General features: G+C 48.3%; 105 protein-coding genes, 2 tRNA genes and 2 pseudogenes. 40 read left to right on the top strand and 69 right to left on the bottom strand.

What is annotated here, in order from left to right; genetic code table 11:
• The first annotated feature begins 282 nt into the window (after window positions 1–282).
• The 6 genes from ACTHTY_RS06405 (at window position 283) to ACTHTY_RS06380 (ending at window position 8,406) form a co-directional block, all read left to right on the top strand.
• A complete protein-coding gene (locus ACTHTY_RS06405) occupies window positions 283–1,182 on the top strand; it encodes a helix-turn-helix transcriptional regulator (RefSeq protein WP_440366850.1) in 900 nt (299 codons plus the stop codon).
• A 276-nt stretch (window positions 1,183–1,458) separates the two neighbouring features.
• Window positions 1,459–3,138 (top strand): dynamin family protein, encoded by a 1,680-nt coding sequence (locus ACTHTY_RS06400; RefSeq protein WP_440366849.1) that lies wholly within the window; start codon window positions 1,459–1,461, stop codon window positions 3,136–3,138.
• A 77-nt stretch (window positions 3,139–3,215) separates the two neighbouring features.
• Complete coding sequence (locus ACTHTY_RS06395) at window positions 3,216–3,656, top strand: dynamin family protein (RefSeq protein ID WP_440366848.1); 441 nt, start codon at window positions 3,216–3,218, stop codon at window positions 3,654–3,656.
• Entirely contained in the window at window positions 3,622–5,493 is a 1,872-nt protein-coding gene (locus ACTHTY_RS06390; RefSeq protein WP_440366846.1) for a dynamin family protein, read from the top strand. Before ACTHTY_RS06395 ends, ACTHTY_RS06390 begins: the two co-directional genes overlap by 35 nt.
• Before the next feature lie 52 nt (window positions 5,494–5,545).
• On the top strand, window positions 5,546–7,579 hold the full coding sequence (locus ACTHTY_RS06385) for a dynamin family protein (protein ID WP_440366844.1): 2,034 nt from the start codon (window positions 5,546–5,548) through the stop codon (window positions 7,577–7,579).
• A 164-nt stretch (window positions 7,580–7,743) separates the two neighbouring features.
• Window positions 7,744–8,406: a HEPN domain-containing protein gene (locus ACTHTY_RS06380; protein WP_314459956.1), complete on the top strand. Its 663-nt coding sequence runs from the start codon at window positions 7,744–7,746 to the stop codon at window positions 8,404–8,406.
• A gap of 251 nt (window positions 8,407–8,657) precedes the next feature.
• Here ACTHTY_RS06380 and ACTHTY_RS06375 read toward each other — a convergent pair whose 3' ends face one another.
• The 4 genes from ACTHTY_RS06375 to ACTHTY_RS06360 form a co-directional block, all read right to left on the bottom strand.
• Window positions 8,658–10,448, bottom strand: coding sequence for an assimilatory sulfite reductase (NADPH) flavoprotein subunit (locus ACTHTY_RS06375; RefSeq protein ID WP_440366842.1), 1,791 nt, complete (start codon window positions 10,446–10,448; stop codon window positions 8,658–8,660).
• Window positions 10,449–10,638: 190 nt separating this feature from the next.
• Window positions 10,639–10,962 carry a DMT family transporter gene (locus tag ACTHTY_RS06370; RefSeq protein WP_107723417.1) on the bottom strand — a complete coding sequence of 108 codons (324 nt, stop codon included), beginning with the start codon at window positions 10,960–10,962 and terminating at the stop codon, window positions 10,639–10,641.
• 27 nt (window positions 10,963–10,989) lie between these two features.
• On the bottom strand, window positions 10,990–11,859 hold the full coding sequence (locus ACTHTY_RS06365) for an ABC transporter six-transmembrane domain-containing protein (RefSeq protein ID WP_440366840.1): 870 nt from the start codon (window positions 11,857–11,859) through the stop codon (window positions 10,990–10,992).
• A gap of 11 nt (window positions 11,860–11,870) precedes the next feature.
• Complete coding sequence (locus ACTHTY_RS06360) at window positions 11,871–12,296, bottom strand: MarR family winged helix-turn-helix transcriptional regulator (RefSeq protein WP_107810328.1); 426 nt, start codon at window positions 12,294–12,296, stop codon at window positions 11,871–11,873.
• 182 nt (window positions 12,297–12,478) lie between these two features.
• On the opposite strand from ACTHTY_RS06360, the gene yddG reads away from it, so the two are divergent.
• Together yddG and ACTHTY_RS06350 are read left to right on the top strand one after the other, a co-directional pair.
• Window positions 12,479–13,393: an aromatic amino acid DMT transporter YddG gene (gene yddG, locus ACTHTY_RS06355; RefSeq protein WP_440366838.1), complete on the top strand. Its 915-nt coding sequence runs from the start codon at window positions 12,479–12,481 to the stop codon at window positions 13,391–13,393.
• A gap of 129 nt (window positions 13,394–13,522) precedes the next feature.
• Window positions 13,523–14,833, top strand: a complete 1,311-nt coding sequence (locus ACTHTY_RS06350) for a sulfate adenylyltransferase subunit 1 (RefSeq protein WP_440366837.1) — start codon at window positions 13,523–13,525, stop codon at window positions 14,831–14,833.
• 72 nt (window positions 14,834–14,905) lie between these two features.
• Here ACTHTY_RS06350 and glyA read toward each other — a convergent pair whose 3' ends face one another.
• Both glyA and ACTHTY_RS06340 read right to left on the bottom strand, forming a co-directional pair.
• Window positions 14,906–16,156: a serine hydroxymethyltransferase gene (gene glyA / locus ACTHTY_RS06345; RefSeq protein WP_440366835.1), complete on the bottom strand. Its 1,251-nt coding sequence runs from the start codon at window positions 16,154–16,156 to the stop codon at window positions 14,906–14,908.
• Between the two features lie 138 nt (window positions 16,157–16,294).
• On the bottom strand, window positions 16,295–16,669 hold the full coding sequence (locus ACTHTY_RS06340) for a hypothetical protein (RefSeq protein WP_440366834.1): 375 nt from the start codon (window positions 16,667–16,669) through the stop codon (window positions 16,295–16,297).
• Between the two features lie 221 nt (window positions 16,670–16,890).
• Between ACTHTY_RS06340 and ACTHTY_RS06335 the strand changes: the two genes are divergently transcribed.
• Both ACTHTY_RS06335 and ACTHTY_RS06330 read left to right on the top strand, forming a co-directional pair.
• Window positions 16,891–17,109 (top strand): YdcH family protein, encoded by a 219-nt coding sequence (locus ACTHTY_RS06335; protein ID WP_003746288.1) that lies wholly within the window; start codon window positions 16,891–16,893, stop codon window positions 17,107–17,109.
• Window positions 17,110–17,340: 231 nt separating this feature from the next.
• Entirely contained in the window at window positions 17,341–19,572 is a 2,232-nt protein-coding gene (locus ACTHTY_RS06330; RefSeq protein WP_440366833.1) for a FepA family TonB-dependent siderophore receptor, read from the top strand.
• A gap of 179 nt (window positions 19,573–19,751) precedes the next feature.
• Here ACTHTY_RS06330 and ACTHTY_RS06325 read toward each other — a convergent pair whose 3' ends face one another.
• The 4 genes from ACTHTY_RS06325 to ACTHTY_RS06310 form a co-directional block, all read right to left on the bottom strand.
• Window positions 19,752–20,414, bottom strand: coding sequence for an NAD(P)H-dependent oxidoreductase (locus ACTHTY_RS06325; protein ID WP_440366832.1), 663 nt, complete (start codon window positions 20,412–20,414; stop codon window positions 19,752–19,754).
• A 245-nt stretch (window positions 20,415–20,659) separates the two neighbouring features.
• Complete coding sequence (gene aspA / locus ACTHTY_RS06320) at window positions 20,660–22,057, bottom strand: aspartate ammonia-lyase (protein WP_440366831.1); 1,398 nt, start codon at window positions 22,055–22,057, stop codon at window positions 20,660–20,662.
• Window positions 22,058–22,146: 89 nt separating this feature from the next.
• Window positions 22,147–22,347 carry a hypothetical protein gene (locus ACTHTY_RS06315; RefSeq protein WP_003746297.1) on the bottom strand — a complete coding sequence of 67 codons (201 nt, stop codon included), beginning with the start codon at window positions 22,345–22,347 and terminating at the stop codon, window positions 22,147–22,149.
• 192 nt (window positions 22,348–22,539) lie between these two features.
• Complete coding sequence (locus ACTHTY_RS06310) at window positions 22,540–22,686, bottom strand: hypothetical protein (protein ID WP_049336812.1); 147 nt, start codon at window positions 22,684–22,686, stop codon at window positions 22,540–22,542.
• 299 nt (window positions 22,687–22,985) lie between these two features.
• On the opposite strand from ACTHTY_RS06310, the gene ACTHTY_RS06305 reads away from it, so the two are divergent.
• From ACTHTY_RS06305 to ACTHTY_RS06295, 3 genes are all read left to right on the top strand, one after another.
• Window positions 22,986–23,678: a VIT1/CCC1 transporter family protein gene (locus tag ACTHTY_RS06305; protein WP_440366830.1), complete on the top strand. Its 693-nt coding sequence runs from the start codon at window positions 22,986–22,988 to the stop codon at window positions 23,676–23,678.
• 130 nt (window positions 23,679–23,808) lie between these two features.
• The gene (gene mfd, locus ACTHTY_RS06300; RefSeq protein ID WP_440366829.1) at window positions 23,809–27,213 is read left to right on the top strand and encodes a transcription-repair coupling factor; all 3,405 of its coding nucleotides are present in this window, start codon (window positions 23,809–23,811) and stop codon (window positions 27,211–27,213) included.
• 89 nt (window positions 27,214–27,302) lie between these two features.
• Window positions 27,303–27,641, top strand: coding sequence for a hypothetical protein (locus ACTHTY_RS06295; RefSeq protein ID WP_440366828.1), 339 nt, complete (start codon window positions 27,303–27,305; stop codon window positions 27,639–27,641).
• A gap of 91 nt (window positions 27,642–27,732) precedes the next feature.
• Here ACTHTY_RS06295 and ACTHTY_RS06290 read toward each other — a convergent pair whose 3' ends face one another.
• From ACTHTY_RS06290 to ACTHTY_RS06225, 14 genes and pseudogenes are all read right to left on the bottom strand, one after another.
• Window positions 27,733–28,035 (bottom strand): ArsR/SmtB family transcription factor, encoded by a 303-nt coding sequence (locus tag ACTHTY_RS06290; protein WP_049322138.1) that lies wholly within the window; start codon window positions 28,033–28,035, stop codon window positions 27,733–27,735.
• 79 nt (window positions 28,036–28,114) lie between these two features.
• Window positions 28,115–28,636: a rhodanese-like domain-containing protein gene (locus ACTHTY_RS06285; protein WP_440366826.1), complete on the bottom strand. Its 522-nt coding sequence runs from the start codon at window positions 28,634–28,636 to the stop codon at window positions 28,115–28,117.
• A 12-nt stretch (window positions 28,637–28,648) separates the two neighbouring features.
• Window positions 28,649–28,843: a YgaP family membrane protein gene (locus ACTHTY_RS06280; RefSeq protein WP_003685761.1), complete on the bottom strand. Its 195-nt coding sequence runs from the start codon at window positions 28,841–28,843 to the stop codon at window positions 28,649–28,651.
• Window positions 28,844–29,297: 454 nt separating this feature from the next.
• Window positions 29,298–31,394 carry a TonB-dependent receptor plug domain-containing protein gene (locus ACTHTY_RS06275; RefSeq protein ID WP_440366825.1) on the bottom strand — a complete coding sequence of 699 codons (2,097 nt, stop codon included), beginning with the start codon at window positions 31,392–31,394 and terminating at the stop codon, window positions 29,298–29,300.
• A gap of 310 nt (window positions 31,395–31,704) precedes the next feature.
• Window positions 31,705–33,198, bottom strand: a complete 1,494-nt coding sequence (gene cls / locus ACTHTY_RS06270) for a cardiolipin synthase (protein WP_440366823.1) — start codon at window positions 33,196–33,198, stop codon at window positions 31,705–31,707.
• Between the two features lie 155 nt (window positions 33,199–33,353).
• Window positions 33,354–33,944, bottom strand: coding sequence for a phosphatase PAP2 family protein (locus ACTHTY_RS06265; protein WP_070589190.1), 591 nt, complete (start codon window positions 33,942–33,944; stop codon window positions 33,354–33,356).
• A gap of 217 nt (window positions 33,945–34,161) precedes the next feature.
• A complete protein-coding gene (gene hemE, locus ACTHTY_RS06260) occupies window positions 34,162–35,223 on the bottom strand; it encodes a uroporphyrinogen decarboxylase (RefSeq protein ID WP_440366821.1) in 1,062 nt (353 codons plus the stop codon).
• A gap of 135 nt (window positions 35,224–35,358) precedes the next feature.
• On the bottom strand, window positions 35,359–36,582 hold the full coding sequence (locus ACTHTY_RS06255; protein WP_440366820.1) for a heme biosynthesis protein HemY: 1,224 nt from the start codon (window positions 36,580–36,582) through the stop codon (window positions 35,359–35,361).
• Window positions 36,579–37,850, bottom strand: a complete 1,272-nt coding sequence (locus ACTHTY_RS06250) for a uroporphyrinogen-III C-methyltransferase (RefSeq protein ID WP_440367034.1) — start codon at window positions 37,848–37,850, stop codon at window positions 36,579–36,581. Before ACTHTY_RS06250 ends, ACTHTY_RS06255 begins: the two co-directional genes overlap by 4 nt.
• A gap of 216 nt (window positions 37,851–38,066) precedes the next feature.
• Window positions 38,067–38,702 (bottom strand): annotated as a pseudogene (locus ACTHTY_RS06245) (uroporphyrinogen-III synthase); the annotation flags it as partial.
• Window positions 38,703–38,774: 72 nt separating this feature from the next.
• Entirely contained in the window at window positions 38,775–39,551 is a 777-nt protein-coding gene (locus ACTHTY_RS06240) for a ferredoxin--NADP reductase (RefSeq protein WP_440366819.1), read from the bottom strand.
• 85 nt (window positions 39,552–39,636) lie between these two features.
• Window positions 39,637–41,403 (bottom strand): lipid A export permease/ATP-binding protein MsbA, encoded by a 1,767-nt coding sequence (gene msbA / locus ACTHTY_RS06235; protein WP_440366818.1) that lies wholly within the window; start codon window positions 41,401–41,403, stop codon window positions 39,637–39,639.
• Between the two features lie 228 nt (window positions 41,404–41,631).
• Window positions 41,632–43,041, bottom strand: a complete 1,410-nt coding sequence (gene thrC, locus ACTHTY_RS06230) for a threonine synthase (protein WP_440366816.1) — start codon at window positions 43,039–43,041, stop codon at window positions 41,632–41,634.
• Window positions 43,042–43,127: 86 nt separating this feature from the next.
• The gene (locus ACTHTY_RS06225) at window positions 43,128–43,502 is read right to left on the bottom strand and encodes a hypothetical protein (RefSeq protein ID WP_295862015.1); all 375 of its coding nucleotides are present in this window, start codon (window positions 43,500–43,502) and stop codon (window positions 43,128–43,130) included.
• 151 nt (window positions 43,503–43,653) lie between these two features.
• Between ACTHTY_RS06225 and ACTHTY_RS06220 the strand changes: the two genes are divergently transcribed.
• The 5 genes from ACTHTY_RS06220 (at window position 43,654) to ACTHTY_RS06200 (ending at window position 47,650) form a co-directional block, all read left to right on the top strand.
• Complete coding sequence (locus tag ACTHTY_RS06220) at window positions 43,654–44,961, top strand: replication-associated recombination protein A (RefSeq protein ID WP_440366815.1); 1,308 nt, start codon at window positions 43,654–43,656, stop codon at window positions 44,959–44,961.
• Window positions 44,962–45,147: 186 nt separating this feature from the next.
• A complete protein-coding gene (locus tag ACTHTY_RS06215; protein ID WP_003679777.1) occupies window positions 45,148–45,363 on the top strand; it encodes a hypothetical protein in 216 nt (71 codons plus the stop codon).
• Window positions 45,335–45,760: a low molecular weight protein tyrosine phosphatase family protein gene (locus ACTHTY_RS06210; protein WP_234394521.1), complete on the top strand. Its 426-nt coding sequence runs from the start codon at window positions 45,335–45,337 to the stop codon at window positions 45,758–45,760. Before ACTHTY_RS06215 ends, ACTHTY_RS06210 begins: the two co-directional genes overlap by 29 nt.
• Window positions 45,761–45,942: 182 nt before the next feature.
• On the top strand, window positions 45,943–47,244 hold the full coding sequence (locus tag ACTHTY_RS06205; protein WP_440366813.1) for a hemolysin family protein: 1,302 nt from the start codon (window positions 45,943–45,945) through the stop codon (window positions 47,242–47,244).
• Between the two features lie 58 nt (window positions 47,245–47,302).
• Window positions 47,303–47,650, top strand: a complete 348-nt coding sequence (locus ACTHTY_RS06200) for an RNA ligase family protein (RefSeq protein WP_314577344.1) — start codon at window positions 47,303–47,305, stop codon at window positions 47,648–47,650.
• A 376-nt stretch (window positions 47,651–48,026) separates the two neighbouring features.
• Here the strand turns inward: ACTHTY_RS06200 and ACTHTY_RS06195 are convergent, their stop codons facing one another.
• Both ACTHTY_RS06195 and ACTHTY_RS06190 read right to left on the bottom strand, forming a co-directional pair.
• Entirely contained in the window at window positions 48,027–48,446 is a 420-nt protein-coding gene (locus ACTHTY_RS06195; protein WP_440366811.1) for a DUF6911 family protein, read from the bottom strand.
• Entirely contained in the window at window positions 48,443–48,892 is a 450-nt protein-coding gene (locus ACTHTY_RS06190) for a cytidine deaminase-like fold-containing protein (protein ID WP_440367033.1), read from the bottom strand. Before ACTHTY_RS06190 ends, ACTHTY_RS06195 begins: the two co-directional genes overlap by 4 nt.
• A gap of 204 nt (window positions 48,893–49,096) precedes the next feature.
• On the opposite strand from ACTHTY_RS06190, the pseudogene ACTHTY_RS06185 reads away from it, so the two are divergent.
• Window positions 49,097–49,363 (top strand): annotated as a pseudogene (locus tag ACTHTY_RS06185) (IS30 family transposase); the annotation flags it as partial.
• Window positions 49,364–49,464: 101 nt separating this feature from the next.
• Here ACTHTY_RS06185 and ACTHTY_RS06180 read toward each other — a convergent pair.
• The 12 genes from ACTHTY_RS06180 to ACTHTY_RS06125 form a co-directional block, all read right to left on the bottom strand.
• Complete coding sequence (locus tag ACTHTY_RS06180) at window positions 49,465–49,770, bottom strand: hypothetical protein (protein WP_049332487.1); 306 nt, start codon at window positions 49,768–49,770, stop codon at window positions 49,465–49,467.
• Window positions 49,771–49,796: 26 nt separating this feature from the next.
• A complete protein-coding gene (locus ACTHTY_RS06175) occupies window positions 49,797–50,687 on the bottom strand; it encodes an NAD(+) kinase (RefSeq protein ID WP_039863638.1) in 891 nt (296 codons plus the stop codon).
• 26 nt (window positions 50,688–50,713) lie between these two features.
• On the bottom strand, window positions 50,714–51,286 hold the full coding sequence (locus ACTHTY_RS06170) for a ubiquinone biosynthesis accessory factor UbiJ (RefSeq protein WP_004519967.1): 573 nt from the start codon (window positions 51,284–51,286) through the stop codon (window positions 50,714–50,716).
• Window positions 51,287–51,336: 50 nt separating this feature from the next.
• Window positions 51,337–52,110, bottom strand: a complete 774-nt coding sequence (locus tag ACTHTY_RS06165) for an SDR family oxidoreductase (protein WP_440366810.1) — start codon at window positions 52,108–52,110, stop codon at window positions 51,337–51,339.
• Window positions 52,111–52,199: 89 nt separating this feature from the next.
• Window positions 52,200–52,841 (bottom strand): TetR/AcrR family transcriptional regulator, encoded by a 642-nt coding sequence (locus ACTHTY_RS06160; RefSeq protein WP_440366808.1) that lies wholly within the window; start codon window positions 52,839–52,841, stop codon window positions 52,200–52,202.
• A gap of 18 nt (window positions 52,842–52,859) precedes the next feature.
• Entirely contained in the window at window positions 52,860–53,900 is a 1,041-nt protein-coding gene (gene murB / locus ACTHTY_RS06155; protein ID WP_440366807.1) for a UDP-N-acetylmuramate dehydrogenase, read from the bottom strand.
• Between the two features lie 46 nt (window positions 53,901–53,946).
• Window positions 53,947–54,720: an LEM-3-like GIY-YIG domain-containing protein gene (locus tag ACTHTY_RS06150; RefSeq protein ID WP_070714017.1), complete on the bottom strand. Its 774-nt coding sequence runs from the start codon at window positions 54,718–54,720 to the stop codon at window positions 53,947–53,949.
• Window positions 54,721–54,783: 63 nt separating this feature from the next.
• Window positions 54,784–56,163: an MATE family efflux transporter gene (locus tag ACTHTY_RS06145; protein ID WP_440366806.1), complete on the bottom strand. Its 1,380-nt coding sequence runs from the start codon at window positions 56,161–56,163 to the stop codon at window positions 54,784–54,786.
• A gap of 103 nt (window positions 56,164–56,266) precedes the next feature.
• The gene (locus ACTHTY_RS06140; RefSeq protein WP_128582542.1) at window positions 56,267–56,704 is read right to left on the bottom strand and encodes an acyl-CoA thioesterase; all 438 of its coding nucleotides are present in this window, start codon (window positions 56,702–56,704) and stop codon (window positions 56,267–56,269) included.
• A gap of 26 nt (window positions 56,705–56,730) precedes the next feature.
• Window positions 56,731–57,660, bottom strand: a complete 930-nt coding sequence (locus ACTHTY_RS06135; protein ID WP_128582543.1) for an LpxL/LpxP family acyltransferase — start codon at window positions 57,658–57,660, stop codon at window positions 56,731–56,733.
• Between the two features lie 4 nt (window positions 57,661–57,664).
• Window positions 57,665–58,390, bottom strand: a complete 726-nt coding sequence (locus tag ACTHTY_RS06130; RefSeq protein WP_128582544.1) for a glycosyltransferase family 2 protein — start codon at window positions 58,388–58,390, stop codon at window positions 57,665–57,667.
• A 146-nt stretch (window positions 58,391–58,536) separates the two neighbouring features.
• Window positions 58,537–60,303, bottom strand: coding sequence for an ABC transporter ATP-binding protein/permease (locus tag ACTHTY_RS06125; protein WP_440366803.1), 1,767 nt, complete (start codon window positions 60,301–60,303; stop codon window positions 58,537–58,539).
• 238 nt (window positions 60,304–60,541) lie between these two features.
• On the opposite strand from ACTHTY_RS06125, the gene ACTHTY_RS06120 reads away from it, so the two are divergent.
• The 3 genes from ACTHTY_RS06120 (at window position 60,542) to ygfZ (ending at window position 64,507) form a co-directional block, all read left to right on the top strand.
• Window positions 60,542–62,764, top strand: a complete 2,223-nt coding sequence (locus ACTHTY_RS06120; protein ID WP_440366801.1) for a TonB-dependent receptor — start codon at window positions 60,542–60,544, stop codon at window positions 62,762–62,764.
• A 199-nt stretch (window positions 62,765–62,963) separates the two neighbouring features.
• Window positions 62,964–63,527 carry a peptidylprolyl isomerase gene (locus ACTHTY_RS06115; RefSeq protein ID WP_440366799.1) on the top strand — a complete coding sequence of 188 codons (564 nt, stop codon included), beginning with the start codon at window positions 62,964–62,966 and terminating at the stop codon, window positions 63,525–63,527.
• A 122-nt stretch (window positions 63,528–63,649) separates the two neighbouring features.
• Window positions 63,650–64,507, top strand: a complete 858-nt coding sequence (gene ygfZ / locus ACTHTY_RS06110) for a CAF17-like 4Fe-4S cluster assembly/insertion protein YgfZ (RefSeq protein ID WP_440366797.1) — start codon at window positions 63,650–63,652, stop codon at window positions 64,505–64,507.
• Between the two features lie 30 nt (window positions 64,508–64,537).
• On the opposite strand, the gene ACTHTY_RS06105 is transcribed toward ygfZ, so the two are convergent.
• The 4 genes from ACTHTY_RS06105 to alaS all read right to left on the bottom strand — a co-directional run bounded on the left by ACTHTY_RS06105 (window position 64,538) and on the right by alaS (window position 68,918).
• A complete protein-coding gene (locus ACTHTY_RS06105) occupies window positions 64,538–64,684 on the bottom strand; it encodes a hypothetical protein (RefSeq protein WP_440366795.1) in 147 nt (48 codons plus the stop codon).
• 176 nt (window positions 64,685–64,860) lie between these two features.
• A complete protein-coding gene (locus tag ACTHTY_RS06100) occupies window positions 64,861–65,316 on the bottom strand; it encodes a hypothetical protein (RefSeq protein ID WP_108700149.1) in 456 nt (151 codons plus the stop codon).
• 2 nt (window positions 65,317–65,318) lie between these two features.
• Window positions 65,319–66,218 carry a hypothetical protein gene (locus tag ACTHTY_RS06095; RefSeq protein WP_440366794.1) on the bottom strand — a complete coding sequence of 300 codons (900 nt, stop codon included), beginning with the start codon at window positions 66,216–66,218 and terminating at the stop codon, window positions 65,319–65,321.
• A 75-nt stretch (window positions 66,219–66,293) separates the two neighbouring features.
• Complete coding sequence (gene alaS / locus ACTHTY_RS06090; protein ID WP_440366792.1) at window positions 66,294–68,918, bottom strand: alanine--tRNA ligase; 2,625 nt, start codon at window positions 68,916–68,918, stop codon at window positions 66,294–66,296.
• 250 nt (window positions 68,919–69,168) lie between these two features.
• Here alaS and ACTHTY_RS06085 point away from each other — a divergent pair, with 250 nt between their 5' ends.
• Entirely contained in the window at window positions 69,169–70,299 is a 1,131-nt protein-coding gene (locus ACTHTY_RS06085) for a polyamine ABC transporter substrate-binding protein (RefSeq protein ID WP_107723381.1), read from the top strand.
• 166 nt (window positions 70,300–70,465) lie between these two features.
• On the opposite strand, the gene ubiE is transcribed toward ACTHTY_RS06085, so the two are convergent.
• The 7 genes from ubiE to ilvD form a co-directional block, all read right to left on the bottom strand.
• Window positions 70,466–71,203 (bottom strand): bifunctional demethylmenaquinone methyltransferase/2-methoxy-6-polyprenyl-1,4-benzoquinol methylase UbiE, encoded by a 738-nt coding sequence (gene ubiE, locus ACTHTY_RS06080; protein ID WP_004519946.1) that lies wholly within the window; start codon window positions 71,201–71,203, stop codon window positions 70,466–70,468.
• 29 nt (window positions 71,204–71,232) lie between these two features.
• A complete protein-coding gene (locus ACTHTY_RS06075) occupies window positions 71,233–71,598 on the bottom strand; it encodes an MBL fold metallo-hydrolase (RefSeq protein ID WP_440366790.1) in 366 nt (121 codons plus the stop codon).
• 18 nt (window positions 71,599–71,616) lie between these two features.
• A complete protein-coding gene (locus ACTHTY_RS06070) occupies window positions 71,617–72,048 on the bottom strand; it encodes a gamma-butyrobetaine hydroxylase-like domain-containing protein (RefSeq protein ID WP_049344227.1) in 432 nt (143 codons plus the stop codon).
• Between the two features lies 1 nt (window position 72,049).
• Window positions 72,050–72,283, bottom strand: coding sequence for a hypothetical protein (locus ACTHTY_RS06065; protein WP_039862213.1), 234 nt, complete (start codon window positions 72,281–72,283; stop codon window positions 72,050–72,052).
• A 76-nt stretch (window positions 72,284–72,359) separates the two neighbouring features.
• Window positions 72,360–73,649, bottom strand: a complete 1,290-nt coding sequence (locus tag ACTHTY_RS06060) for a CAP domain-containing protein (protein ID WP_440366788.1) — start codon at window positions 73,647–73,649, stop codon at window positions 72,360–72,362.
• Between the two features lie 68 nt (window positions 73,650–73,717).
• Window positions 73,718–73,849 (bottom strand): hypothetical protein, encoded by a 132-nt coding sequence (locus ACTHTY_RS06055; RefSeq protein WP_256388404.1) that lies wholly within the window; start codon window positions 73,847–73,849, stop codon window positions 73,718–73,720.
• 68 nt (window positions 73,850–73,917) lie between these two features.
• A complete protein-coding gene (gene ilvD / locus ACTHTY_RS06050) occupies window positions 73,918–75,777 on the bottom strand; it encodes a dihydroxy-acid dehydratase (RefSeq protein ID WP_003746398.1) in 1,860 nt (619 codons plus the stop codon).
• A 279-nt stretch (window positions 75,778–76,056) separates the two neighbouring features.
• On the opposite strand from ilvD, the gene ACTHTY_RS06045 reads away from it, so the two are divergent.
• Window positions 76,057–76,620 carry a YceI family protein gene (locus tag ACTHTY_RS06045; protein WP_070585678.1) on the top strand — a complete coding sequence of 188 codons (564 nt, stop codon included), beginning with the start codon at window positions 76,057–76,059 and terminating at the stop codon, window positions 76,618–76,620.
• A 97-nt stretch (window positions 76,621–76,717) separates the two neighbouring features.
• On the opposite strand, the gene ACTHTY_RS06040 is transcribed toward ACTHTY_RS06045, so the two are convergent.
• Entirely contained in the window at window positions 76,718–77,665 is a 948-nt protein-coding gene (locus tag ACTHTY_RS06040; protein ID WP_440366787.1) for a bile acid:sodium symporter family protein, read from the bottom strand.
• Between the two features lie 150 nt (window positions 77,666–77,815).
• Window positions 77,816–78,697, bottom strand: a complete 882-nt coding sequence (locus ACTHTY_RS06035; RefSeq protein ID WP_440366785.1) for an NAD(P)H-hydrate dehydratase — start codon at window positions 78,695–78,697, stop codon at window positions 77,816–77,818.
• A gap of 53 nt (window positions 78,698–78,750) precedes the next feature.
• Between ACTHTY_RS06035 and ACTHTY_RS06030 the strand changes: the two genes are divergently transcribed.
• Window positions 78,751–79,407, top strand: coding sequence for a cytochrome b/b6 domain-containing protein (locus ACTHTY_RS06030; RefSeq protein ID WP_440366783.1), 657 nt, complete (start codon window positions 78,751–78,753; stop codon window positions 79,405–79,407).
• Window positions 79,408–79,498: 91 nt separating this feature from the next.
• Here the strand turns inward: ACTHTY_RS06030 and ACTHTY_RS06025 are convergent, their stop codons facing one another.
• The 8 genes from ACTHTY_RS06025 to ACTHTY_RS05990 all read right to left on the bottom strand — a co-directional run bounded on the left by ACTHTY_RS06025 (window position 79,499) and on the right by ACTHTY_RS05990 (window position 86,930).
• Entirely contained in the window at window positions 79,499–80,587 is a 1,089-nt protein-coding gene (locus ACTHTY_RS06025) for a methyltransferase (RefSeq protein WP_440366782.1), read from the bottom strand.
• 36 nt (window positions 80,588–80,623) lie between these two features.
• The gene (locus ACTHTY_RS06020; RefSeq protein WP_440366780.1) at window positions 80,624–82,327 is read right to left on the bottom strand and encodes an AMP-binding protein; all 1,704 of its coding nucleotides are present in this window, start codon (window positions 82,325–82,327) and stop codon (window positions 80,624–80,626) included.
• 2 nt (window positions 82,328–82,329) lie between these two features.
• On the bottom strand, window positions 82,330–84,045 hold the full coding sequence (locus ACTHTY_RS06015) for a DUF262 domain-containing protein (protein WP_440366778.1): 1,716 nt from the start codon (window positions 84,043–84,045) through the stop codon (window positions 82,330–82,332).
• 238 nt (window positions 84,046–84,283) lie between these two features.
• Entirely contained in the window at window positions 84,284–84,823 is a 540-nt protein-coding gene (locus ACTHTY_RS06010; protein ID WP_440366776.1) for a hypothetical protein, read from the bottom strand.
• Window positions 84,824–84,895: 72 nt separating this feature from the next.
• The gene (locus ACTHTY_RS06005) at window positions 84,896–85,144 is read right to left on the bottom strand and encodes an acyl carrier protein (RefSeq protein ID WP_003680823.1); all 249 of its coding nucleotides are present in this window, start codon (window positions 85,142–85,144) and stop codon (window positions 84,896–84,898) included.
• Between the two features lie 12 nt (window positions 85,145–85,156).
• The gene (locus ACTHTY_RS06000) at window positions 85,157–85,417 is read right to left on the bottom strand and encodes a phosphopantetheine-binding protein (RefSeq protein ID WP_440366774.1); all 261 of its coding nucleotides are present in this window, start codon (window positions 85,415–85,417) and stop codon (window positions 85,157–85,159) included.
• A complete protein-coding gene (locus ACTHTY_RS05995) occupies window positions 85,414–86,172 on the bottom strand; it encodes a lysophospholipid acyltransferase family protein (RefSeq protein ID WP_049344240.1) in 759 nt (252 codons plus the stop codon). Before ACTHTY_RS05995 ends, ACTHTY_RS06000 begins: the two co-directional genes overlap by 4 nt.
• The gene (locus tag ACTHTY_RS05990; protein WP_440366772.1) at window positions 86,169–86,930 is read right to left on the bottom strand and encodes a beta-ketoacyl synthase chain length factor; all 762 of its coding nucleotides are present in this window, start codon (window positions 86,928–86,930) and stop codon (window positions 86,169–86,171) included. The genes ACTHTY_RS05995 and ACTHTY_RS05990 overlap by 4 nt, the downstream gene beginning before the upstream one ends.
• Window positions 86,931–87,040: 110 nt before the next feature.
• Here ACTHTY_RS05990 and ACTHTY_RS05985 point away from each other — a divergent pair, with 110 nt between their 5' ends.
• The 3 genes from ACTHTY_RS05985 to ACTHTY_RS05975 all read left to right on the top strand — a co-directional run bounded on the left by ACTHTY_RS05985 (window position 87,041) and on the right by ACTHTY_RS05975 (window position 89,552).
• Window positions 87,041–87,529: an ApeP family dehydratase gene (locus ACTHTY_RS05985; RefSeq protein WP_440366770.1), complete on the top strand. Its 489-nt coding sequence runs from the start codon at window positions 87,041–87,043 to the stop codon at window positions 87,527–87,529.
• A 65-nt stretch (window positions 87,530–87,594) separates the two neighbouring features.
• On the top strand, window positions 87,595–88,323 hold the full coding sequence (gene fabG, locus ACTHTY_RS05980; protein ID WP_003746422.1) for a 3-oxoacyl-ACP reductase FabG: 729 nt from the start codon (window positions 87,595–87,597) through the stop codon (window positions 88,321–88,323).
• On the top strand, window positions 88,317–89,552 hold the full coding sequence (locus ACTHTY_RS05975; protein WP_440366768.1) for a beta-ketoacyl-ACP synthase: 1,236 nt from the start codon (window positions 88,317–88,319) through the stop codon (window positions 89,550–89,552). The genes fabG and ACTHTY_RS05975 overlap by 7 nt, the downstream gene beginning before the upstream one ends.
• Before the next feature lie 94 nt (window positions 89,553–89,646).
• Here the strand turns inward: ACTHTY_RS05975 and ACTHTY_RS05970 are convergent, their stop codons facing one another.
• The 6 genes from ACTHTY_RS05970 to rluD form a co-directional block, all read right to left on the bottom strand.
• Window positions 89,647–90,171 carry an RDD family protein gene (locus ACTHTY_RS05970; protein ID WP_440366766.1) on the bottom strand — a complete coding sequence of 175 codons (525 nt, stop codon included), beginning with the start codon at window positions 90,169–90,171 and terminating at the stop codon, window positions 89,647–89,649.
• Window positions 90,172–90,262: 91 nt separating this feature from the next.
• On the bottom strand, window positions 90,263–90,682 hold the full coding sequence (locus tag ACTHTY_RS05965; protein ID WP_003746427.1) for a hypothetical protein: 420 nt from the start codon (window positions 90,680–90,682) through the stop codon (window positions 90,263–90,265).
• A 146-nt stretch (window positions 90,683–90,828) separates the two neighbouring features.
• Complete coding sequence (holA, locus tag ACTHTY_RS05960) at window positions 90,829–91,830, bottom strand: DNA polymerase III subunit delta (protein WP_440366764.1); 1,002 nt, start codon at window positions 91,828–91,830, stop codon at window positions 90,829–90,831.
• A complete protein-coding gene (locus ACTHTY_RS05955) occupies window positions 91,830–92,309 on the bottom strand; it encodes an LPS-assembly lipoprotein LptE (protein WP_250580195.1) in 480 nt (159 codons plus the stop codon). Before ACTHTY_RS05955 ends, holA begins: the two co-directional genes overlap by 1 nt.
• Window positions 92,310–92,429: 120 nt before the next feature.
• The gene (pgeF, locus tag ACTHTY_RS05950; RefSeq protein WP_440366761.1) at window positions 92,430–93,200 is read right to left on the bottom strand and encodes a peptidoglycan editing factor PgeF; all 771 of its coding nucleotides are present in this window, start codon (window positions 93,198–93,200) and stop codon (window positions 92,430–92,432) included.
• A gap of 80 nt (window positions 93,201–93,280) precedes the next feature.
• Window positions 93,281–94,405, bottom strand: a complete 1,125-nt coding sequence (gene rluD / locus ACTHTY_RS05945; protein WP_440366760.1) for a 23S rRNA pseudouridine(1911/1915/1917) synthase RluD — start codon at window positions 94,403–94,405, stop codon at window positions 93,281–93,283.
• Here rluD and ACTHTY_RS05940 point away from each other — a divergent pair.
• The 5 genes from ACTHTY_RS05940 to pflA all read left to right on the top strand — a co-directional run bounded on the left by ACTHTY_RS05940 (window position 94,404) and on the right by pflA (window position 101,563).
• Window positions 94,404–95,207: an outer membrane protein assembly factor BamD gene (locus ACTHTY_RS05940; protein ID WP_003680807.1), complete on the top strand. Its 804-nt coding sequence runs from the start codon at window positions 94,404–94,406 to the stop codon at window positions 95,205–95,207. The two genes, rluD and ACTHTY_RS05940, sit on opposite strands and share 2 nt — an antisense overlap.
• A 323-nt stretch (window positions 95,208–95,530) precedes the next feature.
• Window positions 95,531–96,688: an ATP phosphoribosyltransferase regulatory subunit gene (locus tag ACTHTY_RS05935; RefSeq protein WP_440366759.1), complete on the top strand. Its 1,158-nt coding sequence runs from the start codon at window positions 95,531–95,533 to the stop codon at window positions 96,686–96,688.
• A 43-nt stretch (window positions 96,689–96,731) separates the two neighbouring features.
• Window positions 96,732–98,030: an adenylosuccinate synthase gene (locus tag ACTHTY_RS05930; RefSeq protein ID WP_293194231.1), complete on the top strand. Its 1,299-nt coding sequence runs from the start codon at window positions 96,732–96,734 to the stop codon at window positions 98,028–98,030.
• 302 nt (window positions 98,031–98,332) lie between these two features.
• Window positions 98,333–100,618, top strand: coding sequence for a formate C-acetyltransferase (gene pflB / locus ACTHTY_RS05925; protein WP_440366757.1), 2,286 nt, complete (start codon window positions 98,333–98,335; stop codon window positions 100,616–100,618).
• A gap of 138 nt (window positions 100,619–100,756) precedes the next feature.
• Window positions 100,757–101,563: a pyruvate formate lyase 1-activating protein gene (gene pflA / locus ACTHTY_RS05920; protein ID WP_039864035.1), complete on the top strand. Its 807-nt coding sequence runs from the start codon at window positions 100,757–100,759 to the stop codon at window positions 101,561–101,563.
• 66 nt (window positions 101,564–101,629) lie between these two features.
• Here the strand turns inward: pflA and ACTHTY_RS05915 are convergent, their stop codons facing one another.
• Complete coding sequence (locus tag ACTHTY_RS05915) at window positions 101,630–103,342, bottom strand: proline--tRNA ligase (protein WP_101755245.1); 1,713 nt, start codon at window positions 103,340–103,342, stop codon at window positions 101,630–101,632.
• A 496-nt stretch (window positions 103,343–103,838) separates the two neighbouring features.
• On the opposite strand from ACTHTY_RS05915, the gene fghA reads away from it, so the two are divergent.
• Complete coding sequence (gene fghA / locus ACTHTY_RS05910; RefSeq protein ID WP_101755207.1) at window positions 103,839–104,687, top strand: S-formylglutathione hydrolase; 849 nt, start codon at window positions 103,839–103,841, stop codon at window positions 104,685–104,687.
• Window positions 104,688–104,781: 94 nt separating this feature from the next.
• On the opposite strand, the gene recA is transcribed toward fghA, so the two are convergent.
• Window positions 104,782–105,828 (bottom strand): recombinase RecA, encoded by a 1,047-nt coding sequence (gene recA / locus ACTHTY_RS05905; RefSeq protein WP_101755208.1) that lies wholly within the window; start codon window positions 105,826–105,828, stop codon window positions 104,782–104,784.
• A gap of 147 nt (window positions 105,829–105,975) precedes the next feature.
• Window positions 105,976–107,268: a 3-phosphoshikimate 1-carboxyvinyltransferase gene (gene aroA, locus ACTHTY_RS05900; RefSeq protein ID WP_440366754.1), complete on the bottom strand. Its 1,293-nt coding sequence runs from the start codon at window positions 107,266–107,268 to the stop codon at window positions 105,976–105,978.
• A 299-nt stretch (window positions 107,269–107,567) separates the two neighbouring features.
• On the opposite strand from aroA, the gene cysG reads away from it, so the two are divergent.
• Entirely contained in the window at window positions 107,568–108,965 is a 1,398-nt protein-coding gene (cysG, locus tag ACTHTY_RS05895; RefSeq protein WP_440366753.1) for a siroheme synthase CysG, read from the top strand.
• 53 nt (window positions 108,966–109,018) lie between these two features.
• Here cysG and ACTHTY_RS05890 read toward each other — a convergent pair whose 3' ends face one another.
• On the bottom strand, window positions 109,019–109,624 hold the full coding sequence (locus tag ACTHTY_RS05890) for a CoA pyrophosphatase (RefSeq protein ID WP_440366752.1): 606 nt from the start codon (window positions 109,622–109,624) through the stop codon (window positions 109,019–109,021).
• Between the two features lie 176 nt (window positions 109,625–109,800).
• Between ACTHTY_RS05890 and ACTHTY_RS05885 the strand changes: the two genes are divergently transcribed.
• The 5 genes from ACTHTY_RS05885 to ACTHTY_RS05865 all read left to right on the top strand — a co-directional run bounded on the left by ACTHTY_RS05885 (window position 109,801) and on the right by ACTHTY_RS05865 (window position 113,329).
• A complete protein-coding gene (locus ACTHTY_RS05885; protein ID WP_440366751.1) occupies window positions 109,801–111,663 on the top strand; it encodes a tetratricopeptide repeat protein in 1,863 nt (620 codons plus the stop codon).
• A 56-nt stretch (window positions 111,664–111,719) separates the two neighbouring features.
• Entirely contained in the window at window positions 111,720–112,304 is a 585-nt protein-coding gene (gene lolB / locus ACTHTY_RS05880; RefSeq protein WP_440366750.1) for a lipoprotein insertase outer membrane protein LolB, read from the top strand.
• Between the two features lie 8 nt (window positions 112,305–112,312).
• Window positions 112,313–113,161: a 4-(cytidine 5'-diphospho)-2-C-methyl-D-erythritol kinase gene (ispE, locus tag ACTHTY_RS05875; RefSeq protein ID WP_440367031.1), complete on the top strand. Its 849-nt coding sequence runs from the start codon at window positions 112,313–112,315 to the stop codon at window positions 113,159–113,161.
• 5 nt (window positions 113,162–113,166) lie between these two features.
• Window positions 113,167–113,242: transfer RNA gene (locus ACTHTY_RS05870), tRNA-Gln, on the top strand.
• A gap of 11 nt (window positions 113,243–113,253) precedes the next feature.
• Window positions 113,254–113,329, top strand: a tRNA-Gln gene (locus ACTHTY_RS05865).
• The last annotated feature ends 50 nt before the right edge of the window (window positions 113,330–113,379 follow it).

Below are 113,379 nucleotides of genomic sequence, written 5' to 3'. Positions count from 1 at the left end.
ATCTTTTAAAAAGGCCGTCTGAAAACTGAATTTCAGACGGCCTTGGGTTATCGCATTCGGTCAGTGAAACAGCAAATTAAAAAAAGGATATAAATACATCATTAAAACAGAAAGTGTAAATATAATGTAAATTAAACAATTGCTATGTCAAATAATAAGGTAGAATTGCCAAAGTTTATTAATGAATTATAAAAATACGCAAAGTAAAAAAGAGCGACAGTACCTGTCGTTACTGCAACATAAAATTCCGCCATTACATACGAAAACGAAAATTTATCTACTATGAGCCAGCGTACTAAAGCACAGGAAGCACTAGGCATCCGTTTAGCAGATATTCTGACACGTCTAAATCAAGGGGAAACGATTGATATTCAAAGTTTGCCAGAACGCTATGGCATTTCATTGCGTACAGCCCAACGTGATCTCAATCGTCTTGCCCCTTTATTGCAAACTACAGGCACACGTTATTACCGTCTGGATCAAAACCAGTATGGCCGTCTGAATAAAGACGAAATCCGCCGTATTTGTCATATTGCAGGCTTACAAGACCTTTTTCCTGAAGCGGACCGCCGCTTTTTTCAAGAAAGCCTGCGTCAAAGCATTATCATCAAAAACCATCAATACGAAAATATTCGTCATCGCCAATCAGATTTTGATTTGGTAACACATTCTATAGAAGCAAAGCAAACCATTAGCTTTAATTACACCAAAGCCGATGGCAGTAAAAGCCATCGTACTTTAGATCCTTACCGGCTCATTAATAAAAGCGGTATTTGGTATCTTATCGGACTCGAAAATGGTCGAGAAAAGACCTATTGCTTTACTCAAACATCCCAGCTGCAAACGACATCAAAGACATATGTTCCAGATGTAGGATTTGTAGAGAAAATTCAAAATACCGACAGCATCTCATACGGTAATCAAGTCAGTGAAATCATTATTCAAATCAGCCCACAGGCTACGCATTACTTTTTGCGGCGCAAGCTGTTACCCAATCAGGAGGTTATTCGCCGCCTCGATAACGGTGGCTTGTTGATTGCCTGCAAAAATGTTAACGAAATTGAAGTTATCCCCATCGTCCAATATTGGATACCGCATTCAAGAATTGTCAGTCCGCAAGAGTTGCAGGAAAAGATAATCGGCAAATTAAAAAACTATATCAATAACCATGCAGAGGGTTAATAGCATGTGGCAAATCATACTTGGATTCATCATGTTGCCTGCTGCGTTTATGCAAAGAGGCGGAATTAGGGCAATTATAGGGCTAATCTATATGTATAGTACATCTTGGCTTGATTGGAACGTAACGTACAGGGGGAACTTGGAACTTATTTCTTGTTTTATTTTTAGTCTAATGGGTTTTTGTCTGCTAATGAGTTCGTTCAGTAAGGCCTAATCGGCACAAATAGCAGAAAATAGTCATTTCCATTTAATTTTTATTCAGGAGAAATTTATTTTATGAACAGCAAAAAGCAATTTTTGGATTATATCGGCGAAGTTAAGAACATCATTTCCCCTTTGGAAATTTCAGATAACAAATTATCGGAAATTCAAGGAAATATTACGGGTGCAGAGCTGATTGTGCCGGTGGTTGGCGGATTTAGTGCAGGAAAAAGTACATTGCTCAATTCTTTTTTAGGCAATGAGATTTTGCCGACAGCTGTAACTCCGGAAACTGCATTAGCAACAGAATTGCGTTATAGCGATAGCAACTATATTGAAGCAGTAACGGCTTCGGGTGCGGTTGAACGTCATCAATTGGCTGATTTTGCACGTTTAAAAGACAATGCACAAAACTTCAAAAATCTGCGTGTTTATTTAGATAATGAAAATTTAAAAGCCATTCAACCTTTGGTATTGGTTGATATGCCAGGATTTGATGCGCCGATTGAAAACCATAACCAAGCTATTTTGAATTACCTGGAGCGTGGCGTTTTCTTTGTATTCCTAACCAGCATCGAAGACGGAAACATTACATTGAGCATGAAGCGTGAAATTGACAATCTCCAACAAATTGGAAAAGGCTTTGCATTCTGTATCAGCAAAACCAATTTGCGCGCGCCTGATGATGTTAAAGCAGTACAACAAAAAATTGCCGAGCAACTGGAAGACGATTTTGACTATACGGGACAAATTGCCCTTTTAGATATGGATGGTGGCAACAACCTTAAAAATATTTTGACTGCAGTCAATCCTGATGAATTGTTTAAACTTTTGTTTATTGATGAATTGCGTGAAAACTATACAGGATTAATACAAAGCATCAACGTCAAAATTTCTACATTTAAATCAAATAGAAAAGAAATCGAAGAAACTTTATCTGCCCTGCAAAACAGCCTGCAAGGTATTGAGGCCAAAAAACAATCTGCAATCAATGATGTCGAGCAGCGTTATTCACGAGATAGCGTATCTGTCATCAATCAGGCTGTCACATCTGCAATTTTGCAGCAAAAAATGCGACTAGTTGATTTGGCAATCAATAACCAAGGTGCATTTGAGCGCGAGCTGAATGACATTACAAAAAATGCACTGCTTTCCGCCGTTCAGACCCGCTTCCGAGCCATTAGCCAAGATTTGATAGAAGAAATGGGCAATGGCATCAATGCACAATTAGCTACTTTGCCGGATGGCGGTTTGGGTGGCATTGCAATGGATGTATTGGCCAATAGCGGGGCAGACGCTTTCGGAAAAGTAGCTAATACAGCATTAAAATCAATATCTAAAGCAATTATGGTTAATGTGACTTCGACAACATTGAAAGCATTGCTTGGTGGTGTATTTGGTATTGTAGGTGCCGTGTTGCTCTTCCTGCCTGAAATTATTTCTTTATTTACAAAAGGAGAGAAGGAGCGCAGACAGCGTGAACAAGTAGAGCAGGCAATTATCAATAATGTCATTCCACAAATTCAACAGCAGCTTAATACCGTATTGCCTGACTTAATGAATCAGAATATTACAGCCCTGATTAATCAAGTCAGTGAACAGTTTGAGGAGCAGCTGCAACAAAAACGCAATGAGATTGAAGCTGCAGAGGCAGAAAAAGCAGCAAAAGCCGCCGAGTTGGAAAGCACAATTAGTGAGTTGGAAAGCGGCAAGCAACAGCTGACTACAGCGGCAAACCGTTATTTGTTTGCCTAATCATTTTCAGACGGCCTCAATTATATCGAAGGCCGTCTGAAAAAATAGATATTCCCAAAAATATTAAGGATCTATTCATGGATATCATCCAGTTAAACAACCAAATTGAAGAATTCGTAAATAAATATGATTTAAGTCATGATGCCTTGGCATTGAAGCAGGAGCATGCAATTCAGAAAAGCGAAGAGTGGCAGAGGGTTTTAGATAGCTTTGCAGAACAAGGCCGTGTGTTGCGTATCGGCATTATCGGACGTGTGAAGGCAGGGAAAAGCTCCATGCTCAATGCCTTGCTTTTCAATGGTAACGACATTTTGCCCAAAGCAGCCACACCAATGACAGCTGCGCTGACCATTATGGAATACAGTGAAAATGTCAGCGCAGAAGTGGACTTTTTTACCCAACAAGACATTGATGAAATTAAAGTCAAATATGATTTATTCCAAAAAGCGTTAGATAGCAAAGTTAAAGAAAAAGAGCTGGAAAATGCTGAGAGAATTAAGAAAAAAAAAGGGTGTTAATTCTTTATCGGCGGAAGAGCAGCAAGAATGCCGCAATAAAGCCAAATCTCAAGCCGAACGGGAGATGAAGGATGATCCGTCTTTTGCTTCATATGATCAATATTGCCGTATTAAAGAATCAGGCAAATCATTAAGTGATTTGGAGCAATACCGTACGATTTCAGCGGGTAGTGTGGAAGAGCTGATGAATGGCGAATTGAACCAATTTGTTGGGTCAAGCGGAGCGTTCATGCCGTTTACCAAGTCCGTTACATTGCATATTCCGGAAAAAGGTTTGCAGGGCCTGCAAATCATTGATACCCCGGGAATTAATGACCCTGTGACATCTCGTGGCGAACGCACCGAGCAATTACTGCAAGACTGCGACGTCGTATTGATTGTGTCTCCTTCGGGACAATTCCTCAGCAGCGAGGATACCGATTTGATGCATCGGGTAACGACCAAAGAGGGGACGCAGCAAGCTTATCTTATCGCCAGCCAGGTGGATAACCAATTGTTTGGCAGTGAAAGTCAAGGCTTGAGCGATCCTATTCATGTTTTGGAACGTATTTCTGACAATTTGACCAAGCATGCGCGTAATGTTTTGGCCAAACAAGTCCAAGAATATCCGTCTATGAAAGTGGCTGCGGACAAGTTGAGCAAAAACAACGTAATTTGCTCTTCAAGCGTGGCGTTTTCAATGCAGCAACGTTTTGATGAACAACATACTTGGGATGCCAATTTGCAACATGTATGGCGCAATTTGAATCAAAAATTCCCTGATGTTTTCAGTCATGAAGAATTGGCTAAAAATGCATTAAACCAATTGGCCAATATTCATCAGATACATCAAATAGTGAGTGAAGTAACCGCCAATAAAGAACAAATTTTGGCGCAACGGCGCATTGATTTTGAGAATGGCAAACGTACCGCATTACAAGGCTATTTAAAAGCGTGGGCCGACCGCATCAATGATCAGATTTATCAGATTCAGCATGCCGATGTGGGCGAATTGCGCAAGCAAGAAGCCGAACTCAAAAAGCAGCAAGCCACAATCGATGCAAATGTGGGCGGCGTATATGATGATTTGATTTCGGATATCAAACTGAATTTGAGCAAACAGCTAAAAGACAAGTTGAAAAGTGAAATGCGCCGTTTTGACAGTGTTTCCGATAATGCTCAGGGTTCGGAAACCGAATACTATGAAGAAGAGTATGAGGTTGAAATACGTGGAACGACTTTTATAGGACGCCTGAGAGACAAGATACGTGGTGGGCCAAAGCGTGAAACCAGGACTAGAACAGAATCATATTCCTACACCACAGTAAAAGCCAAACCGATTCGTCGCGCGATTGAAGAAATCCGTTCTAATTTGGAAGACGAATTGAGCCATTTGTCCGAAAGCTATTCACAGGCTTGGAAAAAGAAAATCTACAGCCAAGTCGTCAGCGCGTTGAGGGAGGCAATGGGTGACGGAGAGTTGGATGTCAATATTATTGCCCGTGCGGTCAAAAATGTTTTGGCGCGTATTCCTGAGGCTTCATTTAAATTAGAAGACGATATACCTAAAAGCCTGAAAAAGACAGGTAAGTTAACAGGTTATGAGGCAGAATCATTTATTGATGATGCAGAAGATTATATTTCCAATCTTAAAGACGTGGTTAATAAAGATATTTCTGCCTATATGACAACTTTGGTAAGCAACCTTAAAAAAATTGACTTGGCGAAAGAGTTGACCGCAGATCTGGAAAATAACCTGAAACAACTACTGAGTGAAATTGAAAATAAAGAAGCAAGCTTATTTCATTATCAAGGTATTCAGAAAGAATTGGCAGACTTGATGCAGTCTGCCGCTTAATCAAAATCAATCAGGCCGTCTGAAAATTTCAGACGGCCTGCAAGGAATAAATATGCCTCATCATTCAGTAGATCAATTGAAAAAATGGATCAGTCCGAGCATTCCTTTGGGCTTGATGTTTGGTAAGAAACAACAAGCCTTGGAAATTCTTGAACAAATCAAACAGCAACTTAAGAGCATAGACATCATGCAAGAACAATTGAATCAGGCAGAGCAAGAGCTGCCTGAATTGAAAAAACAGCTTGAGCAAGCACAACAAAAATTAGAGCAATTACAAAGAAACTTGTCGGAAAGCGAATTGCGTCAGACTTTGATTGCAGACCTTTTATCGGCCAATAATCTGAATCCCGGTGTACGACAGTATTTTCAGCTTTTGGGAGGAGATTTTTTAGAGTTTGCCAATCAGGAAGACTCCTTGAAAGATGAAGCGGCGGCATTTTTAGAATTGCAGGCAATTGGTGATGAATTAAAAGTCATTGGCGCTTACCCGGAATTTTACAAAAAACGCTCGATTGCCATTGCCGGAGGTTTTAGCGCCGGTAAATCCGAATTTATCAGCAGTTTGTTTGAGGATCCCAATATCCGACTGCCTATCGGCATCGAACCGACTACTGCCATTCCGACTTATGCCTTAAACGGTCAGGAAAACGGCGTGATCGGTTGCAGTCAGAACGGTGGTGTGATTGATTTGCTGAAGATTGATCCTGATTTTCAACAAAAATTGTCTCATAATTTTATCCGGTCATTTGGTTTCAACCTTAAAACCATCATGCCTTTTGTGTTTATGACTACGCCGATGAAGTTTGAGCATTTGTGCTTTATCGATACGCCGGGATACAACCCGTCTGATGTGGCAGACGGACATACGGCGGAAGATGTAAAAACGGCGCAAGAGTTTGTCCAAAATTCCGAGGCTTTGTTGTGGCTGATTGGTTTGGATTCCAACGGTACGATTTCAAAAAGCGATTTGGACTTTTTAGATCATGCAGGACAATACAGCCAAAAACCGCTCTATATCGTTCTAAATAAAGCAGATTTGCGCCCATATGACCAGCTTGAAGAAATTATGGCAGAAATTACTGATACTTTGGACGATTACGATATCGAAATTGCCGGTATTTCTGCATACAGTTCTATTACGAAAGAAGAGTATTCGTATCACAAACAGTCGCTGCATGCTTTCCTTGCCAGCCTGGATCAGCCGTCTGAAAAGCAAACCTTGCTTATGCAAAGATTGTTTGCCGTAGATGAAAAATATCAACGTGCTATTTTGCGTACTATCAAAGAAAACAAGCAAATCAATGAGACTTTAAGCGGCTTCAAATTGGATTTGTTAGAAAACGGCTTTGATGACCTGAGTTCGGATTTGTATGAAAAACTCAGCAAAATGAATTCTATCTTTACCATCAAGCAAAAAGAAGAACATCTGAAACAATTGGAAACAGTCACAATGAAAATTGTGGCGGCAATTGAGCAGGTGTTTGGTCAGCCAAGCAAGGTTAAACGTAAAAATTGGACGCAGGATGAAATCGAGCTGGATGAAAAATTCGTTCGGTTAACCCAAGAAGAGCAAATGCCCGATGAATTGATGGATAAGCAGCCTTCAAGCAAAAAAAAAATGGATTTAAAAACTAAGTTTTGGAATCATTGGTCGAAAACGACGATCTGTAATAGTAACCTGAAGAGTGCAGTAGATGCTTTGTTGTCACAAAATAAAGAAACATTTACATCCGAGGAGTGGAAAGGAGTTTATGACGATGATAGTTGTGATAGGGCTCTGCAACGCTTAATGAAGTCTGGACTGATTTGTTGTGTGGATGAGGGAAGTAGCCAAAATAAAACAGGTTTCGGTTTAATGTCTGTTCTCTTTCATGGCTCTAAGGAGAGTAATTGCCCGAAGGTCTTTCAATTTGTAGTATCTAAGAAGGGTAAAAAACCTGAGCAGTATATATTTTTTAGTGTTGATGAGCTTTTAGAATGTTGCCCTAATTACCAGCTTTCTGATACTGTGATTGAACAATTAAAACGGCAGGCAGATACTCAAGATAATGGAGTTCTTCGTATAGGTAAAAAAGTCTTTATGTAATTAAGATAATATTGTGGCCGTCTGAACATTCAGACGGCCTCAGTAAGTGCAATATATCATTTTTAAGAAAATATTATGAAGGGTGTATTATGATTTACTTCATTCCATGTAGGATATTCCGTGCATATGAAGTGAATTTATCGGTACGCTAAAAGGGAATGGCAATGAATTTATCTGGAATCAAGACATATTATCAAGACCATAAAAATACTTACTCGGAACACTTCCGCTTGCGTATCCACCGCTCTTTGAGCTGGCTGGAAAAGGCGGAAGAAAGATGGTCGGTACAGGATTGGGATTTTGCCTTCCAGTCTATGTGGATTGCGTTTAATGCGGCTTATGCTTATGAGCTGGACGGACGAACCATGCCTGCGGATAGAAACAAATTTCAGACTTTTTTAAATAAGGTTTGTGCGCTGGATACGGATAAGCAGATTTATGCTTTGGTGTGGAAGGAATTTTCGGGTGCGATTCGATCTTTATTGGGCAATCGCTATGTGTTTCAGGAATTTTGGGATTTCCATAACGGCTATATTTCTGAAGCCGCTTATTTGGAATGCTTTGAAAAAGAGCGGCGTAAAGTAAATGCGGCTTTGGCCGCGCAGGATACGTCAACGGTCTTGTTTGTGTTGTTTGACAGGCTTTACACTTTGCGTAATCAGATGGTGCATGGCGGTGCGACTTATAATAGTAGCGCCAATCGCGAACAATTAAAGGACGCTTGTAAGATTTTGGGCAGTGTCCTGCCGGTAATGCTGTCGATTATTCAGAAAAATGCCGATAAGGATTGGGGCAAGCCGTTTTATCCGTTTGTGAAGGAGGATTGATATGGCAGTTAAACCCCGTCAAGATGTTTATTGGACTTGTGTATCTTGCGGTTGGCAGCGTGAGGCATCTAAGGGATCGGATATGTTGTTGCCCAAGCCTAGACAATGTGGCAAATGCGGAAGTCAAAATTTGGAACTAAAACAAGGTAATATGTTGTCAGGTTTGTTGAAGATGTTTTCGGGAAAACGATAAAGATCAAAAGGCCGTCTGAAATTCAGCTTTCAGACGGCCTTTATTTTGGCTTATCCAATCAATAAACGTCGCGTTGGTAGCGTTTGTCTTCGCGCAGGTCGTTGAGGTAGTCTTCGGCTTCGTCACGGCTGAGTTTGCCTTGGGTTTCGATGACTTCGATCAGGGCGTTTTCGACATCGCGTGCCATGCGTGCGGCGTCGCCGCAGACGTAGATGTGTGCGCCTTGTTGCAGCCAGTTCCAAACTTCGGCGGCGCGTTCGGTGATTTTGTGTTGGACATAGACTTTGTGTTCGCCTTGGCGGCTCCATGCGAGGTCGGCGCGGGTGAGGAGGCCGTCTTTGCGCCATTCGTTCCATTCGAGTTGGTAGAGGAAGTCGTCGGCCAGGCGTTGGTTGCCGAAGAAGAGCCAATTTTTGCCACTGTCGCCATTGGCTGCGCGTTGTTGCATAAAGGAGCGGAAAGGGGCGACGCCTGTGCCTGCTCCAATCATGATGATGGGTGTATCGCCGTTTTGCGGCAGGCGGAAGTTGGGGTTGGGTTCGACAAAGACGCGGACTTCGCTGCCTTCTTCGAGGCGTTCGCCCAAGTAGCCGGATGCTGCGCCGGTGTAGGTGTGGTCGTGGTGGTTGAAACGGACGACGCCTACGGTAAGGTGGACTTCTTCGCCGACTTCGTCTTGTGCGGAGGCGATGGAGTAAAGGCGCGGGGTTTGTGGGCGGAAGAGGCTGTATAGGGTTTGTGCGTCCAGTGGGTGCGGATAGGCGGCAAATACGCCGACGGGCGGTGTGGCGGCGAGGTAGGCATCCAGTTGGGCTTTATCTGCGGCTATGGTTTTGAGTTCTTCATTGTTTGTTAATTCGGCGTATTGTTGGACGAAGGCGGGTGTATTTTGGGTAATGTCTGCGGATTCAGTCAGGGCTGTGCGGATGTCGGTTTCGCGGCCGTCTGAAAGTTGGACGGTTTCGTTGCCGTTCAGTTGGTTGAGGTCGAGGATTTCTTGAACGAGGTTGGCGGCATTTAGCGGCCATACGCCGAGCGCGTCGCCTGCCTGATAATGCAAACCTGAGCCGCTGAGGTCGATTTCGATGTGTTCGACATCTTTTTCCGCATCGCGCGAGGTAATTTTTTGGCGCACGGATAGGGTGGCTGTGTAGGGGTTTTCTTTGGTGTATACGGTGCCGCTGCTTGGTGTGGCTGAGCTGTTTGGTGCGGCGGTTGTACTTGGGCTTGCTGCTTGGGCGGCTAATGCGGCCACTTTGGGTACGACGGCGGCAATCCATGCGTCGGCATCGGCTTGGAATTCTAAGTCGCAAATGCCCAAGTCGTTCAGACGGCCTGCGCCCAGTTCGGCAAATTTGGCATCAAAGTCTTTGCCTGCTTGGCAGAAGTTGGGATAGGAGGAATCGCCAAGGCCTAAGACGGCAAAGGTGAGTTTGTTGAGATCAGGTTTCTTTTTGCCGTAGATGAATTTGTACAGAGGCAGAGCTTCTTCGGGCGGTTCGCCTTCGCCTTGGGTGGAGGTAACCAAAAGGACGATGTCTTCGTCGGGCAGGGTTTTGCTTTTGAAATCGCCTGCGCTGCTGAGGCGGGCTTCTACGCCTGCGGCTTGAAGTTTGGCGTGTAAGGATTCGGCAACGCTGCGTGCATTGCCGGTTTGGGAGGCGGAGAGGACTAATACGCGGCGGCTGACTGTCGGGGCAGCTGTTTGCAGGGCAGATGGTTCGGCTGCTGCTCCGGATATGCTTTGGCTTTGCGCCCAGCAATAGCCGGAGAGCCAGGCAAGTTGGGTGGGGGATAGGGCAGAGAGTTGGACGGAGAGTTCGGGTGGAAGCGGATTGGCTTGGCTCATTTGGATTCCTTTGTTGGACGGCTATAACCGATTGTTTGAATAATGGACAGTCGCCACTTTAAACAGGCCGTCTGAAAAAAGGAAAGAATGCTTGGTTTTAATTTAAGATGATTTCGTTATATTCGGGAAGGTATTGGGCCGTCTGAACAGGCATATTCAGACGGCCTTGGATTGGATAGAAACGAGATTTTCAGTTGCCGCTGGAGAGTTTCATCACTACGACGCCGGAGATGATGAGGAATGCGCCGAGCCAGCGGCCGAAGTTGGCGGCATCGTTAAAAAATACAACGCCCACTAAAAACGCCCCTGCCGCGCCTATGCCTGTCCAGACGGCGTAGGCTGTACCCATCGGAATACTTTTTTGGGCAAGGTAAAGAAAGTATCCGCTGCCGATGATGCAGGCAAGCGCGGCGGCAAAGCCATGCCAGCGGTAGCCTTCCTGTTGTGCCAGCTTCAAGCCCAATGGCCAGCCGATTTCCAGCATACCGGCTAAGATTAAATAAAACCAACTCATAATATGTCCTGATAGTGTGTTAAGGTTTCAGACGGCTTTGGAAAGATTGTTTTCTTCCGAGAGTTCAACGCGTTGTCCAATATCTTTTAGATTGGAGTATTGTTCGACCAAGCGCGGTACATCGTCCAAGCTCATTGCAAACATCCATAAATAAGTGCTGACGGAATAGATATGGCCGGCGCTTCCGTAGCCTTTAAACGTCATGTGTATAAAGGCGAAGCCGAACAATACGCTCATCGCTATGCCGATACTGAGATAGCCTAAGGCTTCGCGGTTGGAAATCAGCACGCGTAGTTTGGCAACCCAGCCATAGTGGCGGTAGAGCTGATGCTCGTTGCCGTCGCGGATAAGGTGGTTGTCGCGTTCAAGCCGGTTGTTTAAACGGAAATATAGGTTTTCGCTGATGGCAGCAAAACGCGGCAGCAACCATAAAAACAGGGCAAGTATCGCGACAGCCAATACGCCCACCCAAAATTCCAATATCAGCAACATCATACATGCACCGAAGATGGAGACCAGCGAAGTAGCAGCGATGGGCAGGTGTTCTTCAAAAAAACTGACAAACTCACGCGATAGGGCAACGCGTGCGGTAATGGCGGAATGCGGTACTTCTCGCTTGCGCTGTTCCAAAACGACCGGGACGGCGATTTCGGTATAGATTTGGGTAAATGTGCGCGTATCGGCTGCTCGGCGGGCGGCTCCGATTATCCACATTAATAAAACCACCACACCATACAACATTGCCTGCCAGACGTTGCCTTCCATAACGGCATTAATCGCCCAGCCGCCAAACACGGGATATACCAGCAAGAGTAGATTATCCAAGCCGACGAGAGAGAAGGTTGTGATGAGTTTGCGGCGGTGTGTTTGACCGATGTGTTTCAACATTTTCCACATGGTTGCCCTCCTTATTTAGTATTGAGGGTTTGCGCCATTAATTCGGCCAATGCGTCCAAATCGGCAAACAGTCGGACTGCACGTTTTTCACCGAAGGCGGTAAAAATTCGTTTGCTGAATTCCTGCATGTTTTGCACCAGTGGTGCGGCGTATTCCTTGCCTTGCTCGGTCAGCGACAATAAACGTTCGCGTTTGTCTTGTTCGCTTTCGTGAAATGTCAGCAAGCCTTGTTCCGCCAGCGTTTTGCATGTGCCGGAAACGGTTTGCTTGGGTAGGCTCCATTCTTCGCCTATGTATTTTTGAGTGCGGCTGCCTTCGGTGGCCAAGGTGTAGAGAACGGCGAAGGTATTGTAGTTGGTGTTTTGCTGTTTAATCCATTGGTCAAATGCGCTGTCTATATGGCTGATGCGCATACCGAGTTGATCGAGCTGATTTATAAATTGGTCCTGATATTGACTAATTGAATGTGGATTATAGTCATATTTAGGACTAATTGCAAATAGAAGGCCGTCTGAAACAATCATTTTCAGACGGCCTTGAAACCGTTAAAATAATTAATGTAGAAACGATATATTCAAACTACGATAAACCTAATAAAACCATCTTCAGCACATACGCCATGATTCATTTCTTATCTCAAAATATTTCATCTAAACAAGCCACTGCCATCGGGCTGCTTGCCGTTGCCTTGTGGAGCTTTGTCATTTCTCTGATACGCTCTTTGAGCCTGCATATGGGGGCAGTGGGTGGCGCGGCAATGATGTACACCTTGTCCACCGTATTGATTTGGCTGATTTTCGGCCGGCCGCATTTGCGTAATTACAACCGCAGCTATTTGTTTTGGGCGAGCGTGTTTTTTGTCGGCTGCGAACTGTGTTTGTCGCTCTCGGTCGGTTTTGCGCAAAACGCGAGACAAGCGGTGGAAATCGGCATGGTCAATTATTTATGGCCGACGTTTACCATTGTCGGAGCGGTATATTTCAACAAACAGCCGTCAAAATGGTGGATAGTCATCGGCTTTGTGCTGTCGTTTTTAGGGATTGCCACTGTATTGGGCGGCGATGTCGGCTTGTCGGTTTCCGGTATTTACCACAATGTCCGCACCAATCCCGGCGGCTACATCATGGCATTTGCGGACGCAGTGTTTTGGGCGGCATATTGTACGCTGACGGCGCGTGTGAAAGCGGAAGGCAGCAGTGTCGGTTTCTTCTTTGCGCTGGTGTCGATATTGCTGTGGATCGAATACTTTCTCAGCGGCGCGAATACGTTGAATTTTGATTCCGTATCGCTCGGCTATGCCGTTGCCGCCGCGTCTTGTATGGGCTTGGGCTATGCAGTGTGGAATATCGGTATTTCGCGTGGCAACCTGACCGTATTGGCGGGCGCATCTTATTTCATTCCGGTGTTGTCTGCGGTAGTGTCCTCGTTTTTGATTAGCGCGCCGTTGTCCATGACGTTTTGGCAGGGTACGGGAATGGTGTGCTTAGGGTCGATTGTGTGTTGGTTGGCGACCCGGAGAAAACAGATGGCGTGAGGCAATATCCCATAGCTTCGCGATATAACGAAAACAGCTTTTTTAACAACCAAACATTCTTTCCCATTTTCAGACGGCCTGTTTAAAGTAGCAGTCAGTTTGAGAAATCACGAGAAAAGGGAAAGAATCATGACAGCAGCTTCCGCTCCGCTTTTACGCTTCATTACCGCCGGCAGTGTCGATGACGGCAAATCCACCCTCATCGGCCGTCTGCTCTACGACAGCAAAACCTTGCTGACCGACCAGATTGACAAGCTCAACCGCGCTGCTGAAAACGGCGAAACGCCCGACTTCGCCAGCCTGACAGACGGCCTTGCCGCCGAGCGTGAACAAGGCATTACCATTGACGTGGCCTACCGTTATTTCGCCACGCCCAAACGCAAATTCATCATTGCCGATACGCCGGGACATGAACAATACACGCGTAATATGGTTACCGGCGCATCGACTGCCGATGCCGCTATTATTTTGGTCGATGCCACACGCGTCGATTTTTCAGGCAGCGAACCTGTCCTCCTGCCCCAAACCAAACGCCACAGTGCGATTCTGAAACTCTTGGGCTGCCCCAACATCATCGTTGCCGTCAACAAACTCGACCTGCTCGACTTTGATGAAGCCAAATATCAAGCCATTACCGAAGCCTATCGCAAACTGGCGGAACAAATCGGCCTCCAAGCACAAATCCACTTCCTGCCCATCAGCGCCTTGAAAGGCGACAATATCGTCAATGCCAGCAGCCAAACCCCATGGTATCAAGGGTTGCCGCTTTTGCCTTTGCTTGAAAGCCTGCCCGTCAACCGTCAAAATGCCGCCGACCAAGCCGCGCACTTTCCCGTACAACGCGTGGCGCGCCAAGACGGCAGCAGCAGTGACGACTTCCGCGGCTATCAAGGCAGATTGGAAGCGGGCCGTCTGAAAGTGGGCGATGAAGTCAAAGTTTTACCCAGCGGCCATGTTGCCAAAGTTGCCGAAATCTATAATGCCAACGGTAAAACCGAATCTGCCGAAGCAGGGGAAGTGTTGACTGTTGTTTTGAATACGGACATCGATATTTCACGCGGCAACAGCATTGTTTCAGCCGACAGCGCCATTGTTCCCGAACAACAATTTCAAGCCGCGCTTTGCTGGTTTGACGATATTCCGCTCAATCTGCGCCGCAAATATTTGCTGAAGCACACTACCCAAACCACGCCGGTAAAAATCAGCGAAATTGCCTATGTTTGGGACGTGAACACCCTCAGCCGCGTCGAATCCGCCGAAACGCTCAAGCTCAACGACATCGGCAGCGTCAGCTTCAAAACCCAGCAGCTGCTTGCTGCTGCCGCATACGAAGACAACCATGCACAAGGCGCGTTTATTTTGATTGACGAAGCCACCAACCATACTGTCGCGGCAGGCATGATACGCAAAGTCAGCAAAGCAAACAGTTTTGAAATTTAAAAGAAAAGTTGAAATAAAAAAAGGCCGTCTGAAGTTTCAGACGGCCTGTTATTTTATCCAAGTCGGAAATACTTATGCGCCGTAAACCGGATATTTATTGCACAAAGCAGTCACTTGTTCGCGGACTTTGGCGAGGTTGGCTTCGTCTTCAGGATTGGCCAATACGTCGGCAACCAAATTCGCCAATACGCGCGCGTCGGCTTCGTTAAAGCCGCGTGTAGTCATGGCGGCGGAGCCGATGCGGATGCCGGAAGTAACGAATGGTTTTTCCGGATCATTCGGGATGGCATTTTTGTTGACGGTAATGTGAGCTTTGCCCAAAGCGGCTTCGGCGGCTTTGCCGGTGATTTTCATCGGTTGCAGGTCAACGAGGAAAACGTGGCTTTCAGTACGGCCGGAAACGATGCGCAAACCGCGTTTAACCAACTCTTCCGCCATAGCGGCAGCATTGAATTTTACTTGTTTTGCGTATTGTTTGAACTCAGGTTGCAACGCTTCTTTAAACGCTACGGCTTTGGCCGCGATAACGTGCATCAACGGACCGCCTTGCAGGCTTGGGAAGATGGAAGAGTTCAGCGCTTTTTCGTGGGTATTGTCACGGCACAAAATCACACCGCCGCGAGGGCCGCGCAGGGTTTTGTGGGTGGTGGTGGTTACGAAGTCGCAGAATGGCACGGGGTTAGGATATTCGCCGCCGGCAATCAGACCGGCATAGTGCGCCATATCGACAAAGAGGTATGCACCGACTTTATCGGCGATTTCACGGAATTTTGCCCAGTCGATTTGCAACGCGTAGGCAGATGCACCGGCCACAATCATTTTAGGTTTGTGTTCGAGAGCCAAGCGTTCCACTTCGGCATAATCGAGAACTTCGTTTTCATCCAAACCATAAGTAATGGCGTTGTAGAGTTTGCCGGAGATGTTAACGCTTGCGCCGTGGGTCAAGTGGCCGCCGTGTGCCAGAGACATGCCCAAAATGGTGTCGCCCGGTTTCAAAACAGAAGCGTACACAGCTTGGTTGGCTTGGGAGCCGGAGTGCGGTTGGACATTGACATATTCTGCGCCAAACAACTCTTTAGCGCGGTCAATCGCCAATTGTTCGACAATATCAACGTATTCGCAGCCACCATAGTAGCGTTTGCCAGGATAGCCTTCAGCATATTTGTTGGTCAATTGCGAACCTTGGGCTTCCATAACGGCACAGCTGACGTAGTTTTCAGAGGCGATCAGCTCGACGTGGTCTTGCTGGCGCTTGTCTTCTTGGGCGATGGCTGCTGCCAAATCGGGGTCATATTGTGCGAGGGTAACGCTTTTTGAAAACATGTTCTCGATTCCTTTGTGATGGGCTGAAAAGAAAATATGGGATGGAGTGCTGCGAATTGGTTCAAGATGAACTATTTTTCTTGCATTGTCAACAATTGTGTCGGGCGTTTGGTTTCAGATGGCCTGAGATTGAAGGGTTTATTTGAAAATATCATCTTGTTTTAAATGAAAATCCATTTTTTCCAGAAGCGCGACCAAATCGGCTTCGGCTTGGGCGGCTTTAAGATTTTTTGCCAGTTCTACTAAGGCTACCGCATTTAATCGTTCTTTCTCCAGCCGTAGAGCTTCTTCGCTGAAGATTTTGATATTGTCTGCCGATTCGGCGGTATCTATTTTTTCAAATGGATAAAATGATTCTTCGTGCACGGCCAAACCGTCGGGCAAGGGGGCAACATGGTTGAAATCGGCATCATTGACCGGCATCCATGAAGGATGGTTTTCAAGCAGGATAAATTGTCCGTCCATGCCGTTGATATGGCGGAATAGGGTGGTTCGGCCATTGTGTAAACGCATAAGCCCGATTGTATGCCCAAGTCGGTAAACCGTCTAGAAACCTGTTTCTTTCCATTGGGACGATGGCTAATGGTGATATTATTAATTTTGACATAAAACAGTTTCGGCTTAAAAAAGACTGGATAAAACGCCCGTGTTTGTTATAATGAAGCTAAAGATTAATTCGTCCTAGTTTTTGGCAGCAGTACTTTTTTATTTAATTAACAAGAGAGGAAAACAAAATGTTTCCAGAATATCGCGATCTGATTTCTAAACTGAAACAAGAGGATGCACACTTTGCCCGTTTGTTTGAGGAGCACAACGAGCTGGACGATAAAATTACCGGTTTGGTGAATAACGTGGTAACCAGCGGCGCCGAAGAAATCGAGGAGCTGAAAAAAGCCAAACTCAAACTCAAAGACGAATTGTATGCTCTTCTGCAAAAAGCAGCAGGCAAATAATTAAAAATTGAATAAGGCCGTCTGAACGGTATGATAGGAATCTCGGATTTCGTTTCATACTGTTTCAGACGGCCTTTTTACTTGTTTGGTATTTTGTTATTTCTATTAGCACAATTTAACTTTTAATTGTAAATCACTCTTAATTGCATTGAAAACTCTGTTAAGTTTATTTAAAATCTCGAATAATTTTTATTTTGATTTTAAACAAACAAAACCAAGAGAAACAATGCAATGAAAACATTCACACTCGCCATTTTGCCTTTGGCGTTAATCAGCGCATTCTCACACGCAGCTGAAGAGAAAGCAGTTGAACAGGCTGAAGTCGATACCGTTTACGTTACTGCCGAGAAACAGTTGCAGCAATCGCTCGGCGTATCGCGTATTTCTAAAGACGACATCGACAAACGCCCTGCAGCCAATGATATTTCCGAATTTGTCCGCACCATGCCGGGCGTCAACCTGACCGGCAATACGGCGACGGGTCAGCGTGGCAACAAACGTCAAATCGACTTGCGCGGTATGGGCCCTGAAAATACATTGATTCTGATTGACGGCAAGCCTGTAAACTCGCGCCAATCCGAGCGTATCAGTATGCGCGGTGAACGCAATACGCGCGGCGACAGCAACTGGGTACCGGTTGAAGAAATCGAATCCATTACCGTTTTGCGCGGTCCGGCGGCGACCCGTTACGGCTCCGGCGCGATGGGCGGCGTGGTCAATATCGTCACCAAAAAAGTATCTAAAGAATTTAAAGGCCAAGTCAATCTTTACGCCAATCAGCCGCAAAACAGCAAAGAGGGCGCAACCCGCCGTATCGGCTTCAATTTGAGCGGCCCGATTATCCAAGATACTTTGGGCTTCCGCATTTACGGCAATTTGAATAAAACGGATGCAGATGCTGCTGATATTAATGCCGGACACGGTAATGACAGCGCGGCCGGTGTCGAAGGCGTACGCAATAAAGACATCGCAGGCCGTCTGCAATGGAAAATCAGCCCTGCGCAAACATTGATTTTAGACAGCAGCTACAGCCGTCAGGGCAATATCTACAACGGCGATACGCAAAACAGCAATCCGCGTTCCGCTTTGGTTAATTCTTTGGCCGACAGCAAAGCCGAAACCGCACGCTTATATCGTTCTGCTTTCTCGCTTACTCATGATGGCGCATGGGAATGGGGTGATACCAAAAACGTGATCAGTTATGAGCGCACAGTCAACAGCCACTTGCCTGAAGGTTTGGCCGGCGGTCCGGAAGGCAGCTATACAGGCTTGGATTTTGTTCAAAGTCGTCTGAAAAACCTGCGTTTCAGCAGCGAAGCGAATATTCCGTTCAAACTTGGTGTTGATAATGTATTGACGGTCGGTGCGGAATTTACTGACAGCAAATTGGATGATCCTACATCTAACTCGCAAAGTCTGACAGATACTATTCCCGGTGGCCCTGGACGGCCATCACGCAAGGTTGTGAACATCTTCTCGGGCGTGTCGGAACATCGTAGCGGTAAAACTTCACAACGCAACTGGGCGGCCTACGTTGAAGACAATATTTCGTTGACCGACAAAACCCATCTGATTCCGGCCATCCGTTTCGACCACAACAGTGCCAGCGGCAGTAACTGGAGTCCGGCTTTGAACTTCTCGCATCAAATCGGTGAAAACTGGTTAGTTAAAGGCGGTGTTGCCCGTGCGTACAAAGCGCCAAATCTGTATCAAGCTAGTTCTGACTTTATCCTGTACACACGCGGTCAGGGCTGTCCGCTCAATGCGCCGGGTAATGTCAGCTGTTTCTACATGGGCAACAGCAATTTGAAACCTGAAACCAGTATCAATAAAGAGATTGGCCTTGAGTTCAACAAAAACGGCTGGCAGGCTTCCGCGACTTATTTTCATAATGCGTACCGCAATAAAATTGTGATCGGCGACCAGCTTATTGCCACCAGCAATATCCGCAACTGGCTCCTGCAATGGGAAAATACGCCGAAAGCGACGATTTCGGGTATCGAAGGCAACTTGGTGATTCCGTTGCATGACACACTCAAGTGGAGCAACAATTTCACTTATATGCACAAATCTGAAGATTATCAAGGCAATCCATTGTCTTTGGTGCCGAAACACACCCTTAACAGCACACTGTCTTGGACGCCGAACGAACGCTTCGATGCCAACCTGACCTTTACTCACTACGGCCGCACTAAACCGCGTGGCGTAGCGATCAATAGACTGGAGCAAAACGGTAATCCAGGTGCAGGGATTACTCCTTTAACTTCCGAATATAACCAAACCCAAGTCGGCTCTTACGGCATTTGGGGCATCAATGCAGGCTACAACTGGAACAAACGCGTGGCCGTCCGTGGCGGTATCAGCAATCTGTTTGACAAAAAACTGTACCGCACAACTGCCGGCGCACAAACTTACAACGAGCATGGCCGTGCCTTCTACGGCAGTTTGAAAGTATCGTTTTAAGTAGAAGCGTATTAAATCAGGCCGTCTGAAACGGTGTGAAATGAAATCTAGGATTTCTGACACATGGTTTCAGACGGCCTTTTTGATTTTAAATTTAGAAGTATTTGTTGTTACGGAATTTGCTTCACTTTTTAAGAAAGTAAAAGGGCAGCATGTGCCGCCCTGAGAATACAAATTGCTTATTCGACCCAAGTCACCATTTCTTCAATTGGTTTGCGTGATTTTTTGGTGATTTCTTTGGCACGATAGCCGAATGTTGCTGCTACGGATACGCCCCATTCGTTGGCATCAAACAGGCCTTCTGCCGCCAATACTTCGTTCATTTTATCGTAGTTGAAGCCTTCGATTGGGCAGGAGTCGATGCCGATGGCCGCTGCGCCTGTGAGCATATTCGCCAAAGCAATATAGGTCTGCTTGCCGCTCCAGTCAAAGAGTGCGCGTTGGTCGTCAGCAATTTTAATGTCGGTTTCTTGGAAGCTTTTGTATCTTGCCAATGCTTTTTCCAGTTGTTCTCCTTGCAAGCCCCTGCGTTCGGCGACACTGAGGAAGAACGGGGTATCGTAACGGGCATTTTTCTTGGCAAGGATAATCACCAGATGGCTGCAGTCGTCCAGTTGGAATTGCATCCCCCAGCTGAAAGGCTTGATTTTCTCACGCAGGGCTTTGTTTTGAATCACCAAGAATTTCCATGGCTCGGAGCCGACAGAGCTGGGCGAGAGGCGGGCAAATTCTAAAATCGCTGCAAAATCTTCTTGGCTGATTTTTTTGTTGGGATCGTAATAACGGGTGGAGCAGCGATTTTCGAATACTTGCAGCATTTGTTCGCGTGTAATTTGATTCATCTGGTTTTCCTAATAAATGAAGATGTTATTTCAATATCCGGTTTCTTTTGAGGCATCATTACCGGCATAACCTTAAGGAGGAAACAGGCTGGGGCAACACCATGTTAAATCAAACCTGACGGTCAGGCTATCTTTTAATTCTGAATTTCGCAAAAAAATTCGATAAATATCAATATCAATACGAAAAGGCCGTCTGAAACTTTAAACGTTTAAAGTTTCAGACGGCCTTTGATTTCAAATCCTCATTACAGATGAGGATTCATCAGGTTTTCTGGGGAGAGGATGCGGTTGAGTTCTTCTTCGCTCAACAGGCCGCGCTCCAGTACGACTTCGCGTACGCCTTTGCCGGTTTGGGCGCAGATTTTGCCGACCAAATCGCCGTTGCGGTGGCCGATGTATGGGTTCAGATAAGTGACCAAACCGATGGAGTTGAAGACATAGTGTTCGCAGATTTCGCGGTTGACCGTAATGCCTTTGACGCATTTGTCGGCCAGGTTGACCGCGGCATTGCCCAAGAGGGAAATGGTTTCAAACATACATTGGGCGATGACCGGCTCCATAACGTTCAGCTGCAACTGACCTGCTTCGGCTGCGAAAGTGATGGTGGTGTCGTTGCCGATGACTTTGAAGCAGACTTGGTTGACGACTTCGGGAATCACGGGATTGACTTTGGCAGGCATAATGGAAGAACCGGCCTGTAATTCAGGCAGGTTGATTTCTTTCAAACCAGCGCGCGGACCGGAAGAGAGCAGGCGCAAGTCGTTACAGATTTTAGACAGTTTGACGGCTGTGCGTTTCAATGCGCCGTGCACCATCACATATGCGCCGCAGTCGGAGGTCGCTTCGATCAGGTTTTCAGTCAGTTTGCAAGGCAGGCCGCTGACTTCGGAAAGTTTCTCAACAACCAAAGCCGCATAGCCTTTAGGCGTATTCACGCCGGTACCGATGGCGGTGGCGCCGAGGTTGACTTCAAGCAGCAGGGAGCGGGTGCGGTCGAGGTTGAGGATTTCTTCTTCCAACAACACTTGGAAAGATTGAAACTCTTGTCCGGCAGTCATCGGTACGGCATCTTGAAGCTGGGTGCGGCCCATTTTCAAAACGTCTTTAAATTCTTCGGCTTTGGCGACAAAGGCGTTTTTCAGGACGGCCAGTTTGTCGAGCAATTCGCCGATGCTGTAATACACGGCAAGGCGGAAGCCGGTAGGGTAGGCGTCGTTGGTGGATTGGCTGGCGTTGACATGGTCCATTGGATTGACGATGTCGTAGTGGCCTTTTTCGTGGCCCAAGACTTCCAATGCGAGGTTGGCAATGACTTCGTTGGTATTCATGTTGACCGAAGTACCTGCGCCGCCTTGATAAACGTCGGATGGGAATTGGTCGAGGCAGCGGCCTTTGACCAATACTTCATCGCAGGCTTTTTCGATGGCAGCCGCGATTTCCGGCTTGATGGCACCCAATGCGCCGTTGGCTTGCGCAGTGGCTTTTTTAACCATGACCATGCTGCGGACAAATTGCGGTACGTCGGAAATTTTTTGTGTGGAAATTTTAAAGTTTTCAATGGCGCGCAAAGTATGGATGCCCCAATATACTTCAGCAGGGATCTCGCGGTCGCCCAATAAATCGTGTTCGATTCGTACAGTCATTTCTCTTACCTTCTCGTATAGTTGTGTTGGTGTGCATTATGCGTTTGGAACATTAGCCCAGTTTGGCAAGATTGTCCAGTCGGTAAGGCTTAATCGTCAGGATGAAAGCGCGCCGCTTCACGCTCTTTTGCGGCTGTCTCTTTATCTTTCAATTTCGCACCCAAGCCCAACATTTTTTCATATTCGGATTGCGGCGTGCCATCCTCTTCCATGCCGAATGCGCTGGCATTGACCCAAAGGGAAAGCAGGGAAACGATGAAGGCGAAAAAACCAACGATATACCAAAACATTTTTTTCTTCCTTGTGTGTCTGCGTGTGCAGATTGTTGTGGTTTGTAAAGATGTGAATGTAGCACAAACGCGGTTGGGTTTAAATTCTTCTCCCGCATCCTTTCATTGATTTACCTGTAATTGTTTAGAAAGGAAAAGGCCGTCTGAAAAGTAAGACTTTTCAGACGGCCTCGGAGGCTTTGTCGGGAAGATTTAGCCGCCGCATGCGCCGCAGCAACCGCCTTCGCCATGACCGCCACGTTTTTCTTCGTTGTTGATAACGGGCAGCTCGGTTTCTTCGGTTTGCTCTTTTTTATCTTCAGGCAAATCGTTTACTTTGATTTTGTTTTCTTCGGCCATGATACATCCTTTCAATGGATTGAGGAGTGGAAAGATTCATAAAGATAGCATCTTTAAACGGATAAACCAAGCAGCACAAAACTGCCTTGTGATAATGCCATGACTTGGAACAATAAATTTACTTGTAAAAGCGTTCAGGCCGTCTGAAAAAATCTAAAGAGGAGTGTTGGCTTTTATGGTTTGAAATGGCCGCAGAAAGATTTAAGGATGCTTGATTTGAAGGGATAAACTGACATTGATTTCAAAAAAACAATACAATGTTATCATCATCTGGAAACAGCCAATTTATCGGAGCATATATGTATTCACACCACAGCGAACGCCATTTCAGCGACCGCAACAACTGGCTTCGGGCAAGCGTATTGGGTGCCAATGACGGCCTGATTTCTACTGCCTCGCTGTTGACGGGCGTAGCCGCTGCCGCGCCAGATTTCCAAACCCTGCTGTTGACCGGTGTTTCGGCGCTGATCGGAGGCGCAGTGTCGATGGCGGCGGGGGAGTACGTTTCCGTGTCCAGCCAATCGGATACGGAAAAAGCCGATTTGCACAAAGAATGCTACGAATTGGCAAATAATCCTGATGCGGAGTTGAAAGAGCTGACGGAAATTTACCGCCGCCGCGGTTTGTCCGGCGCGCTTGCCGCCGAAGTCGCGCAAGCCTTGATGGAACACGATGCACTCGCCGCCCACGCGCGCGACGAAATCGGCATTACCGAAACCTCGGCAGCCCGTCCCATGCAGGCCGCGCTGGCTTCTGCCGCTTCATTTTGTGCCGGCGCGATTTTGCCGTTACTGGTCGCATTGACGGCTTCTACCGCCATTGTTCCGGTCTTGGCAGTCTCCACTTTGTGCGGACTGGCAGGACTGGGCTATGTTTCCGCCAAACTCGGCGGCGCGCCTGTCGTTCCTGCCGTTTTGCGCGTGTGCCTATGGGGCGTTGCGGCATTGGTGATAACCGGATTTATTGGAAAACTGGCAGGCGTGGCCGTCTGATTGTAAGGCCTTATATTCTTTTAAACCCGTATCCAGTAAAATTGAAAATTGATTTGATCGCTAAAGGCCGTCTGAAAAATTTTCAGACGGCCTATGGTGCTTGTATTTACTTATTACAAACTGTTTTGTCATGACTTATCCGATTCCCAAACCCCGTGAAAAATCCCGTTGGCTCAATCTGTCTCAAGGCTCACTGCCCTTGGCTTTGGCGCGTTATCTGCCGCATAAGCAGCTCAAGGTTGTCTTGACCCAAGATGCGGAACAGGCGTTGCGCCTTCAGACGGCATGGCTGTTTTTCCGTCCGCACGATACGGCGGTGTTCCTGCCGGACTGGGAAACGCTGCCTTACGAGCGTTTTTCGCCGCATCAGGATTTGGTGTCGGAGCGCTTGTCGGCGTTGTGGCAGATTAAAAGCGGCGCGGCGGATGTGTTGTTCGTACCGGTTGCCACGGCGATGCAGAAGCTGCCGCCCGTGCCGTTTCTGGCAGGCCGCACGTTTTGGCTGAAAACAGGGCAGACTTTGGATATAGGCCGTCTGAAAAGCGATTTGGTGGATGCAGGTTATAACCATGTTTCCCACGTTGTTGCGGCAGGCGAATTTGCCGTGCGTGGCGGCATTGTCGATTTGTTTCCGATGGGCAGCGAAATGCCGTACCGCATTGATTTGTTCGACGATGAAATCGACAGCATCAAAACTTTCGATACCGAAACGCAACGCACCATTTCCCCGGTTTCCGAAATCCGCCTGCTGCCTGCACACGAGTTCCCCACCGACAGCGAGGCGCAAAAGATTTTCCGCAGCCGTTTCCGCGAGGAAGTCGATGGCAATCCGAACGATGCGGCTGTGTACAAAGCCGTCAGCAACGGCCATTTTGGTGCAGGCGTGGAATATTACCTGCCGCTGTTTTTTGAAAACGAGCTGGAAACGCTGTTTGACTATATCGGCGAAGATGCGCTGTTTGTCTCTTTGGGCGACGTTTATGCCGAGGCAAACCGTTTTTGGAGCGACGTCAAATCGCGTTATGCCATGGCGCAGGGCGACGAAACCTATCCGCCTTTGCTTCCACAGTATTTGTATCTCTCTGCCGATATTTTTGCAGGCCGTCTGAAAAATTATGGTCAGGTATTGCCGGATATTTTTGGTGATGAACATACGTTGCCAAACTTGGCCGTCAACCGCCAAGCAGATGAGCCGTTGCAGGCATTGAAGGATTTTCAGACGGCCTTTGACGGACGGATTTTGCTGTGCGCCGAAAGTTTGGGACGGCGCGAAACCATGCTCGGCTTCTTGCAGCAAAACGGTTTGAAAGCTAAAAGCGTGTCCGACTGGCAGGGCTTTTTGTCGGCGCATGAGCCGCTGATGATTACAGTGGCACCGTTGGCTTACGGGTTTAAATTAGAAGATCAAAACATCGCGGTCATTACCGAATCCGATCTTTATCAATACGTCGCCCGCTCGCGCAAACATCATCGTAAGAAACACGCCGCCGTTTCAGACGGCCTGTTGCGCGACCTTGCAGAAATCAACATCGGCGACCCTGTCGTTCACGAAGAACACGGTATCGGCCGATATATGGGCTTGGTCACAATGGACTTGGGCGATGAAACCAACGAAATGATGTTGCTCGAATACGCGGGCGAAGCGCAGCTTTATGTGCCTGTTTCGCAACTGCATTTAATCAGCCGTTACTCCGGTCAGGCGCATGAAAACGTTACCTTGCACAAGCTCGGCAGCGGCGCGTGGAACAAGGCGAAGCGCAAAGCCGCCGAAAAAGCGCGCGACACCGCCGCCGAATTGCTCAACCTCTACGCCCAACGCGCCGCCCAGTCGGGACACAAGTTTGAAATCAACGAGATGGACTATCAGGCGTTTGCCGACGGTTTCGGCTATGAAGAAACCGAAGACCAAGCCGCCGCCATCGCCGCTGTGATTAAAGATTTGACGCAGGCGAAGCCTATGGACCGCCTCGTGTGCGGCGATGTTGGTTTCGGCAAAACCGAAGTCGCCCTGCGCGCCGCGTTTGTGGCGGTGATGGGTGGTAAACAAGTCGCCGTACTTGCTCCGACCACGCTTTTGGTCGAGCAGCACGCGCAAAACTTCGCCGACCGCTTTGCCGATTTCCCCGTGAAAGTCGCCAGCCTTTCGCGTTTCAACAACAGCAAAGCCACCAAAGCCGCGCTGGAAGGCATGGCGGACGGTACGGTCGATATCGTTATCGGCACCCACAAACTGGTTCAGGACGACATCAAATTCAAAAACTTAGGTTTAGTGATTATCGACGAAGAACACCGCTTCGGCGTGCGTCAAAAAGAGCAGCTCAAACGCATGCGTGCCAATGTTGATATCCTCACCATGACCGCTACACCGATTCCGCGCACCCTCAGCATGGCGCTCGAAGGCCTGCGCGACTTCTCGCTGATTACCACCGCGCCCAGCCGCCGCCTCGCCGTGAAAACCTTTGTCAAACCCTTCAGCGAAGGCAGCGTGCGCGAAGCCGTATTGCGCGAACTCAAACGCGGCGGACAAGTGTTTTTCCTGCACAATGAAGTAGATACCATCGAAAATATGCGCGAGCGGCTGGAAACCCTGCTGCCCGAAGCCCGCATCGGCGTGGCGCACGGACAACTGCGCGAGCGCGAGCTGGAGCAAGTCATGCGCGACTTTTTACAGCAACGATTCAACGTGTTGCTCTGTTCCACCATCATCGAAACCGGCATCGACATCCCCAACGCCAACACCATCATCATCAACCGCGCCGACAAATTCGGGCTGGCGCAACTGCACCAGCTTCGCGGGCGCGTCGGCCGCAGCCACCACCAAGCCTACGCCTACCTGCTCACGCCCGAATACATCACCAAAGACGCAGAAAAACGCCTCGATGCCATTGCGGCGGCAGACGAACTCGGCGCAGGCTTCACCCTCGCCATGCAGGATTTGGAAATCCGCGGCGCAGGCGAAATCCTTGGCGAAGGGCAGTCCGGCGAAATGATACAGGTCGGCTTCACGCTCTACACCGAAATGCTCAAACAAGCCGTGCGCGACCTCAAAAAAGGCCGCCAGCCCGACCTCGACGCACCATTGGGCATTACCACAGAAATCAAACTGCACAGCCCGGCATTATTGCCTGAAGACTACTGCCCCGACATCCACGAGCGCCTCGTCCTCTACAAACGCCTCGCCGTCTGCGAAACCGTGCAGCAAATCAACGCCATACACGAAGAACTCGTTGATCGCTTCGGTCTGCCCGAACAACCCGTCAAAACCCTGATTGAAAGCCACCACTTGCGGCTTGCGGCAAAAGAACTGGGTATAGACGCCATTGATGCGACCAGCGAAGCGGTAACGGTAACCTTTGGCAAAAACAACAATGTCGATCCAACTGAAATCATCCTGCTGATTCAGAACGACAAAAAATATCGCCTTGCCGGCGCGGATAAGCTGCGATTTACCGCGGAGATGGAAAATATCGAAGTGCGGATTAATACGGTGAAGAACGTATTGAAGACTTTGAAAGAAAGGGTGATGGCTAAGTAAGGATGAAGGAAAAAAGGCCATCTGAAAATACTGGAACTGTCAGTTTTGAAAATCGAACCTAAGATTACTAAATCGATCAGGGAATTATTATGAAAATGAGGGCAATGATACTGGGTGTTACAGGTTTGATATTGTCCGGCTGCTTTTCCACTGATGAAATTAAGTTGGAAGATATTCAGAATTTTAAAATTACTGTCAATGAAGCTAAGGATAATAGACAGGTTCATTTGACAGGCTTATTAGGCAATAGTGCAATGGGTATTTCAGATATCAAAACAACTAGCTACAACGATGAGCTGAATATTACTTTATTTCAAAAATTAGCAGGTTCGGAATACTCAGGAACATTAGATAAAGAAATTGCTCTTGAAAGCAATATTAAGAAGATTACTTATGGTTCTAAACACGAGATGATATGGCAAGACTAAAAATACAATAAAGGCCGTCTGAAAAAAGATTCAGACAACCTTTAAAATTATAAATGGATAGATTTTTTGGCTATCCTATTTCGATAACATTTCAAGATTTTTCTGCGCAGAAAAAGGAATACAGCAACTGTATCATCTCGGTTACCCTCGGGTCGGCAATGTAATATTGCCGTTCCCGATGGTTCACCTCAAACGATACCAAACCGGCTTCACGTAGTAGGGCTAATTGGCTGGACATTGCCGCTTGCGGCAGTCCGGATGATTCAGCCAACTCGGTTACATTGTGCGGCCTTTCATGTAGTTTGCACAATACGGCGAGGCGGTTGGGATTGGCCAGAAGTTTAAGAAAAGCGGTGGCTTCTTCGTAGGGCGGTTGATTGTCGGCAATGGTCATTTTTCACGCTTTTCGGCAAATGAGGAGGTCGAATTATCAGTCATAATGGCCTCAGCAGCAACTTTCAGACGGCCTTTGCTTAATGGTTCCATGGCATTTTGGCCAGCAGGCGAGCCATGCCGCAGAATCCGGTTAGTCCGGCCGTTAACAGGCCTGCGCCGACCATTACGTCTATCAGATAAAACCAAGGCGATACCAGCCAACCTGCCAGCACACCCAACAGAATCAAACTGCCCGCAATGGTTTGCACCTGCCGCATGATATCCGGTGTGGCACGGTCGGCAACAATAGGAAGTCCTACTGATTTCCATGTTTGTAAGCCGCCTTCTAGAATATAGCATTCTCGACCTTGGCCAAGCGCTGACAATATTGTTTCTGCCCGTGTTGTACGTTTACCACTCAGGCAATAAAAAATCAGGCATGGGGCTGTATCATCGGGTAGTTTGTCTCGCTGCTGTTCAGGTGGAAGGGATAATGCACCGCCAATATGTCCGCCCCGATATTCGGCTTGGCTTCGGATGTCTACTGCCAACGCGCCCTCACGGATTTTTGCCATTGCTTCGGAAGGCGTGATTCGCGGAAGTTGTCCGAGCGTACTCATGTTTTGCCTTCGTTATTTTTTGTTGATGCGGCAGGTGTTGATGCCCAATAAGCTGTACAGTGCGCAGTTGCCAATCAGTGCTGTGCCCAGAGGGATAATGCCCAGCCAACCCCACCAGCCAATTTGTCCGGTAGCGGCTGCAGCAATCAGTGCAACACCGATAACAATACGGATTACGCGATCCAAAGTACCCAAGTTTCGTTTCATTTTATTACTCCTTGTTTCAGAATGAATTGTCTATAAATAAATATATATAACAAAAATCATATATGAGAAATATTATATCCTTAAAAATGACTTTGTCAAATGGTTTACAGAAAAAGAGTAATTAATATTTGCATTGTATTTTTTAAACGCACAAATAGAATCAATCTCCAACGGCATGGTTAAATGTAAAAATACAGCCTTTATTTTTTCAGACGACACTGGAGATGATCTTATTTATATTGGAAGAATGAGTAGTCAGTTTTCAGAAGGAATCAAATCATGACCGATTCGGAAAAGAAGCCCAATGGAGACGATTTGAAGACTGGATAATCCGTTGTGTAACTAGCAAGGGAGAGGAAATACTTTAAAATCAAATTGTCTACGAATTATAAAAGGCCATCTGAAAATTGAATCTCAGACGGCCTTTGGTTTCTTTATAACGTCGTTCGTATTATCAGAAACGATAGTTCACTCCCAAGGCAAACTCGCGGCCGCGTTCGTAGAAGGGCACGCGTCCGTTGCCGTTAGGGAAGCGTTGGCTGTGCGAACGGTATTGCTTGTTGCCGATGTTGTTGACGGCGAAGTTGACGTTCAGGTTGTCTTTTTTCAGCGGCTGCCAGTTAGCGTAGATGTCGTGTACGCCGTAGCCTGATTTCTTGCCGTGTATCGTGCCTTGTCCGCGGGCAACGTCGGTGTATTTCACGCTTTGGGCGTAGCGGCCGCGCCAGCCGATTTCGAGTTTGGGGTTTTCAAACTGGTAAGACAGGCCTGTCAGCCATTGGCGGCCGGTGTTCCAGAAGGTGAACGAGCTTTCGTGGTCTTCCGCTTGAATCGGGCTTTCGCCGTAGTACATGTCGCCGTTCAGGCGGGGTTTGACGTAGGATACGCCAGCGCGCGCGGTCAGACCGCCCCAGCGGTAGGATGCGTCAAGTTCGTAGCCGTAGGTTTTAAGCGTGCCGCCGTTGTAAATCTTGCCGCGTTCAGTGATGGAGGCGGTGTTGTTGTTGATTTTTGCCCAACGGTAGACGATGAGGTCTTTGATGCGTTGGTGGAACACGCTGCCGCTGACGTTGAAGTTGTCGTTGCGCCATTTGAAGCCGAGTTCAGCGCGGCGGGCGGTTTCGGCTTTGAGGTTGCTGTCCAAATCGGCGGCGGCGCCTGCGCGTTCGTTAGCCAACAGGGCTTCGTTCAGGCGGGGCGCGCGGCTTGCCTGATTGAGGTTTGCCAAGAGGGAGAAGTTGTCGTTGATGTCCCAAATCGCGCCGATGCTGGGGTTGAGCTGGCCGTGCGACGCGCTTTGTTTGCTGGCGGCGTTGTATTTGAAATGGTCGTAACGCAGACCGGTGGTCAGGGTAATGGGGTGCAGGTTCCAGATGCCTTCCGCGTACACGCCGTATTCGGCTTTTTTCTCTTTGTCGCGGTCATACAGACCGAGAATCTTCAGCCACGCGCCTTTGTCGGACGGCTCGGAGGTTTCGTGGCGGTAGTTGACACCGTATTTCACCATGTGTCCGTCGCCGAAGGAGCTGGCGAGGTTCAGATTCGCGCCAGTCGCTTTGATTTTGCTTAGCTCAAGCTGACCGATGGGAACGCCGCCTTGAGCCGTGCCGGAAGCTTGGGATTTCGGGGAAGGCGCGCCTTTAGGCGGTTTGGTGTCGTCGGTATTGATTTGGAAGACGTTGGCGTCGATTTTGTCGAGGAAGCCGACGTTACGGCCGCGGTATTCCAGATTGTAGGTCTGCTCTTTTTGATAAGTGCCGTCCACGCCGATGTAGCTGTCAACGTTTTGGAACTCGGCTTTGTCGGTGCGGTTGCCTTTTTGGTATTCCTGACGGTAGGTCAGGCGGATGCCATGGTCGTCGTTGAAATCGTAGCCGAGTTTGGCGAGGTAGCTGTGCTGTTTCAGACGACTGCCGAGGTTGACATTGCCGTTGCCGTCTTTGTAGTCACGGTTGTTGAGGAAGTTGCCTGCAAACAGGGCATCGAAGCCGTTTTGATAGCCGTAAACCGCTGCGCTGCCGGTTGAGCCTTTATTGCTGCTCAAGCCCGCGCCGAGTTTGAAACCGAAAGGTTTGCCGTCTGTCAGCAGGTCTTTTGCGTCAACCGTTGTTACGCGGATGGTACCGCCGACCGCACCCAAACCCGCGCTCGCCGCGCCCGTACCTTTTTCGACGTTGATGCTTTTCACCAAAGCGGGGTCAAGCTGGAAGCGGCTTTGGTGGTGGAAGATTTTTGTGGATTGGCTGGTGTTGTCGACTTCTAGGTTAATTTTGTCTTCACCAACGCCGCGGATGCTGTAAAACTGCGCCACGCCGTTGCCGCCGCCGACATCCATACCGATTTGGTCTTTCATGACTTGTTTCAAATCGGTCGAAGTTTCGCGGTCAAGCTGATTGCGGGTAACGCGGGTCGGTACGGCGGTGGCGGTCACCTTAATTTCATTCAGTTCGGCAGTTTCTGCAGGTTGCATATTTTCGGCATGGGCGAAGCCTGTTGATAGTGCGAGTGTAATGAGACTAAGACGGAATACAGGAAAAGAGGTTTTATTCATGATTTTTACCAAGGAATAAAAAATTGACCGTTTATTCTAATTATTTTAATAATGATTATCAAACTACGTATAAATGTAAAAGAACATATTGGTCTCATTTTGATTTGTAGTTTGGATATTTTTATAATTATCAATTGGTTTGTTAATGGTTAAATTTTGTAAATTATTTTTGGTGAGAATATGTTGAGGCTTATTTTTCTGAAACGAAAGAGAAGGGATGAGTTGAATATTTATTGATAATAATATTGTATATAAGTGTTTTAAAAGGCCGTCTGAAAAGTATTTTTCAGACGGCCTAAATATTTATGTTTTACAGCAAAGGGCTCATCAGGCGGACGGCATTTTCTACGAGGCCGCGGAGTTTGGAGCGTTGTTGCCATGATTTGATGGCAATGTAGCTGCTGTTTTTAAGGTAGCTGCGCTGTAGGTAGCAGATTTGTTTAGTGGTATCGCGATCGTAGATGGCGAGGCTGATTTCGAGGTTGAGGAAGAAGCTGCGCATATCCATGTTGACCGTACCGAAGAGAGAGTAGTCTTCATCAATGGTCATGGTTTTGGCATGTAGAAGACCACCTTCAAACATGGCGATTTTGACACCGGCTTCCAGTAACATAGGGTAGTAGGCGCGTGAGGCGTAGCGCACCATCAGTGAATCGACTTTGGCAGGCAGTATCAGGGTCACTTTGACGCCGCGTTTGGCGGCAACGGTTAATGCCATGAGAAGCGGCTCGTCGGGGACAAAGTAGGGGGTGGTAATCGTGATTTGTTTAGTGGCGGCATAGATGGCGCTGATGATGGTTTCGTAAATAACGAAGCTGCCTTGCTCGGGGGCGGATGGAATGATTTGGGCAACAATATCGCCTTGCTGCATTTTTTCAGGAAGGATTTGGGGCAGCAGGCTTTGGGCTTGATTGAGGTATGTTTGTACGTTTTGGAGGTTTTCATCGGTTTCGACGGCGAGGTCGGCGAAGAAGACGGCAGACAGTTCCAAAACCATAGGCCCTGTACAGCGCATCATGGCATCTATCCATTCGCCGACGCCTGAATTTTGTTTGAAGTAGCGCGGATCGACGAGGTTGAAGCTGCCGGTGTAACCGATTTTGCTGTCGATGACGAGGATTTTACGGTGGTTGCGCAGGTCGGTGCGCGTGAATAATGTACGCCAGATGCCGACAGGTAAGGAGGTATGTACTTCAACGCCTGCTTGGCGCAGTTTCTCTACCCAATCGCTTTCAAGAAAGCTCCTGCTGCCGACGGCATCAGCCAGTATGGAGCAGTCTACGCCTCTGGCTTTGGCGGCAAGAATTTCATTTAGAATTTCTTCAATGCGGCCTTTGGGTTCGATAATGTAAAAGGCCAACAGGCAGGAATGGGCTGCGGCGCGTATGTCGGCAAGCATACTGTCGATGATGGTATCGGTGGTCGAGAGCAGGCTCATGGCGTTGCCTTTGGTGGCACCCAGCCCCGTTCCTTTTTCGGCAACTTTACTGATGCCGTGGTAACGTGATTTGACTTGGTCGGCAATGTCGAGATAGATATCGGCTAGATGGGTGGCGGCAAAGTTGCGGTAGAAGCGGTTCATTTCGCCGGTACGTTTGGCGCGGGCCGTGCCGAGACGAGGCTCGCCGATAAGGATGTAGGCGATGGTTCCGAATACGGGGAAAAGGAAGAGGATAATCAACCAGGCGAAGGTTGAGCCGATGTTTTTTTGTTTGTACAACACGCGCAGCATGCAGGCGAGTGCGGCGCAGGTGTGGGCGAAGATAAAAATCTCGGTCCAGGTGATGTCTTTTAAAAAATTCATATTCGGTAGCGGGAGTGGATGTGTTTTTAAGTTTGAAGGTGTCAGCTGATAAGCTTCAGATATTAAGTATATAGAAAAACCGTCTAAAAACAAATTTACACGATAATCGTGTTTTTGCTTTCAGACGGCCTTTTTGATTAGATAGTCTTTTTACGTTAAACCACTAAAAGATAGAGCCAATAGGCAAATCCACCCAGTGCCGCACCGGCAGGCAAGTCAATCAGGTAATGCTGTTTGGTAAACACGCAGGATAGTGCGATAAGGATAGGGAAAAGGAATGCGACAATGCCTAAAGATGGCAATGCGTGCAATGCGGTCAGCATGGCAACGGAAACATGCATGCTGGGGAAACAGTTGCTGGCTTGGTCGAACTTTTGCACAAATTTTAAAAACCATTCGGATGGTGTTTTACCGGGATTGATGCTGCGCCAATGGGGTGGGGTAGAAACAGGGAACAGCCAGAAGAATAACATTTGCATAAACAGCAACATCAGAAAGCTGAATGCCATCATGTTGAAATGGCGGTGGTTGGTGGCGATAAGGTTGAGATAGAGAATAGCTGGGTAGTAAAGAAAACTATATACCCACGACCAACGCGGGCGGAATGGGATTTTTTCGTCTATTGGAGAATTCCAAACAATCTCTTTGCGTAAAGGATGGCGTTGGGTATAAAAGTAAAACTGATAAGCGCCGATAATCATCACGCCGCTTAATATCAGATTGACCAAATAGTCTTGGAAGGTCATGGTGTATGTTCCTAAAAATAGGTTTTATTTGAAATGAATGTATGAATTTAAAAGAACGACATCATACCCATCTTTTGAAATATGTAAAATAATTTTCTCGATTTCTAAAAAATATAGTGTCAATTAAAGAAGATTAGTTGTTTTGCGGTTAATTCTAGCTAAAAGGCCGTCTGAAACCTGTTTTGGGAATTTTCAGACGGCCTTTGAGTTGCTTTAATTAACGGTGATACTGACGGGACAATTCGTGTACGGTATCGACCAAGATTTTGGCGTGTTCCGGATTGGCGTGTTGGTTGATGCCGTGTCCGAGGTTGAATACATGGCCGCTGCCGTTGCCGTAGTCGGCAAGGATGCGTGCGACTTCGGTGCGGATAGATTCCGGTGTGCCAAAGAGGGCGAACGGATCAAAATTGCCTTGCAGGGCAACTTGTTCGCCGACGCGACGGCGGGCTTCACCGATGTTACAGGTCCAGTCCAAGCCTAATGCGTCTGCGCCGATTTCTGCCATGCTTTCCAGCCATAAGCCGCCGCCTTTCGCAAATACGATAACAGGCACGCAGCGGCCTTCGCTTTCGCGTTTGAGTCCGGCAACGATTTGTCGGATGTACTTCAGGCTGAACTCTTTAAACGCTGCATCGCTCAACACGCCGCCCCAAGTGTCGAAAATTTGTACGGCTTGTGCGCCGGCATCGATTTGGGCGTTGAGATAAGCGGTAACGGCTTGAGCATTGGTGTCGAGGATTTTATGCAGCAAATCAGGGCGCGAATACATCATGGTTTTGATGGTGCGGAATTCTTTGCTGCTGCCGCCTTCGACCATGTAGCAGGCGAGTGTGAACGGGCTGCCGGAGAAGCCGATGAGCGGAACGCGGCCGTCCAGTGCTTTGCGGATGGAAGTTACCGCGTCAAAGACGTATTGCAGTTTTTCCATGTCGGGAACTTGCAGTTTGGCGATGTCGGCTTCGTGTTGCAAAGCGCGTTCAAATTTCGGGCCTTCGCCTTCGGCAAAATACAGACCCAAACCCATGGCGTCGGGGACGGTCAGAATGTCGGAAAACAGAATTGCCGCGTCTAGATCGAAGCGGTCTAAAGGCTGGATGGTAACTTCGGTTGCCAGCTCGGTGTTTTTGCACAAATCGAGAAAGCTGCCTGCGCGCGCGCGCGTGGCTTTGTATTCAGGCAGATAGCGTCCGGCTTGGCGCATCATCCAGATGGGCGTGTATTCGACAGGCTGTTTGAGCAGGGCGCGGAGGAAAGTGTCGTTTTTCAGAGCAGTCATGGTAGAGAGGCTTTCTGATTTGGTGTGTTGGACAAAGTTCAGACGGCCTTAGATATGTATTGAGGCCGTCTGAAATGATTAAATGGTTGGTTCTGTTGTAGATTTCATATTGTCGCTTAATGCGAAATCAGCACATCAATTTGGCTGAGGAAGGGCTGCCGGATGTTCTTCTTCGGCCACGCTTTCCAAAACCAGATTGCGTTGTTCTTGCGCTTTTTGCGGTTGATCGGTTTCATCAAACACGCGAGCCAAGACCAAATGTGCGGATACGCTGGGTTGCAGGGCGATACTGGCTTCGAGGTAGCCCTGGGCTTTGCCCCAAAGTTTTCGGCCGTAGGCCAGTTGGCCAAGATACATCAACAGCGGTGCATTGTCTGGTTGTTCCTGTAACCAAGAGTCTGCTAAGTCGATGGCTTTTTGTTGCTCGCGCTCGCTTAGGAAACGCACGGATTCGACAAATGCCTCCAAAAGCTCGGGCTGGTGGGTTTGCGGATAATGGGTTTTAACCCATTTGACTGCATCGGCATACAAACCCAAACGCTCGTATTTTTCGGCAATCGCGACGCACAATTCGCCAGACTTCACACTTTCGGGAATCTGTTTCAAACAGGCTTTCAGACGGCCTGCATCAGTTACTTCGCTTAAGAGGCGGCGATATGCCCAATTTTGATACTGTTCGGCTTCGTAATCGTTGATGGCGTCGGCTTTGACCAGTTTTTCCGCTTTTGCCAAGACATCTGAAGCATCGCCATGATCAAAGGCATAACGTAATTGCAGACGGACCAAGCGGCTTAAGTTGCTATTGATTTTTGCTGCTGCTTCAAGGTTTTGTGCGGCAGTCGGATAATCGCGGCGGCTCAGTGCAGATTCGGCCAGTAAAAGATGGCGGGAAAGCTGCTGTTTTTGTGGCAGCTGTTCGATTTCGTGCAGATAGCGGTCGCGTAATTCAAAGTTTTCCATTTGGTCGGCCGCGTGCGCGCCCAACATCAAAGCCAGGGTACGGTTGTCGCCTGCTTCTTTGTTTTGCAAGACTTTGGCGGCTTCTTGTTCGGCTTTTTCAAAACGGCCTTCAAAATATGCCAAACCTGCGCTGTTCAACGAGGCAGAAGCCTGACGGCCTTTGCGGGCGATGCCGAAGCGTTGCATACGCGCCGGAATGTTCAAGAGGCCGAACACGAATTTAATCAGGAAATACAAGACGAATACGCTCAACAGTAGGCCTAAAACAAAGGCATGCAGATTGATACGCAGCATGGTTTGTTCAACCACGACATACACGTTGCCGGTATAAATGCCGGAAGCCAACGCTAAACCGACGGCGGCGGCAAACAGAATGACAATCCAAACGACGGTTTTCATGCTTGCTCTCCTTTAATTTTGGCAGCAGGCTTGGTTTGGTTTTGTGGTTTGGAAGCTTCGGCGGCCGGTTCTTTTTTGTTTTCAGACGGCAAAGCAGGTGCTTCCAGAGATTGAGGGGCAGAAGCGGCAGCCGGTGCGGCAGTGGTGGCTTGCTCGGTAGTTGCAGCCGGAGCGGAAGCGGTTTTCTCGGCAGCTTGGGTTTGCGTAGCTTCTTCGGTCGTCATTTGTGTACGCGAACCTTCTTGATAAGCACGAACGGCGCTCAAGCTGGCTTTCAGGCTGTCGTCTGAGATCATGCGGACATCAAGGGCTTTGAGTTCGGCCAACTCTTTCAACCATGACTGGGTAGCAGGGGATTTGCTGTCGAAGTATTGTTTTACAGTTGCTTCAACGTTGTTCAAATCGCTTTGATACACTTCGCCGTTGTGTTGCAACAGGGCAATGCGCGCATCCAAAAGGCGCAGGCGCAGGTTTTCACGGATGAAGTAGGTTTGATCGGGCGAAATCAACATAGCGTCGTTGCTGTCCAGATGACGGACTTCAACCAAGCCTTTGAGGGCATTGAGGGATTTTTCCCATGTGTTTTCCCACCAAGTGCCTGAATTAGTGGCTTCGACAGGTGCGGCACCCGGTTTTAATACGCCGTCCAAGACTAAAGGCAGTCCGGAAATACCGGTTTCCAAACGGTCGATACGCAAGGCAGTAGCGGAAATATCGACATAAGGACGGTTTTTCAGCGCGGCCAAATCATTGCTGATGGCTTGTTTAACAGGGATAAGCTCAGGTTGTTCAAAACGGCTTAAGCGGCTGTCGATGTGTTCCAATACGCTGACCGCGCCTTGAAGGTTGCCTGACAGCATCAATTGTTGCGAAGCAGTGTTCAGCATGGATTCGGCTTCGTCAACCAGCCAGTTGATACGGCCTTTGAGTAACTCTTGATAAGCTTTCTGCGTTTGCAGGATTTGATCGCTATTGTTTTTTTGACCGTTGTTCAGGCGGTCTAACTCAGCCTGAATAGCGGTTTGGCGGTTGAGGTTGTCTTTTAAAAGGCTGGCGTTTTCAGATTCACCTAACGCGGCTTTGTCGATTTTTTGGTTGAATTCGAGCTCTTGGTTTTTTAAAACATTTTGACCCTGTACAAACAGGAATCCGCTCGCGCCTAGGCCAAGCAGTGCCAAGACGGTTGCACCTGCGGCCAAGGCTTTGCCGCCAGATTGTTTGATGATAACAGGGGAGTTGTTTTGTGGGAGATTGTTGGACTCGGGCATGCTCGCCTCCACTCGCTGAGGTTGGGTAGGTTTGATTTGTTCAGACGGCCTAGTGTTTTCAGAACGTTCAGGCGCCGGAGCTGCTGTATTGGCAACTTGTTGGGTATCTTTATTGTCTTCGACTGGGCTCACTGCTTGGCTCCTTTGTGGCATGGATGAAAGTGCAGCGGATAGAGAAGTGACGGTTTCTACATGTTTGGCACCGACGATGCGAAGCGCATCGGCAATGCGCGGATGGTGGGTAAAGTATAGCAAGGATTCGAAGAATCGGGAAAATTGCGGCGGAATCTGATGGAAAAATTCGCGCGCGATCTCGCCGGATGTAACGTAGGCGGCGGCGATGTCTTCGGTTTTAAAGTTCTGCCAATCGATGGCGTGTGGCCGTCTGAAATAGATTTCGGCGATGTCGATTTGGAAACCCAGTTCGGTCAGTTTGTCTGCTAGAAAATCACGGCCGCCATGACCTCGAATGATTAAAACTCGGGCATTGGGTGGCAGGTTTTTCCAAATAGGCATTCTCAAAACGGCTTCGCTGTCGTTGCCATCTTCGGGAGAGAATACGGGATAGGGGGAGAATTGTGCCAAAGTATGTTGGCTGGTTTGGCCGACGGTAATGTGTGCTCTGGGGCCGTCTGAAAAGTTCAGGTGCGGCGCTGCGGTTTCAATAGCGGTGGGGCTGACCCAAAACACGACATCAGCTTGCTTGAATTGTTCGGGGAGTTTTTTTAGCGCCGAACGATCCGCCTCTATTTCAATCGGACTCAATACCTGAGCCTGCCAACCGGCTGAATGGCAGGTTTGGATATCTTGTTGCGGACGATTGGACGGACGGATGATGAGTAGAGTAGGCATAATGTGGGATAAATTATTAAGGTTTAGGCCGTCTGAAAGAAGGGTTTCAGACGGCCTGTTGCCGGGGATACGTTATTGATCGACGAATGCGCGCTCAATCAAGTAGTCGCCGCGAACGCCGGTTTTCGGAGAAACGGTCAGGCCGAATTCGTCCAAGACGTTGCAGGTGTCTTTCAACATGGCAGGGCTGCCGCACAACATGGCGCGGTCGTCTTGTGGATTGATTTTAGGCAGGCCGATGTCTTCGAAGAGTTTGCCGCTGCGCATTAAATCGGTCAGACGGCCATGGTGTACATAGTCTTCGCGTGAAACAATCGGATAGTAAATCAATTTTTCTTTAACTAAGTCGCCCAGGTATTCGTGTTCGGGCAATTCTTTGGTAAAGCGGTCGTAGTATGCCAAGTCTTTTTTGTAGCGTACACCGTGAACCAAGATGATTTTTTCGAATTGCTCGTAAATTTCAGGGTCTTTGGTAATGCTCAAGAAAGGGGCGATGCCGGTACCGGTGCTCAAGAGGTAGAGGTGTTTGCCCGGATTCAGATCGCTGGCAACCAATGTACCGGTCGGTTTTTTACTGATGAGGACATCGTCGCCGACTTTAAGGTGTTGCAGGCGGCTGGTCAATGGGCCGTCTTGTACTTTGATACTGAAAAATTCCAGATGCTCTTCCCAGTTGGCGGAAGCCACGCTGTATGCGCGCATCAGCGGTTTGCCGTCTACCATTAGGCCAACCATGACGAATTGGCCGTTTTCAAAGCGCAAAGATTCGTCACGGGTGCAGGTAAAAGTGAAGTAAGCGTCGGTCCAGTGGTGTACGGACAAGACTTTCTGGGTGTTGAATGCTGCCATTGATATTTCCTGTCGGATAAGGCCGTCTGAAAAGGATAAGTTGGGGCGGCCGAGGTTAATAAAAAGAATGGAATATAGTGTTCAGCTACTTGCTTGCCGGTTTGGCTGATTTTTCGCTGAGGCTGTGCAGGTCGGAATAGCGTCCGCCTGCGCTAATCAATTCATGATGAGTGCCTTGTTCGACGACATTGCCTTCGTGCATGACAACGATGTTGTCGGCTTTTTCGATGGTTGAAAGTCGGTGGGCAATCACCAATGTGGTACGGTTTTGCATCAGGTTTTCCAATGCGGTTTGCACCAAACGTTCGGATTCATTATCCAATGCGCTGGTGGCTTCGTCCAAAATCAAAATCGGCGCATTTTTCAAAAGCGCACGCGCAATGGCGAGGCGTTGACGTTGGCCGCCGGACAGTTTTAAACCGTTTTCGCCGACTTCAGTGTGCAGGCCTTGCGGCATTTTTTGGATAAATTCCCAAGCATTGGCTGCTTTTGCAGCATTGATAATTTCTTCTTCACTGAATTTGTCAGCTTGAGCATAGGCAATGTTTTCAGCAATCGTACCATTAAACAGGACAACGTTTTGGCCGACAAATGCCATACGCCCTCGGAGACTTTCGAGCGTATATTCATGGATGTTGATACCGCCAATCAAAATATCACCTTCAGTTGGAGTAAGAAAGCGTGGCAGCATATTGGCCAAGGTGGTTTTGCCGCAGCCTGAGGCACCGACTAATGCGGTCACTTTGCCTTGAGGTACAAGCAGGTTGATGTGGTTCAAGCTGTTGCGTTCGGCTTCAGGATAGCGATGCACAACATCGCAAAATTCGATATCGCCAGGGTTTTGGCTGAGGATTTGTTTGCCTTCATTGCTTTCTTCGGGTTGATCCAAAAAGGTGAAGACACTTTCAGCCGCCGCCAAACCGCGTTGCAGAGACTGCATCACGCCGGTCATGCGTTTGATGGGATCAAACATCATGATCATGCTGGACAAAAACGACATAAAATCGCCTGCGCTGAAGCCTGAAAGTCCGGCTTGGCGGGCGGCTGCGTAAATAATTGCGGCCAGTGCAACCGAAGCCATTAATTGCGTAATGCCGGTACCGGCAGAGCTGGCGGAAACCTGTTTGAGTAGGTTGCGGCGAACATCGTCGGCAATACGGTTGAAGCGGCGATTTTCATAATCTTGACCACCGTAGATTTTCACAACACGTTCACCGTTGATGCTTTCGCCCAAAACCTGCATCAGCTGTCCAAGATAAATTTGGTTGTTGGCAGACAATTTGCGCAAGCGTTTGCTGACCGTTTGGATACATACGGCGACGATCGGCAAAATAATAAAAGTAATCAGAGTCAAACGCCAGTTCAGATAAGTCAGCAAGCCCAACAGGCCGACTACGCTCACGCCGTCTTTGGCAATCACGGTAATGACGTTAAATCCTGCATCGGTAATTTGGTTGACGTCGCTTAAAATGCGCGACATCAGACGGCCGCCAGTATTGCTGCTGAAATACGAAGTCGGCAGGTGCATCATTTTGTTGAACATTTCACTACGCAAGCGCTGCACCAAGTGGCTGGACAGATACGTCGTGCAATATTCGTTGATGAAGTTAAACAGGCCGCGAACGAAAAACAGCGCCACAATTGCCAACGGCAACCATGACATGCTTTTCATGTTTTTATCGACAAAACCTTCATTAATCAAAGGTTTGAGCAAGTAACCGAAAGCCGGCATCGTACCGGCGACAATCAGCATGGCCACTACGGAGACGATAAACATCTTCCAATAGCTTTTTAAATATCCAAGCAAACGCTTGTACAGCTCCCAGTTGGATGTGGCTTGTGTTGTCTGCATATCAATCCAGATTTAGAGCAAACATGCAATTCTAAACGAAAATATCTGTCATTACAATGTTTGCAATTGAAAGTCAAAAGGAGTTGGTATTGTTTTAACGTATTGATTTTATAATGAGAACGACTGTGATGCAGTTGGATTGGTAATAATATTGCCCACTTCTTAAACACCAGTCGCGGCCGTCTGAAAAAGTTTCAGACGGCCTCTTCAGTCGTCAAAGACAGCCAGTTAAGCCAAAGCTTCCTTAATGATGTCTTTTACTGTCGTTGCGTTATTGGGGACAACACGGACACGTTGCGGCAGGTTTTCCAAGCCTTCCAATGCGGCCGGACGGGGGATCGCAACTTTGCCGACCGCTTCATGGATGGTGGCTTCAAATTTGGCAGCCAATGCGGTTTCAAGGCAGACAATGGTTTCGCCGGCTTCGCGTACTTCACGCGCTACTTTGATGCCATCGGCTGTATGCGGATCAATCAATTCACGGTCTTGTTCGTAAACCTGTTTGATGGTGGCAAGGCGATTGGCATGGGTCGATTTGCCGGAAACAAAGCCATATTGTTGATGTACTTTGTTTAACATAAATTCCAAATTAAAACCTTTACCGGAACCTACTTCAGCCCATAAGGTTTTGATTTCGTCTGCATCGCGGTCCATCAGGTCAAACACAAAACGCTCGAAGTTGGAGGCTTTGGAAATATCCATAGACGGGCTGGAAGTGACGAGGGTGTGTTCGCTGTTGCGCGGGCGGTATGCACCGGTTTTGAAAAATTCGTCTAATACGTCGTTTTCATTGGTGGCAACAATCAAGCGGTGGATAGGCAGACCCATTTGGCGGGCGATATGACCGGCGCAGACATTGCCGAAGTTGCCGCTTGGCACGCAGAAGCTGACTTTTTCGTCATTGCTCGAAGTAGCATTGAAATAACCGGCAAAGTAGTACACGACTTGGGCGACAATGCGACCCCAGTTGATGGAGTTGACTGTGCCGATGTGGTATTTGGCTTTGAATTCGGCATCGTTTTGTACAGCTTTGACGATGTCTTGGCAGTCGTCAAACATGCCTTCAACAGCGATGTTGTGGATGTTGGCATCTTGCAAGCTGAACATTTGTGCGCGTTGGAATGCGCTCATTTTGCCTTCCGGAGACAGCATGAAGACATTGACGCCTTTTTTACCGCGCAGGGCATATTCGGCGGCAGAGCCGGTGTCGCCACTGGTGGCGCCTAAGATATTGAGTTCCTTGCCTTCTTTGTTCAATACATATTCAAACGCATTGCCCAAGAATTGCATGGCCATGTCTTTGAATGCCAAAGTCGGGCCGTTGGAGAGGGCTTGGATTTTGATGCCGTCTGAAAGTGTGCGCACCGGCGTGATGGCTTTTGTGCCGAATACTTCTTCGGTGTAGGTGCGGTTGATGATGTCGCGTAAATCATCAGCAGGGATGTCGGTGGCAAACAGGCTCATGACTTCAAACGCCAACTCAGGGTAGCTGAGTGTGCGCCATTGGTCTAAGGTAGCACGGTCGATCTGAGGGTATTGCTCAGGCAGCATCAAACCGCCGTCAGGAGCCAAGCCCATCAATAAAACTTCGCTGAATTGCTTGCGTGCGGTTGCACCGCGGGTGCTGATGTATTTCATGGTTTCTTCTCTATATATTTAAAATTCAAATAGAAAGTCAAAACGAATTCAGACGGCCTCGATATTAAAAAAGGCCGTCTGAACGATTATTTGTAGAGTCGTTTGAAGCAGGCGGTAACCGTTTTCGCGGTAACGGAAGCAATGGCCTGTTCGCGGGTTGCCGGGCTCAATACCTGCATCATTTCGGTTGCAGTCAATTGATTTGGCGCTTCTTCGCTGGCGCAGCCGCAGATTTTATTTTCCCATTCGGCTTGTTTTTCCGCGCTCATGGCCAAAGCGATGACGCGCCATTCGTTACGTTTGTTTAATTCGGTACGGCATTGGCTGTCTACCGCCATTTTCACTACGCTGCTGCCGATACCTGTACCGCTGCCCAAGCCGCCGAAAGATTCGCCGCCGGTAGCGCATGCACCCAATAAGAAAGCTGATGTAACAGTTGCTAAAAGAGTTTTTGAAGTCATGATGTTTCCTGTAAGCAAGGCCGTCTGAAACGCCCGAAGAGTTCTCAAAATAGCATGTATTATACCGTAATGCGGCCCGATATGTGAGTTTGCGAAACTGCCGTATAATGCTAGCAAGTTTTCTTTTCAATCAGCCAGCACGAAAGCCGCTATGTCCGACCTTTTCGCACGCCAACCCGAAGCCCCTTTAGCCGAACGCCTGCGCCCTCATTCTTTAGATGATGTCATCGGGCAACAGCATTTAATCGGCGAAGGCAAGCCGCTGCGCGTGGCAGTTGAGGGTGGAAAGCCGCATTCTATGTTGCTGTGGGGGCCGCCGGGTGTAGGAAAGACCACGCTGGCACGGATTTTGGCTCAGAGTTTCAATGCCCAATTTCTGCCGGTTTCTGCCGTATTTTCCGGCGTGAAAGATATACGCGAGGCAATCGAGAAAGCTGAAATTGCCTTGCAGCAAGGGCGCGCGACGATTTTGTTTGTTGACGAGGTACACCGCTTCAACAAAGCGCAACAGGACGCATTTTTGCCTTATGTCGAAAGTGGTTTATTAACCTTTATCGGCGCTACCACGGAAAACCCGTCATTTGAAGTCAATCCGGCATTGCTCAGCAGGGCGCAGGTGTATGTTTTGCAATCCTTGTCTTCAGACGACCTGAAAAAGCTGATTGCCAAAGTATTGGCTTTACCCGAATACCAAGATTTCATGATTGAAGCGGATGCGCAAGAATTGCTCGTGAATACTGCCGATGGTGATGCACGCAGATTGTTGAACTTGATCGAGCAACTTTTACGCGCTGCCGATACACGCCGTCTGAAAACCTTAACCGCCGAATTTCTCGCCGACAGCTTGGGGGCGCAAATCCGTCGTTTTGATAAGGGTGGCGAGAGTTTCTACAACCAAATCTCCGCCCTGCACAAATCCGTGCGCGGTTCACATCCTAACGCGGCATTGTATTGGTTCTGCCGTATGCTCAACGGCGGTACAGATCCGCGCTATCTCGCCCGCCGCATTGTCCGCATGGCATGGGAAGACATCGGCTTGGCCGATCCGCGTGCCTTAACGATTGCCAATGATGCCGCCGCTACTTACGAGCGATTGGGTTCTCCAGAAGGGGAACTCGCTTTAGCGCAAGCCGTGCTGTATCTTGCCGCAGCCGCTAAATCCAATGCAGGTTATAAGGCATACAACCAAATGCGCCGTTTCGTCAAAGAAAATGCCAGCGACGAAGTGCCTGTCCACCTGCGCAATGCGCCGACCAAACTGATGAAAGAATTGGGTTATGGACGCGAATACCGCTATGCCCATGACGAACCTAATGCCTACGCCGCTGGCGAAAGCTATATGCCCGACTGCTTGGACGAACCGGACTTCTACCAACCCGTTCCACGCGGATTGGAAATCAAAATCGGCGAAAAGCTGAAATGGTTGAAATCCTTGGATGAAGATGCGCTGGATGATTAAAACAATAAATGTGTCTCAAGTTTCAGACGGCCTTTGGCCATTTTGAGCGTAATAAATTGTTTAATATTGGCATTATATCTTTAATTTCGCTATAATTTTGTCATCCTATTTTCTTGCCGAATAATCGAATACATAAAAATCGCGGCTGCTGAACCCGATTTCCGAAACAAAATTAGAAAGCAGATAATGGACAATTTAGATCAAAGTCGTAGCCGTGCATGGCGACGACATCAAGAGCAACGCCCCAGTCATCGTGTACATGGCAAAAATCCTTTGAAATATAAACCTGAAAAAAAGTGGGATTTGATATATCTCCGCAGCAATAAAATCAAACGTGCACAAAAATTGGGTTTTATTTATCCGTTCAGACAGCATGAATTTGATGCTGAATGGTTTGACTAACTCAAAAGATACATTTTCGATTCAATCGAGATGGTTTTCACAAGGCGGATATTTTCCGCCTTTTTTAATTTTTATGAATGCACTTTTTATTTGTAGTCGTAACCAATGGCGCAGTCCTACCGCTGAAACCGTATTTCGACGTTATCCAAATGTACAGGCACGTTCTGCAGGGACCAGCCCCAATGCGCGGCATACTGTTTCCATAGACGACATCGCATGGGCGGATAAGATTTTCGTGATGGAACAAAAACATAAGAGCCGTCTGCTGGCACAGTTCCCCCGTGCTTTGCAATATAAGGAAATGATTGTTTTAGATATTCCTGATGATTACAGATACATGGATGAAGAGTTGATAGAAATATTGAAGGAAAGTGTCGTGCCTTATCTGTCTAGATAATGAGGTTTTCCTCAAGATTATCTGAAAAAATATGACTTACTTTTAAGTAAAATTTATTTCAATACCATCATTTGCTTCACGCATCACTGACAAATAAAACGCAAATCTAAGATCAAATTGAATTTTTCAGACGGCCTTTGCTGTTTGAATATTTTTAACCTATACCATACACACACATTTTCATGAATATTTTTGAAGCCTTACTATTATTGTGCCTGCTGATTGTTATTAGCGCATTTGTGTCCTGTTCCGAACTCGCGCTTGCTTCGGCACGCAAAATCAAATTGCAGGTCATGGCGAAAGACGGCGGCGATACGCGTGCGCTTGATGTAATCAATATGCAGCAGCAGCCGGGCAGTTTTATTACCGTCGTCCAAATCGGTTTGAACGCCGTCGCCATTCTTGCCGGTATTGTCGGCGAGGCGGCAATACGTCCTTATTTTGGCAAGCTGTTGGAGAACGCAGGCAGTTGGGGCAGCACAGTTGCCTCTTTGCTGACTTTCTCGCTGGTTACAGGCAGCTTTATTTTAATTGCCGACCTGATGCCTAAGCGTATGGCAATGACCCATCCCGAAGCGGTGGCGGTACGTATTGTGCGTCCGATGATGTTTCTGATTTTTATCTTAAAGCCCCTTGTCTGGGTTTTTGACGGGTTGGCAAACGCAATATTCAAACTCTTCAAAATCTCAACCGTCCGTCAGGAGCAGCTGACCTCGGAAGATATTTATGCCGTCGTTGATGCTGGTGCACAGGCTGGTGTATTGAAAGAACAAGAGCACTATCTGATTGAAAACATTTTCGATATGCAGGAGCGTACGGTCACTTCTACCATGAGCACGCGCGAATACATCGCCTATTTCGATAAACACGATGACAGCGATACCGTGTTGGAAATAATGTCGGACAAACCGCACAACAAATTCCTTGTGTGCGACGGCGATTTGGAACGCGTTATCGGCTATATCGAATCGCATACGTTGCTGACCTTATTTTTAAGAGAAAAAGATGTCCGGCTGACCGACAAGCGCGTGTTGCGTAAAGCCTTGTTTATCCCCGATACGCTGTCGCTTTACGATGTCTTGGAAACCTTCAAGACTTCTGGCGAAGACTTTGCCGTCGTAGTGAACGAATACGCGCTGGTGGTCGGCGTGGTAACGCTGAAAGATGTGATGAGCATTGTGATGGGCGAGCTGGTCAATACCGAAGAAGAGCCGCAAATCATCCGCCGTACCGAAGACACATGGTTGGTGGACGGCGCGACCCCGCTCGCCGATGTCATGCGTGCGTTGGATATCGAAGAGTTTCCCGATTCGGAAAACTACGAAACCATCGCCGGCTTTATGATGTATTCCCTGCGCAAAATCCCGAAGCGTACGGATTTTCTGGTTTATGCCGGTTATAAGTTTGAAATCATCGATACCGAAAATTTGAAAATCGACCAACTTTTGGTTTCTAAACAAGGAAATATGGTGGGGAAAATATAACAAGTCGCTGGGAATACTTGAAAAGAAAATTAAAAAATGAATAAAAAGGAAAAATATTATGACGACAACTGAACCTCAAAAATACGCCCGCAGCCTGCACGCGCCCATCAGCCTCGGTACCACCTCTGACGACCGTTTTATGCCGCGCGGCTTTCTTTCATATTTTGCCGAGCTGCCGAAATTGGTTTTAACCGAAAAATTAGATGGGCAAAACAACTGTTTTGCCGCGCACGGCCTCTATGCCCGTAGTCATACTGCACCTACCCAACATCCGTGGGATAAACCTTTGCTGCAACGATGGCAGCAAATCAAAGATGATTTAGGCGACCTCGAACTTTTTGGCGAGAAGACGAAGTCATCCACCGCGACAATATGGCGTCGCATGGGTAGGGAAGGGGAAAAGTAAATATATAAGGTCGTCTGAAACTCAAAAATGCGGTTTCAGACGACCTTTGATTTAGGCCTATGCAGGCTGTAGCGTGGGCAACGGTAGTTTGGGCAATCCCGCTTTCTATAGGCAAATTATGAACCAATATCCGAACATTGCCTCATGAGGGACACGATATTCAACGGGCAGTAAAATAATCTACGCCGACGACTGAGGAGAGTTCGAGCCGCCAAAATACTGCCTGTACTTCATAGACAGAAGGGATAAATCGAAAATCCTCAACCAGCTTTTGAAAGCCAATGTCCGCTACGGCGGACTGCAAACAGGTAAAAATAGCTTTCCAGTTGCGAATAGGCAATCGAATGAATGCCATACATAATATAGATGTTTTAAATTATATATCCATTAACTCATAAGAAACATTTCCGGTTTCTAGTAACTCAATAAATACTCTTTTAATAAAATCAAAGTCTTCTATCACCGAACAAGCTGGATAGGGTTCTCCCTCAAAGTAAACCAATCCAGGAGTACCATTAAAGTCAGATTTTGTTCTAATTAGGAACTCCCTATCTTTTCCATACTCAATTAAAGTAAATAAATATCTTTCACCGTCACATTGAACTGATAATCCTGAGATTCCAACTTCTGGCTCTGGGATAAACTCTAACCCCGCAGCCCCCTCATTTAGTTCAATATTATTAAGTATAGATATCATTTTATCTTTATCAATAGAAGATACTCTCTCCCTATTAGATGCTATAATCCAGTCCTTTCCTCTTTGAAATCCACAGGTAAAAAATAAATTATTTGTCATTTTTTTGGTTCCTTTATTGATCGTTGACCTTTAGACCAAACGTACACTTTGGGTAACTTAGTTCTATTATCTATTGCATAAACAGTAACAGATTTTAACCCAGCTTTTTCAGCAGCTGTAGCTATATCATTTTTACAATAATCACAAACATCCTTACCTTGAACATTAATGACCATACTTTTACCTTTAGTTACACCTCGGTCATAAGCCTGTTGAATAGCTCCTATTTCTGCATGAGCATTTTCCATATTACTATTTGGATAAGGCGAGCCGTTTTTTAAAGGCGGTTTCGCTGCCACATTTTCTGCAATTAGTGTCAGTTTATTTGGATCTGAAAATTTATCCGCCCTAGCCATCTGATTGGTATCAACATAAACCCTGCCATTAACATCCACTCTCGCAATGACATCAATCTTCTCAAGTTTTGTGCCTTGTGCTTTAAGCATTTCGTTTGATAGCTGCTCTTTTAATGGGATAGATTTAGCATTATTCTCCGCACCAGAAGAAATTTTAATCTTATGGTTTTCATATCCTTTTGTTTTCCCAACAATTGGCAATTTTTCGTTTGCATTGGCTCCTTTTGGCAACTTAGTTAAGGCTAGTCCCCCTAACCCCGCAGCTTCAGCAGCACCTTTTCCTACATTAGCTGCGAGTTCTACCAACACACCAAAATAACCAAAGCATTGAAAGCGGAGACTTATTTTTGCCGCCCTTACCATTCTTGGGAGAAAGGGCTGAATGAGAACACCAACGGACTCATCCGGCAATACTTCCCCAAACAAACCGATTTCCGCAACATCAGTAATCGGGAGATACGCAGGGTTCAAGATGAGTTGAACCACCGACCAAGAAAAACACTTGGCTACGAAACGCCAAGTGTTTTATTCTTGAATCTGTTCCAACCACTGATACACTAGTGTTGCACTTGAAATCCGAATCCAAGGCCGTCTGAAACAATCTAATGTTTCAGACGGCCTTTTTATGGAATCAGAAATTGCTAGAGCTAAGACTGAGACCTTTATTCGCAGCTCAAGTTTTTTGTTTTTTCGGCGAATGTATCCATGGCAATTTGGCACATGCGTTCACGTTGGCCTACGTCGGCGGCGGGCAGGATTTGGCGCAGGTATTTTGTGTTGTCACGTTGGAACGATGCTTTATCGCCTGCTTTTTGGTAACACGCATCTGCTCGGGTAAAGTATTGCTGGCAGATTTTCGGCAATTCTTCAAAGGACAAGGGTTTGCTTTTGTGCATGCCGTGCGCGGAGACGGATAGGGAGGAAAGGGCGCACAGCGCGATGATTAAGGTTTGGGAAATGGTTTTCATGGTAAGCCTATTTATTGAAGTGGTCTTTAAATCAATTGTTCGCCCCAATGCAGCTTTTGGCGCAGGGTTTTGAAGTATTGGTAATCGGTGGGATGGAGGACGCGCAAGGGATTGTGATAGCGGCGGATGATGATGCGGTCGAAGTTTTGCACGTCGATATGGGATTGTCCGTCAAAATGTGCGCGTGCGTCGCCGCTTTTGGTAATGAGGATTTCGATTACGCTGGTGTCGGAGATGGCAATCGGGCGGTTGGTCATGGATTGCGGACAGATAGGCACAAGCGTGAAGGCGTGCAGTCCGGCCTGCATGATGGGGCCGCCGGCGGCAAGTGCATAAGCGGTCGAACCTGTCGGCGTGGAAATAATCAGGCCGTCCGAACGTTGGGTATAGACAAATTCTTGATTGATAAATACTTCAAATTCAATCATTTGGCCTGCGCCGCCACGAGACAGTACGGTATCGTTGAGGGCGAGGGCGCGTTCGATGGTTTCGCCGTCACGAATGATGCTGGCTTCAATGAGGATGCGCTCTTCAGGCAGATATTTGCCTTCCAGTACGGGGCGGATGCCCTCAACCATGGTGTCGCGTGAGATTTGGGTAAGAAAGCCCAAGTGGCCTTGATTGATGCCGATGATGGGGACGGCGCGCGGGGCGACTTCGCGGGCGGCGGAGAGGAAGGTGCCGTCGCCGCCGAGCACAACGACGAGGTCGCAATATTTGCCCAGCTGGGCTTTGTTTACGGTTTCGCAGTATGCGGAATCTTGGATATAGACGCAGTGTTCTTCTACGCTCAATTCATCCAGATAGATGGTGAAGCCGTTTTCGCGCAGAAAAGAAACCAATGTGTGGACGGTATCTTGAATCTCGGGCGTATTGGGACGCGTAACGATACCGATGTTTTTGAATGGGCTTTTCATGATAGTGGCCGTCTGAAATTAAGTGTCTAATCTATCCAGATATCGCGCTCGAGGCGGTCGAGGCGTTCGTTTAGGCGGGCAACGTCGTCACGCAGTTTGTCCACTTCTTCCAACCATGCGGCAAGCGTGGCTTGGTCGATAACAGGGGATTCGGGTTCGCGTGAAAAGTCGCTGATTTGTTCGGCAATGCTTTTGCCGATTTTTTTCATGGTGCGGCCGATATCGCCGGCGCGCGAACTGATGCTTTCTGCGGCCACATGACCGAATACACGCGCCAAATCTTCGCTCGGATAATAGCGCAGTCCACCCAAAATAGGAAGGACGGACATGCCCAATACTAAGTCGCCTTCGAGGCTGATGTCGCCCACGCCGGGCTGGCCGCCTTGGAGGATTTTTTGGATGGCGCTGTTGTGGAATGTGATGTTGGTGTCGGCGGTTTCGTTTGCGGTTTCAAGAAAACCTTGTTCGCTGATGCGTCCGGTCAGTCTGAAACCGGTCAGGCTGATGCAGATGATGCTGCCTGCAAATTCAGACAGCTCGCGCTGTTGCTCTGGATTTTGCTGTATCAGGTGGTTGATAAGGGGAAATAGGGCGGACATGGTTTACTCTAAATGCCGTCTGAAACGGATTAATGGATTGAGTCGCAATTTTACAGGCTTAGCCCGTCTGCGCAAACGGTATTTACAATTTTGCCGTTGCTTTTGTCATCAACAATGAAATCAGGAGCTGGCAGGCCGAGTTTGGCCGCTTCGGCAGTATAAAATTCGGCCCGGCTTGGGTGGCGGGGTTCGACAATATTGCGGATACGCTTGCCGTCAGCTTGGCAGGCCGTCTGAAAAAGGACTTGGACGGCCAAGTCTTTATGAAGAATATTGACGGGTTGATTGCCACCTTGGATGCGTGTTTTTTGAACCAGCTTGGTAACGGGATGACGGTCGGCGGAATAAAGTCCGCCCAGTCGCAGTATGTCGATATGGGGGACGGCGCTTTCAAGCAAGGCTTGCTCGACCGTAAGGATTTGACGGGCGGATTCGGTTTGCGGATTGGGCGGCGTGGTTTCATCGCATACGCGTGCTTGGTCGCCATACACGCTGGTGCTGCTGGTAAAGATGATGTGTTGTACCTTAGATTGCTCGGCAAGTTGAATCCATTTTTTCAGGGTATCGGCGTAATGGTTTAATGACGAAGGCGGAAGCAGGCAAAACCATGTCGGCTTGTTGATGTGGTTTTGCCACAAGGCCGAACTGTGAAAAATATCGTTTTGATTCAAATCGATAATGTCGAGTTCAATCGGCAGATTGATGTCGTCGGAGGTCAGATTGCGTTTGATGGCGGCTACCTGACTGCCTTGCTCATAAAATTTCTGTGCCAGCGGCAGGCCGAGATAGCCTAAGCCGAGAATCGAAATATCGGGAAGGTGCATAAATAAAGCATCCGAAAATTAACAGGCCGTCTGAAAATAGCTTTAACTTGGTTAAAGCCACGTTTTCAGACGGCCTTTGTATGGAAAAATCAATGGTTGCTGCCGATTTTTTGGTCGAATTCGGCACGGTGTTCCGGCAGGAGGTAAGGGCGCAACAGGCTGAGTGTGCGGCTGATGCCCCGTACTTTGGAGTCTTCGGTCAACTTGGCGCGGCCGCGCAGGGAGCTGTCGAAGTCGAACCAGTATTTTGTCACCATCCACATATTGACGGCAAGGTCGTTCATGGCGGTTTGGTCTGCGCTGATGATGTTCAGGCCGTTGAGCTGGATCAGCAGGTTGACCAACAGCGGGGAAACTTTGGCTTGGGTAAAGGTATTGTGTTCGCCCAATAATTCGGCACTGCGGGCAAGCAGGGTGTTCACATCGCTGAAAAGGAAACGATATTCCCACATCACATCATAAATACCGGCCATGTAGTTGATGGAGTCTTCAACATTAGACGGCAACACGGCTTCGTTGAGGTAGGCAAGCAGGGCCTCGCTGTAACGTTTGAACAATTGGACGATGATTTCGTCTTTGTTGCGGAAATGGTAGTAGAGATTGCCCGGGCTGATGCCCAAGTGGGCGGCAATATGGTTGGTGCTGATATTGCGCTCGCCTTCTTCGTTGAACAAGGCGAGGCTGGCATTGATGATTCGTGTGTAAGTGTTGACTTTAGCAATGCGCGGCATGGGATACACTCCTTTGTTTTATAGGCTGTATGAAGTCGGCAGCCAGTTGGGTTCTGCGTGTAATTCTACCTGAAATTGAGTAAATACTGTATTACAAACATATTGTGCCAGCTGGTGGACATCTTGAGCGGACGCATTGTTTTTATTCACCAAAACCAAAGCCTGTCTGTCATGCACAGCCGCACCACCGATCTGATGGCCTTTCAGACGACATTGGTCAATCAGCCAGCCGGCCGCGAGTTTGATCGAACCGTCAGGCTGCGGATAGCGTGGCATATTGGGGTATTGCTGCAACAAATCGGCAGCTTTTTCGACGCTGACAACAGGGTTTTTAAAGAAACTTCCGACATTACCAAGTACGTTAGGATTAGGCAGTTTACTGTTGCGGATTGCACACACTGCGTCGGAAACATCTTTGGCTGTTGCTTCTCGGCCTTGGCTCAGTTCGGCAACCGCGGCCGCCAAATCGCCATAGCCCAAGTTCGGCACAAAATGCTCTTTTAATGCAAATACAACCGAAACAATCACATAACGGCCTTTGCCTTCCTGTTTGAACAGGCTTTCACGATAGGCAAAGTCACAGTCGGCATTGGAAAGCTCGACAAAGGTGTCCGTATCTAAATCAAAGCAGCGTACGCTATGGATAACATCTTTCGCTTCAACACCATATGCACCGATATTTTGTACCGGAGACGCGCCGACCGTGCCCGGAATCAGACTGAGGTTTTCCAGCCCGCTTAAACCCAGCCCAACCGTGTGCAAAACAAAATCATGCCAAATTTCCCCAGCCTGAGCCTCGATATAAACCAGGCCGTCTGAACGCTCAATTTCGCGTATTCCCTTGTTTTCCATATGCACGACCAGACCGGCATAGTCTTCCATCAAAAGGATATTGCTGCCGCCGCCGAGCCATAAAACAGTATCTCGGTTGAACTCGGGCAGTCTGACAATGTCGCGCAACTCGTCGGCATGTTTGAGTGCAACAAATGCTTGGGCTTGGGCTTTCAGGCCGAAAGTGTTGTAAGGGGTAAGGTCGGTTTGATATTGGATGGGTTGCATGATGATTTGTGATTTTGTGGATTCAGGTCGTCTGAAAACTTACTATTTAACAATTACGATAGGTAATGGGGTTTTGGGGGGCTTTATAGTTTTCTTGGGAAGAATAGGTCAGCTTATTCACGATTTCTTCATAAATGTCGGAGCCTTCTGGTAACGGCTTGCCTTCAAACATCCAACGGCCTTGAATAATATCGTCGGCAGAAATCCATCTTTCGATTTCATACACTGCCAATGTCCAGCCGCGATAGACTGCAACTGCATATTTTGCTTTTTCACGTCGGCTTCCGATTTTCCAATATTTCCGTGTGCGTTCGTAAATTTCCTTATCCCTATTGGCTTCAGGAATATTCCCTGATCTGATGTCTTTTTTCAGTTTCTCGTATTCATTATTAATCGTAATTAAAACAATAGGTTTATCAGTTTTCAATTCTTGCGCATCATATTTTCGTTTTAATTCGGACAAGCTCATCAATCCTACTTCAGAAGAATGCGTGCCGCCTTGAATATTAGTCAGCGGCTGCTGGCTCGGTTTGACTAAGGAGAGTAGGTCTATTGCCATCGCTTCATATTCAAAAGCCTGTTTGTCTGTTTGGATGTTGTGCCGCAGAATGTAATACACGGGTTGGTTTCCACTTTGATGTATTTCCCTAATCAAGGCAATTTTATCACTTGGCGTTTCTGTTTCTTGTAATGAACCTAGGGCATGATGGAAAACGCGATTGCCCACACCTTTACCTACATAGAAAATGTTGCCGTCTCTAGGGTCAATCAAGCAATAAACATAGTAAGCAAGTTTTTCTATAATAGAGGTTGAAAACATTTTTTTCCTTAAAAGTGAATAAGCCGTAAATGAAATATCAATGGAGGTCGTCTGAAAGAAATTTCAGACGGCCTTATGCGATCTGACCATCTCCCTGCTGCACAATTCCAAGCACCACACCAAGGCGATGGCGGCAATCGTCAGTGAAACGGTTAGCGCAGTCCAGAAGCCGTAAATGCCCATATCGACATGATAGGCAAGTAAGTAGCCGGGCAACAGGCCGCAACCCCAGAAAGCCACGGCATGGATGAACATCGGCATTTTGGTCACTTTATAGCCGCGTAGCGCATATGAAGCGATACATTGGGTGGCATCTGCCAGTTGGAATAGGGAAGCGAAAAATAAAACGGTCGCGGCAATGCCTAATACTGCCGCATCGTTGGTGTACATACCGGCTAACTGAAATCGAAAGATGACCAAGAGCAGTGCGGTACAGGTGGCAAGTACCCAGCCCAACACCAGCGACACGCCTGAAATATAACGCGCCCGCAAAAAATCGCGCCGTCCGAGCGAAAAGCCAACGCGTACCGTACTTGCAGAGCCGACGCTTTGCGGAACCATATACAAAATGCCCGACAGGCTGATGACGACTTGTTGGGCAGCAACATAATCCTCGCCGAATGGTGCCACCAAAAAGACGATAAACGAAAACGCGCTGGCTTCTAAAAAATAAGACAAGCCGATGGGTGCGCCGATTTTCCAAATCTGTTTGAAAGCCGCCAAATCAGGTTTGCCGATTTTTGCCGTCAAACCAAACGGACGGAAGAATTTTTCTTTGGCGATATAAAGCCACAAAGCCAATGCGCTGAACCAAAATACCGCCGCCGTTGCCACGCCGCAACCTGCGCCGCCCAAAGCAGGCATACCGAATTTGCCGTAAACAAACACATAGTTCAGCGGCACATTCAATACAAATGCCGCGAAGCTGACCAACATAATCACGCGCGGACGGTTCAAGCTGGAGGCATAGGCGTGCAGGGCGCGGTGTATCATGGCAGCCGGCATTGCCAAGCTGGTAAAGAACATATATTGCGCCATCGTGTCTTCGACATAATCGTTCAATGTCAGCCAATGACGGAAAGGCGTAATCATCGCCCACATCAACAACATGCCGAATACGCCCAAACACAAGCCAAACCAAATGCCCTGCATTCCTGTTTTGCCGACTTCTTCGGTTTTACCTGCGCCGTACAGCTGGGCAATCATCGGGTTCAACGCCGCCATTACGCCCATAAAGGTAATGTAAATCGTGGAAAACGCGCTGCTGCCCAAAGCCACTGCGGCCAAATCTTCCTTACCTGCGCCACCGGCCATTACTGTATCGACAAAACCAATACCCACTTGCGCCACTTGCGCCAACAGCATAGGCAGGGCGAGGGCAGTAAGCAGACGGATTTCTTTTAAGAAAACAGGAAAGGCAAAGCGGTTGAGGTTCAGTAGCATAATGTGTGCGGTTTGAGGAAAAAGGCCGTCTGAAAACGGAAATTTAAAATTATAAAGGGTAATGCTGATAAGCAGGTAATATGTTGTTTAATCAATAAATTTTTCAGATGGCCTTAAATGTCGGATGTCTTTTTACTGCTTCCAACCAGCTGTCCGGCGTTTGAAACTGCATCAGACCGTCTGAAAGCGAAACTGCGGCTTGGGTAGTCGAAGCGCGGGTCAGTTTTTCATTGGTTTCGGCATCGTAAATGGTGTAATCGATACGCAGGCAGCTTTCGATCTCGACGATGTCCATATCAACGCGGATTTTTTGGCCGAAACGGGCAGGGCGGATGTATTTGAGGTTCATCTGCACAATCGGCCAGCTGTACCCCTGCCGTCCCATTTCGTTGTAGTCGTAACCGATGGAAGACAAAAAAGCACAACGTGCGGTTTCAAGGTATTTGACATAGTTGCCGTGCCACACGATGTGCATGGCATCTACGTCAAAAAAAGGAACTTCGGTTTCAAAGCTGTGTTGGCAGTAGATGTGTTTTTTCATGGTTTAAAAGAGTGAGTGTGATGGTTTCAGACGGCGTCTTCGCCCCAAAAATCATAAAAATTGAACCATTGTAGCGGATTTTGCGCACATTCTTGCGCCAGAATGTCGGCAAAACCCTGCATCGCGTCTTTGACGGCAGCCTCACGGTTGCCGCGTTTCCAGCTGGAAGTATCGGTAAAGCGGCGCAGTTTCAAATGATAGCGGCCGTTTTGTTTGACGCAAAACAGCGTGTTTACCTGCGTTTTTAAAAGCGAAGCCAATAGCCATGCGCCTTGCGGCATAGGGGCCGTGTGGCCTAAGAAATTAATGTCGGCGGTTTTCTCGCCGCGTACAGGCACACGGTCGGCCGCGATGGCAATCCATTCGCCGTCTTCGATACGGTGGTTCAATTCCATCATCAGGGTGGTATCCAAATCTGTTACCTGAATCAGACGGATATGATCTGCGCCGGCTTTTTGCAATGCCTCGTTAAATGCCTGAGCGTGTTTGCTGTGCACCAATACATTGAGTCTGAAATTTTTATGGTGCGACACCAGCGCACGGCAAACTTCGGTATTGCCCAAGTGTGAGCAGGCAAAAATCTGGCCGCGTTCGTTGCGCTTGACTTGCGAATAGATGTCGTCCGGATCTTCAATTACCAAATCTTCATAACGGATTTTGCGTTGCCACACGGCAAAACGGTCGCAAACCGCTTCGCCAAATGCGACGAATTGTTTGAATACGCTGTGTTTCGGCAGGACGGTATGGGGAAAGGCCGTCTGAAGACGGGTTTGATAGCGTAAGACATGACGGCGCGGTTTGGGCGCGGTTGCATAAAAATACAGCACCACAAACCAAATGCACGGCCTCATGAAAAAAGCCGGCAGATAGCGCACCATCAATGTGGTCAGAGCGAGAAACAGGCGGCTGCCGCGTTCTGGCTGCGCCGCCCAATGGGTTTGTTTATTGTCGGTCATAGTTTCAGACGGCCTTTCCGAAAACTTTACCCAATCGGTGTTTCAACATACCGAAAAACAGCCGTGTGTGCATTTTGCTGATGCGGATATTGTCGGCAAAGGCATCGAAGTGGGACACGCCGTCGGCGGCGTATTGGACGGGCGTTTTAATCCAAACCGGTTTGACATCGCGCCAGTAGAGGCGGATAAGGATTTCCGTGTCGAAGTCCATGCGGTCGCCTACGGTTTCTTCACGGACGACGGACAGCGCGGGTGCAAGCGGATAGAGGCGGAAGCCGCACATGCCGTCTTTGATGTCGCATGACCAAGTGTGCAGCATGTTCCAGAAATCGGTAATTTTGCGTCCATACAGCCGCGCTTTGGGCGCGTCGTCGCCGTATTGCGGCCAGCCGCAAACAACGGCTTCGGGGTTTTGTTCTGCTGCTGCGAGGAGTTTGGGCGTGTCGCTCAAGCAATGCTGGCCGTCTGCATCAACCTGCAAAACGTGGGTATAGCCATGTTCTTCAGCATATTCCAAGCCGGTTTTGACCGCTGCGCCTTTGCCGCCGTTGATGGGGCGGTAAAGGACATCAATGCCGTCTGAAACCAAAGCCTGTAATACAGGTTTGCATTCTTCGCGTGAACCGTCGTCCACAATTAAAACGTTTAAACCGAAGCCGCGCATGGTTTGGGCAACGTGGCTGATGGTGGTCGGATGGTTGTAATGTGGAATAAGGGCCAGGGTTTTCATAAATATTTTTTAGACGACGTTAACACAATGCAGAGTATAGCAAATAAACATGCCATAGCGTTTGAAAAGGCCGTCTGAAACGGCGAGGACAAAATCGTTTGATTTCGTTTTTCACTGTTTCAGACGGCCTTTTATATGCCATTAATTCAGCATTGTACATGACCGACATCGAGGCATAAATCATGGAACTCATTGAGCGTGCTGCGGTGGCCGATACTGATGATGATGCTGTCGGGTAGTTTTTGTTTTAAGGCGCGGTAAAGCATGGCTTCGGTCGGTTCGTCCAAGGCGGCGGTGGCTTCGTCGAGCAGGATGACTTTGGGCTGCGAGAGCAGGGCGCGGACGAAGGCGACGCGTTGCAGTTCTCCGGGGGAGAGTTTGTGTTGCCAGTCGTCGGGTTTATCCAATTTATCAACCAGATAACCTAAGCGGCAGGTGTTCATAGCTTCGATTAGTTCCGGATGTTGTTTGTCGATGTCGGGGTAACAAATCGCGTCGCGCAGGCTGCCTTGCGCCGTGTACGGGCGTTGCGGCAGGAAGAGGATGTCTTGATGCGGCGGATGGCTGACTTTACCGCTGCTGCCAAAAGGCCAAAGCCCTGCCAGCGTGCGCAGCAACGAAGTTTTGCCGCAACCGCTCGGGCCGCGTATCAGTAGGGAGTTGCCGTTTTTGAGGTTGATATTGATACCGTCTAATAAAACTTCGCCGTTGTGGCGGTATAGGGCAACGTTTTCTAAGATCAGGCCGTCTGAAACTTCGGTAAGGTTGGGTTGTCGTGCGGTGTGTTTTTCTTCCGTACTCAGCAAAAAGCCGTACAGACGTTCCAATCGGGCGCGGTAGGCGGTGAATTTGTTATAGAACATCCGGAAGAAAGACAGCGCGTTTTGCAGTCGTGCGAAGGCTTGGACGGTCTGCTGGATGTCGCCGATTTTGATTTGTCCGGCAAACAGGCGCGGAGCTTGCAAAATAATGGGGAAGAGTTTGATACCGTTGGTGAACATATCGTTAAAGCCGCTCAGGCAAACGCTTTGTCGCGCAATGCGCCAACGGTTGCGGATAATGGCTTTAAAGCGGTCGGAAAGCTGGTCGTGTTCGTGTTTTTCGCCGCTGTAAAACGCCACGCTTTCGGCGTGGTCGCGTACGCGGATGAGGGAATAACGATAGTCGCCGTTGAGCTTTTCGTTTTCATAGTTGTAACGAATCAAAGGGTTGCCTATCCACATGGCGATAAAGGTCGCCAAAATCACAAACATATAGACAAACCAAACGATGCCGTGCGGAATGTCGACGCCGAACACGGTCAGGATGCCTGCCAAGCCCCACAAAACAACGGCAAATTCCAGCGAGGTAACGACCGAATTGACCATGCCGCGCACAAATTCTATGGTTGAGGTGATGAAATCCTGAGCGTCCTGTTGGATACGCTGGTCGATATTGTCCGGCGCGTGGCGGCGCATTTGCAGGCGGTAGTAGTTTTTGTCGGCAAGCCAGCGTGAAGTCAAAACTTCATTGAGCCGCTCCGACCATTTAATCGCCAAGCCTTGATCGAGAAAGTCGTTGACGACGTTGTTAAACGCCCGTATCAACACCACGCCTGCATTCATCGCTGCAAACATCCAAAACGCGGAGGCATTCAAATCCTGCATCGAGTCGTAAAGCCCTTTGGACATAAAGGTACTCAACACATTCAGCCGCACTTCGGTCAGCAGCAGCGTAATCATCGCCGTAATCAGCAGCAATACTTTAACTGCACTTTTCGGCGTCAGACACAGCCGCAGGATATAGCTAAACTCGCGCCCGAAGCGTGTGTTGCGTGCAAAAAACAGAATTACCGCCGAGGCTGCAGCGACCATCAATAAGGTCTGCAATAGCCAAGACGGCGTGGAATAAAGCTCGATTTGCCATTTTTGCATGGGGTGTTCTCTGAAAGGAAGTAAAGGCCGTCTGAAAGGACGGCAAATTTATTTGACTATGGTAACTGTAATAATAGTTTTCTGAACTGTTGTATTTTTGTATTTACAAACGGTTCTTATTTGTTTTTGTGGAAAGCAGAAATCTTATCAAATATAATCGCAAAACCAAATTACTTTGTAATTTTTTACTCGATATAAGAAATAAGAATTATTAATATTTCAAACCAGAAGGTATTTTATGAACAGCAAATTAGCCCTGATGCCGCTTTTGATTATGAGCGCATTTTCTTATGCCGCCGATGAAGCGACACCCGAAACCCCCGTGCAACAGCAGTTGCAGGAAGTCAATGTCCGCGCTGACGCCAAACGCGTCAAAGCCGCCCGTTCTTATTCCATCGCCAGCGACGGCGACTTGCGCGACCGCGTGAACTTGGGCGTATTGGGCAAAGCCAACGCCTTTACCGCGCCGATTACCGTCGTCAACTACGACGAACAAGCCCTCAACAACACCGAAGCACGTACTTTGGTGGATGCCGTAGCGAAAAAAGACGCTTCCGTTTGGCAGTTCGGCGGCGAAAGCAACACATTGACCGGCCTGTATTTCCGCGGTTACCAACTTGATGCGCGCCAATTCAGCGTCAACGGTTTGGCAGGTATGTACGGCACACAAGGTACGGCCAGCGTGCAAGTCGGCTCCGCGCAACTGATTAAAGGCGCCTCCACTGCCGTAAACGGCATGGACCCTGAAGGCGCGGTATCCGGTTCCGTCAACATCGAAACCAAAAAAGCCGCCGACGAAGGCAACCGCAAAATCAGTTTGGGCTGGTTCAGCAACAACCGCGCCCAAGGTACATTCGATTTAGGTCAACGCTTCGGCGAAAACAAAGAATTCGGCGTGCGCGCCAACGGCAAACTGCGCCACGGCGACACCCCGCGCCACGGTTACAGCGAAGACAACAAAGAATTTGCCTTGAATGCCGACTATCGAGGCGAAAAACTGCGCGTGGCGTTCGATTCCATCTACGCGAAACGCAAAACCAACGGCGGCCGCGCGCGTATGCAGGACATTCAAAACGCCAACGGCCACTTGTTTGACGCACCTGAAGGCAAAGTGAATTTGGCGCCGAGCTGGCAGGCTCAAAACACGCGCGGTCAAACGAATATGCTGACCTTCGAATGGGATGCATTTGAAAATGCCCAAATTACAGGCGGCATCGGCTACAACAATGCACGTTATTACGGTAATTTCGCCTCTCCTACAGTTACAAGCAGCGGTTTGACCTACAATTCAGGTCGCGCGCGTTTGACTGACCAGCGTTTCAAAACACTCAGTATGAATCTGACTGCGCGTGGAGAATTTGAAACCGGTCCGGTAAGCCACAACTGGAGTACCGCATTTGACCGCATCGACCGCAAACGCACTACTTATCAAGGCGCACGTCAAACAAGAAGTAGCGTTATCGATCCGAGCATCGACATTCCTACTCAATTGGCAAAATTGGATTCCAACTTAGGCAGCGCATGGAATACAACACCTTCATTGGATACCGTGATCAAAGTAAACAGTTTGGCAGTTTCCGACACACTTGGTTTTGCCGACAACAAATACCGCCTCACTTTGGGTGGACGTTTCCAAGCCGTTGAGCAGAAAAACAAATTAAACGGCCGCAAAGCAGATGCGAGCCGTTTCAGCCCGATGTTGATGGCGGCATGGGTTCCGCAGCCTGATTTGGTGGTTTACGGCAACTATATGGAAGATTTGGAGCCGTCCGACATCCGTACCGATGATGACGGTCATGTAACGATGGCAGATCCGCGTGTCAGCCGTCAATTTGAAGTCGGCGTACGCAAAAACTGGGGCGATTTCGTAACGACGCTGAACGCGTTCCAAATCAAACGCCCGGGCTACTGGCGCGGCAACACGACTTCAGGAACTGATTTCGCAGCGCGCAAAAATGCAGGCTTGGCTTATAGCGGTTCGGAGCAAGGCATAGAACGCAGCCGCGGTATCGAGTTCAATACCTATGCCAACTTGTTGAACAAAACCCTGCGTCCGACTTTCGGTCTGATGTATCTGCAATCAACCGTAAAAGATTATCCGAATTTTGCCGACAATTTGGTTAACGGCGTACAAGTTGCCAACCCGCGCGTGATTGCCAAAGCAGGCATTGAGTGGGACACACCGTTTGCCAAAGGTTTGACTTTAAACGGAAACGTTTCGTATTTCGGTAAGTCTTACCAAGACACGCAAAAACAATACGCCTTCCCATCCTATACTTTGGTTGACGTAGGCGCGCGCTACAAAACCAAGCTCGGCAAAAATACTTTAACTGTCAGCAGCTCGGTAGAAAACCTGTTTAACAAAAACTACTGGCAGGTTCAGCGCGGCCAATACGACCGCAGCTTCGCCGTCGTCGGTATGCCGCGTACTTACTGGCTGAAAGCGGAATTGGATTTCTAATCTGATTTCGGTTTGACCGTAATAGCAGGCCGTCTGAAAAGGAATGATAAAAAGCAAGAATTTGGTTTTTATCCCTTTTCAGACGGCCTGATTTGATTGCCTTATGTTTTTTGCTTGAAAAATCTTACATGTTTTTTATGGATTTCACGCGAAACAAGGTTAATATTCCATTTTCACAATACATCATTCGAGAAGACATATGAAAAAATCCATCAAACTGACCCTGTGCGCCCTCGCACTCTCACTTTCCGTGCAATCGCAAGCGGTTACCCATGCCGTGATTGAAACCAATATGGGCAACATTCAACTGGAGCTGGATGAAGTCAAAGCGCCGAAAACAGTGGCAAACTTTGTCAATTACGCCAAAAAAGGTTTTTACGACAACACGATTTTCCACCGCGTTATCGACAATTTTATGATTCAAGGCGGCGGATTTACCGAGAATATGGTACAAAAATCCACCGATAAAGCCATCACCAATGAAGCATACAACGGCTTGAAAAATAACGTCGGCACCATCGCCATGGCGCGCACCGGCGATCCAAATTCTGCAACCAGCCAGTTTTTTATCAATACAGCCGACAACGACTTTTTGAATTTCAAAAGCAAAACCCCTCAAGGCTACGGCTATGCCGTTTTCGGTAAAGTCACTTCCGGCATGGACGTGGTCCGTAAAATCAGCAAAGTGAAAACAGCGACACGCGGCTATCATCAAGACGTTCCAACCGAAGCCGTGATTATCCGTAAAGTCAGCATCAAATAATTTTGATTGCTTGAATCCAAACAACAGGCCGTCTGAAACATTCAGACGGCCTGAATTTATTTATTTGATAATAAGCGGCAATTTGGGCGATAATTCAGCATCTACAATTTAAGGAGTCGATTATGCAAACCCGCCTGCCTTTTTTCGGCGTTGTCCGCGTCAGCGGTGAAGACAGAGCTTCATTTCTTCATGGCCAATTATCCAACGATATTAATAATTTAGCTATCGGTCAGGCATGTTATGCCACATACAATACGCCTAAAGGCCGTGTATTGGTGAATATGTTGGTCGTCAATCGCGGAGAAGATTTGCTGTTGGTCATGGCGCAAGATTTGACCGAAGCCATCGTCAAACGCCTGAGAATGTTTGTCTTGCGTGCAAAGGTCGTCTTCGAGCTTATGCCTGATTTAGCAGTCAGCGGCGAGTTGGCAGACAATGCAGAACCTCATCCTGCTGCCGAACCGCAATTGTCTTTCCCAGCCCAAATTCAAGAAAACACCGTAGAAATTGCCTTGCCGCACACAGGCCGTCTGAAAATTTCAGCAGCCGAAAACGCAGCCGAATATCAAGCAGGAGCCGAAAATGCGTGGAATCTGCACGAAATCCGCAGCGGCTACCCATGGATTTGCGCCGCAACCAAAGAAGCGGCTGTTGCCCAAATGCTCAACCAACACATTATCGGCGCCGTCCATTTCCGTAAAGGCTGCTACCCCGGCCAAGAAATCATCGCCCGCGCCCAATACCGAGGCCAAGTCAAACGCGGCCTGGCCGTATTAAGCGGCGATTCTTTAGAAGCCGCCGGTATTGCCGTCAAAGTCGGCGAGGAAGAAGCAGGCGTCATCCTCAACACAGCACTCACAGAGCAAGGCAGCCTCAGCCTCGCCGTTATCAAGTTTTCTGCAGCAGAAGCAGCATTGACCGATGCAGACGGTAATGCTTTGAAACAGGAAGAACTGTTTTTTACGGTAGAGAAAGATTGATTGTCAGATGATTGAATAAAAAGCTTAAATTTAAAGATTAATCAGCTTGAAATGAAAACAGAAAGGCCGTCTGAATTTCAGACGGCCTTTGATATTGAGTTTTGTTGGTGCATGACCCAAGCTGCGTTTGCTGCTGACTGGATTACGGCATGGTTTGGAATCATTCGGTAGCAACAAAAACCGCGTGCGTGCGTACCGCACACACCCTACACCTTAATCTTAAGGTTTGCGTCGCCCGCAGGTAGGGTGTGTGGCGTAGCCACGCACGCGGTTGGTGGGAATGCAGGCTACGGCTTACTCAAAACCACACTTGCTGTGAGTTCGTTGATTTTGCAAAACAATCTTATGCACAATTATGAAGAGCTTTTAACAAAAATGTCTTTTATCTCCCCATGAGCGAGATAAAAGCTAATTGCAACAATTGATAAAACTAGCACGCCGCAACAAAAAGCTATTGTATGCAATGCCGTCTTTTGATAAGTTACTGCGGAAATAATACATATTATTAACGAAGATACCGCATAAATAAAGCCAACATAAAAACATATTTTTAATTTTTTATATTCTTCTAAGTGAACCAATATTTTTGCATACTCTGTATCACGAAGGAGAAATTTTCCCCCATCCTTAAAAATCCAGCAGAATATTGCAACTGGAATGGGCAAAATATATTTAAGCATATCTTCGTTTAATGCTATCGTTTTTAACAAATTCTCTAAGACTTCTCCAAAAAATATATATACAAATATACTGAATAAAATTGTAAGAAATTCAAAACTAATAAAAAATGTTCTAATAAATTCTTTCAAATTTAATGCTCCATTTTTCTTTCTTCACTAACTTTTATAAATTCTTCATTAGCTTTTCGTGCTAAGAAATCCGGGGATGGATCTTTTTCAAATAGAAAACTTTTTTGTACATCTCTAGTCCTTACTTCTATTATTTCTCCATTATTATCTTCCCCTGCAACTTTTCCTGTACCGTAACCATCTGCTGCCATAAGAATAGCAGCATCAGGCAATGCAACTTCTTGCTTGTAATTAGATATATTATTTTTCTCAATACTATTAACCAAGTCGTGAAGATTTGTTTTTAATCCTTCTCTTTTTTCGCTTTCCTCATTAATTCTAAGTGTACTTGTATTCCTTTTTTCCAAGGTCTCTTTTAAAGATTTCCAAATTCTGCCAAACAGAGGATTAGGGGGAGATACGGTAGCTTCAATTTGAGTAATTTTTTTAATCATTATGATTTTATTACGGAAAGAAGCGTAGTCAGAAATTGCATCTACATCGCACTCTATCAATAAATCGTTATATTTTAAATTACGAGCATCCTCTATAATTTTCTTAAACCTACGGGGAAACGTTTCGGATTCTATACCGTTATATACATGCAAGAAACACAATCCAGAAAATCTAGGTAAACAAACAAATGGGGAAGATGCTTTGACAAGGTTTGCTGTCATCGACTGGTCTTGTGTGTGATTATATTCATCCACTACGTCCTGAGTATCATCAGCGTACTTAACCAATCTACCATAGATAAAAGGTAAAGATTCATCATCCCTTTTGTCTATCATATCCGTTATTGTCCAGTTATATTTTCCAACTTTGATAATTGCAGGATTACAAATTGCATCTATCAAATTTTCCTGAGAAAGATTGATTTTTACAACTCGGCTGAGGAAATAACGGCCTTTTCTAATACGCATTTATTTACCTTCAAACAATTTATAACAGAGGTCGTCTGAAATAATTCAGACGACCTTTCTTATTTAATCAAAGAATTAAGCTAACTTCTCTCTAACCCAGCCTTCTGCTGAATTCAGCATCGCGCCGACTTGGGAAACATCCGCCCCTCCCGCCTGTGCCAAATCCGGTCGGCCGCCGCCTTTGCCGCCGACTTGTTCGGCTGCAAATTTAACCAGATCGCCTGCTTTGACTTTGCCAGTCAACGGTTTGGATACGCCTGCACACAGGGAGACTTTGCCGTCGTTGACTGCGGCGAGCAATACGATGGCTTGTTCTGATTTGCCGGTTAAATCGGTAACGATTTCGCGCAGGGCTGCGGCATCGGCTTCGATTTGTGCGGCAACGAGTTTGGCTGAACCCAAGTCTTTTGCATCGTCCAAGAGTTTGGCGCCTGCGTGGACGGCGAGTTCGGCTTTGGCGCGTGCCAATTCTTTTTCCAATGCTTTGGCGTGTGCTGCGCCTGCTTGGATTTTCGCCAGTACGTCTTTTTCGGTTTGAGCTTTGGTTTCGGCAATAATGTCTTTAACCAAGCGTTCTTGTTCTTGCGCCCATTTGAGTGCGTTCAGGCCGGTGATGGCTTCGATACGGCGCACGCCTGCGGCAATACCGCCTTCGCTGATGATTTTGAAGAGGCCGATGTCGCCGGTGCGTGAAACGTGTGTACCGCCACACAATTCGGTAGAGAAACCGCCCATTTGCAGTACACGCACTTCGTCGCCGTATTTTTCGCCGAAGAGCATCATCGCGCCGGTTTTTTGGGCATCTTCCATGCTCATAATGGCGGCGTTGACGGCAACGTTGGTCAAAATGGCTTCGTTGACTCGGCGTTCTACTTCGGCGATTTCTTCGGCAGTTACCGCTTGAGGATGGGAAATGTCGAAACGGGTGGATTCGGCGGTAACCAAAGAGCCTTTTTGTTCAACGTGTTCGCCCAATACATCGCGCAGAGCTTTGTGCATCAAGTGGGTCGCGCTGTGGTTGCGCATATTGGCATTGCGGATTTCGTCATCCACTTTGGCGGTAACGCTGTCGCCGACTTTCAGACGGCCTGAAGTTTGTACGCCGAATTGACCGAATACGGCCGCTTTGATTTTTTGGGTATCGCGTACTTCAAAGCGGTTTTCGCCTGCGAAGATATAGCCGACATCGCCGACTTGACCGCCGGATTCTGCATAGAATGGGGTAAAGTCGATAACGATGGCACCTTCGTCGCCTTCGTTTAATTCGTTAACTTGCTCGCCGTCTTTGTAGAGGGCGAGGACTTTGGATTCGGTTTGGCGTTCGCTATAACCTTTAAACTCGGTGTCTTGACCGTCGTAAGGCAGTTGGGCGTTGGCTTTGAAGCTTTGTGCGGCACGTGCGCGTGCGCGTTGGGCTTCCATTTCGCGCTCGAAGCCTGCTTCGTCCAGTTCGATATTGCGCTCGCGGCAGATGTCGGCAGTCAAGTCGTATGGGAAACCGTAGGTATCGTAGAGTTTGAAGATGATTTCGCCGTCGAGTTTTTTGCTGCCTTTAGCCAACGCGTTTTCCAACAAAGCCATACCGGTTTCCAGAGTTTGGGCAAAACGGCTTTCTTCGTTTTTCAACGCTTCTTCGATTTGAACTTGTTTTTCTTTCAATTCAGGGTAGGCATCGCCCATCTCTTTAACCAAATCGGCCACCAGTTTGTGGAAGAACGGTTTGCTTTGACCCAGTTTGTAGCCATGACGTACGGCGCGGCGGATAATGCGGCGCAATACGTAGCCGCGGCCTTCGTTGGAAGGCAAGACGCCGTCTGCAATCAGGAATGAGCAGGAGCGGATGTGGTCGGCGATAACTTTCAGGCTTGGTTCTTCCATGCTGAAAGCTGCGCCGGTTTCGCGGGCAACGGCTTTGAGCAGGTCTTGGAACAAGTCAATTTCATAGTTGCTGTGAACATGCTGCATGACGGCGGCCATGCGCTCCAAGCCCATGCCGGTATCGACAGAAGGCTTAGGCAGCGGATTCATATTGCCTTGTTCGTCGCGGTTGAACTGCATGAATACGCAGTTCCAAATTTCAATCCAGCGGTCGCCGTCTTCTTCAGGGCTGCCGGGAATGCCGCCCCAGATTTCTTCGCCGTGGTCGTAGAAAATTTCGGAGCAAGGGCCGCAAGGGCCGGTGTCGCCCATTTGCCAGAAGTTGTCGGATGCGTATTTCGCGCCTTTGTTGTCGCCGATGCGGACGATGCGCTCAGCAGGCATGCCGATTTCGTTCAACCAGATGTTGTAGGCTTCGTTGTCTTCGGCATACACGGTCGCTAACAGTTTGTCTTTATGGATGTTCAACCATTCCGGGGAAGTCAGGAATTCCCAAGCGAAGTGGATCGCATCGCGTTTGAAGTAGTCGCCGAAGGAGAAGTTGCCCATCATTTCAAAGAAGGTGTGGTGGCGGGCGGTGTAGCCGACGTTTTCCAAGTCGTTGTGTTTGCCGCCTGCGCGTACGCATTTTTGCGCGGTAGTGGCGCGGTTGTATGGGCGTTTGTCAAAGCCGAGGAATACGTCTTTAAATTGGTTCATGCCTGCGTTGGTAAACAGCAGGGTCGGGTCGTCGTGTGGCACGAGCGAGGAGGAGCGGACGATGGTGTGGCCTTTGGATTCGAAAAATTTCAGGAATTTTTGGCGTAGTTCGGTGGTTTTCATAATGTCTCGATAAATTTTTTACAAGGATTTCAGACGGCCCGGACGGCGCGTTGCGATTAAAAACGAATGGGCGTTATCTTACCGCAAAACCATATTTCAAGCTATCGGCAGAAAGGTTTTAAGTTGGCTGCAATCCGTCTTTCAGACGGCCTCAAGCGGGACGATATCTTTTAACAATGAAGCCTATCCGCTCGGGCTTGCCTGCTTTATAATGCCTCTCTATTTTCAACCGGATACGCAAGGAATGATAATGACCAAACATCTGCCCCTCATCGTACTGACTGCGCTGGCACTGGCCGGCTGCGGCGGCTCGGACAAAACTTCTGCCGACAAGGCGGCTCAAACCGATAATCAAAAGGTATTGAGCATTTACAACTGGTCGGAATATGTTGATCCCGAGACGGTTGCAGCGTTTGAGAAAAAACACGGTATCGCAGTAACTTACGATGTATATGACAGCGATGAAACGCTGGAGAGCAAGGTGTTGACCGGCAAGTCGGGTTACGACATTGTGGGTCCTTCCAATGCGTTTGTCGGTAGGCAGATTAAGGCAGGTGCGTATCAAAAAATCGACAAATCCCTGATTCCCAACTATAAAAACCTCAATCCACAACTGATGAAGCTGATGGAAGGTGTTGATCCGAATCACGAATACGCCGTTCCATTTTATTGGGGGACTAATACTTTCGCCATCAATACCGAGCGTGTGAAAAAGGCTTTGGGTACGGACAAACTACCGGACAATCAATGGGATTTGGTGTTTAACCCTGAATACACGTCCAAACTCAAGCAATGCGGCATCAGCTATTTGGACAGCGCAGCGGAAATTTATCCTATGGTGTTGAACTATATGGGTAAAAATCCAAACAGCAGCGAAACAGCGGATATTAAGGCGGCTACGGAAGTCTTGAAGAAAAACCGTCCGTACATCAAGCGTTTTACCTCGTCCGGTTTTATCGATGATTTGGCGCGCGGCGATACTTGCGTAACGATTGGCTTTGGCGGCGATTTGAACATTGCCAAACGTCGTGCCGAAGAAGCAGGCGGCAAGGAAAAAATCCGTGTGATGATGCCGAAAGAAGGCGTGGGGATTTGGGTGGATTCGTTTGTGATTCCGAAAGATGCCAAACATGTGGCCAATGCCCATGCGTATATCAATGATTTCTTAGATCCTGAAGTTGCGGCGAAAAACGGCAATTTTGTTACTTATGCGCCGTCCAGCAAACCGGCTCAAGAGCTGATGGATGAAGAGTTTAGAAACGACAATACGATTTTCCCGACTGATGAAGATTTGAAAAACAGCTTTATCATGGTACCTATCCAACCGGCGGCGTTGAAATTTATGGTCCGTCAATGGCAAAGCGTGAAAGCAGGGACATAAGCTGATTTAATCGTATTAAGGCCGTCTGAATGGTGTAATCGAGATATTTAATTTCGTTTTACGGCTGTTCAGGCGGCCTTTGGTTTGTATCAGATTGGCTTGGGTAAGGTTTAAAAACAAAGGGCGTGTCTATCAATCACGCCCGTTGTGTTTGTTTCAGACGGCTTTAGAATTTCACGCCTTTATGCAGGGCAACAATGCCTGCGCTCATGTTGTGGTAATCCACGCTGTCAAAACCTGCATCCAGCATCATTTGTTTCAAGGTTTCTTGGTCGGGATGCATACGGATGGACTCGGCGAGGTATTGGTAGCTGTCGGCATCTTTGGCAATCAGTTTGCCCATAATCGGTAACAGTTTGAAAGAGTAGAGGTCGTACACGCCTTCCAAAGGTTTGTACACTTTGGAGAATTCCAACACCAGCAGGGTACCGCCCGGTTTCAATACGCGGTACATTTCTTTCAGTGCGGCATCTTTGTGCGTCATGTTGCGCAGGCCGAATGCGACGGAAACCAGATTGAAATAGTTGTCGGGGAACGGCAATTTTTCAGCGTCTGCCAACGATACGGGCAGAATCATGCCTTCGTTGAGCAGGCGGTCGCGGCCGACCGTCAGCATGGAGGAGTTGATGTCTGTCAGCCAAACTTCGCCTTCTTTGCCTACGCGTTTCGCCCAGCCTCGGGATAAATCGCCTGTACCGCCGGCGATATCCAATACTTTGTCACCTTTTTTCAGGCGGGCGGTATTGATGGTGAAATGTTTCCAAACGCGGTGCAGACCGCCGGACATTACGTCATTCATAATGTCGTAGTTTTTTGCCACGGAGTGGAAGACTTCGGCAACTTTGCCTGCTTTTTCGTCTTCGTCAACGGTAGAGAAGCCGAAATGGGTTTTGTGGTCGCTCATAGTGTCTGCCTTCTTAAAATAATACGGATTCAGATATCGAATACGTCGAAATCGCCAACCACTTTCGACGCGGGAAATATAGTTTGTGCCTGCCGCTCCAGCATCAGGCGTTGTTCCTCTTCGGTATAACGTGCGCTGATATGGGTCAGGTAAAGTTGTTTCACATTGGCTTGCAAAGCCAGCTTGGCGGCATCAGATACGGTCGAATGGAACACTCGTTCCGCTGTTTCTTCATCGCCTGCCGCAAAGGTTGCTTCATGCACCAAAACGTCTGCGTTTTGCGCGGCGCGCACTGCCTGCGGACAGGCTTTGGTATCGCTGAAGATGGCCACTACCCGTCCTTTTTTAGGCGGGGAGAGGAATGCTTTGCCGTCAATGATCCTGCCGTCGTCCAATGTCGGCTTCGCCTTTTTTCAGACGGCCTTTCCGCCGCAACCTCCGCTACCGCAGGAATGTGTGCGTTTGGGTTTTAAATCTTCGGCACTTGGCGTTCTGGACGCGCCGGCTTTTTCGAGGCGGTCGAGATAGTCTTGCCAAAGCGCGTCTTGATTGTGAGCTAGTCGGTAGAGATAGTCCCAATCGTAAAGGCCGCTGTCGTGGCCGTCTGAAAAAGTAATTTTCAATGCGTATTGGCCGACGGGGTCTAAATCGGTAATGCTGACTTCGGCTTTGCCTGTTTGCAATACATCTTGACCGGCACCGTGTCCGCGCACTTCCGCGCTGGGCGAGTACACGCGCAGGTATTCGGCAGGAAGGCTCTTGGCACCGTCAACATAGACCAAAGTCAGTACGCGCCGCTCTTGCTGGAGGCGGATTTCTTGTGGGATTTTATCGGCTTGGGTCATGTCATGCTCCGTTCTTTTTACGCAAATAGGCAACGCGTACAGAAAAAATACCGCCAAGTACGGCAAACAGCACGATTGCGTAGAGTGAAAGCCGTATCAGGCTTACTTGCGTGCCCGCCGTCAACCCCAAAGGCAGCAACATTACGGCAACGAACAGTAAAAATGCGGCCAACATGGCAGCAATGCTGGCAAAGGCATAGCGGGTATTGGCTGCTGTTTGCGGATGTTTGGTCATATTGGATAGCTTGCCGTAGGGTGGTGAGGCGGTATTTTATCAGCTTTTTGGTGCTTCATGCCGTCTGAAAACGGCTTTATTTCCATAAATAAAGTGTAATGGCGCGCCTGTCTTCGCCTTCGGGCATTAAGCGGATGCTGCTGCCTTTGCTTCCATTAACACGGATAATGATGCCGCCGGCCTGCCGCTCGATAATGTCGAGTTGGGTGTCGCGGTTCATGCGGTAGTGGTAGCGTTCGCATTGCTTCAAGCACCAAAAATCCTGCCAATGGATAAAATATTTTTGTCCGGATTCGACGGCCAGCGTTTCGCCGCCTTTGACAATGAAGTAAGGATAATCGGGTTTTTGCGTGCTGAATGTCCATTCGACCGTTCGGTCTTTTCCGTTTTGACGGTATTCGAACACGGCACGGTAGTTGGTGTCGTATTCCAATGGCTGTAAAGGAAACAGCGCAAATTGATGTTCGGTCAGGAGGCGGTTTGGGTCATTATCTTTATCTAAGATTTTGACGTCTCTAATTTCTTTTGTGTCCTGATACAGTTTGAACGAACGCATTTTGACCGGAGGCGATTGTTCTGAGAAGGCGGTGCTGACCGGATTGCCGGTCATTTCATAATGCGGCATAGGGTCGGGACGTTCGCCATGGAAAACCGGTGAAGCGAAATTGCCTTGCGGATAGGTGATGTAAGGCCGGGTTTTGCGGTTGGAAATTTCATCCGCATAAACAATGGCATGACCATGACAGGCATCTTGATAAAACGAACGGCTGAGGTCGGATAGGGGGCGGTTTTTTTGGCAGAGGCTGTTGAATCTGCTGTCGCCCTGATTGATGCTCAGCGCGATTTGTTTGCCTTGTGATTCAAACGCCGCTCCGGCCTCGTCGATATTTTGATCGAGTAGGGAGAGACGGTGGTAAATCGCCGTCATCAGATTATCCAGCTGATGTTGGGCAGGCAGATGGTCGTTGATTTTTTCGTTTGGCGGGTGCTGGCCGGTGCTGACGTTTTCATGTACGCCTTTATAGGCATAACCGGCTTTGCGCGTGCGGTCTGATGGGCGTGGGCCTGTATAAAAGGGATTGCGTGTATTGTGTTCGTCATGGCCGTCGTCAGGGTTTTGCAGCAGATAGCGGGCATGATTGCGCGCGGCGCGTTCGAGTGTGGCTGAGTGCGCCAGTGCGGGCAGATTGGCTGAGGTGCGGAGGAAGTTTAAATACGCCAAGGCGTCAAAATCGGCAACGGCAGTACGATTTTGCGGCGGTTGGGCGTAGATGAGCTGGTCTTCGGAATAGCGATGGGTTTCGTAGTATTGGAATATGCCGAGGGCGACGGCAAAACCACCCAGCCAGTAAAGAATGTGTTTCATTATATGTACTGCGTTCAGACGACCTTGAGCTACGGCTCTTTTCCTTTGAAACTCATGCCGTTAAATGATTATTTTGATAGCGGCTTGACTTGGAATGCTTCAGGATGGGATTTGAAATATTCGACAGCGATAAATCCGCCGCCAATAATAATCAACAGGGCAATAGCCATGCCGATCATCGCTAAAATGAATTTGTCCATATTTGTCCATTTGAATGAAGGCCGTCTGAAACACTTGAAAGCGTTCAGACGGCCTTAAGTCAGGTTAATTAACGTTCGATTTGCGATACGTCGCGTACTGCGCCTTTGTCGGCGGAAGTCGCCATCGCGCCGTAGGCACGCAGGGCTGCGGAGACGTAGCGGTCGCGGTTTTCCGGTTTCCAGGCTTTGCTGCCGCGCGCTTCCATTTCGGCACGGCGTGCGGCAAGCTCTTCATCGGAAATGACAAGGTGGATGCTGCGGTTTGGAATATCGATTTCGATGGTATCGCCTTCGTGTACCAAACCGATTGCACCGCCTTCTGCCGCTTCAGGCGAAGCGTGGCCGATGGAGAGGCCGGAAGTACCGCCGGAGAAGCGTCCGTCAGTCAGCAGGGCGCAAGCTTTGCCCAAACCTTTGGATTTCAGGTAGGAAGTTGGGTACAGCATTTCTTGCATGCCCGGGCCGCCTTTAGGGCCTTCGTAGCGGATGATGACGATATCGCCAGCCACGATTTGGTTACCCAAAATGCCTTCTACTGCGTCTTCTTGGCTTTCAAACACGCGGGCGCGGCCGGTAAATTTGAGGATGCTCTCGTCCACGCCTGCGGTTTTCACGACGCAACCGCGTTCTGCGATATTGCCGAACAATACTGCCAGGCCGCCGTCTTGCGAGTAGGCATGTTCGACATCGCGGATACAACCTTTTTCGCGGTCGAGGTCGAGGGTTTTCCACATACGGTTTTGCGAGAACGCCTGAGTAGTGCGCACGCCGCCTGGAGCCGCTTTGAAACGCTCGATGGCATGAGTATTTTCAGGGTTGGTTACGTCCCATTTTTCAATTGCGTCTTTCAGTGTCGGCGCGTGGATGGTGTACACGTCGGTGTGCAGTTTGCCGGCTTTGTCCAATTCTTTCAGGATGGCGAAGATGCCACCTGCGCGATGCACGTCTTCCATATAGTAGTCGTGGTTGTTTGGCGCGGTTTTGCAGATGCAAGGCACAACGCGGCTCAGGCGGTCGATGTCTGCCATTTTGAAATCGACACCGGCTTCGTTGGCGACGGCCAACAGGTGCAAAATGGTATTGGTAGAGCCGCCCATGGCGATGTCCATGGTCATGGCGTTTTCAAACGCTTTTTTGGTGGCAATGCTGCGTGGCAACACGGTTTCGTCGTCTTGCTCGTAGTAGCGTTTGGTGATTTCGACAATCATGCGGCCGGCTTCGAGGAACAATTCTTTGCGGCCAGCGTGGGTCGCCAGATAAGAACCGTTACCCGGCAGGGAAAGGCCGAGTGCTTCGGTCAGACAGTTCATGGAGTTGGCGGTAAACATGCCGGAGCAGGAGCCGCAAGTCGGGCAGGCGTTTTGCTCGACTTCTTCGACTTGTTTGTCGCTGATATTGTCGTCTGCCGATTCGATCATGGCGTCAATCAAGTCCAAGCGGCGTTCTGGTTGAATGTTGGCTACACCGATAACTTTACCAGCTTCCATAGGGCCGCCGGAAACGAAGATGGTCGGAATGTTCAGGCGCATGGCGGCAATCAGCATGCCCGGGGTGATTTTGTCGCAGTTGGAAATGCAGACCAGAGCATCGGCGCAGTGGGCATTGACCATGTATTCGATAGAGTCGGCAATCAGGTCGCGGCTGGGCAGGGAGTAGAGCATACCGCTGTGGCCCATGGCGATACCGTCGTCAATGGCGATGGTGTTGAATTCTTTGGCAATGCCGCCGGCTTTTTCGATTTCACGGGCAACCAGTTGACCCATATTGTGCAGGTGCACATGGCCTGGGACGAATTGGGTGAAGGAGTTGGCAATGGCGATAATCGGTTTGCCGAAGTCGGTTTCCATGACGCCGGTTGCACGCCACAATGCGCGCGCACCTGCCATATTGCGGCCGTGGGTAGAGGTTTTGGAGCGGTATTCAGGCATTTTTGTTCCTTTGTTTTATGCTGAGGCCGTCTGAAATAGGCTGGATATTGTGGCGGCCCGTTGTAGAAATAACTCGGTATTTTATACCAAGTACGAGCGATGAAGCACGCTATTTTGTAATAAAACTAAACTGTATTTGCTTCACCTGAATTTGCTGCTCATTCTTTCAGACGGCCTAAAGTTTTCTTAAGATGAAACGCTGTCTTTCTCAGTTGCAAAAGATGCTGGCATCAAAAAGTGATATGATAGGGAACTTCTCACATTTTTAAGGATAAGACGATGAAAAAAATCATGTTTGCATTGTGTTCAGCCATGCTGGCTTCTGCTGCGTCTGCCGCTGTTTATAAAGTGGACGAATTTCATGCCAATGCCCGCTTTGCCATCGACCATTTCAACACCAGCACCAACGTCGGCGGTATTTATGGTTTGACCGGCAATTTGGAATTTGATCGTGCCAAACGCCAAGGCTCAATCGATATCGTATTGCCTTTGTCCAAACTGCAAACCGGTTCAGATCACTTTACTCAACATTTGAAATCTGCCGATATTTTCAATGCAGACAAATACCCTGAAATCCGTTTTGTATCCACCAAATTCAATTTCAACGGCAAAAAACTGCTTTCCGTTGACGGCAATCTGACCATGAACGGCAAAACAGCACCGGTGAAACTCAAAGCCGACAAATTCAACTGCTACCAAAGCCCGATGTTAAAAGCAGAAGTGTGTGGCGGCGACTTCAGCACCACCATCGACCGTACCAAATGGGGCTTGGATTATTTGGTAAGTGCCGGTATGAGCAAAAAAGTAAACATCAATATCCAAATCGAAGCAGCCAAACAATAATCCTGCTTGATTTCAAAATAAAGGCCGTCTGAACAGGTAAGGCAGAAATCGTTGATTTCGTTTATCCCTGTTCAGACGGCCTTATGATTAAAGACGTTTAGGATTCTTTATTTTTATCGGCTTTGGCTGCCCAATAAGTTGCCAGGAGCGAGCCGGAGATATTGTGCCACACGCTGAACAATGCGCTGGGAACGGCAACAACCGGCGCGGCGGCAAAGTGTGCGGCGGCAAGGGCGGCACCTAAGCCTGAGTTTTGCATACCGACTTCGATGGCCAGCGTTTTTTGTGCATCATAAGGCAGGCCGGTCCATTTGGCGGCAAAGAAGCCGAGCAGATAGCCTATGCCGTTGTGGAGTACGACAACCGCAAAAATCAGCAGGCCGCTTTCAATAATCTTGCCTTTGCTGGCGCCGACTACCGCGCCGATAATCAGTACGATGGCGGCAACGGAAACCAGCGGCAGCGCGTCGGTCAGTTTTTCAGTTTTGTTGCCCAAGACTTTATGGACAATCAATCCCAAAACGATGGGGAACAAAACCATTTTGACGATGGACATCAACATACTGCCCGCTTGGATTTCCAGCATTTCACCGGCAAGCATCAGGAAGATGGCGGGGGTCAGCAATGGGGAAATCAGAGTAGAAACCGATGTAACGGCAACCGACAAAGCCACATTGCCACGCGCCAGATAAGTCATTACATTGGAAGCCGTACCGCCCGGGCAGCAGCCGACCAAAATCACACCGACTGCGATTTCGGCAGGCAGGTTCAACAGCTTGGCCAGCAGATAGGCGGTTGCCGGCATGATGGCGAATTGTGCAATCACGCCGATGATGACGGCTTTGGGGCGTTTGAACAAAATGTCGAAGTCGGAAGGTTTGAGCGTCAAGCCCATACCGAACATGATGATGCCCAGAAGCCAGGGAATGTAAGGGCCGACCCATTTGAAGGTATCGGGTGTGAAAAAAGCGATACCGGCAAAGAGCGCAGCCCAAAGGGAAAATGTTTTTCCAATAAAGTTGCTGATTTTATTGAGGATACTCATGATAATATGTTGTGAAGTTGTTTTTAAGGGAAGTCAAGGATACACGCCTTAACCTTAATTTGCAAAATGACTTAAAAATAAACCAGGCCGTCTGAAAATAGAGATTGATTTTCAGACGGCCTGTAATTTGTATTTATGATATAGACGGCATTATTCTTTTGATAAAATATTGCGCAGCCATCGGGCGGCAGGTGCGATTTCTCCGGCGAGCATGCCGGTTTCGATTTGGCTGCTGTGTTTGATGACATCGGCCGCCGCACCATGCAGCCATACGCCGGCGCAGGCGGCTTGGAATGTCGGAATGCCTTGTGCCAACAGGCTGCCGATAATGCCGCTCAAGACATCGCCGCTGCCTGCGGTGGCCAAACCGGCATTGCCGCTGGTGTTGGTATAGACTATGCCATCTGCCGTGGCCAACAATGTATGATGGCCTTTCAACACAACGGTTGCGTCATATTTTTGACTGATTTCGGTTACGGCTTTTTGTCTGTCGGCTTGAACTGATTGAGTATCGGTACCGAGTAGGCGGGCGGCTTCGGCCGGATGGGGTGTCAGCATGATATGTTTGTACGATTTGAGGCGTTCAGCCAATTCGGGAGAACGGGCCAGCAGTGTCAAGGCATCTGCATCGAGCAATAAAGGCTGGTCATGGTGTGTAGACAGGATTTGGGGCAGCAGCTGTTCTGATAATCCGTCCAAACCAAAGCCGCAACCGATTACGCGTGCGCTGACATCGTTGCGCTCCATCAGTTGGGTCGCAGTGGCGAGCATGATTTCAGGGCGTTCGGGAATGATGGCAAAAGGTAGCGTGGCTTGGTTGAAACCCGCCCAGACCTTGCCGCATCCTTGATACATGGCGGCTGTGGCTGCCAAAACCACTGCGCCGCTCATTCCTGTTGCGCCGCCGATAATGGCAAGCGTGCCGTATGTGCCTTTGTGTGATTCTTGGGCGCGGGGGCGGAATACGTCGGGAAATGCTAAGGACGTCTGAAAGGCCTGAAGCGATTCGGGAAGCGTGTAGATGGGCTGCATGGCGTAACCTTCCAAGATAAGAAATTTAATTTTAAATCAGAAAGTAAAAGGTAATGAAGCAAAAAATAAAAGTTTGGGACGCACCTACGCGCCTGTTCCATTGGCTCTTGGTGTTATTGATAGGATTCATGTGGTACAGCGCAACCCAAGGCGGCGATATGCTGGTATGGCACTTGCGCGGCGGCTTGTTGATGCTGGCGTTGGTGGTTTTCCGCTTGTGCTGGGGGATATGGGGTAGCGATACGGCAAAATTCAGCCGATTTGTGCGTCCATTTTCGGAAATCCGCCGCTATACGCAAGGCCAGATGTCTGAAGACGAATTGGTCGGCCACAATCCTTTGGGCACGCTGATGGTTATCGCTTTATTGGTTGCGTTGGTTTTTCAGACGGCCACAGGCTTATTTGCCGCTGATGAAAATACGTTTACTAATTCCGGCTTTTTGAATCATTTGGTCAGCGAACACGCCGGTACGCTGGCGCGAAAAATCCATGTCAATTTCTTTAATATTTTGGCCGTTTTAGCGGGCGTACATATTGCAGCTGTTTTGCTGTACCGCTTTGTGAAAAAACAGGATTTGATTACGCCGATGATTAACGGCTTTAAAACCATTGATGCCCAGCAGCCTAAGTTGGCAGGAGTGGGACAACTGCTTGCCGCTTTGGTGGTGGCGATTGCGTTAGTGTGCGCAGTATGGATGTTGCGCGGCTGATGCATTAAGGCTGATACCTAAAAACAAACCGACCCCGATAGCCAAAATGGCTGTTGGAGTCGGTTTCTTTTTAGGGTTTAAAAGATGATGTTCAGACGGCCTTAACGCAGCGCAAGATGCTGTGGCCGCGGCCGATGCCGTCTGAAATTTCCGCTACTTTCAATCCGGCTTTTTCAACGCAACGGATCAGGTCTTCGGAATGGAAGATTTTGCTGTTGCCGTTGGCCATGGCAGTGAAATACAGGCTGGTCATGGTCAGGCAGTAGGCGGCGGTTTCGTAGCGTTGTCTGTCCCAGAAAGGCTCCATGATGTAGAGGCTGGTGTTTTCGCTCATAGATGCAGCGGCGCGTTGAAGAATGCTGGTGGCTTGTTCCTCGGTGAAACAGTCTAGGAATTGGCTCATCCAGATCGCGTCAAAACCGGTCGGGAACGGAATTTCAGGATCAAGCAGGTTGGCCGGATGGGCGTGGATACGGTCCGCGCCGTTTTTGCCTTTGGTCGCTTCACGCATCAAGCCGATTTGTTGCGGCAGATCCATGATGGTTACTTCGACTTCGGCATTGTGGTTGACGCATTGCTCCGCCCAGCGGCCGGTATTGCCGCCGACATCGAGCAGTTTTTTAACCGGTTTGGCGAACACGGTGTTCAGTGCTTCGGTGAAGGAGTTGTCGGAATAATAATGGTCGAATGCAAACCATTTTTCCTGCGCGATGCTTGGCAATGAAGACAAGCCTTCGTAAATGGTCGGCCAGTCGCCGAATACTTTCAGGCCTTCGGGCTTGCCGGTTTGCAGGGTTTTTTCCAAATCAAACATGCCTTGGTAGCAGATTTCCTGCGTGAAATCCATGTTGACGCGGGCCATTTTGTCTTTGAGGACAAACCAACCGGCCTTGCTGATGAAATAGCGGTTGTCACGAGTCAAGACAGTGCCGATAGACAGCGAAGCTTCCAGCAGGACTTGTGCCGCGTAGTTGCTGATTTTCGCTTTTTCGGCGATTTCGGCTTGAGTGAGGCCGTCTGGATGGTCGTTCAGCAAGTTCAGAATGCCAAATTTCACCATCAGGCGGGAAACTTGGAACACAATCGGTGCAAAAGCGATTTCTTGAGCCAGACGTTGAGCCTCGCCTGCGGACTGGTGTTCGTGGGAATAGCGTTGTTCTAGGGCAGGGAAGAGTTGCATATTGTTGGTTTTCCACTAAAAAGTTAATAAGTATATTCAGACGGCCTCAAACACAATCCGTCCTGATGCACACGGATGCTCTCCGTTGTTGATTTTAAAGCTCAGTTTGTTTTTACCTTCATCAAATTTCAGCTCTACCGACACTTCATCGTGAGGACGGATAAACTGCTGATATTTTAGATTTTCGATGCGGATGACGCGCTGTTTGCCCCATGGCTTGGGCGCGATCAGGTTGCGCACCCATTGCAGCTCGACCACGCCGGGAACCAGCGGGAAGGTGGCAAAATGGCCACCGAAATAAACCAAATCCAAAGGCACGCGCCCGATAAAAGTTTCGGTATTGGTTTCATCGTCAGATGATGTTTTCGACCAAACGGGCGAAGTTTGGGCAACGGTAAAGGTCGTCTGAAAATCCGCCGCGGCGATTTTGGCTTGGGCGTTACGCGGCAGGCTGTCGGTAAAACGCCAGTAACGCGGCAGGGCGATAGTGTCCTGCGTGGCGGCCAAGTAGCGTTTGAGCGTATCGGCAACCGCAGCACGGCCTTTCTCGCGCAAGGCGGCGATACCGTCTGCGTTCAATGCCGCCCATATGGCAATGCGTTGATGCTGCGGATGGCGGCCGCAGTGGGCGTCGGCAATCCAAGGGTGTTGTAAAAGTTCGTGTTCAATTTGGGTCAGCGACACGCGTTTGTCCTCAAATTTAATAATGCGGTCTTGGCGACCGAGTAACAGAAAACCGTCATCTTGCGGCTCGATCAAATCGGCTGTTTGACGGCGTTCGGGCGACCAAGGCGAAGAAGCCCAAAGTGCGCCTTCTTCGTTTTGCCCGATTTCCACGCCTTCGAAAGGCTGCCATTCTTGGCGTTCGCAACGTGAGGCAATCACGCCGGTTTCGGTACTGCCATAGACTTCAAACGGGCGGACGGCAGCCTGTTGCAGCAAATCCGCCGTGGCTGAAGGAAGCGCGCCTCCCGCCGAGACAATGCCTGCAATTTTATGGCCGATACTTTGCCAGTTGCGGTTTTCACCCAAGCGGTTGAGTACGGCCGGACTGGCAATCCAAACCACTTTATCATGTGCGGCCGTGCTGGAAAGCAGGTTTTCCGGATAAACTGCCTGCTGTCGCTCCATAGTCCAACCCATTGACAGCGCGAGTGCGAAGCGGAAAGTGAAGCCGTAAAGGTGTTGCGGAATTACGCTGCCGATCACGGTTTCACCGTGTTGTCCAAATGGCAGCGTATTTGCCAAAGTCAGGGCTTCTGCCTGCATTTGCGCGGCGGTTTTCACAATAATTTGCGCTTCGCCGCTGGATCCGGATGTTTTCAGCCATGCTTCGGCATGGTCGGGAATCAGATGGTTTTCAGGATAGGTGTTCAGCTTTTCCAAATCTGTTTTAGCTAATACATCAGGCAAGTGCCAGATATTTAGGCCGTCTGAAGACAGCTTTTTATCTGTTGAATCTGTTAAAAACGCTTCTGCCGTTTTCCCCCATGCTAAATTGTCTTGCGTCAAATTGGGCAACAATAAAACCTTTCCGCCCGAATGCCACACTGCCAACACGGCACAGGCAAACAGCGCGGCATCGTCAAACCACAACGCGGCCGTTTGCACGCCTGCCTGTTTCAGACGGCCTGACAGATGGAAAACCGCACGGTTGAAGTCAGCACGCGTCCAATTCGGATGGGCGGCGATAAGGTCGTGTTGGGGCAGGTCGGGGGATAGGATTCGGGTTAGGTGCATGGTTAGATTTCAAATTGGTGCATTGAATAATCAAAGATTTCTTTAGCTAAGATTTTGGCTCTTTCAATAGTATGTTCTTTTGTCCATTCAGTAATATTTGAGTATGTATCACAAAATTCTTTAACTTGGCGAAGTTCGGAGTTTTTTAAAATAGAAATTTTTTCTGTAATAGATTTTGTATCACAATACTCATTCAATTTTTTATCAAGAGGTAAGAGATTACCTATTCCATGAGACCATTCAGTATCTTTCTTTTGAGAATGTAGATGTTCTAATGTTATTGAGTTAACAGACAATTCTGTAGTATTCATCATTAGATTTTCTTTTAATTTAAAAATATATTGTATTGTCTTCTTATCTCTTGTGAAGTCATTTGAAAATTTTAAATTAATAAATTTATTTTCAAATGATTCATATGGTATGTCTTCTAATTTTCTTTTTAATTCAATAGATAACCCCTTTAAGAGGGCAGTTATATTTTTGTTATCTTCTGCTCTTGAGAGTTCTCTAGAGTATTTAGAATATAAACTTTCTAATCCAGATGCCCTTGATGATGTAATAGCCGTAAAAATAAAATGAAAAGTTTCTAGTAGGGATATAATTTTAATTAATTCTTTTTGTTTTATCTTTTTGTTTTTATATAGGTTTATTAGTGTTGTTATAAGGGGGCGAGGTTGAATTACGCGAAAATCTTTGATTGCACGGAGTGAATTTAGAATAGTTTTTTCTTCTTGGTTGTTCCAGTCAGTTTCAAGTGGAGAAATAACCATAACATAATTTTTAGAAAATTTATATAATTTGAGTAAGAATTTTCTATATGATTCTTCAGTTGCAGTAATTTTTTCTTGAAATGATTTGTATATTTTCTTTTCATTAAGGAATGCATATTTTGAAATCCAAAAATGTCTGAAAAATACTGAGAGTGAAACTCGTTCAGTTCGAGAATTTATGGTGCTTTTTATATTTTTCCATGTGTCTTTTGCAAAATCACTAGGATGATCTTTATTAAGAATTTCAAACACTTTATTTTTTATTAAATCAAGTGTTTCAAGGTCTTTTCCTTTTGCATTAAGTGTTTCAAATATGGTTTGAGCAGCTTCTTCACTATCAACGGTAATGAATATAACACTACAGCCGATTATTTGATCTCGTATTGCTTTGAGAAATGTGATGTAATTATCACCATAGTTTTTTTTCTCAATTAATAAGTTATTATAAAAATATTTATATGCATTAAATAAGGATTTTTCTTCCTCTGAGTCAGGCTCACTACTTTTATCTTGGTCAATGTTTTGGATAGAGTTCTGGAAAAAAGGTTTTGGTGATTCGCTAATTAACTTAAAGAAATTTTTGAAATCCGTGTCTTTCCCCTCAATATAACGATAACAGCTATTTAAGAATGCATTATCTTGTAGTTCTTTTCCAATTTGAGTAAGAGCGGAAAGAAAAATCGTGATAGTAGTTAACCGTTGTTGCCCATCGACTACATAAAATTCAGTACCTCTTTCATCGTCTCCAATCAAAACTAATGATCCAATAAAATACTCTTTGACTTCGTAAGATTCATTACTGAAGGTAATTTGATTTTTAATATCATTCCAAAATTCTTCTAGCTGTTCTTTTTCCCATGAGTATTCTCTCTGATAACGTGGAATAATATATTTTCTTTCTGTTTCTAAAATAGTTTTTATTGAACGTGGAAAAGCGGCAAATTTCATGATGATATTCTTTCTTTAAATATGGCTAATAACTCAAGGTTAATCCTAATAATAAATATTTAGATATCGTTAATCTCCAAAAGTTAGTAAAACATCAATCCCAAGTCATATCAAACCTTTTTGATGTGCTGTGATTCAGAAACACTTTCATTCTTGAAACTGTGTTTTTTGTAAAAAAGTATAAGTTTTTTTAAATAGGTTATGCTTCGGAGAGCTAGTTGATGTGTTTTCAGACGACCTACACCTTCAATACAGTTTTCCGATACACCCACTCTCCGGCAAATAAGATTCCCATTAACACATACGATACGATGCCTGTATAAGCCGCCCACCAATCGTAATATTGCAAGCTTGCCAAAATGGCGGCGGTTGCGCCGTTGAAAATAAAGAACGCGCACCAGATTTGCGTAACGCGTCGAGTATGGCGCACGCCTTCGGGCGGCAGGTCGGGGTGTTGCAATCGGGCGAGGCGTTCGATGACGGTTTGTTTGGCAAACAGGCTGCCGCCGAAAACGGCAAGCATCAGCGCGTTGACGGCAACGGGATACCAATACATCGAGTCAGGCCGTCTGAAAACCAGTACCACCGCAAAAAAAGCGGCAAGGATAATCGCCGTAATGCGTTGGGCTGCAGTTTGCGGCATGGCGGCGCGTATCAGCCATAACACACACATAACTGCTGCAAGCCAGAAAAATGCGCCGTTTCCCCTGCCGTAATACCATAGGAGCGGATAGGCAAGGCTGGCAAGGGTCAGTAGGAGTTTTCCTAGTATTTTCATGGTTGCGATTGATTTTCAGACGGCCTTGCCGATTGACAAGGCCGTCTGAAAATATGCTGATTCAAAGTGGAATCAGGAATCTTGTTGTACTTTCAAAACCGCTTGAACCACGTCTTCTACGGTACGCACGTTGCGGAAGTCTTCGGCTTGCAGTTTGCGGCCGGTTTCGCGTTTGATGTGGTCGATAAGGTCGATGGCGTCGATGCTGTCGATTTCCAAATCTTCGTAGAGGTTGGTTTCGGGTTTGATGCGTTCCGGTTCGATTTCAAACAGGTTAACCAGTGCATCGGTCAGCAGGGTGCGTACTTCTTGTTCGGTCATCTTTTCTCTCCCTTATGCTTGGCGGCTCTTGACGAACTCGGCCAAAGTTTTGACGTTGGCAAAGTTGTCGCGCAGGTTGTCGTTTTCACCGTCGAGCTGGAAGCCGAAGGTTTTTTGTACGGCCAAACCAAGTTCCAATGCATCAACCGAATCCAGACCCAGGCCGTCGTCGCCGAAAAGCGGATCTTCGCTGCCGATGTCGGCAACGGTAATGTCTTCCAAGCCCAAGCTGTCGATGATTAATTGTTTGATTTGGTTTTCTAAATTGCTCATGTGGTTTTCCTTGTAAAATAGTCTTGCAGGTATTCGTTTAAACGGCGTGCGGCGATGGGCAGGGGTTTTTCTGCCAGCCATTCTTCCGGCAGGATGTCGTCGCCGACGGTAATTTCATAATGAATTTTTTGTGGTGGGATTTTGTACCACGGTTGCCCCTTTTTAAAATTGGGCGGCGTCATCTTGATGCACACGGGCGTGATGACTGATGCGCTGCGCAAACCGAGTGATACGGCGCCGCGGTGCATTTTAACCTGTCCGTCCCAACCTGTGCGCGTGCCCTCGGGGAAAATTAGCAGACTTTGCCCGCTTTTGAACACGGCATCGATTTCTTCCAGCATTTCCATGCTTTCATCGTTGGGGATGTAGCCGGAGGCGATAATCTGGCTTTTCATGCTGGGGTTGTGCAACAGGTCTTTTTTAACCAGTACGTTCGGCTCCGAATAATGGCTGATCAGCAAGACGACATCCAAAAGCGAGGGATGGTTGGCAAGAATGAGCTGGCCGGGCCTGCCGAGTTTTTCCAAGCCGTTGAAACGGACGCTCAATACGCCCGACCATTGCAGGTAGCCGACGAAGAAACGCCAAACTTTGCCTATCATGCGTCTTGCTTCAAGTTGGCGTTTGATGTCGCCTTTGGTCGATTTGAGCGTATAGGGCAAAAGTGCGATTTTGAACAATACGCCTGCAACGCCGAAGAGGATGAAGCCGAAGAGTGTGGCAAAAAAGCGACGGAAATAGTCTAAAGTCTTCATGCGTTTTTCTGCCAGTACCAGTTTCTACCGATATAGTGTTGCGTATGTTGTCGGCCGTCTGAAAGCAGGAAGCGTACCCACTCCAAGCTGCTCCAATAAGGCTCGACTGTTGTATCTTTAGGATTTTCAGACGGCCTTGCGGATGTGGTTTCCAAGCTTAAGGTATAGTCTTCGCCTTTTGTGATGACCAGTGCCAATGCATAGGCAAACGGCGCACGTGTAGCCAAGACGGGATAGTCTTCAGACAACGGATCATCGGCGACAATCACTAAAACAGATGGCGCGCCGTCTTGCAAAAGCGCGAATGCTTCAGTCAGCGCGGTTTCAAAGGAATCGGCGGCAACGGCCAACGCGGTATGTTCGCTCATGTCTTTGCGCAACATCGACCATTGCCCAATCGTTGCGTTGTGGACGGACAGACCGAATGAGGTCGGCGACACAGTATGCGTGTTCAAAAGCTCTTGCCATAATTCAAAGCTGCGGTTGCTTTCGCCGTCGTGCGAAATGTACACCGGTACGCTTTCGGGATATTGGTCAGCCAGATTCCATGCGGCATCACAAACCAAGCGTGCCGCTTTCCCCAAGCGGCGGCGTTGCATAGGCGGCAAAAAGGAGAGCGCGGGTTTGCACTCTGGCAGGGATGCGGTATCGAGTTTTCCCTGCGCCCAGTCCTGCCATTGCTCCGGCGTACTGATTTTGCTGGAGGAGGCCTGCCATGCGGCGATATTGAAGCTGAAACGGCAAACGTTTTGAGGCATGATGTCTTTCAATGTTTTACATTTTCATACATTGTAATGAAATGGGTTAGTAAAAGCTAGGCTCTGTTATAATGCATATTGTAACGTAATTTATTCCCGGATGACATTTTATGCCTTCAATACCGAGTGCCCCGATTTATGATGTGGCGTCGCTGCTTCCGCACAGCGGACATATGGTGCTTATCGATTGTGTGAAAGAATTTGGCGATGACTACACGGTTTGCTGTGCGCCGGTTAGCGACAAGCATATTTTGCTGCAGGACGGCGTGTTGCCGTCTATGGCTTATATGGAATTGATGGCGCAGGGCATAGGCGCGTTTGCAGGCATTGAGGCTTTAAAGGCCGGAGAGCCTGTACGCTTGGGTTTTTTATTGGGAACGCGCAAGCTGGATTTGTTTGCTGATTCCGTGCCTGTCGGTACTGAGCTGGAAGTCAGGGCGCATGTGTCCATTCAGGATTTGGGCGGCATGGGCGTATTTGATTGCGAGTTGCGCTGGACGGATGCGCCGGAAGATGTGAAGCATCTGTTGCCGCCGGACGGTTTGCTGGCAAAAGCCTCTTTAAATGTGTACAGTCCGAAAGACGGTCAAATCATTTAAACCGTTTACAAGGCCGTCTGAAAAGACAAAGATTCAGACGGCCTGTCGATATAGTGAGAAAACGTATGAGTGAAACTATTTTAATTACAGGGTCTAATCGCGGTATCGGCAAAGCCGTGGCGCTTGGTTTGGCGCAGGACGGCTTTGATATTGTCGTCCACTGCCGCAGCCGCCGTGATGAAGCGGAAGCTGTCGCGGAAGAAATCCGTGCGTTGGGTAGAAATGCGCGCGTGTTGCAGTTTGACGTGTCCGACCGCGAAGCCTGCCGTGAAATTTTGACCGCCGACATTGAGGCAAACGGCACATATTACGGTGTGGTGCTGAATGCCGGCCTGACGCGCGACAATGCGTTTCCTGCGTTTACAGATGACGATTGGGACTTGGTGCTGCGTACCAATTTGGACGGTTTTTATAATGTGTTGCACCCTTTGACCATGCCGATGATCCGCCGCCGCAAAGCCGGACGGATTGTGTGCATGGCGTCGGTGTCCGGTTTGACGGGCAACCGCGGTCAGGTCAATTACAGCGCGTCCAAAGCGGGCTTAATCGGCGCGGCAAAAGCCTTGGCGGTTGAGTTGGCAAAACGCAAAATTACCGTCAACTGCGTGGCGCCGGGCCTTATCGATACCGATATTATCGATGAGAACGTGCCTGTCGAAGAAATCTTAAAGGCTGTCCCTGCCGCGCGTATGGGATTGCCCGAGGAAGTAGCGCATGCGGTGCGCTTTTTGATGGATGAGAAAGCGGCGTACATTACGCGCCAAGTGATTGCTGTGAACGGAGGTTTGTGTTGAATACCAGAAGAGTCGTTGTAACAGGTATCGGCGGTATTACCGCCTTCGGCCGTGATTGGCAAAGTATTCAGACGGCCTTTAAAGCCGAAAAAAACGCGGTCAAATACATGGACTGGAGCGGACGCTTTCCTGAATTGGAAGCGCAACTGGGTGCGCCGATTGAAGGCTATTCCCCTCCAGAGCACTGGACGCGCAAGCAGCTTAGAAGCATGGGGCGCGTGTCGCATTTGTGTGTCGATGCGGCGGAACAAGCCTTGACGGATGCGGGTTTGCTGGGTGATGAAAGCATTACCGACGGCCGTATGGGCGTGGCGTGCGGTTCGTCTGTCGGCAGCACCAAAGACATTGGCGATATGGGCGAACTTTTGATAACAGGCACATCGCGCAATTTCAACGCCAATACTTATGTGCGCATGATGCCGCATACGACTGCCGCCAATATCGGCATTTTCTTCGGTTTGAAAGGCCGCATTATTCCGACTTCGAGCGCGTGTTCTTCCGGCAGCCAGGGCATTGGTTATGCTTACGAAGCGATTAAATACGGCCTGATTGATATGATGCTGGCTGGCGGAGGCGAAGAGTTTTGTCCGTCTGAAGTGTATGTTTTCGATTCACTTTATGCCGCCAGCCGCCGCAACGGCGAACCTGAGCTGACGCCGCGCCCTTACGACAACGCTCGAGACGGCTTGGTCATCGGCGAAGGCGCAGGGATTTTTGTGTTGGAAGAATTGGAACACGCCAAACGGCGCGGTGCAAAAATCTATGCTGAGCTTGTCGGCTATGGTGCCAACAGCGACGGCAGCCACGTTACCCAGCCGCAAAAAGAAACCATGCAAAAATGTATGGAGCTTGCGCTGAAAGACGCCGGTATTACGCCTGATATAGTCGGCTATGTCAGCGGCCACGGTACGGCGACCGAAAAAGGCGATATTGCCGAAACATTGGCTACTGAGGCGGTGTTTGGTTTTGTGCCTATGAGTTCGCAAAAAAGCTATCTCGGCCATACACTCGGCGCGTGCGGCGCGTTGGAAGCCTGGTTTACCATCGAAATGATGAACAGCGGCTGGTTTGCGCCGACTGTTAATTTGGAAAACATCGATCCGCGTTGCGGCAAGGTGGATTACATCCAAACTGGCGGACGCGAGATTCAAACCAATTATGTGGTCAGCAATAACTTTGCTTTTGGCGGCGTCAATACATCGCTGGTGTTCAAACGTTGGCAAGAATAATCATCGCTTGATGTTATGATTAAAGGCCGTCTGAAACGTATCTTGAGTTTCAGACGGCCTTTATTTCATTTAGAGCTTGAGCCGCTTTTGGATTTTATTCATTTGTTTTCTTCTGACTCAAATCCACCAGCCTTGTTCCGGCCAAGAAGTCGTAGAGGAACTGGCGGTCGGGATGGAACAGGGCGAAGCCCCATGGCAGGATGAGCCAAATGAGCGCGGCACCGAATGCGCCTTTAGGCGGGATATTGAGCAGATGGCGCAATCCGGCGTAGGCAAATAGAGGAATGAAAACAATAAAAATGCTAGCCCAAATAAAGCGCAGGCGCAGCTGCGTCAGGGGCGGCTGGGTATCGTTTTTATCGGCTAAACCGATTTTCCATGTCTGCATGGCGAGGGTTTGGCCTTTTTTGTGCCAGTTGGCGCGAAAGTAGAGCCACCATGCGTAGAACAGAATCAGACAGGTTGTCAGCATGGACAGGCGTGTGGAAACGGGATTGAGAAAGATGGCGACAATACCGGCTGCAAGGGCGGCAATGCTGGTAACGGCACCGGTCAGCAGAAGTTCGTAAACCAGTGCGGCGAGGCGACGTTTGAGTGGGGCGGTGGGAAGACGGGTCATAATGCGATGAAAACGGAAATGGGTTTGATGGAAATAAAAACAGGCCGTCTGAAACGGGATAGGATGTTCAGACGGCCTGTTACTGTCGGGATTAGCGATGTGGACGTTTTTGACCGCGTGCCTGTTGGGCAGCCATTTGGTTCATTTCTTGACGGGTCGGACGTTTTTTGAAGATGGCGTGCGCTTCGTCAACGGAACATTTTTGTGACAGGCAAACCAAGGTAATCGCGTCTTTTTGATGTTGTCCGCCGCTGTGGTACATGCGGCGCAGGTTGGCTTCGTTGATACGGCCTTTTTCCGGATCGATGTCGAATTTTTTCAGGCGCTCGAGGAATTGGCGTTGCTGACGGCGTGAAGTCCAAACGAAACCGCCTGCGGCAGCGGCTACGATGATGACGGCCAACAGGATGGCCAGCGGCCATGAATCGACGATCAGAACGATGATGAGGCTTAATACGGCAGTGGTCAGCAGGGCCAGACCGCCGATGCGAAGTTTGGTTTTATTATCCATATGGTTGGTGTTTCCTTGTTTTTTGCTGGAAGAGGCCGTCTGAAATGCGAGGTTCAGACGGCCTGAATTTGAGTTTACGCTATTTTACAGTATTTTCTGTTTTTGGGGCGTATTGCGTGCAAGTTTCTTGACGCGTGGCAACGGTTTCAAGCAGCCAGCGAGGTAACGAGCTGTTTGAACTCAGTCCATGCATCGCCTTCTTCTGCGCCTTTGATGATGCGGTCGATTTTGGCGCAGGTTTTAAGCGCGTCGAGCAGGCGGTTGATGGAAATGCGTTTGGCCGCCATCGGTGCAAGGGTCTGCTTGTCGCCCCATAAACGCAGGCTGTTGCGCAGGCTTTGGATGTTTTGGCCTTGCTTGAGTGCGGCAGTCAGGCGGATTAGGGTGCGGATGTCTTCGGCAACCGCCCATAACAGCAAAACCGGCTCTTCGCCTTCTTCTTCCAAGCCGTCCAGCAAACGGGAAACGCGCAGGGCATCGCCTTTCATCCATGCGCCTGCCAGTTGGAATACGTCGAAGCGGGCGACGGTGGCAACTGCGGCCTCTGCATCGGCAATATTGATCAAATGGCCTTGGGGATGGAGCAGGGCGAGTTTTTCGATTTCCTGACGGGCGGCCAAAAGATTGCCTTCGACGCGCTCGGCAAAAAGGGCGAGTGCTTCAGGTTCGATATCCAAACCCTGCTGTTTCAGACGGCCCTGTATCCATTGCGGCAAAGCATGTGGCGCAACGGCTTTTGCTTCTAAGACGATGCCTTTGCCTGCCAATGCGGAAAACCATTTGGACTGGATTTGCGCTTTTTCAAGCTTGGGCAGGAGGATGAGCGTAACCGTATCTTCGGGCAGGCGTTCGGCGAAGGTTTGCAGGGCATCGCCTCCGTTTTTGCCGGGTTTGCCGTTGGGAATGTGGATTTCCAGCAGTTTCAAATCGGCAAACAAACCTGCGCTGCCGGCGCTTTGCAATAGCTCGTTCCAGTCAAAATTGTTTTCAGCGGTATAGACTTCGCGGTTGAGATAACCTTGTTTTTTTGCGGCTGAGCGCAGCGTATCCAAAGCCTCGATACGCAATAAATCCTCTTCACCGTGAATAAGGTACAACGGTTTGAGCGGCGTATCGGGGCGCAGGCTCTCAATGGGCGCGGCAGCCATTATTGCGCTTTCAGGAAAGTCAGGCGGCGGACGATTTGATCTGCGGCGTCGATGCGCATTTCAGACCAAATGGTTTCTTCCTCTTCCTGTTTGCCCAAAACTTCGCTGTCGGCGTAGTCCATGGTGCGGTGAACCTTAACTTCTATCGGCTCGCCAACCGGCTCGCCGTTGCGGAAGGCTTGGGCTTTAACGGTCATGGCCAGCAGGTATTCGTTGATTGCGGCGGCGCGGGTGATGGTATAGATGTCGCGGCGTTTTTGAAAGTCGACAACGCGCAGGGTGATTTGTGATTCGGCTTCGCTAACCGGATGGCCGTCGGCACGGCGTAAGGCATTTTCCAGCGCTTTTTGCATGACGGCTCCGCCTTCTACATGCCAGTTCTGATAAGGCAGCGGCTGAGAAGTCACGCCTGTGCCTTTCAGGTGGAAACCGCAAGAGGCAAGCAATAGGGCGAGTGCAGGCAATAGGATTTTTTTCATTGGATATTCCTTCGTTGAAACCGGTTACGGTATCGTCGGATTATAACGAATAATGTTTAGGCCGTCTGAAACCGTAAACGGAAAGTATTTCAGACGGCCTTGTCTTTGATGGCGCAAATCTTATTTTTCCAACCAAATCAGGCTGACCATGCGGCCGGTTTGTCCGTCGCGGCGGTAGGAGAAGAAAGTATCGCGTTCCAAGACGGTGCAATGGGTGCCTCCATAAATCATGTTCACGCCTTCGCGGTGCAGAACCATGCGCGCCAAAGCGTAAATGTCGGCAAGGTATTTGCCGCCGCCGATGTCTTCAAACGCATCGACAGCTTCCGGCATGGGTGTGCAAAACTCATCAAATACATCTTGTCCCACCTCAAACGCATCAGGGCCGATGGCAGGCGCGAGATAGGCCATGATTTCCAACGGCTCGACATTCATTGCCGCAATGGTGTTTTGCAAAACGCCGCCGGCCAAACCGCGCCAACCTGCATGAGCCGCCGCAACCACCGTCCCTGCTTTGTCGCAAAACAAGACAGGCAGGCAATCGGCAGTCATCGAAGCGCAGGCGACCGTACCCGTCGTATCCACCGAGGCATCGGCGTCGGGCGTATTGCCTAACGCTTCGGCGGCATTCACAACAATGGTGCTGTGGATTTGATTAAGGTAGGCAACGGGCAGGCCGACTTGTTCCTGTACGATTTCGCGGTTGCGGAGCACGGCTTCCAGATCGTCGCCGACGTGTGAGCCGACATTCAGGCTGCGGTACACGCCTTCGCTGACACCGCCGTTGCGCGTGGTAATAAGCGTTTTAACATTGGCAGGGGTAGGCCAGTCGGCAGTCAAAAAATTCTTGCCTTGCGGGGCGAGGTTTAGGGTATCTGTGATGGTTTTCATAATCTTTGAATCGCTGAATATTGGAACGGATTGATTTCAGACGGCCTGAAATAATATTTTAGGCCGTCTGAAAAATGGGTTTAATCCCTTACATAAACGACTTCGACATCGTAATCGTCTTCATTCCAATCATCATCATCGTCCATGCCGAATTTCTCTTGCCATTCTTCCTCGTTACTCAAAGATGAATCCAAACCGGCTTCCAGACGCAGGACGGAAAGCAGGTGGTACATATCCTCAGGCATAGGTGCTTCAAAGGAAACGGTTTCTCCGGTTTTCGGGTGTACAAAGCTCAAGCGGTAGGCGTGCAGGGCTTGGCGCGCACCAAGGGCTTTGATGGCCTCTTTAACCGCATCGCTGCATGGATGGCGCAGGTTGCCGTAAACAGGGTCGGCGGCCAGCGGATGGTTGGCTTCGCGCATATGAACGCGGATTTGGTGCGTACGGCCGGTTTCGAGCGAGCATTCGATGTAGCTGTGTGCCAGATAACGTTCCAACACTTTGACGTGGGTAATGGCAGGTTTGCCGCCGAATTTGACGACTGCCATTTTCAAGCGGTTGTGCGGATCGCGGCCGATTTGGGTTTCAATTTTGCCGTCGAAAGGAACAATGCCGTTGGCGACTGCGCGGTAAATACGTTTGACCGTGCGCTCTTGAAGCTGTTGAACCAGTGAGTTTTGCGCCGGCAGGGTCTTGGCGACCACCATCAGGCCGCTGGTTTCCTTGTCCAAACGGTGTACGATGCCCGCACGTGGCACTTGGCTTAATTCGGGACAGTGCGCCAACAGGCCGTTGAGCAGGGTGCCGCTCCAGTTGCCTGCGGCAGGATGGACGACCAATCCGGCCGGTTTGTTGATGACGATGACGGTATCGTCTTCATAAATGATGTCCAAATCCATGGGTTCGGGCGTGAACGCGAGGTTTTCTTCGCTCGGACGTACCGTAACGGCAATCAATTCACCGCCTATCATTTTATCTTTGGGTTGAGCGGGCTTATCGTTTACAATGACCGCACCCTCTTTAATCCACGAACTCAGGCGGCTGCGCGAGTAGTCGGGCATGAGTTTGGCCAATACGGCATCCAGCCTTCCGCCCGCCATTTCGAGTGGAACGGTCAAATTAACACAACTTTCTGTTTCAGGGGATGACGGAAAGTCTAAATCATCGCTATAATCGGCTTCGTTATCAAAGGAAGTATTCTGCATGAAAAAAATTCTTTTAGTAGTTTCTTTAGGTTTGGCACTGAGTGCCTGCGCAAATAAAGGCACAATCGATAAAGACGCCCAAATTACTCAAGATTGGAGTGTGGAAAAGCTTTATGCCGAAGCGCAAGACGAATTGAACAGCAACAATTATACGCGAGCTGTCAAGTTATACGAAATTTTAGAATCCCGTTTTCCAAACGGCCGCTATGCCCAGCAGTCCCAGTTGGATACGGCGTATGCCTATTATAAAGACGATGAGCCGGAAAAAGCTTTGGCTGCCATTGCGCGCTTCCAACGCCATCATCCGCAACATCCGAATATGGACTACGCGCTGTACTTGAAAGGTTTGGTCCTGTTTAACGAAGACCAGTCTTTCTTGAACAAGCTGGCTTCCCAAGACTGGTCCGACCGCGACCCGAAAGCCAACCGTGATGCTTATCAGGCGTTTGCCGAGTTGGTTCAACGTTATCCAAACAGCAAATACGCTGCCGATGCAACCGAGCGTATGGCCAAGCTGGTGGACGCTTTGGGTGGTAACGAGATATCTGTGGCGCGTTATTACATGAAACGCGGTGCTTATGTCGCAGCGGCCAACCGTGCGCAAAAAATCGTCAGCCGTTACCAAAATACCCGTTACGTCGAAGAAGCTTTGGCGATGATGGAATTGGCGTATAAAAAACTGGACAAGCCGCAACTGGCTGCTGATACACGCCGTGTTTTGGAAACCAACTTCCCGCAAAGCCCGTTCTTGCAACACGAATGGCGATCTGACGATATGCCTTGGTGGCGTTACTGGCGCTAAGCGTCGGGTTGTTCAGGCATGAATTAAGGCCGTCTGAAAATGATGCAGCTATGCATTTGGTTTTCAGACGGCCTTTGTTTTTAATGTTTTTTTACGCTCTCTGTAAACAGGGTGCAAAATTCGTTTTAATATGGTAAAGTCTGATTTTAATAACTCGACGGTTTGAAGCCGTTACTCAGGGGCTGTTTAAATTTAAAATCAGTTTTGTTGAAGCTGCATCGGATTTGCCGTTGATGCATTCAGGAAAATTTCAGTCGTCAGGCTGATTTGGTTTTAAATTTAAGCAGCCCTTTATGTTTACAAAAAAACAGAGGTAGATTCTCATGAAGTCTTGGCAGCTTCCTGAACACGTTGCCGACGTGTTACCGACCAATGCCCGACAACTGGAAAGTGCCCGTGAGCGGCTGTTGGCTTTGTTTCGCGTGCATGGTTATGAATTGGTGCAACCGCCATTGATGGAATACAGCCATTCCTTATTGACGCATATCGATGCCGGTTTGTCTTTGAAAACCATTTTGGTCGTCGATCAGCTCAGCGGCCGTCAGCTCGGTATCCGCGCGGATATTACGCCGCAGGTGGCGCGTATTGATGCCCACTTGCTTTCTGCCAACCAAGGTATCAACCGTTTATGCTACGCCGGTTCGGTACTTCATGCGCGTCCTGACGGATTGCTCAATATGCGCGAACCTTTGCAGGCGGGTGCGGAAATGTACGGCTTGGAAGGCATTGAAGCGGATATCGAATTGATTGATTTGATGCTGAAAAGCATGAAGATTGCCGACATGGGCGAAGTTTTGCTTTCGTTGGGCCATATCGGAGTATTCCGTGCTTTAGCAAATGCCGCGCATTTGGACGAGAAGCAATCGGCAATCCTGCTGTCATCGATGCAGGACAAAGATGCCGAAGCTGTCAGCCAGTTGGTCAAAGAGTGGAAACTTGACGGTATGTGGGCAAAAGCGTTTTCACTGTTGCCCCGACTGTACGGCGGTCGTGAAGTGCTGACTGTGGCTAGAGAGAAACTACCGGAATTGTCCGCAGTCAGTGCGGCTTTGGATGAATTACAGGCAGTATGCGATGCGTTCCCAAATCAAAAAGTGCATATCGATTTGTCGGAACTGCGCGTTGACAATTACCATACCGGTTTGCTTTACGCGGCTTATGGTTCAAACCGTCATGATGCCGTGGCACGCGGCGGCCGTTATGACGGATTGGGCGGATACTTCGGACGTGCGCGTCCTGCAGCCGGATTCAGTTTTGATTTGCGCAGCTTTATCGGCCGCCTTCCTGCTATCGGACGGGAATCCGTCGTGGCTGTCGATGTAAAAGACATGCCTGCGGCTCAAGAAGCGGTAGATGCTTTGCGCGAACAAGGACAATGTGTCGTTATCGATTACGGTATCGGCTATAACGGTTCGGAAGAGGTTACAGGCCGTCTGAAACAGGTAGACGGTGTTTGGAAAGTAATCGCTTTGAACGATTGAGTTTTATTTTGAAATTTTGTATCTGAAATAAGGTTAGATGGCTATGGCTAAAAATGTTGTCGTAATCGGTGCCCAATGGGGTGATGAAGGCAAAGGTAAGATTGTTGACTGGCTGGCGGAAGAAACCAGCGGTGTTGTACGTTTCCAAGGCGGCCACAATGCCGGCCATACTTTGGTCGTCGGTGGCAAAAAAACCATTTTGCGCCTGATTCCAAGCGGCATTTTGCACGAGACTTTGGACTGCTTCATCGGTTCAGGCGTTGTCGTTTCTCCTGAAGCATTGTTGGGCGAAATCGACGAATTAAACGCTGCCGGTGTGAAAAATGTTGAAGGCCGTCTGAAAATTGCGCCAACCTGCCCATTGATTCTGCCTTACCACATTGCGCTTGACCAAGCACGCGAAGCTTCCCGCGGTAAAAGCAAAATTGGTACAACCGGTCGCGGCATCGGCCCAGCCTATGAAGATAAAGTTGCCCGTCGCGCGATTCGCGTGGTGGACTTGTTGCACCCTGAAAAACTGGTTGAAAAACTGGAAGCTGTTTTGGCTTATTACAATGTCCAGTTGCAACACCTGCACAGTGCCGAGCCGGTAAAAGTTGAAGACGTGATGGCGGTCATTGAAAAAGTTGCACCGCGCATTACGCCGATGATTACCGATGTTTCCCGTGTTTTGAACGAGAAAAACCGCAAAGGCGAAAGCCTGTTGTTTGAAGGCGCGCAAGGTACGCTGCTGGACATCGACTATGGTACTTATCCGTTTGTAACTTCCTCTAACTGCTTGGCTGGTGCCGCTTCTGCCGGTGCAGGCGTAGGTCCGCAAATGCTGGATTACGTTTTGGGTATCGTTAAAGCCTATACCACCCGTGTGGGTTCCGGTCCATTCCCGACTGAATTGTTTGACGAAGTGGGCGCAGGCTTGGCTGAACGCGGCCATGAATTCGGCTCCGTAACCGGTCGTGCGCGTCGTTGTGGTTGGTTTGACGCGGCTGCTCTGAAACGCTCTATTCAAGTTAACGGCATTTCCGGCATGTGCATTACCAAGCTGGACGTGATGGATGGTATTGAAAACATCAATATCTGTGTAGGTTATGAATTGCCTGATGGCAGCAAAACCGACATTCTGCCTTGTGGCTCCGATGCGGTAGAAACCTGCAAACCGATTTATGAAACCATGCCGGGTTGGAGCGAGTCGACTTTCGGCGTGAAAGAGTACGACAAGCTGCCTGAAAACGCTAAAGCTTATCTGAAACGTATTGAAGAAGTGTGCGGTGCGCCTGTGGCCATTGTTTCAACCGGTCCTGACCGTGAAGAAACCATTGTTTTGCATCATCCGTTTGCTTAATTGATTAAGTGAATAAAGGGCCGTCTGAATTTTCAGACGGCCTTTTATATGAAATGCAATAAAAATTCAGCCCTGAAGGACATCTGTCTTCAGGGCTGAATTTTGTATTCTACGCCGTTTTTAAGTGCGAATGTTTAGAAACTGCGCTGTAGTGCCAAGTAACAATTATTCTCATTGACGTAAATCAAGAAAAACCAAATCTGTAATTTTATTTCACAAAAACCCCTGTAAATAAATGGGTATTGATGTTATCCTTTCAGAAAATTTACAGTCTATATTTTCAATAAAATTAGGAGCTTGATATGTCAAATGATGTTCAGCAACGTCCAGCCGCTTGGGAAGGTTTTACTGGCGGCAACTGGGAAACCAACGTAGATGTCCGCGATTTTATTCAAAAAAACTACACGCCATATGAAGGCGATGCCTCTTTCTTGGCACCAGCAACCGAAGCCACAACCAAGCTGTGGGCGGAAGTGATGGAAGGCATCAAGGTTGAAAACCGTACGCACGAGCCGTACAAAATCGACGCGCAAATCGTCTCCGGTATTACCAGCCACGCTCCAGGCTATATCGACAAAGATTTGGAAACCATTGTCGGCCTGCAAACAGACGAGCCTTTGAAACGCTCTATCATGCCGTTTGGCGGTTTGAAAATGGTGCAAGACGCGTGCAAAGTGTACAACGTTGAATTGAATCCTGAAGTCAGCGAAATTTTCACCAAATACCGCAAAACCCACAACCAAGGCGTATTTGACGTTTATACACCCGACATCCGCCGCTGCCGTAAATCAGGTGTGATTACCGGCCTGCCGGATGCTTATGGCCGCGGACGTATTATCGGTGACTACCGTCGTGTTGCATTGTACGGTATCGACTTCTTGATGAAAGACAAACTCAACCAGTTCAATTCACTGCAAGCCGATTTGGAAAACGGTGTGGACTTGGAAGAAGTGATCCGCCGTCGTGAAGAAATCAACGAACAATACAAAGCCTTGGGTCAAATGAAAGAAATGGCGGCTTCTTACGGCTACGACATTTCCGGCCCTGCAAAAAATGCACAAGAAGCCATCCAATGGACTTACTTTGCCTACCTTGCCGCCGTTAAATCTCAAAACGGCGCAGCGATGTCCTTCGGCCGTGTGTCTTCGTTCTTGGATATTTATATCGAACGCGACCTGAAAAACGGTGTGATTACCGAAACCCAAGCGCAAGAATTTATCGACCACTTGGTGATGAAACTGCGTATGGTCCGTTTCCTGCGTACGCCCGAATACGACCAACTCTTCTCCGGCGACCCGATTTGGGCAACCGAATCCATCGGCGGTATGGGCTTAGATGGCCGTACCTTGGTAACGCGCACCAACTTCCGCGTGCTGCATACCCTGTACAACATGGGTCCGTCTCCTGAGCCAAACATCACTGTATTGTGGTCAGAACAACTGCCGCAAGGCTTTAAAGAATTCTGTGCCAAAGTATCCATCGATACTTCGTCCATCCAATACGAAAATGACGATCTGATGCGCCCTGACTTCAACAGCGATGACTACGCCATTGCCTGCTGCGTCAGCCCGATGGTGGTCGGCAAACAAATGCAGTTCTTCGGCGCACGTGCTAACTTGGCTAAAACTCTGCTGTACGCAATCAACGGCGGCGTGGATGAAAAATCTAAAGAGCAAGTTGGTCCGAAAACCGAGCCGATTATGGACGAAGTTTTGGACTACGACACTGTCTTTGAGCGCATGGACAAATTCATGGATTGGTTGGCAACCCAATACGTTACCGCGTTGAACATCATTCACTACATGCACGACAAATACAGCTATGAAGCCGCGCTGATGGCGTTGCACGACCGCGACGTGAAACGTACGATGGCTTGCGGTATCGCCGGTTTGTCTGTAGCTGCCGACTCACTGTCCGCCATCAAATACGCCAAAGTGAAACCGATTCGCGATGAAAACGGTATTGCTGTTGACTTCGAAATCGAAGGCGAATACCCACAATTCGGTAACAACGACGACCGCGTGGACGACATCGCCTGCGACTTGGTAGAACGCTTCATGAAAAAAGTGGCAACCCACAAAACTTACCGCAACGCCACTCCGACTCAGTCCGTACTGACCATTACTTCCAACGTTGTTTACGGTAAGAAAACCGGTAATACTCCAGACGGCCGCCGCGCAGGTGCTCCGTTTGGTCCGGGTGCAAACCCAATGCACGGCCGTGACGTCAACGGTGCAGTCGCTTCATTGACTTCCGTAGCCAAACTGCCATTTGAGTTTGCCAAAGACGGTATTTCCTATACCTTCTCCATTATTCCTGGCGCTTTGGGTAAAGACGAGCATTCTCGCGAGCGCAACCTTGCCGGTTTGATGGACGGTTATTTCCACCATGAAGACGGTATTTTGGAAGGCGGTCAACACTTGAACGTCAACGTATTGAATCGCGAGACTTTGGAAGATGCGATGCACAATCCGGAGAAATATCCGCAGTTGACCATTCGTGTTTCCGGTTATGCGGTTCGCTTCAACTCGCTGACCCGCGAACAACAGCTTGACGTGATTACCCGTACATTCACAGAAACCATGTAATCGGGTGGCGAAACAAACCAGAAGCTAAATTTGCATTTGGTTTGTTTTGAAACAAAGCTCCAAGGCCGTCTGAAATGTTCAGACGGCCTTTATTATCGTACAATCCATATAAGCAAAAACATTTTTGAGCCGAACACTATGTCCACGACTTTTGCCATTACCCCCGAGCCGGAACTGAAAGACCTTGGCCACCGTCACTATAACGGCAAAGGTATTATTCATTCGATTGAATCTTGCGGTGCTGTCGATGGTCCGGGTTTGCGCTACGTGCTCTTTTTGCAAGGTTGCCTGATGCGCTGCCTGTATTGTCATAATCGCGATACTTGGGATTTGCATACCGAGCAGGCGCAGGAATTGGATGTGGCAACCGTGATGAAGCAGGTCATGACCTATCGTCATTATCTGCGTGCGACAGGCGGAGGTGTAACGGCAACCGGCGGCGAGCCGTTATTGCAATATGAGTTTGTACGCGATTGGTTTACGGCCTGCCGGGAACACGATATCCATACCTGTCTCGACAGTAATGGCTATGCTTTGCACTATGATTCGATTTTGGATGATTTGCTAGATCATACCAATTTGGTCATGCTCGACTTAAAACAAATCGATCCTGAAATTCATAAAGTGCTTGTCGGTATTCCAAATACCAAAACGCTGAAATTTGCGCGCTATCTTGCCGAACGCAATCAGCCGACGCGGGTGCGCTATGTGGTTGTTCCCGGTTATACCGATGATGAGCGGTCAGCGCATTTATTGGGCGAGTTTATCGGTGATATGGATAATGTCGAAATGGTCGAGCTTTTGCCGTATCACGAATTGGGCGCACATAAATGGGCTTTGTGCGGCGATGAATACAAGTTAAAAGGGGTACATCCGCCGCCTAAAGAAACCATTTTGAAAATCAAAGAAATATTAGAGAGCTACGGAAAAAACATTATTTATTAAAACAGAAAAAGGCCGTCTGAAACGAAATAATCAGTTTCAGACGGCCTTTAAACTATTGAAAAAAACTTAAGCGTTCAATGCGGCCAAAACCTTGGCGACAATTTCTGATACTGCAACGGCTTGAGCCTGATTGTCACGGCGTTCGGCATATTCGACATTGCCTTCTTTTAAGGCGCGATCGCCTATCACGATGCGGTGAGGAATACCCAACAGCTCGGAGTCATTCAACAATACACCTGCACGTTCGTCGCGGTCATCCAACAATACATCTGCACCGGCAGCCAAAAGCTCGGCATAGATTTTGTCAGCGGCTTCGCGTACGGCTTCAGATTTTTTGTAGTTCATCGGCACGATAACGACTTCAAACGGTGCCATTGCTTTGGTCCAAACAATGCCTTTTTCATCATTGTTTTGCTCGATGGCGGCGGCAACAACGCGGGTAATACCGATACCGTAGCAGCCCATTTCCATGATTTGGGATTTGCCGTTATTGTCCAAGAAGCTAACATTCATGGCTTGGGTATATTTGTCGCGCAATTGGAAAACGTGGCCGACTTCAATACCGCGCGCCAGTTTCAGATGGCCTTGTTCGTCAGGGCTGATATCGCCTTCGATGACATTGCGCAAATCGACAAATTCAGGCTCGTCAGCATCTCGGCCGAAGTTGAAGCCGGTATAGTGGTAGTCGTCTTCGTTCGCGCCGATAACCCAGTCTGCGCCTTTTTCGGTGGCGAAATCGGCATAGACTTTACCTTTGAAGTTAACAGGGCCGAGAGAGCCGCCGTTTGCGCCGAACTGTTCAACAATCGCCGCAGGGCTTGCCATGGTCAGTGGCGATTTCACGCCGGCCAGTTTTTCTGCCTTGATGTCGTTAAATTCATGGTCGCCACGTAACAGCAGCAGGACGAGTTCTCCTTCGTTTTCGCCTTCGACCACGATGGACTTGAGGGTTTGTTCAACCGGAATATTCAGGAATTCAACCAAAGACTCTATAGTTTTGACGTTTGGTGTATGTACTTTGGTCAATTCAGCCTGAGCAGCAGCGCGTTCGCCTTTAAGCGGCAAAGTCGGTGCCAACTCGATATTGGCGGCGTAATCAGAAGTGTCGCTATATGCAATAACGTCTTCGCCGCTTTCAGCCAATACTTGGAATTCGTGAGAGCCGGTACCGCCGATGCTGCCAGTATCTGCGGCAACAGGACGGAATTCCAAACCCAAACGGGTGAAGATACGGCAGTAAGCGTCGTACATATCTTGATAGGTCGTCTGAAGCGAGGCATAGTCGGCATGGAAGGAATAAGCGTCTTTCATGACGAACTCGCGCGCGCGCATTACGCCAAAGCGCGGACGTACTTCATCGCGGAATTTGGTTTGGATGTGGTAAAAGTTTTTCGGCAGTTGTTTATAGCTGTTGACTTCTTTGCGCACGATGTCGGCAATGACTTCTTCACAAGTCGGACCCATGCAGAAATCGCGGTCATGACGGTCTTTCAGGCGCAGCAGTTCTTTACCGTAAAACTCCCAGCGGCCGGATTCCTGCCACAGTTCGGCAGGTTGTACCACCGGCATCAGCAGCTCTACGCTACCTGCGCGGGCCATTTCTTCGCGCACGATATTTTCAACTTTGCGCAATACGCGCAGACCCATCGGCATCCAAGTATAAAGACCGGATGCGTTGGCTTTGATTAAACCGGCACGAATCATCAGCTTGTGGCTGGCAAGTGCGGCTTCGGCAGGGGCTTCTTTAAGGGTAGAAATGAAGAACTGGGAGGCTTTCATGGCGTATTTTTCTTTCTTAAAAATAAGTGCGTATTGTAACGCAAAATGTGTGGCCGCGAGTCTTTTGAATGGCATCTGATGAAATCGGCCGTTGTTTCAAGCAGCTTTTGATTCGGGGCGATTTTTAGGGATGTCAACCCTAATTTATGCACAAAGCCGCATAACCTTGTTTTACCTATAAATTTTCACTGTATGATTATAGTAAAATCTTATAAATATAACTATTTGATTTTATTATGTTTTATTTGATTAAATTTTAGTCAATTTAAGACTTGGTTTGTTCCTAAAGAAAATTTTACGATTACCCAAAGCTTATCAACAGATTTATCCACAGAGATTGTGTATAGATTTTAAATGCTGCCGGCGTAATGATTTTGCATGTTTGGCAAGTCTTGTTTAAAGCAGATTTGGTTGCCTTAAAAAGATGGGGCAACAACACGATGAGCAGGTTTTGCGCTAACATTCTGTTTATTGTTGTTTCCTTACAAGGAATAAAATGAAAAATTCAGAATTGCATTTGCTGGAACGCAGAAAGATGTTTAACGGGCATCAGGAACGGTACCGCCATTTTTCTCAAACCTGCCGGACGGATATGGTATTTGATGTCTATCTACCTCCACAAGTCTTAAAAGGTTATCCCGCGCCTGTTTTATATTTCCTTTCCTGCTTAAATAGCGATGGTTCTGAATTGGTTCGGCAAAGCGGCATCCAGCGTTTTGCGGCGCAATGGAATATTATTGTGGTTTTCCCAGATACCTCGCCACGCGGTCAGCATGTTGCCGACAGTGAGGAACATTATCTTGGACAAGGTGCCGGATTTTATGTCAATGCAACTGAAGCGCCTTGGGCGCAGCATTACCAAATGGAAAGCTATATCAGCCAAGAATTACCTGATTTGATCGAGCATCATTTTCCGGTAACGAAAGAGCGCAGCATTGCAGGTTTCAGCATGGGCGGGCATGGCGCGCTGCATTTGGCTTTGAACTATCCCGGCCGATATGCTGCGGTTTCTGCCTTTGCGCCTTTATGTCACCCTATAGATACGGAAGGCGGTAGGCAGGCGTTTTCAGCTTATTTAGGCCAAAACGTGGAAACATGGAAACGCTATGACAGTACAGAACTGCTTCAGACGGCCTCGCATAAATTGCCTGTTTTGATTGATGTCGGCAGTGAAGATGCTTTGTATCCTGAAGTCCTGCAACCGGAAGCGTTTGTCCGCTCAGCACGCGAAAAAGGTTTCAATATCCAATATAAAGTACGCCCGGGCTATGGGCATGACTATTTCTTTATTGCCAGCTTTATCGATTCGCATATTGAGTTTCACGCTCAGGCATTAGGTCTTTAAGTAGCATTGAATAAAAGGCCGTCTGAAATCCGATTAATGGTCGGATTTCAGACGGCCTTTATTTGGTCTTTTTTACCTTTTATTTCAAACAGACTTATTCCTCAGGACGTTCGCCATCGGTATCGTCCAATCTGCCTTCGGTAATATCGACATTGATACCGACTGCCGCACGGATTTTGGCATCGATTTCGTTGGCGATATCAGGGTTTTCTTTCAACCAAACGCGTACATTATCTTTACCTTGGCCGATTTTTGCGCCGTTGTAGCTGTACCATGCACCGGATTTTTCAACGATGTCATGTTTGACGCCCAGATCAATCAATTCGCCTTCCCAGCTGATGCCTTCGCCGTAAAGAATATCGAATTCGGCTTGACGGAACGGAGGCGCAACTTTGTTTTTGATGACTTTGACTTTGGTTTCGTTACCAATAACGTCATCGCCTTTTTTAATCTGACCGGTACGGCGGATGTCGAGGCGGACGGAGGCGTAGAATTTGAGTGCGTTACCGCCGGTCGTGGTTTCAGGGCTGCCGAACATCACGCCGATTTTCATACGGATTTGGTTAATGAAAACAACCAATGTATTGGTGCGTTTGATGTGGCCGGTCAGTTTGCGGAGGGCTTGGCTCATCAGGCGAGCTTGCAGGCCGACGTGGCTGTCGCCCATTTCGCCTTCGATCTCAGCTTTAGGCACAAGTGCGGCTACAGAGTCGACAACGACCATATCGATACCGCCGGAACGTACCAATGTATCGCAGATTTCCAATGCCTGTTCGCCGGTATCCGGTTGGGAGAGATAGAGTTCCTCGACTTTTACGCCGAGTTTGCGGGCGTAAATCGGGTCAAAAGCATGCTCGGCATCGATGAATGCGCAAATGCCACCATTTTTTTGGCATTGGGCAATGGCTTCGAGACAGAGTGTGGTTTTACCGGAGGATTCCGGGCCGAAAATTTCAACCACGCGGCCGCGGGGCAGACCGCCAACGCCGAGCGCCAAGTCCACGCCGAGGGAGCCGGTGGAAATAACATCAAGGTTTTCTTCCTGTTGGCTGCCGTCCATTTTCATGATGGAGCCTTTGCCGAAGTTTTTTTCGATTTGGGCAAGGGCGGCGGCTAAGGCTTTGCTTTTTTCGTCTGACATGTTTTCTCTCCGAAAGGAAATATGAATTGCTAAGAATTTATTTAGCTATTATCGCATAAATTAAGAAAAAGTATAGTTTTATTTTTATTTTTCAGACGGCCTGTGTTTTTTGTATACAACAGGCCGTCTGAAAATTTGAATAATCAATTAGTTGGTCAATGATGCAAAAACTTGGAAATAGTCGGGGAAAGTTTTATGCGTGCATCTCGGGTCGTTGATGATGACGGGGACGCCCAAAAGCGAAGCCAGCGAGAAACACATGGCCATGCGGTGGTCGTCGTAAGTATCGATGACGGCATCGGGGATAAGTGTTTCGGGCGGCGTAATATGGATGGCTTCGGCTTCTTCAACGACTTCAGCCCCCAGTTTGCGCAGCTCGGTTGCCATGGCGGCGATACGGTCGGTTTCTTTGACGCGCCATGAGCCGATATTGCGCAGGGTGCAGGGTTGTTTGGTGGCCAGTGCGATGATAGCCAGAGTCATGGCCGCGTCTGGAATATGGTTGGCATCCAAATCAAAAGCCTGAATCTTGCGTTCGGCAGGACGGGAAATTTCAACAAAATTTTCGCCCCAAATCACATCCGCACCGATTTTCTCCAATTCACGCGCAAAGGCAACGTCACCTTGAATGCTGTGTGCACCGATGCCGGTCACGCGGATGGGTGTACCCGCAATCAGGCCTGCGCCCAAGAAATAAGACGCGCTGGATGCATCGCCTTCTACATATAAATGTTCGGGCGCATGATATTTGGCATCGGCCGGGATTTTAAATACACGGTAGTCCTCATTGATGATGTTCACACCGAACTGCGCCATCAGCTTGAGCGTGATGTCGATATAAGGTTTGGAAATCAACTCGCCTACCATGTGGATTTCAAATGCTTGTCCGGTCAGGGGCAAAGCCATCAGCAGGGCGGTCAGGAATTGGCTGGAAACATTGCCTTTAATCGGAATAACGCGCTCGTCGTTGTCTTGGCGTTTGCCGATCTGAAGCGGAGGATAGTTTTCATTGCCCAGATATTGTACGTCCGCGCCGGCAATGCGCAGCGCGTCGACCAAATCGCCGATAGGGCGTTCGTGCATACGCTGTACGCCGTGCAGATGATAGTCACCACCCAAAACGGCAAGTGCGGCAGTCAAAGGGCGGAATGCCGTACCAGCGTTGCCTAAAAACAAATCGGCAGTTTGGTTGGGAAAGCGGCCGCCGGTGCCATGAACTTTCAGACGGCCTTCAGGTAAAGATTCAATTTGCACGCCGAGTTTGTCGAGTGCTTCAAGCATTCGGTCGGTATCGTCGGATTTGAGCAAAGAATGAATTTCGCAAATGTTGTCGGAGAGTGCTGCCAAGAGCAGCGTGCGGTTGCTGATGCTTTTAGAGCCGGGCAGGGCAACGGTGGATGGCTTGAGTGTAGAAGCGGGCAGGTGGATGGATTCGGTCATGGCTGGACTAAGCTCGTTTGAATTGTAAATAGACCGATATTATACGCAGGCAAAGGCCGTCTGAAAAATGAAGAGGTCGCAATTTATTTGTGAAAAAATGAATTTTTATATTGTTGCACTATCTCCTAATCGTTTATTTTGAAATTTTCTGCTCCTGTTTTGTGTTTGCCGCTATAACTTATTTTGTTGTGGCAGGTATATAACCAAACACCATAAGAAAATCAGAAACCATTCTTTCCTATTTTTTCAGACGGCCTTTAATATCGGCGGACAATCATTGATAAAGTAAGAGCACGACCATGAGCCATTATCCTTTGTTTGCCGATTTGAGAAACCGCCCAGTTTTACTGGCAGGTGCGGGCAAGGTTGCCGAACGCAAGGCGGAAAGCCTGTTATCTGCCGGAGCGCGCGTGCGCGTTGTTGCGGAAACTTTGAATACGCAGTTTCAGCAATGGGCGGACGAAGGGAAAATAGTTTGGCTGGGCGGCTTGTTTGAAGAAGCCATGTTGGACGAGGTATATTTCGTTATTGCGGCGACGGATGACGGTGTGTTTAACCGACGTATTTTTGAAGCGGCGGAACGACGGGCGAAATTGTGCAATACGGTGGATACGGCGGACTTGTGTTCGTTTATCGTGCCTGCCGTGGTGGATAGGGGGCCGTTGAAGATCGCCATATCCAGCGGCGGTACTGCGCCTGTATTGGCGCGGAAATGGCGGCAGATTATCGAGACATTGATTCCGCTGCATACGGGCACGATGGCGCGTATTGCCGGCAAATGGCGCGAAAAGGTTAAGCAAACGCTGAATAATGTCGAACAACGCCGTTATTTTTGGGAAAAGTTGTTTGACAGCCGTTTCGGTATTTTTGCGGCTCAAAACAATATCGAGGCGGCGGAACGCGAATTGATCACGCAGTTAAACCGGGAAACACCGTTTGGCGGCGAAGTGGTTTTGGTGGGCGCAGGGCCGGGCGATCCGGGCTTGCTGACCATACATGCTTTGCAGGCGATTCAGGCTGCGGATACTGTGTTTTACGATGCATTGGTGTCGGATGAGGTTTTGGCGATGGTGCGTAAGGATGCCGTGAAAATCAGCGTGGGCAAACGGGCCGGTGCGCACCATGTTCAGCAGGAAGAAACCAATCGTCTTTTGGTTGAACACGCTCAAAAAGGCGAGCGTGTGGTAAGGTTGAAAGGCGGCGATCCTTTTGTGTTCGGGCGTGGCGGGGAGGAAGTGCAAACCCTGCATCAGGCCGGAATCGCCTACCGCATTGTGCCGGGTATTACTGCTGCGCTTGGAGCTACTGCTTATGCCGGTATTCCGTTAACCCATCGCGATTGCGCCCAAAGTGCTTTATTTGTAACCGGTCACAGCAAACACGAGGGCAATCAGCCTGATTGGCAGACTTTGGCTTTAAGCCGTCAAACGCTGGTAATCTATATGGGCACGCTTAAAGCGGCTGAGATTGCGGAAAAACTGATGGCTTATGGCAGGCAGCCTTCTACACCTGTTGCCGTGATTTCCAATGGGACTTTACCGAATCAAACCGTGCGGACAGGTCGTCTGAAAGATTTGGGCTTGCTGGCTGCCGAAGCAGAGCGTCCGGCTTTAATGGTGATTGGCGAAGTGGTTGCCCTGCGTGATGAGATGAAATGGTTTGGAGAATTTGTCGACTGCTATGAAGAAGCGGCGTAAAGAGGATTGATCAAATAAGGCCGGCTGAATATTGGTTTTCAGACGGCCTTGCCTTATTTAAAAGCTTGGCAATATTGCTGATAACGTTCTGCTAGTCCGTATAGGATGAGTGCGGTCAACCCCCAAATATCGTAGCGTTGGAAAGGTAGGGCAGGGAGGGCGAGGGTTTGATTGTTGTGATGAAGCTGGCGGAATGTGTAGTTTTGCAGGTTTAAGGTGAAGTCCAAAGGCAGATAAAAAATTTCTGCTACTTCATCGGGATTTGCTTTTGGGTTGATGGGCTGGGTGCAAATTGCCGGAACAGGCGTAACACGGTAGCCGGAAGGCGTGTCATAAAAGGGTAGCGGCGCAAAAGTCTGCCATGCGGCAATCGGAATGGCGGTTTCTTCGTAAGCTTCTCTTAACGCCGTTGCCGTTAGGCTGTCGTCTTGGGCATCTTTGCGGCCGCCGGCAAAGGCAATTTGTCCGGTGTGTTGCCTTAAGGTCTCGGCCCTTTTGGTCATTAAGATTTGCCACGCACCTTCATGCAAGATAATGCCGACCAAAACGGCTGCTTCTTTGACCGTTTGGGCGGTAACTAATTGATTGCGCTCTGCTTGCATACGGCTGCTGAAGCGTGAAGCTTGAGTTAGGAAGTGGATAAGGTGGTCGGTATTCATTTTTGATGTTGATTGGTTTTATGCAGATGAAGATTACACAAGGTTTACGGTTACCGTGTCAACAAAATAGGGTGCGTGTGTTACAGTTATGCCTGAATGATAAATAAAGCTTTGCGTCTGTTTTGCAAGTGCTTAGGCCGTCTGAAAATGCCGGCAGGTTCTCAAAAAGGATAGTTATGTTGTTTTCCCCATCCCGTATTCGAGTAGCAGCTGCGGCTGTAATGATGTTGTTTGCTGCACAAACTTTTGCCGCGCCCGGCGATTCAAAGGTTGTTTTTGAATCGGCTAAGATTATCAAAAAGAAAAGCCGTGCCGACCGTTTTTCTCCTGAAGAACGCGAGCAGGAGCGGATACGTCTGTTGGGTATACAAAACCGCACATCGCAGGTTTTTACTTTGTTAAATTCAGAACTGGCCTTGCAAAAGGGCGATGCGGCTTCTGCACTGTTTACTTATATTTTGACGTTGCATCGCACCAAATCTCCCGAAGTGGCCGAACGCGCTTTGGAGATGGCGGTTTCTTTAAACGCATTTGAACAGGCTGAAGCCATTTACCAAAAATGGCGCGAGATCGAGCCGGAGCCTGGTGAAACACAAAAGCGTATGACTTGGTTGCGCAATTTGCTGCTGGGTAAAGCCGATAAGAATTTGAGCGGATTGGACAAGGTGATTGCCGGCGGTAGTGAAGATGAGCAAAAGCGCGTGTTCTTGCTTTTAGCACAAACCGCAGCCCAACAGCCGAATCTGACCAGCGATGCGGTCAAACAAGTGCATAAAACGGCATTGAATTATAAAGACTTCCCTGAAGCGGCGATTGCGGATGCAATTTTTAGTGCAAAAGACGGTCAAAAGAAACACGCCATTGCCGCATTGCAACGCTTGGCTAAGTTAGACAACGAAATCCTGCCGCCGACTTTTGTTACCCTGCGGCTGATGGCGCAACGGCATCCTGATATTTTGGACGGCTTCTTCAAAGATACAGACACCAAAACCTTATCTCCGATTTGGCAGGAATTGGATATCGCCAATTTGATCGCCCATGGCCAAAATGATAAGGCATTCAAGCGTTTGCAGACTTTATTAGAGGAAAATCCAAACCCTGATTTGTATATTCAGGCCGCCTTATTGTCAGCCAGCAAGACGGAAAATATTTCTGCGGTAAACAGTTATCTGGAAAAGGCTTATAAAGCCGGTACGGAAGAGCAGCGCAGCCGTGCGGCGTTGATTGGCGCGGTTTCTTATAATGATGCTGAAGAATTGTCCAAAGCCAAACAATGGCTGGACAAGGTAACGGCAACGGCTTATACATTTGATAAAACCATTTTGGCTGCTTCCATCGAAGCCAAACAGGGCAACCATAAAGAGGCTTGGGCTTTGGTACAACGCGCACAAAAAATGCCCGAGCAAAGAGGACGTTATTTTGAAGCTAAGGATTTGTTGAGTACGGCTTTGTTCGTATTGTCTAAAAATACCAATCTTCAAGAATCGTTGAACGCTTTGAACAGCTTGGTAAATTCCACCGAAAAATCCTTGAAAACCCAAGCTTCTCCGGAGCTGCTTGCCAATGTGCTGTATCAGCGTTCGATGGTTTATGAGAAGCTGAATCAGCCAGGAAAGGCGATTGCCGATTTGCGCCGAGTTGTTGAGTTGTATCCGGACAATCCGCACGGTTGGAATGCTTTGGGCTATACCTTGCTGTCCAACGGCAAGGATTTGGACGAGGCTTTCAAAATGGTTCAGACGGCCTATCAAATGGATCCGGAAAGCGCAGCAATTAATGACAGTGTAGGTTGGGCTTATTATCTTAAAGGCGATGCCCAAATGGCTTTGCCGTATATCCAATATGCCTATGAAAAAGAACCTGAAGCCGAAGTCGCCGCGCATTTGGGCGAAGTCCTATGGAAGCTTGGAGACCAAGACAAGGCCAAAGAAATCTGGAATGACGGTTTGAAGCACGGAAGCAATCTTCGGGTATTAAAAGAGACAATGTTCAAATTCGGTATAACGTCCAGTAAGCCGCATACTCAAAAACACAAATAAAACCGAAAGGCCGTCTGAAAAGCGTTTGATTTCAGACGGCCTATGAAGGAATATCTATGAATGTAAAACAATTATCATCGGTTGCAGCCTTATTGCTTTTAGCCGCTTGTGCACAGCCAAACTTACCTCAGCAAAACAGTTGGCAAGCAGCAGAGCAGGTGCAGGATTTTAGCGCAGACGGTCGATTGGCTGTCAAAGTGGAAGGAAAAGGCTCTTATGCCAATTTTGACTGGACTTATCAGAACGCGGTTCAAACCATTGATGTGAATACCCCATTGGGCAATACCGTAGGCCAGCTGTGTCAAGACAGTGAAGGTGTATTGGCAGTAGACAGTAAGGGTAAGGTTTATCAGGCGGAGACGGCTGAGGAATTAAGCAGACAGCTTTTGGGCTTTGCTTTGCCGGTTCAATATTTGCATATTTGGGCAGATGGTAAACGCGTTGCCAATGCGTCATACAAAATTCTGCCTGATGGTCGTCTGGAGCAGTTTGACTGGACAATATCGCGCACTTTAAATGGTTCAGGACAGCCCAAAACGCTTCAACTTGAAAATGCCAAGTTTAATATCCGCTTGGTGTTCGACACGGTAAACCACTCTTTGGATAAAAATGGACAAACCCGATGCGCAGCACGCAAATAGAGGATGCCATGTCTGTTTCAGAGGAAATTCAAGCCTTTCCTGCGCCAGCTAAATTAAATTTGGATTTGAGGATTACCGGCCGTAGGAGCGATGGTTATCATAATTTGGAAAGTATTTTCTGTTTGATCGGCTTATACGATACCGTTCATCTGAAAATGCGTACTGATAAGCGAGTTATTCTGCATACGCCGGTCGAAGGACTTGAGCCCGAACAGGACTTGACTTATCGGGCGGCTAAATTATTGCTGCCATATGCAAACGTACCGCACGGCGTCGAAATCTGGTTGGATAAAGTGATTCCGACCGGCGGAGGCTTAGGCGGCGGCAGCTCTGATGCAGCCACGGTTTTAATGGTTTTAAACCAATGGTGGCAATGCGGCTTGAGCAGGCAGCAACTGATTGATTTAGGCGTAAGTCTTGGTGCGGATGTTCCTTTTTTTATTTTTGGGAGAAGTGCTTTTGCCAAAGGCGTAGGCGAGAAGCTGGCTGAAATAGATGTCCCTAAACAATGGTATGTTATCGTTAAGCCCCCCGTTCATGTGGCAACAGCTAAAATTTTTGCACATGAAGGCTTGACACGGGATTCCAAACCCAGCATAATGCCGACTTTCCAATCGTTACAGCCGTTTCAAAATGATATGCAGGCGGTTGTGTTTCAGGAATATTCTGAAGTTTGGAAGGCTTATGTTGAGTTATCCCAATATGGTTATGCATTAATGACCGGTTCCGGGGCTTGTTTGTTTATAGCAAGTGAATCTCATCAAGAAGCACATACAATTTACCAACAGGTTTCTCAATCATATGAAGCTTATTGTGTGGAAGGATTAGATATTCATCCGCTATTTCATATGATTTAGTAAGTTGGGGAGTCGTCAAGCGGTTAAGACACTGGATTTTGATTCCAGCATGCGAAGGTTCGAATCCTTCCTCCCCAGCCAACACCCTTTATTGGGGAGTCGTCAAGCGGTTAAGACACTGGATTTTGATTCCAGCATGCGAAGGTTCGAATCCTTCCTCCCCAGCCAACACCCTTTATTGGGGAGTCGTCAAGCGGTTAAGACACTGGATTTTGATT

The sequence above is a fragment of the Neisseria sp. P0019.S002 genome (assembly GCF_051957155.1).
Lineage (GTDB): Bacteria > Pseudomonadota > Gammaproteobacteria > Burkholderiales > Neisseriaceae > Neisseria > Neisseria perflava.
The sequence above is the reverse complement of the archived record's forward strand: the minus strand, read 5'-3'. Positions and strand labels throughout refer to the sequence as shown.

Excerpts from the sequence above, each read along its gene's own strand:
- msbA (WP_440366818.1), bottom strand. The coding sequence starts at position 41,403 with ATGCAGACAACACAAGCCACATCCAACTGGGAGCTGTACAAGCGTTTG.
- ACTHTY_RS06325 (WP_440366832.1), bottom strand. The coding sequence starts at position 20,414 with ATGAATCAAATTACACGCGAACAAATGCTGCAAGTATTCGAAAATCGC.
- ACTHTY_RS06040 (WP_440366787.1), bottom strand. The coding sequence starts at position 77,665 with ATGAGTATCCTCAATAAAATCAGCAACTTTATTGGAAAAACATTTTCC.
- hemE (WP_440366821.1), bottom strand. The coding sequence starts at position 35,223 with ATGACTGCTCTGAAAAACGACACTTTCCTCCGCGCCCTGCTCAAACAG.
- ACTHTY_RS06055 (WP_256388404.1), bottom strand. The coding sequence starts at position 73,849 with ATGGACAAATTCATTTTAGCGATGATCGGCATGGCTATTGCCCTGTTG.
- ACTHTY_RS06020 (WP_440366780.1), bottom strand. The coding sequence starts at position 82,327 with ATGCACCTAACCCGAATCCTATCCCCCGACCTGCCCCAACACGACCTT.
- ACTHTY_RS06335 (WP_003746288.1), top strand. The coding sequence starts at position 16,891 with ATGTTTCCAGAATATCGCGATCTGATTTCTAAACTGAAACAAGAGGAT.
- ACTHTY_RS06215 (WP_003679777.1), top strand. The coding sequence starts at position 45,148 with ATGGACAATTTAGATCAAAGTCGTAGCCGTGCATGGCGACGACATCAA.
- ACTHTY_RS06165 (WP_440366810.1), bottom strand. The coding sequence starts at position 52,110 with ATGCACCTTCCCGATATTTCGATTCTCGGCTTAGGCTATCTCGGCCTG.
- ACTHTY_RS06395 (WP_440366848.1), top strand. The coding sequence starts at position 3,216 with ATGGATATCATCCAGTTAAACAACCAAATTGAAGAATTCGTAAATAAA.
- ACTHTY_RS06250 (WP_440367034.1), bottom strand. The coding sequence starts at position 37,850 with ATGCCCGAGTCCAACAATCTCCCACAAAACAACTCCCCTGTTATCATC.
- ACTHTY_RS06060 (WP_440366788.1), bottom strand. The coding sequence starts at position 73,649 with ATGAAACACATTCTTTACTGGCTGGGTGGTTTTGCCGTCGCCCTCGGC.
- holA (WP_440366764.1), bottom strand. The coding sequence starts at position 91,830 with ATGGCTGCCGCGCCCATTGAGAGCCTGCGCCCCGATACGCCGCTCAAA.
- ACTHTY_RS06180 (WP_049332487.1), bottom strand. The coding sequence starts at position 49,770 with ATGAAAACCATTTCCCAAACCTTAATCATCGCGCTGTGCGCCCTTTCC.
- ACTHTY_RS06210 (WP_234394521.1), top strand. The coding sequence starts at position 45,335 with ATGAATTTGATGCTGAATGGTTTGACTAACTCAAAAGATACATTTTCG.
- ACTHTY_RS05890 (WP_440366752.1), bottom strand. The coding sequence starts at position 109,624 with ATGAATACCGACCACCTTATCCACTTCCTAACTCAAGCTTCACGCTTC.
- ACTHTY_RS06340 (WP_440366834.1), bottom strand. The coding sequence starts at position 16,669 with ATGCGTTTACACAATGGCCGAACCACCCTATTCCGCCATATCAACGGC.
- ACTHTY_RS06370 (WP_107723417.1), bottom strand. The coding sequence starts at position 10,962 with ATGAGTTGGTTTTATTTAATCTTAGCCGGTATGCTGGAAATCGGCTGG.
- ACTHTY_RS05935 (WP_440366759.1), top strand. The coding sequence starts at position 95,531 with ATGAAGTCTTGGCAGCTTCCTGAACACGTTGCCGACGTGTTACCGACC.
- ACTHTY_RS06120 (WP_440366801.1), top strand. The coding sequence starts at position 60,542 with ATGAACAGCAAATTAGCCCTGATGCCGCTTTTGATTATGAGCGCATTT.
- ACTHTY_RS06200 (WP_314577344.1), top strand. The coding sequence starts at position 47,303 with ATGACGACAACTGAACCTCAAAAATACGCCCGCAGCCTGCACGCGCCC.
- yddG (WP_440366838.1), top strand. The coding sequence starts at position 12,479 with ATGATTCATTTCTTATCTCAAAATATTTCATCTAAACAAGCCACTGCC.
- recA (WP_101755208.1), bottom strand. The coding sequence starts at position 105,828 with ATGTCAGACGAAAAAAGCAAAGCCTTAGCCGCCGCCCTTGCCCAAATC.
- ACTHTY_RS06140 (WP_128582542.1), bottom strand. The coding sequence starts at position 56,704 with ATGAAAAAACACATCTACTGCCAACACAGCTTTGAAACCGAAGTTCCT.
- ACTHTY_RS06240 (WP_440366819.1), bottom strand. The coding sequence starts at position 39,551 with ATGGCAGCATTCAACACCCAGAAAGTCTTGTCCGTACACCACTGGACC.
- ACTHTY_RS06290 (WP_049322138.1), bottom strand. The coding sequence starts at position 28,035 with ATGACCATTGCCGACAATCAACCGCCCTACGAAGAAGCCACCGCTTTT.
- ACTHTY_RS06130 (WP_128582544.1), bottom strand. The coding sequence starts at position 58,390 with ATGAAAACCCTGGCCCTTATTCCACATTACAACCATCCGACCACCATC.
- ACTHTY_RS06315 (WP_003746297.1), bottom strand. The coding sequence starts at position 22,347 with ATGTTTTGGTATATCGTTGGTTTTTTCGCCTTCATCGTTTCCCTGCTT.
- ACTHTY_RS05970 (WP_440366766.1), bottom strand. The coding sequence starts at position 90,171 with ATGACCCGTCTTCCCACCGCCCCACTCAAACGTCGCCTCGCCGCACTG.
- ACTHTY_RS06305 (WP_440366830.1), top strand. The coding sequence starts at position 22,986 with ATGTATTCACACCACAGCGAACGCCATTTCAGCGACCGCAACAACTGG.
- ACTHTY_RS06195 (WP_440366811.1), bottom strand. The coding sequence starts at position 48,446 with ATGACAAATAATTTATTTTTTACCTGTGGATTTCAAAGAGGAAAGGAC.
- ACTHTY_RS06115 (WP_440366799.1), top strand. The coding sequence starts at position 62,964 with ATGAAAAAATCCATCAAACTGACCCTGTGCGCCCTCGCACTCTCACTT.
- ACTHTY_RS06365 (WP_440366840.1), bottom strand. The coding sequence starts at position 11,859 with ATGTGGAAAATGTTGAAACACATCGGTCAAACACACCGCCGCAAACTC.
- ACTHTY_RS06280 (WP_003685761.1), bottom strand. The coding sequence starts at position 28,843 with ATGAAACGAAACTTGGGTACTTTGGATCGCGTAATCCGTATTGTTATC.
- ACTHTY_RS06400 (WP_440366849.1), top strand. The coding sequence starts at position 1,459 with ATGAACAGCAAAAAGCAATTTTTGGATTATATCGGCGAAGTTAAGAAC.
- ACTHTY_RS06175 (WP_039863638.1), bottom strand. The coding sequence starts at position 50,687 with ATGAAAAGCCCATTCAAAAACATCGGTATCGTTACGCGTCCCAATACG.
- ACTHTY_RS06035 (WP_440366785.1), bottom strand. The coding sequence starts at position 78,697 with ATGCAGCCCATCTACACGCTTCCCGAATCGCTTCAGGCCTTTCAGACG.
- ACTHTY_RS05930 (WP_293194231.1), top strand. The coding sequence starts at position 96,732 with ATGGCTAAAAATGTTGTCGTAATCGGTGCCCAATGGGGTGATGAAGGC.
- glyA (WP_440366835.1), bottom strand. The coding sequence starts at position 16,156 with ATGTTTTCAAAAAGCGTTACCCTCGCACAATATGACCCCGATTTGGCA.
- ACTHTY_RS06095 (WP_440366794.1), bottom strand. The coding sequence starts at position 66,218 with ATGCGTATTAGAAAAGGCCGTTATTTCCTCAGCCGAGTTGTAAAAATC.
- ACTHTY_RS06030 (WP_440366783.1), top strand. The coding sequence starts at position 78,751 with ATGAAGCAAAAAATAAAAGTTTGGGACGCACCTACGCGCCTGTTCCAT.
- ACTHTY_RS06150 (WP_070714017.1), bottom strand. The coding sequence starts at position 54,720 with ATGTTTTCAACCTCTATTATAGAAAAACTTGCTTACTATGTTTATTGC.
- thrC (WP_440366816.1), bottom strand. The coding sequence starts at position 43,041 with ATGAAATACATCAGCACCCGCGGTGCAACCGCACGCAAGCAATTCAGC.
- ACTHTY_RS05985 (WP_440366770.1), top strand. The coding sequence starts at position 87,041 with ATGCCTTCAATACCGAGTGCCCCGATTTATGATGTGGCGTCGCTGCTT.
- ACTHTY_RS06295 (WP_440366828.1), top strand. The coding sequence starts at position 27,303 with ATGAAAATGAGGGCAATGATACTGGGTGTTACAGGTTTGATATTGTCC.
- ACTHTY_RS06045 (WP_070585678.1), top strand. The coding sequence starts at position 76,057 with ATGAAAAAAATCATGTTTGCATTGTGTTCAGCCATGCTGGCTTCTGCT.
- ACTHTY_RS06005 (WP_003680823.1), bottom strand. The coding sequence starts at position 85,144 with ATGACCGAACAAGAAGTACGCACCCTGCTGACCGATGCACTGGTTAAC.
- alaS (WP_440366792.1), bottom strand. The coding sequence starts at position 68,918 with ATGAAAACCACCGAACTACGCCAAAAATTCCTGAAATTTTTCGAATCC.
- fghA (WP_101755207.1), top strand. The coding sequence starts at position 103,839 with ATGAAAAATTCAGAATTGCATTTGCTGGAACGCAGAAAGATGTTTAAC.
- ACTHTY_RS06265 (WP_070589190.1), bottom strand. The coding sequence starts at position 33,944 with ATGACCTTCCAAGACTATTTGGTCAATCTGATATTAAGCGGCGTGATG.
- ACTHTY_RS05915 (WP_101755245.1), bottom strand. The coding sequence starts at position 103,342 with ATGAAAGCCTCCCAGTTCTTCATTTCTACCCTTAAAGAAGCCCCTGCC.
- ACTHTY_RS06405 (WP_440366850.1), top strand. The coding sequence starts at position 283 with ATGAGCCAGCGTACTAAAGCACAGGAAGCACTAGGCATCCGTTTAGCA.
- rluD (WP_440366760.1), bottom strand. The coding sequence starts at position 94,405 with ATGCAGAATACTTCCTTTGATAACGAAGCCGATTATAGCGATGATTTA.
- ACTHTY_RS06070 (WP_049344227.1), bottom strand. The coding sequence starts at position 72,048 with ATGACCCAAGCCGATAAAATCCCACAAGAAATCCGCCTCCAGCAAGAG.
- ACTHTY_RS06330 (WP_440366833.1), top strand. The coding sequence starts at position 17,341 with ATGAAAACATTCACACTCGCCATTTTGCCTTTGGCGTTAATCAGCGCA.
- aroA (WP_440366754.1), bottom strand. The coding sequence starts at position 107,268 with ATGACCGAATCCATCCACCTGCCCGCTTCTACACTCAAGCCATCCACC.
- ACTHTY_RS06085 (WP_107723381.1), top strand. The coding sequence starts at position 69,169 with ATGACCAAACATCTGCCCCTCATCGTACTGACTGCGCTGGCACTGGCC.
- ygfZ (WP_440366797.1), top strand. The coding sequence starts at position 63,650 with ATGCAAACCCGCCTGCCTTTTTTCGGCGTTGTCCGCGTCAGCGGTGAA.
- ACTHTY_RS06350 (WP_440366837.1), top strand. The coding sequence starts at position 13,523 with ATGACAGCAGCTTCCGCTCCGCTTTTACGCTTCATTACCGCCGGCAGT.
- pflA (WP_039864035.1), top strand. The coding sequence starts at position 100,757 with ATGTCCACGACTTTTGCCATTACCCCCGAGCCGGAACTGAAAGACCTT.
- fabG (WP_003746422.1), top strand. The coding sequence starts at position 87,595 with ATGAGTGAAACTATTTTAATTACAGGGTCTAATCGCGGTATCGGCAAA.
- ACTHTY_RS06375 (WP_440366842.1), bottom strand. The coding sequence starts at position 10,448 with ATGAGCCAAGCCAATCCGCTTCCACCCGAACTCTCCGTCCAACTCTCT.
- ACTHTY_RS06220 (WP_440366815.1), top strand. The coding sequence starts at position 43,654 with ATGTCCGACCTTTTCGCACGCCAACCCGAAGCCCCTTTAGCCGAACGC.
- ACTHTY_RS06190 (WP_440367033.1), bottom strand. The coding sequence starts at position 48,892 with ATGCTTAAAGCACAAGGCACAAAACTTGAGAAGATTGATGTCATTGCG.
- ACTHTY_RS06135 (WP_128582543.1), bottom strand. The coding sequence starts at position 57,660 with ATGACCGACAATAAACAAACCCATTGGGCGGCGCAGCCAGAACGCGGC.
- murB (WP_440366807.1), bottom strand. The coding sequence starts at position 53,900 with ATGCAACCCATCCAATATCAAACCGACCTTACCCCTTACAACACTTTC.
- ilvD (WP_003746398.1), bottom strand. The coding sequence starts at position 75,777 with ATGCCTGAATACCGCTCCAAAACCTCTACCCACGGCCGCAATATGGCA.
- ACTHTY_RS06255 (WP_440366820.1), bottom strand. The coding sequence starts at position 36,582 with ATGAAAACCGTCGTTTGGATTGTCATTCTGTTTGCCGCCGCCGTCGGT.
- ACTHTY_RS06010 (WP_440366776.1), bottom strand. The coding sequence starts at position 84,823 with ATGAAAATACTAGGAAAACTCCTACTGACCCTTGCCAGCCTTGCCTAT.
- ACTHTY_RS06310 (WP_049336812.1), bottom strand. The coding sequence starts at position 22,686 with ATGGCCGAAGAAAACAAAATCAAAGTAAACGATTTGCCTGAAGATAAA.
- ACTHTY_RS06065 (WP_039862213.1), bottom strand. The coding sequence starts at position 72,283 with ATGACCAAACATCCGCAAACAGCAGCCAATACCCGCTATGCCTTTGCC.
- ACTHTY_RS06125 (WP_440366803.1), bottom strand. The coding sequence starts at position 60,303 with ATGCAAAAATGGCAAATCGAGCTTTATTCCACGCCGTCTTGGCTATTG.
- aspA (WP_440366831.1), bottom strand. The coding sequence starts at position 22,057 with ATGACTGTACGAATCGAACACGATTTATTGGGCGACCGCGAGATCCCT.
- cls (WP_440366823.1), bottom strand. The coding sequence starts at position 33,198 with ATGAATTTTTTAAAAGACATCACCTGGACCGAGATTTTTATCTTCGCC.
- ACTHTY_RS05940 (WP_003680807.1), top strand. The coding sequence starts at position 94,404 with ATGAAAAAAATTCTTTTAGTAGTTTCTTTAGGTTTGGCACTGAGTGCC.
- ACTHTY_RS06225 (WP_295862015.1), bottom strand. The coding sequence starts at position 43,502 with ATGACTTCAAAAACTCTTTTAGCAACTGTTACATCAGCTTTCTTATTG.
- ubiE (WP_004519946.1), bottom strand. The coding sequence starts at position 71,203 with ATGAGCGACCACAAAACCCATTTCGGCTTCTCTACCGTTGACGAAGAC.
- ACTHTY_RS06170 (WP_004519967.1), bottom strand. The coding sequence starts at position 51,286 with ATGTCCGCCCTATTTCCCCTTATCAACCACCTGATACAGCAAAATCCA.
- ACTHTY_RS06205 (WP_440366813.1), top strand. The coding sequence starts at position 45,943 with ATGAATATTTTTGAAGCCTTACTATTATTGTGCCTGCTGATTGTTATT.
- ACTHTY_RS05955 (WP_250580195.1), bottom strand. The coding sequence starts at position 92,309 with ATGAAAAAAATCCTATTGCCTGCACTCGCCCTATTGCTTGCCTCTTGC.
- mfd (WP_440366829.1), top strand. The coding sequence starts at position 23,809 with ATGACTTATCCGATTCCCAAACCCCGTGAAAAATCCCGTTGGCTCAAT.
- cysG (WP_440366753.1), top strand. The coding sequence starts at position 107,568 with ATGAGCCATTATCCTTTGTTTGCCGATTTGAGAAACCGCCCAGTTTTA.
- ACTHTY_RS06390 (WP_440366846.1), top strand. The coding sequence starts at position 3,622 with ATGCTGAGAGAATTAAGAAAAAAAAAGGGTGTTAATTCTTTATCGGCG.
- ACTHTY_RS06145 (WP_440366806.1), bottom strand. The coding sequence starts at position 56,163 with ATGCTACTGAACCTCAACCGCTTTGCCTTTCCTGTTTTCTTAAAAGAA.
- pflB (WP_440366757.1), top strand. The coding sequence starts at position 98,333 with ATGTCAAATGATGTTCAGCAACGTCCAGCCGCTTGGGAAGGTTTTACT.
- ACTHTY_RS06380 (WP_314459956.1), top strand. The coding sequence starts at position 7,744 with ATGAATTTATCTGGAATCAAGACATATTATCAAGACCATAAAAATACT.
- ACTHTY_RS06275 (WP_440366825.1), bottom strand. The coding sequence starts at position 31,394 with ATGAATAAAACCTCTTTTCCTGTATTCCGTCTTAGTCTCATTACACTC.
- ispE (WP_440367031.1), top strand. The coding sequence starts at position 112,313 with ATGTCTGTTTCAGAGGAAATTCAAGCCTTTCCTGCGCCAGCTAAATTA.
- lolB (WP_440366750.1), top strand. The coding sequence starts at position 111,720 with ATGAATGTAAAACAATTATCATCGGTTGCAGCCTTATTGCTTTTAGCC.
- ACTHTY_RS06000 (WP_440366774.1), bottom strand. The coding sequence starts at position 85,417 with ATGAGCAATTTAGAAAACCAAATCAAACAATTAATCATCGACAGCTTG.
- ACTHTY_RS05965 (WP_003746427.1), bottom strand. The coding sequence starts at position 90,682 with ATGGATAATAAAACCAAACTTCGCATCGGCGGTCTGGCCCTGCTGACC.
- ACTHTY_RS05995 (WP_049344240.1), bottom strand. The coding sequence starts at position 86,172 with ATGAAGACTTTAGACTATTTCCGTCGCTTTTTTGCCACACTCTTCGGC.
- ACTHTY_RS06160 (WP_440366808.1), bottom strand. The coding sequence starts at position 52,841 with ATGCCGCGCATTGCTAAAGTCAACACTTACACACGAATCATCAATGCC.
- ACTHTY_RS06015 (WP_440366778.1), bottom strand. The coding sequence starts at position 84,045 with ATGAAATTTGCCGCTTTTCCACGTTCAATAAAAACTATTTTAGAAACA.
- ACTHTY_RS06285 (WP_440366826.1), bottom strand. The coding sequence starts at position 28,636 with ATGAGTACGCTCGGACAACTTCCGCGAATCACGCCTTCCGAAGCAATG.
- ACTHTY_RS06385 (WP_440366844.1), top strand. The coding sequence starts at position 5,546 with ATGCCTCATCATTCAGTAGATCAATTGAAAAAATGGATCAGTCCGAGC.
- ACTHTY_RS05990 (WP_440366772.1), bottom strand. The coding sequence starts at position 86,930 with ATGCCTCAAAACGTTTGCCGTTTCAGCTTCAATATCGCCGCATGGCAG.
- ACTHTY_RS06025 (WP_440366782.1), bottom strand. The coding sequence starts at position 80,587 with ATGCAACTCTTCCCTGCCCTAGAACAACGCTATTCCCACGAACACCAG.
- ACTHTY_RS05885 (WP_440366751.1), top strand. The coding sequence starts at position 109,801 with ATGTTGTTTTCCCCATCCCGTATTCGAGTAGCAGCTGCGGCTGTAATG.
- pgeF (WP_440366761.1), bottom strand. The coding sequence starts at position 93,200 with ATGAAAACCATCACAGATACCCTAAACCTCGCCCCGCAAGGCAAGAAT.